Origin of the sequence: Pseudomonas sediminis (assembly GCF_002741105.1) — a bacterium.
Taxonomy (GTDB): domain Bacteria; phylum Pseudomonadota; class Gammaproteobacteria; order Pseudomonadales; family Pseudomonadaceae; genus Aquipseudomonas; species Aquipseudomonas sediminis.
This window is the reverse complement of the sequence record NZ_NIQU01000004.1, coordinates 1-110199: the sequence shown is the minus strand read 5'-3', so window position 1 is coordinate 110199 and position 110199 is coordinate 1. Positions and strand designations below refer to the sequence as shown.

Below are 110199 nucleotides of genomic sequence, written 5' to 3'. Positions count from 1 at the left end.
ACCGATCTGTTTCACCGCCGCCTCGATCACACCGCTGGGCGGTTCGGCGTAGTTGAGGCGGATGCAGTTACGGTACTTGCCGGCCGCCGAAAAGATGCTTCCCGGCGCGATCTGGATCTTGTGCGGCAACAGCGCGCGGTTGAGCTTCTGGCTGTCGAAGCCCTGCGGCATCTCCACCCACAGCATGAAGCTGCCCTGCGGGCGGCTGACCCGAGTGCCGGCCGGGAAATAGCGGCTGACCCAATCCACCATCAGGTCGCGACTACGTAGGTACTGCGCGCGCATGCGCCGTAGGTGCGGTTCGTAGTGCCCGTCCTTGAGGTATTCGGCGATGGCCAGTTGCGGCAGCTGGGCGGTGCTGCCGGTACCCAGGTACTTCATGTGCACCACCTGCTCCAGGTAGCGCCCCGGTGCGATCCAGCCGACGCGCAGGCCCGGTGCCAGGGTCTTGGAGAAGGAGCTGCAGAACAGTACACGGCCGTCCTCGTCGAACGACTTGATGCTGCGCGGCCGTGGGTAGCTGTAGGCGAGGTCGGCGTAGACGTCGTCCTCGATGATGGCCACGTCGAAGCGCTGCGCCAGGGCGACCAGGGCGCGCTTGTTGGCGTCGGGCATGATGTAGCCGAGTGGATTGTTGCAGTTCGGCGTGAGCTGGATGGCCTTGATCGGCCACTGCTCCAGGGCCATTTCCAGAGCGTCGAGGTTGATCCCGGTGAGCGGGTCGGTGGGCAGTTCCAGCGCCTTCATGCCGAAGCCCTTTAGTGCCTGCATCACACCGTGGAAGCTCGGCGAGTCGACCGCGACGATATCGCCGGGCTGGCAGATGGCGCGTACCGCCGCCGACAATGCTTCGTGGCAACCGGTGGTGATCACCAAGTCTTCGGCGGCCAGCTGGCAGCCGGAGTCGAGCATTAGCCGGGCGATCTGTTCGCGCAGGCGGATGTCGCCGCGAATGCCGCCATAGGTGAGTACATCCGGGTCCTGCCGACGCGCCTGGCGTGACAGGTTGCGCAGCAGCGGTTTCAGCGTCGGGCCGCTGATGTCCGGGCGGCCACGGCCCAGCTGCAGCATGTCGTGCTGCGGTGAGCTGCTGATCAGCTCCAGCACGTGATCCCACTGCGAAACTTCAACCGGCCTCTGCGCCGCGCGGCTGATCTGCGGCAGCGCGGGCATCTGTCGTCCCAGTGGCACGAAGTAACCGGACTTCGGCCGCGGCGAGGCCAGGCCCATGTCCTCCAGATGGCGGTAAGCCTGCTGTACCGTGCTGAGGCTGACGCCGTGCTCCTGGCTCAGGCTGCGTACCGACGGCAGACGGTCGCCGGGACGGTACAGTCCCTGCTCGATGCGGGTGCCGAGCAACTCGGCCAGGTTCAGATAGAGCGTCATGACAGTCGTCCGGTTGGTGCGGGGTGTATGAACTGAGACCAGTACAGATCAACGCGAAAATTCCCATTCAGGGGAAAATACGTGAAATCTGTATGGAGTTAATAAGAGTTTTTTGAATCTGTCATGACTTTTCTTATGGCGGCATTCTGATCTCCCATGACAGAAGACAACGGGAGAGAGCCATGACTGGGTTCAGCAATACAGATTTCGTCGCAGTGGGTGAGGCCGTGCGGGTCGCGATGCACAAGAGCGAGGTTCGCCACTTTGGCCGCAACTGGCCGGCCTTCTGGCGGCGTCTGAGCACCCGCCGCATGCTGCTCAAACTCAATGACCAGCAACTGCGCGATATTGGCCTTACCCGCGCCCAGGCCGAGCGCGAGGCGAACCTGCCGTTCTGGAAGCTGTAGCCCGGATGCAGTCCGGGTCTACAACAGTGCGGACTATGGGTAGGAGCGGCTTTAGCCGCGATTGTTGTCTACGCCTAGAGCAATTCTTTCAAGCGATGCCAGGCCATCCCTAGTGCCAGCAATGGCGAGCGCAGGTGCTTGCCGCCAGGGAAGGTCATATGCGGCACCTGGGCGAACAGGTCGAAGCCGCGACTTTCCTGACCAGCGATGGCCTCGGCAAGCAGCTTGCCGGCCAGGTGCGTGGCGTTGACGCCGTGGCCGGCATAGGCCTGGGCGTGGAAGACGTTGGGCTGATCCTTGAGGCGGCCGATCTGCGGCATGCGGTTGGCACCGATGCCGATCATGCCGCCCCATTGGTAGTCGATGCGCACGTCGGCCAGCTGTGGGAACACCTTGAGCATCTTCGGTTTCATGTAACCGGCAATATCGGCCGGATCACGCCCGGAATAGTGGCAGGCGCCGCCGAACAGCAGGCGGCGGTCGGCGGAGAGACGGTAGTAGTCCACGGTCACGCGCTGGTCGCACAGCGCCATGTTCTGCGGGATCAGCTGGCGGGCCTGCTCTTCGGAGAGTTGCTCGGTGGCGATGATGTAACTGCCGGCCGGTAGCACCTTGCCGCTGAGTGTCGGATTGAGCCCGTTGATATAGGCATTGCAGGCCAGCACCAGGTATTTGGCGCGTACCTGGCCGTTGGCTGTGTGCACGCGCACCTCGGTGCCGTAGTCGATGCGCGTCACCGCTGAGTCTTCGAACAGCTGCACGCCCAGCGACTGGGCGGCGGCGGCTTCGCCGAGCGCCAGGTTGAGCGGGTGCAGGTGGCCCGAGCCCATGTCGATCATGGCGCCGTGATAGTTGTCGGAGCCGACCACTTCACGGATGCGCTCCTTCGGTACCAGGCGCATTTCGTGGCGATAGCCGAGGCTTTCCAGCTCGGCCTTGTCTTCGGCGAAGCCGTCCATGTGCGCCGGTTTGTTGGCCAGGTCGCAATAACCCCAGGTCAGGTCGCAATCGATCTGAAACTGCTCGACCCGGTTGCGCACGATCTCTACCGCCTCCAGCCCCATCAGCTTGAACTGACGCACGCCGTCCTTGCCGACCACAGATTCGAACTGTTCGACATCATGGCCGACGCCGCGAATCAGCTGCCCGCCGTTGCGCCCGCTGGCACCCCAGCCGATCTTGCGCGCTTCCAGCAGCGCCACCGACAGGCCTTTCTGAGCAAGTTCGATAGCGGTATTCAGGCCGCTGAAACCGCCACCGACAATGCACACGTCCACCTGCAGCTCACCGCCCAGGGGCGGGTAGGCCTGCTGACGATTGACGCTGGCGGCGTAGTAGGAGGCGGCGTGCTGAGGGCTGTGGACGGGCTGTTGAACGCGGGCGTTCATGTGCGGAATCCTGATTGTGTTGTGTGGAAAATTCAACGCAGCATAAGCGCGTGATCCGTCCGGCGCCAAGTGTCAGTCGGAAAAAACACGCGGGACAGCAGAACGACGTCGTGCGCTTCGCTCGGGGATCGGCGTGTAGCTAATCCGTCCCTCTGCGGGCAGGCGTCAGCATGGCGCGGTAAACTGTCGCCTTCGTTGCCAGGCGCCCGCGTATGAGCTGCACAGACCGCAAGATCGATCACCTGCGTCGACAGATTCCGCGCTTCGACTGCGTCCCCGGCTGTCACGATTGCTGCGGGCCGGTCACGGCTTCGTCCGAGGAACTGGCGCGTTTGCCGGTCAAAAGCGACGCCGAACATGATGCAGCACTGGCCGAATACAACTGCGTGCACCTGGGACCGAACGGTTGCGAGGTATACGACCAGCGCCCGCTGATCTGCCGCCTGTTCGGCACCACGCCGAACCTGCCATGCCCGCATGGCCGTGGGCCGGAGCAACCGATCAAACCGGCGGTGGAGCGCCAGGTGCACCGGCTGATCGCCACCACTCGCCAGCGACTCGTCTAGGCTGACGGCTCCCACGCTCTGCGTGGGAGCTCCTGCTGTGGCGCTCCGCGCCACGATTTGTCGTGTGCAGCAGGCTGACGCAAAACGTCCGGCAGGGTGTGGGAACGATCAACCATCCCGTAGGAGCGAGCTCTGCTCGCGAACCAGGCCACGTAAAAGCTTCGCGAGAAGAGTTCGCTCCTGCAGATTCACTCCGGCACCGGCAGTGCCAGGCTCTCCTTCACCTCTTCCATGACGATATAGCTCTTCGACTCGCGCACGTGCGGCAGCTTGAGCAGGATGTCGCCGAGCAGCTTGCGGTAACTGGCCATCTCGTTGATGCGCGCTTTCACCAGATAGTCGAAGTCGCCGGACACCAGGTGGCACTCCAGCACGTGCGGCAGCTTGAGCACGGCGCGGCGGAATTCCTCGAAGGTGTCGCCGGACTTGTAGTCCAGGCTGATCTCGACGAACACCAGCAGGTTGGCCTTGAGGTGCTGCGGATTGAGGCGGGCGTGGTAGCCCATGACGATGCCTTCGCGCTCCAGGCGGCGTACGCGCTCGGTACAGGGCGTGGTCGACAGGCCCACGCGCTCGCCCAGCTCGGTGAAGCTGATGCGCCCGTCCTCCTGCAGGATACGGAGGATGTTGCGGTCGATCTTGTCCAGTTCACGACGGCTTTGATGCTGGGTTCTCATGGGGAATCCGCCTCTGTAAAACGGCTTTTTGCCAAGAATTCTCGCCAAATATAGCTGTGTATATGGTGAAAAGCACTGCACGGCTCTTCCTATACTGCGCCCATCGACAACAATGGCCTGTAACGCACGCGCCTTGGGCGCGGCGGGGAGAAAAACATGCGTGTTCTGGTTCTCGGCAGCGGTGTGATTGGTACCGCCAGTGCTTACTACCTCGCCCGTCAGGGCTTCGAGGTGGTGGTGGTCGACCGTCAGAACGGCCCGGCGCTGGAAACCAGCTTCGCCAACGCCGGCCAGGTTTCTCCGGGCTACGCTTCGCCCTGGGCAGCGCCGGGCGTGCCGCTGAAGGCCATCAAGTGGCTGCTGCAGAAACACGCTCCGCTCGCGATCAAGGCCACCGGTGACATTGACCAGTACCTGTGGATGGCGCAAATGCTGCGCAACTGCACCGCCAGCCGCTATGCGATCAACAAGGAGCGCATGGTGCGCCTGTCCGAGTACAGCCGCGACTGCCTCGACGAGCTGCGTGCCGAGACCGGCATCGCCTACGAAGGTCGCCAGCTCGGCACCACCCAACTGTTCCGCACCCAGGCCCAGGTCGATGCTGCCGCCAAGGATATCTCCGTACTGGAAGCCTCCGGTGTGCCGTTCGAGCTGCTCGACCGCGACGGCATCGCCCGCGTCGAGCCGGCCCTGGCTGGCGTCAAGCACAAGCTGGCCGGTGCCCTGCGCCTGCCCAATGACCAGACCGGCGACTGCCAGATGTTCACCACCAAGCTGGCGGACATGGCCAAGGCACTCGGCGTCGAGTTCCGTTTCGGCCAGAACATCCAGCGCCTGGACGCCGTCGGCGATCGCATCAATGGCGTGTGGATCGACGGCAAGCTGGAAACCGCCGACCGCTACGTACTCGCTCTCGGCAGCTACAGCCCGCAACTGCTCAAGCCGCTGGGCATTCGTGCTCCGGTTTACCCGCTCAAGGGCTACTCGCTGACCGTGCCGATCACCAACCCGGACATGGCACCGAACTCGACCATTCTCGACGAGACCTATAAGGTTGCGATCACCCGTTTCGATGGCCGCATCCGCGTCGGTGGCATGGCCGAGATCGCTGGTTTCGACCTGTCGCTCAATCCGCGTCGTCGCGAAACCCTGGAGATGATCACCTCCGACCTCTACCCGGAAGGCGGCGATCTGCAACGCGCCGACTTTTGGACCGGCCTGCGTCCGGCCACGCCTGATGGCACGCCGATCGTGGGGGGAAGCGCCTTCCGCAACCTGTTCCTCAACACCGGTCACGGCACCCTGGGCTGGACCATGGCCTGCGGCTCCGGTCGCCTGCTCGCCGACCTGATGGCCAACAAGCGCCCGCAGATCAGCGCCGACGGCCTGGATATCTCGCGTTATTCGCGCAAGGCGCGTGAAGTGCAAGCTGCGCCGCAGCCGCTGCGCACCTGATAGCCTTCGCGCTTTCGCAATCCAAGGAGCTTTACCCCTATGTCGATCCAGCGCCTGCATGTGGCCAAACGCTACAGCGAAGTGGTGATCCACAACGGCACGATTTACCTCGCCGGCCAGTTGGCTGATGACTTCGACGGTGACATCCGTGAGCAGACCCGGCAGACCCTGGCCAACATCGACAAGATGCTGGCCGAAGGTGGCAGCGACAAGAGCAAGATCCTGTCGCTGACCATCTTCATCAAGGACATGGCCGACTACGACGGCCTCAACGCCGAGTACGACGCCTGGGTGGCCGATGGCCATGCGCCTGCTCGTGCCTGCGTCGAGGCGAAGATGTACAAGCCCGAAGTGCTGGTGGAAATGTGTGTGGTGGCTGCTGTCTGAGGCGGCCACAGCTTTTGTTGCCTGCCATCCATGGCGGCAACCCTCCGGGCCGTCGCAAGCGACGTCAAAAAATTCTCCCGGAATTTTTTTGTGTTGGCTTTTCACCCGGCTCCCCCGCCGGGTTTTTTTTGAATGGCGATTTGTCGGCATAAGCCCGGATGTCCCCGGGCTACGAAAGCCGTCGCCTTAGAGAGTGATTGAGAGATAACGAACCATGCGTCCTGCCCGTGCCCTGATCGACCTCGACGCCCTGCGTCATAACTACCGTCTGGCCCGCGAAATGAGCGGCGCTCGTGCTTTGGCCGTGGTCAAGGCCGATGCCTATGGGCACGGAGCCGTGCGTTGCGCGCAGGCACTCGAAGCCGAGGCCGATGGTTTTGCCGTGGCCTGCATCGAAGAAGCGCTGGCGTTACGCGAGGCCGGCATCAGGGCGCCGATCCTGCTGCTCGAAGGCTTCTTCGAGGCCGACGAACTGGCGCTGATCGACCAGCATGACCTATGGTGCGTCGCCCATGCACAGTGGCAGATCGAGGCTATCGAGCAGGCCCAACTGAGCAAGCCGCTGACCGTCTGGCTCAAGCTGGACAGCGGCATGCACCGTGTCGGCCTGCATCCGGCCGAGTACCAGGCCGCCTATCGGCGTCTGCTGGCCAGCAGCAAGGTCAGCAAGATCGTGCTGATGAGCCACTTCGCTCGCGCCGACGAGCCCGAGTGCGAGCGCACGAGTGAGCAACTGGCGGTGTTCCAGCAGGCTCGCGAAGGTCTGAGCGCCGAGGTCAGCCTGCGCAATTCGCCGGCGGTGCTTGGCTGGCCTCAGGTACCGAGTGATTGGGTACGTCCCGGCATCATGCTCTACGGCGCCACGCCGTTCGAGCAGGCTCAGGAGCAGGCCGCGCGTTTGCGCCCGGTGATGACCCTGGAGTCGAAGGTCATCAGCGTGCGTGAGCTACCGGCCGGCGAGCCAGTAGGGTATGGAGCACGTTTCGTGGCCGAGCGGCCGACCCGCGTCGGTGTCGTCGCCATGGGCTATGCCGACGGTTATCCGCGTCACGCGCCGACCGGTACGCCAGTGCTGGTGGACGGTCAGCTGACCCGTCTGATCGGCCGGGTGTCGATGGACATGCTCACCGTCGACCTGACCGATCTGCCGCAAGCCGGTCTCGGCAGTCGTGTCGAGTTGTGGGGCAAGCAGGTGTTGGCCAGCGACGTGGCCATGGCAGCGGGCAGCATCCCCTACCAGATTTTCTGCAACCTGCGACGGGTGCCGCTGCTCTATCTCGGCAACTGAGCCCGGATCGGAAGGCCACTTGCGCTGTGCACTCCACGGCGCGCCAATTGCTGACTCGAACGGCTCTAGCTCGAGGATTTTCGAAAGAGCATGTGGGCCGTGTAGGCGAAGGGTGAACGCAAGTGTTGTAAATTCCGAACGCTATGCCATGATACGGACACTTTTCCGTCTCATATCCCAAGGGGGATTCCAGCATTGGACGTCGGCGTTCGACTGCAATCGATTCGTAAGCTCAAAGGCCTATCCCAACGTGAACTCGCCAAGCGGGCGGGCGTCACCAACAGCACCATTTCCATGATCGAGAAGAACAGCGTGAGCCCCTCGATCAGCTCGCTGAAAAAGGTGCTCGGCGGCATTCCCATGTCGCTGGTGGAGTTCTTCTCCCTCGACATGGAGCAGGAGAACCAGGTTCAGGTGGTCTACCGGGCCTCCGAGCTGACCGATATCTGCAGTGGCGCTATCACCATGAAGCTCATCGGCAAGGCTCATCCGAGCCGCGCCATTTCCTTCCTCGACGAAACCTACCCGGCTGGCGCCGATACCGGTGACGAAATGTACGCCCATGAGGGCGAGGAAGCCGGCATGCTGGTCGAAGGCAAACTGGAACTGACCGTGGGCAACGAGGTGTTCATCCTCGAGCCGGGCGACAGTTACTACTTCGAGAGCAGCAAACCGCATCGCTTCCGCAACCCGTTCGATGTGCCGGCGCGCTTGATCAGTGCCACTACGCCAGCGAACTTCTGATCAATAACCCTGCGACAATATGGGTTGTTTCGGTGGGCCGCGCTTGCCGTTATACTGACGCCCGCTCGCGAAACCGTGGCCGCGGGCGTGACTAGCCACGAAGAGGGTGTACCGTGAATCTGATGAAGAAAATGCTGGCAGTACCGGCTGCCGTATTGGCCCTGTGGGCAGTGACTGCTCAGGCCACGACCGATGAAGCTATCGCCGAGCGCCTCAAGCCTGTAGGCGACGTGTGCATCATGGGCGAAGAGTGCAAGGGCGTCGAAACCGTCGCTGCATCCGCCGGTGGTGGTGCACGTACCGCTGACGACATCATCGCCAAGCACTGCAATGCCTGCCATGGCTCTGGTGTATTGGGCGCACCGAAGATCGGTGACACCGCTGCCTGGAAAGATCGCGCCGATCACCAGGGCGGCCTCGACGGCATCCTCGCCGCTGCCATCTCCGGTATCAACGCCATGCCGCCGAAAGGCACCTGCGCTGATTGCTCGGATGACGAACTGCGCGAAGCGATCAAGAAGATGTCCGGTCTGTAAGACTCGCCGCTTCCCTGAAAAAACCGCCCTCTGGGCGGTTTTTTCGTTTCTGGCGGTGGCATGCAACCATGCCGGTGGCTCAGTAGTCCAAGCAGCATTCGTCATGGATGTCGCGAGGAGCGCCAGATGCCGCACACCTGTACCCTCGAACAAGCCGTCGACCACGTGCTGAGCGAGATCGACGGGCCGATTCATCTGGGCCTGCCCCTCGGTCTGGGCAAACCCAATCGCTGGGTAAACGCGCTCTATGAACGCGTGCGTAATCTGCCCGAGCGGCAACTGACCATCTACACCGCGCTGTGCCTGGCGCGCCCGCGTGCCGGCCAGGACTTGCAGCGACGCTTTCTCGAACCCTTCGTTGACCGGGTCTACGGCGATTATCCCGAGCTGGACTTTCTCGCCGATCTGCACGCCGGCAACCTGCCGGCCAACGTGCGCGTCGAGCAATTCTTCTTTCAGCCGGGCAGCCTGCTCGAATGCGAGCCGGCGCAGCAGGACTACATCAGCAGCAACTACAGCCATGTCGCCCGTGACCTCAATGCCAAGGGCCTGAATCTGATCGCTCAGCTGGTGGCCGTAGACCCAGCGCACCCCGAGCATTTCAGCCTGAGCTGCAACCCGGACATCACCCTTGATCTGCTGCCGCTGCTGGATAAGCGCCGCGAGGCTGGCGAAACCGTGCTCAGCGTCGCCCAGATCCACAGTGACCTGCCCTACATGGCCGGTGATGCCCAGGTGTCGCGCGATACCTTCGATATCCATATTGGCGAGGACGAGCGCACCACGCTGTTCTCCACGCCGAACATGCCCGTGACCTTGCAGGATCATTGCATCGGCCTGTTCGCCAGCACCCTGGTGCGTGACGGCGGCACCCTGCAGATCGGCATCGGCGCGATGGGTGATGCCCTGGCGGCGGCACTGATGGCCAGGCAGGCCGACAATGCTCGCTACCGCGCGCTGCTACGGGCGCTCCGTGCTGATGATTGGGCGGATGAGATTGCCGCCTGTGGCGGTCTCGAACCGCTCGCTCGCGGGCTGTATGGCTGCAGTGAAATGTTCGTCAACGGCTTGCTGGCATTGGCCGAGGCCGGCCTGCTACGGCGCCGGGTTTACCCGGATCTGCGCCTGCAGCGTCTGGCCTGTAATGGTGCGCTGGATGAACAGGGTCGGCTACACAGCGTTCAGGCGCTGGTCGACGCAGGGCTACCAGCGACGTTGCAGTCGAGCGATCTGGCCTGGCTGCGCGATAGCGGCCTGCTACACGGCGATATGCGGCTGGAGGCGGGCGAGCTGCAGTTGCTTGACGGTAGCCGCGTCGCCGCGGATCTCAGTGATCCCCAGACGCAGGCTCGCCTGCAGTCCTGTCTCGGCAGTGCGCAGGGCGGTGTGGTGCTGCACGGCGGTTTCTTTCTCGGCCCGGAAAGCTTCTACCGACGTTTGCGCGAGTTGGATGGTGCTGAACGGCAGCGCTTTGCCATGACCGGCATTCGCTATATCAACGAGCTGTACGGCGAAGAGGAGCTCAAGCGTCTGCAGCGCCGTGATGCACGTTTCATCAATACGGCTTTCACCATGACCCTGCTCGGTGCGGGGGTGGCCGATCAACTGGAAGACGGCCGCGTACTCAGCGGTGTAGGCGGCCAGTACAACTTCGTCGCTCAGGCCCATGCGCTGGAGGATGCGCGCTCGATCCTGCTACTGCGCAGCTGGCGTGAATCGGGCGGCGAGGTGAATTCGAACATCGTCTGGGAGTACGGTCACGCCACCATCCCGCGGCACCTGCGCGACATCGTGGTAACCGAGTACGGCATCGCCGACCTGCGCGGCAAGACCGACGCCCAGGTGATCGAGGCGCTGCTCAAGATCAGCGATTCGCGCTTTCAGAGCGAACTGATCGAGCAGGCGCAGCAGGTCGGCAAGCTGCCGGCGGATTTCCGGCTCGATGAGCGCTTCTGCAACAACCTGCCCGAGCGGCTGGAGGCTCTGCGTGCAGAACATTCGCAGCTGTTCGTCGAATACCCGCTTGGCAGTGATTTCAGCGCGGTGGAGCAAGACCTGGTGCGGGCGCTGAGCTGGCTCAAGAGCAAGCTGCGTCTGACCGAAGTACTGGCGCTGGGCAAGGCCACGCTCGATGCGCCAGAGCCAGGCGCCTATCCCGAGCACTTGCGACGCATGAGTCTGGAAGCGCCCGACGGGGTGCGTGAAGCCCTCTATCAGCGCGTGCTGCTGGCGGGCTTGCAGGCCACTGCCGGGGCCTGACGCGCGCGAGGGCGCGCGCAGTTTTTAGTCGAGGAAGCGCACCTGGCCGTTCTCCAGCGCGGCAACACGGGCCAGCGACTCGACACGATAGCCTTCGCTCTCCAGCAGGTTGCGGCCGTCCTGGAAGGACTTCTCGATGACGATGCCGATACCGGCAATCTGTGCACCGGCCTGCTGAATCAGGTCGATCAGCGCCTTGGCGGCGTGGCCGTTGGCGAGGAAGTCGTCGATTACCAGCACCTTGTCGGCAGCCGTCAGGTGACGCGCGGAAATGGCGATGGTGCTTTCGGTCTGCTTGGTGAAGGAGAACACCTTGGAGATCAGCAGGTCGTCCTTGAGCGTCAGCGACTGAAACTTGCGCGCGAAGATCACCGGAATGCCCAGCTCCAGGCCGGCCATCACTGCCGGGGCAATACCGGAGGCCTCGATGGTGACGATCTTGGTGATGCCCTGGCCGGCGAAACGCTGGGCGAACTCGTGGCCGATCTCCTGCATCAGGCGCGGATCGATCTGGTGGTTGAGAAAGGCGTCCACCTTGAGTACATGCTCGGACAGCACGATGCCTTCGCTGCGAATCTTCTGTTTCAACGACTCCACGGTCGATCCTCTGGTTGAGCAGAAAAGCTGCGGATTTTCGCTCAAAATGACCTGCAATGTGTAGTGAAACCGCAGCCTGCCCGACAGTCGTGGTCAATTGACCGGTTAGACAGGTTGTTAGCCAGTGTCTGGAGCCCGGATGCAATCCGCGGGCTGCTCCGCTCAGGCGCTCTTGGTCAGGCGGCGCAGGATGTCCTTGGGAATGCCGCGCGTGTCCAGCGGCAGCTTGTCCGGCGCAGGCTCCAGGCCCAGTTCGTAGAGCCAGTTGAGCGTGTACTCGCGCAATTGCTTGAGTTCGTACGCCTGCCACTGCTGACGAATCGCCGGAAAGGATTCGATCTCGTAGTCGAATGCGCGCAGTGGTTTGCGGCCGGTCAACGCGGCGCTGAGCAGCGGGTGGGCGTGCAGATCGTCGAGGGTGAACAGAAAGGACTCGCGCATGGCCACGCGCTGGGGAATGTCGAGGTTGGGTATCTGGGTGTAGCGATCCGGATTCAGTTCTACGTGCTGACGCTGCTCGCTGTGCTGATCTTCCGGCGACAGGCTCAGAACGCTACCGCTTTCCAGGTCCAGCCAGTTCTCCTGCTGTTCGCGGCCGTTGATCAACTGAGTCAGCGTGTCGAGGTCGAGAGTGAATGTGCGCATGGTGCCAACCCCCTGTGTCTGAACGGTATCTTCTTTCTGACTGGCAAAAATGACGAGGGTGCCAGCCCACCGAATAAACCGACCATACACCAGTCAGCCATGGCCTCAGCGCTTGAGCATCGCCCGCATATTGGCTAGGGCGTCGTTGCCGCGTGCGGCCTTGACCTCCACGGGCGCCTCCTCCAGCCCTTCCCACACCAGGTCTTCCGGCGGTAGCTCGTCGAGGAAGCGGCTCGGCGAGCAGTCGATCACCTCGCCGTACTGCTTGCGCTTGGCGGCGAAGGTCAGCGCCAGGTTGCGTTTGGCGCGGGTGATGCCGACGTAGGCCAGGCGCCGCTCTTCCTCGATGGTGTCGGCCTCGATGCTGGAGCGGTGCGGGAGAATCTCTTCCTCGAAACCGATGATGTACACCGAAGGGAATTCCAGACCCTTGGAGGCGTGCATGGTCATCATCTGCACGCCCTCGGCGCCTTCTTCCTCTTCCTGCTGGCGCTCGAGCATGTCGCGTAGCACCAGCTTGCCGATGGCGTCTTCGATGGACATATCGCCATCTTCGTCGCGCTCCAGGGTGCTCTTCAGTGCGTCGACGAGGAACCAGACGTTGCCCATGCGCGCGTCGGCCACTTTGTCGCTAGAGGCGTTCTGGCGTAGCCAGTTCTCGTAGTCGATGTCCATGACCATACTGCGGATGGCGGCGATCGGGTCGTTCTGCGCGCACTCCTGGCGCACCCGATCCATCCATTTGGTAAAACGCTGCAGGCGTTCGGTGAAGCGCGCATCGAGATGCTCGCCGAGGCCCATCTCACCGGCTGCGGCGTACATGCTGATCTTGCGCTCGTTGGCGTAGTTGCCGAGTTTTTCCAGGGTGGCGGAGCCGATCTCGCGGCGCGGTACGTTGATCACCCGCAGGAAAGCATTGTCGTCGTCCGGGTTGACCAGCAGGCGGAAGTAACTCATCAGGTCCTTCACCTCCTGACGGGCGAAGAAGCTGGTGCCGCCGGAGAGGCGATAGGGAATCTGGTGGTGCTGCAGTTTCAGCTCCATCAGCTTGGCCTGGTAGTTGCCGCGATAGAGGATGGCGAAATCGCTGTACGGGCGTTGGGTGCGCAGGTGCTCGGTGAGAATTTCGAGCGCCACCCGCTCGCACTCGGCGTCTTCGTTGCGGGTGCGGATCACGCGGATCTCGTCGCCCATACCCATCTCCGACCACAGCTGCTTCTCGAAGGCGTGGGGGTTGTTGGCGATCAGGGTGTTGGCGCATTTGAGGATGCGGCTGGTGGAGCGGTAGTTCTGCTCCAGCATCACCACTTTCAGCGAGGGATAATCCTCTTTGAGCAGCATCAGGTTTTCCGGCCGTGCGCCGCGCCAGGCGTAGATCGACTGGTCGTCGTCGCCGACCACGGTGATCTGGTTACGCATGCCCACCAGCAGTTTCACCAGCAGGTACTGGCTGGAGTTGGTGTCCTGGTATTCGTCGACCAGCAGATAGCGAATGCGGTTCTGCCACTTCTCCAGAATGTCGCTGTGCTCCTGGAAAAGCTTGACCGGCAGCAGGATCAGATCGTTGAAATCCACCGCGTTGTACGCCTTGAGCGTGCGCTGGTAGTGCAGGTAGACGATGGCGGCGGTCTGTTCCTTGGGATTGCGCGCCTTGGCCAGGGCTTCATCGGGCAGGATCAGGTCGTTCTTCCAGCTGTCGATGAGGTTTTTCACCTCGTCGGCACCGTCGTCGCCGGAATACTCCTTCTGCATGATGTCGCTGAGCAGCGCCTTGATGTCGCCGTCGTCGAAAATCGAGAAGCCGGGCTTGTAGCCCAGGCGTGCATATTCCTTGCGGATGATGTTCATGCCCAGGTTGTGGAAGGTGGACACGGTCAGGCCGCGCGCCTCGCTGCCCTTGAGCAGGGTGCCGACGCGTTCCTTCATCTCGCGCGCGGCCTTGTTGGTGAAGGTCATGGCGACGATGTGCTGGGCGCGGATGCCGCAGTTCTGCACCAGGTGGGCAATCTTGCGCGTGATCACGCTGGTCTTGCCGGAACCGGCACCGGCGAGCACCAGGAGTGGGCCGCCGACGTAGTTCACGGCCTCTTGTTGCCGGGGGTTCAGTCGGGACATGGGATCATTCGCAGAAAAATGGCCGCGCATTTTAACAGGCCTGATGACTTCTGCCGCGACCGTCCGGAACTGTGGCCTAGCGCACGGAATTGCATAGCCATGCACTTGGTTAATCACTTTATTCCAGTACTCTGGTTCCACTTGTAGGTTTACTGGCTATACCTCAGGATCTGCACTACCTTTCGCACGGATGTGATTGATTAGACGCCGATTACGGCGCGTTCAGGCGACGCGATTCGCCATCATTCTTGTGGTCATTGGGGAGGTTGCTTGTCCACGCTCGTCGAACCCTTGCGGTTGGTCCTGCTGGCGGAAACGCCGGACTGGGCCGAATTGTTGCGCGAGCAGTTGAGCGCCCTGGGCAGCCCATCCCCGCTGATTACCGCGCCGTCATGGGAGGCGGCCAGCAACCTGTTCGATGATCACGCCAGCGGTCTGCTGTTGAGTACACCGGATCGCCTCCCCGAGCCGCATCAGTGCCCCTTGCCCATCGTCTTGCTACTCGACGCAGAGCCAGTCGAAGAGCCGACCGGTGTCAGCGATTGGTTGGTGCGCGGCAGCCTCAGTCTCGATGTGTTGCGTCGCTGCCTGCGCTACGCGCGTGAACAGGGCAATCTCAAGCACACCCTGCAACGCCTGGCCGAACAGGACCCCTTGACCGGTATCGCCAATCGCCAGGGTTTCCAGACCCTGCTCGCCGCGCGCCTGGCCGAGTGTGGTGGCCGCGGCCTGGTACTCGGTCATCTCGATCTGGATAACTTCCGCCACGCCAACGATGCCCTCGGCTACCAGGCTGGGGATCGCCTGATCCTGCAGGTGGTGGCGCGGCTCAAGAGTCTGCTGCAGCCCTGCGATCAGATTGCGCGTCTGGGTAGCGACGAATTCGCTCTGTTGCTCGATGCACGCCGCGATCCGCAGCGCGTGGAGCGCCTTGCCGAGCGTGTCACCGAGGTATTGGGTGAGCCTTACTGGGTAGACGGCGAGAGTCTGTTGATCGGCTGTAGTCTGGGGCTCGCTCACGCCCAACCTGGAGAGGGCGCCGACCCGCTGCTGTGGCATGCGCATATCGCCATGCAGCACGCCAAGAATCAGCAAGGCTGCGTGTTTCATGTCTATGACGAGCGCCGCAACCGCAGCGCACGCAGTCAGGCCGATCTGGAAGGTGAGCTGCGCCGCGCGCTGCGCCGCGACGAACTGGAGCTGCATTATCAGCCGCGCCTGTGCCTGAAGAGCGGGCGCATCGTCGGCCTGGAGGCGCTGGTGCGCTGGCAGCACAGCGAGCGTGGGCTGCTCTCGCCTAATGAATTCGTGCCGCTGGCCGAAGAAACCGGGCTGATCGTACCGCTCGGTTACTGGGTCATCTCCCGTGCCCTGCGCGACATGCAGTGGCTGCGTGGACGCGGCCTGCCGGCGCTGCACATGGCGGTCAACCTGTCATTCCGCCAGTTTCAGGACAGCCAGTTGCTGCCGACCCTCAGCCGTTTGATCGAAGAACGTGGGGTCGATGCGCAGTGGCTGGAGTTTGAGCTGACCGAAACCGCGGTGATGCGCCGCAGCGACCAGGTGCAGCAGACCATGCTGGCACTGGGACGGCTCGGCGTGCGTTTTTCGCTGGACGACTTCGGCACCGGGTTTTCCTCCTTCGTCCACCTCAACAGCCTGCCGATCACCCTGCTGAAGATCGACAGGAGCTTCGTCGGCGGTATGGGCGAACGTGCGGAGAATCGCCAACTGGTGCGGGCGATGATCAACCTGGCGCACAACCTCAATCTCGAGGTGGTGGCCGAAGGGGTGGAAAACATCGAGCAGCTCGACATGCTGCGTCAGTTTGGATGTGATCAGGTGCAGGGTTACCTGATCAGCAAGGCGATACCTCTGGCGGAGCTGGCACGTTTTCTGGTGTTTGGCTTGCGCCAGCCGCTGCTGAGCGGTACTCCGCCTTCGGCGTGAGGCGCCGCAGCTCCGTAGCCCGGATGCAATCCGAGGCGCGCGCGTGTAGCCGGATTACGGCAGGCAGGCCTCGCTCGCCAGTGCACTCGGCCGCTGTAGGCGCGCCGTCTTCCACTGGAAGCCCAGCACCAGCCCGCTCGCCGTGACTGCCAGGCCGGCAGCCAGGCCCCACCAGACGCCCTGTGCACCCCAGCCGAGGGCGAAGGCGAACAGCCAGACCAATGGTGCGCCCACGCACCAGTAACCCGTCAGACCGATCAGCAGGGTGGTGCGGCCGTCGTTCAGCCCGCGGATCGCGCCCATGGCGATGCTTTGCAAACCATCGAACAACTCGAACCAGGCGGCAATCGCCAACAAGCCGACCGCGAGGGTGACGATATCGGCGAAAGCCGGGTCGTGACGGTCGAGGAACAGACCGATGATCCACTCTGGCAGCAGCCAGAACAGCAGGGCGAACAGCAGCATCAGGGCGGCGCCCACGGCCATGCCCAGGTGCCCCGCCAGCCGTGACAGATGCAGGCGGTCGGCGCCGTAGTGCAGGCCGACGCGGAAGGTCACGGCATAGGACAACCCTTGCGGCACGATGAACGCCAGCGCCACCGTTTGCATGGCGATCTGATGCGCCGCCAGCTGTACGCTGCCCAGCGCGCCCATGCACAGCGTGGCGAAGGTGAACAGCCCCTGTTCGGCGGCGTAGGTACCGCCGATAGGCAGGCCCAGACGCAGCAAGGCGCGCATTTCCGCTCGCTGTGGGCGACCCATGCCGCGCTGCAGCTGGTAGCGGTGATAGGTTGGCGAGAGCAGGATGTACAGCGCCAATGCCAGCGCCATGGCGCTGCTGACCAGTGCTGTGGTCATGCCGATGCCGCTCAGACCCAGGCTGGGCAGGCCGAACCAACCCTTGATCAGCGCGTAGTTGATGGCGAAATTGGCGGCTGTACCGACGATGCTGATGGCCATGACTGGGCCGGGATGGCCAATGGCACTGGTGAAGCCGCGCAGCGCCATGAAACACAGGTAGCCGGGCAGTGCCAGCGACAGCGGGCGCAGGAATGCCATGGCCTGACTGGCTGCGTCAGGGTCCTGGCCCAGATGCGGCAGCAGCGGGCCCAGGCCATTGAGGCACAGCGCACTGACGGCGCCCAGCAAAATGGCCAGCCACAGACCGTTGCGGATCAGGCGCGTGATGCCTGACGGGTCGCTCGCGCCGTGGCGAATGGCAATCAGGCTGCCCACCGCGGCGATCACCCCGGTGCAGAAGATCGAGAAAATGAAATAGCAGGTGGCGCCCAGCGCGCCACCGGCCAGTTGCTGCGGGCCGAGCATGGCCATCATCAGCGTGTCGGTGAAAATCATCAGCGCGTGGGCCAGTTGGGCTGAGATCAGCGGGCCGGCCAGGCGCAGCAGCGCGCCCAACTCGTGGCCAAGGGAATTCTTCATGATGAGTAAAACTTCGGCAGGGTAAGCATCCCCAGACTGTCGGGGGATGAGCAATGACAGCTATTCTCTGGTTTGTAGCGAATGCCCACAAAAGGAAAATAGCCATGCCAGGCATGATCAAAACTCATGGTTTGATACGATGACGCGTCGTCTTCCACCGCTTTACGCCCTGCGCGCCTTCGAGGCCGCCGCACGGCATGCCTCCTTTACCCGTGCTGCTGAAGAACTGGCCATCACCCAGAGCGCGGTAAGCCGGCACATCCGCACGCTGGAGGAGTACTTCGCTTGTCGTCTGTTCGAGCGTCGTGGCCGCAGCCTGCACCTGACCGATCCCGCCCGTGCTCTGTTGCCGGGGCTGAGCGACGGCTTCGATGCACTGGAGCGCGCCAGTGCTGCGTTGCGCGCCGATGATGAGGTGCTACGCCTGAAGGCGCCGTCGACCCTGACCATGCGCTGGCTGCTGGCGCGGCTGTCGCACTTTCGCCTGGCCAACCCGGACAGCGAGGTACAGCTCACCAGCGCCTGGATGGATGTGGACAAGGTCGACTTCCGCCACGAGCCATTCGACTGTGCGGTGCTGTTGTCCGATGGCCAGTTCCCGGATGAGTGGGAAAGCGTGCTGTTGTTCGAGGAATGGCTGATTCCGGTGTGCGCTGCTGGCGACTCTGACGCAGGCCCCTGGTCGCTGGCGCGGCTGCAGGCGGCGGAGCAGTTGCACCCGACGCCGGATCGCCGCGACTGGCGGCGCTGGTTGCAGGCCACGGGGCTGGATGAGCAGGTGCCGCTGAAGACCGGTCAGCTGTTCGACATGCTCGAACTGGGAATCGTCGCCGCCGCACGCGGCTATGGCGTGTCCATCGGTGATCTGCTGATGGTGGCCGAGGACGTGGGCGCAGGTCGCCTCGGGCTACCCTGGCCAACCGCAGTGTTCAGTGGTGACAGCTACTATCTGGTGTGGCCACGCGGGCACCGTGCACAGGCGCGTTTGCAGCGGCTGCGCGACTACCTGTTGGCCGAAGTGGCGGCTATGCAACTTCCCGCAGTGGAGAGAGTGCTTTAGCTGCCGATACAGGTTTTTGAGAGCAAATGATTGCCATTTGGCAGAGCGCTGATTGACCAACCATACTGCTCAGGTATCCTGCCGCGCCCTGGCTCGAGGTCCTATGACCACTCGGGTCAGTCAACCCCTGTTCCGTTCGGCCTGCCACTAGTGAGTCAGGCCTTGAGAGGCCTGAATGACCCCTCCTCGTTCCCGTATCGCTCTGCAACTGGCCGCCATCCTGGCACTGGTTCTAGTGCTGTTGATCAGCTTCAGCACCCTGTTCGCCTTGCGCTCGCTTAACGAAGCCAACCTGGCTACCCGCGAGAAGCATCTGGGTAGCGAAGCCGGCCTGCTGGCCGACCAGCTCGAGACCTTCCATGGCAGTCTGCGCGACAGCACGCAGCGCCTGGCCGGCCTCTTCGAGCAGCGCTTCAGCAGTGGTTTGCAGGTGCGCAGCGACGAGCGTGTCGCGGTTGGGAGCCTGCAGACCCCCGCCCTCTATCTGAGTGCGACCCGGCTGAACAACGACTTCAGTGAGGTCGACGACTTTACCCGCATGACCGCTGGCGTTGCCACGGTGTTCGTGCGCGACGGTGAAGAGTTCGTGCGCATCACCACCTCGCTGACCAAACAGGACGGTACTCGTGCGCTGGGTACCGTGCTGGACCATCAGCATCCGGCTTATCAGAAACTCCTGGCAGGCCAGGGTTATGTCGGCCGTGCGCTGCTGTTCGACCGCTTCTACATGACCCAGTACACCCCGGTGCGCGATACCGGTGGGCGGGTGATCGCCGTGCTGTTTGTCGGCTTCGACTACACCGACGCGCAGAACCTGCAGATGCGCAACCTCTCCGATTTCCGCATCGGCAGCACTGGTTCGCTGGCGCTGCTCGACGAGCAGGGCAAGTGGCTGGTGGCTCCGGCCGGTGCCGCCGCTATGAGCAGCCTGCCCGCTGCGCTTGCCGAGTTGATCGCCAGCCCCGGCAAGGGTGGTTTCTGGAGTGATGGTCGCGACGAGTTCTACAGCGTCGCCATGCCCTTCACCGGCGGCCCCTGGACGGTGCTGGCGAGCATGCCACGCGAGGAAATCCAGGCGGTCACCTGGCGCGTCGGCACCCAGTTGGCCATCGGCAGTGCGCTGACCCTGTTGCTGGCGGTGATCGCCGTGGTCTGGTTGCTGCGACGCAAGCTGCGGCCGCTGGGCGATCTGGTGCAACAGGCGCAGGCGCTCGGTGCTGGTGATCTCGGCGCGCGCATGGCGCAGTCCAGTGATGATGAGATTGGTGAGCTGGCACGCAGCTTCAACCGCATGGGCGAGGCGCTGGCGAACATGGTCGCGGGCATTCGCAGTGCGGCTCAGGATGTCAGTGCGCGCTCGCAGTCGATGTCGACGCTGTCGCGCGATGCCTACCAGGGGATCGATCAGCAGTCGGGCGAGATCAGCAGCATGGCCGGCGCGGTGGAGGAGTTCAGCGCCACTTCGCAGAACATCGCCGACAATATGCGCAGTACCGAGCGTATGGCCAGTGCCAACGCCCAACAGACCCGCATCGGTCGTACCTCGATGGATCAGGCCTCCGAGGCACTGGTGCAGATTGCCGAGGCGCTGGAGCAGACCTCCACGGTGATCAACGGCCTTGGCCAGCGTTCACAGGAAATCGGCGGCATCGTCAGCGTGATCACCGCAATTGCCGACCAGACCAACCTGCTGGCGCTCAACGCCGCCATCGAGGCTGCACGTGCCGGCGAGCAGGGTCGTGGTTTTGCTGTGGTCGCCGACGAGGTGCGCAACCTGGCCGGGCGTACCCGCGAGGCGACCAACGAGATTTCCACCATGATTGGCAGCATCCAGAGCGAGACCAGCAGCGCCATCGCCACCATGGAGCAGGGCCGGCAACTGATGCAGGACGGTCTTGAGCGCAACGCCAAGGTGGCTTCAGCGCTGGCACAGATCAGCGAGCAGAGCGAGGCGGCGGGCGAGCAGTTCGCCGCCATCACCACCGCCACCAGCGAACAGAGCAGCACCGCGACCGTGCTTAGCTCCAACCTGCAGAGCATCGCCCAGGCCAACGGCGAGCAGCGTGAGGTGGTGGCCAACCTGGCCGATACCGCTCGCGAGCTGGATCGCCTGGCCGCTCAGCTGCGTCAGGAGGTCGAGCGCTTTCGCTGAGTCATCCCGCTGCCGGGCGGTACTGCAGCGCTTCAGCCAGGTGGGCGCGGCTGATTTGCTGCTCGTTCGCCAGGTCGGCCAGAGTGCGCGCGACCTTGAGTACGCGATGGGCCGCGCGCAGGGACAGCCCGAGACGTTCGCAGGCGTTTTCCAGCCACTGGCGATCCGCGTCGCTCAATGCGCAGTGTTGGCGCAGACCGGGTAGGTCGAGGAAAGCGTTGGCCACGCCCTGGCGTTGCAATTGTCGTTCGCGTGCCTGCGCCACCTTGGCTGCTGCCTGCGCAGTGCTTTCGCCATCCTGTGGCGGGGCATTCAGGGCTGTGGTTTCGCGGGCGACCGTCAGGTGCAGGTCGATGCGATCAAGGAGCGGGCCCGACAACTTGGCGCGGTAGCGCTGGATCTGCTCCGGGGTGCAGCGACAGCGGTTGCTGGGGTCGCCGAGGTAGCCGCAAGGGCAGGGGTTCATGGCGGCAACGAGCTGAAAACGAGCGGGAAAGCGCACCTTGTCGCGGGCTCGGGCAATGACGATGTGGCCGCTTTCCAGCGGCTCGCGCAGCACTTCCAGCACTTTCCTGTCGAACTCCGGCAGCTCATCGAGGAACAGGACTCCCATATGGGCCAAGGTTATTTCGCCGGGCTGCGGGCGACTGCCGCCACCCACCAATGCCGGGCCGGAGGCGCTGTGGTGCGGTGTGCGAAAGGGTCGCTGCGGCCAGTGCTGTAGCGGCGTATGGCTGGCCACCGAATGGATCGCGGCGACCTGCAGCGCTTCGTTTTCGTCCAGCGCAGGTAGCAGGCCTGGCAGGCGGCTGGCCAGCAGGGTTTTGCCAGTGCCGGGTGGGCCGCTGAGCAGCAGATTGTGCGAGCCGGCGGCCGCCACCAGCAATGCCCGTTTGGCGGCCAATTGGCCCTGCACTTCGGCCAGATCCGGATAGGGCAGGCTCTGCCTGAGCAGGCCCTGGGCTGCGTAAGGTTCGAGAGGGGCGCTGCCGTTCAGGTGTGCGGCGATCTGCAGCAAGTGCTCGACGGCGATTACCTTCAGCCCCGAGGCCAGGCTGGCCTCTTCGGCATTGGCCTGTGGCACCAAGAGGGTGCGTCCGGCTGCGCGTGCGGCCAGGGCGGCCGGCAATACGCCTTGTACAGGACGCACTGCGCCGGACAGCGCCAGCTCGCCCAGACATTCGTATTCATCCAGCGATTGAGCCGGTACCTGACCGCTGGCCGCGAGAATCCCCAAGGCGATGGCGAGGTCGAAGCGACCACCGTCTTTTGGCAAATCTGCAGGCGCAAGATTCAAGGTGATGCGTTTGCTGGGAAACTCGAAGGCAGCATTGAGGATGGCGCTGCGTACGCGATCCTTGCTCTCTTTGACTGCGGTTTCCGGCAGACCCACCAGGGTCAGAGAGGGCAGGCCGTTGGCCAGGTGCGCCTCGACGGTGACGGCCGGTGCTTCTACACCGACCTGGGCGCGGCTGTGAACGATGGCCAGGGACATGATCGCTCCTTGATCAAGTGGGGTGCAGCCGCTCCTACAACATAACCTCAGTCTGCGGCGGTGAGCTTGGCTTCCAGTTCCGCGACCTTGGCTTCCAACGCTTCGAGGCGAGCGCGGGTGCGGGCGAGAACCACCATCTGGCTGTCGAACTCTTCCCGACTGACCAGATCGAGCTTGCTGAAGCCGCTCTGCAGCAGGGCCTTGAACTGCGCTTCCAGTTCGGCGCGCGGCAGTGGGCTGTCACCACTGAACAAGCGCGAAGCGTGGCTACTGAGGGTGTCGAGCAAAGCTTTGGGCGGGAGCATGGGCAGGTTCCAGATACAGACGGCGGCAGTGTAGCACGCAGCCGCAGGCGCGGCGGTCGAGCGCGAGTTGCACGATTTTTGAGCATTGCGGAATGTGTCGATGCACTGTGTTGGTGCGATGCATTCAGTGCGAATGACCGGTCATCCCTGCTCGAAGCGGGTAAAGGCCTGAAAGATGGCGCTTTTACGTGAGCTGGCAAGCTTTCTGCTTAGACCCCATCGACGCATGCACCGACGCAGTTCCGGTGCGGCAGGCGAAGCGGGGGAGTGTTTCGTCGGGAGCGGTTGGTGGGTATCGGCCACGCCAGGCTGGAGCGGTCGGTGCATTACAAAAGCCAGACACTGCGCTTAGACTTGAGCCGGGTTCGCAATTCCTGGGGCAAGTCCACCTTAAACGGGAGAAAGTTTCATGAAGCTAGTCACTGCCATCATCAAGCCGTTCAAGCTCGACGACGTGCGCGAGTCGCTGTCTGAGATCGGCGTGCAGGGCATTACCGTCACCGAGGTCAAGGGCTTCGGCCGTCAGAAAGGCCATACCGAGTTGTATCGCGGTGCCGAGTACGTGGTCGACTTCCTGCCCAAGGTGAAGATCGACGTGGCCATCGCTGATGATCAGCTGGACCGCGTGATCGAGGCCATCACCAAGGCTGCCAACACCGGCAAGATCGGCGACGGCAAAATTTTCGTAGTCAACCTGGAACAGGCGATTCGTATCCGTACCGGCGAAACCGATACCGACGCGATTTAACAAGCCTCCGAACCCCACGCCCCAGGAGTAAACCCATGACTCTGCGAACTTTCGCAGGGCTAGGAGCCCTTTTGTCCTCGAATTATGGCCTTGCGCCGTTTTCGAGGGCGAATGCCGGAGTTGGCGATACCCTCGCCGCTCTGCTGTGCCAGACCCTCTTCAGGTCTCGCGCTTGGCCTAGTGATGGGAATACCTGGTCGCCTCACGGCGCAGGGGTTCCGGTGATCCAGAACGAGCGTGGCAACGACCTGTAAAGCATGCGGAACGCGTCCGGCGCCAACCTGGACGTTTCAACCGAACAGCGCACAACAAAAGCGCCGGCAAGAGGTGAAAAATGGATAACACAGCATTGACTGCATTGCAGTACGGCTTCGATACCTTCTACTTTCTGATCTGTGGTGCCCTGGTAATGTGGATGGCAGCTGGCTTTGCCATGCTCGAATCCGGCCTGGTGCGTGCCAAGAACACCACCGAGATCCTGACCAAGAACGTGGCGCTGTATGCCGTGGCCAGCGTCATGTACCTGGTGATCGGCTACCACATCATGTACTCCAGCCCCGAAGGCGGCATCCTGCCGAGCCTGGGCTTCCTGATCGGTGACGAAAACAGCGTCGACTCGGTACTTGCCGGTGGCGACGATGCACCTTACTACTCGGCCCGTTCGGACTTCTTCTTCCAGGTGGTGTTCGCCGCGACCTGTATGTCGATCGTGTCCGGTGCTGTTGCTGAGCGTATGAAGCTGTGGGCCTTCCTGGCTTTCGCCGTGGTCATGACCGGCTTCATCTACCCGGTTCAGGGTTTCTGGAAATGGGGCTCGGGCTTCCTCAACGAAGCTGGCTTCCTCGACTTCGCAGGTTCCGGCGTAGTTCACATGGCCGGTGCTTCCGCTGCTCTGGCTGGTGTCCTGCTGCTCGGTGCACGTAAAGGCAAATACGGTGCCAATGGTCAGGTCAACGCCATTCCGGGTGCCAACCTGCCGCTGGCTACCCTCGGTACTTTCATCCTGTGGATGGGCTGGTTCGGCTTCAACGGCGGCTCGCAGCTGAAGATGAGCACCATCGAAGATGCCAACGCCGTTGCCCAGGTGTTCGTCAACACCAACATGGCAGCAGCCGGCGGTCTGATTGCCGCGCTGATCGTTGCCCGCATCCTGTTCGGCAAGGCTGACCTGACCATGGCCCTGAACGGTGCCCTGGCTGGTCTGGTGGCCATCACCGCCGAGCCACTGACCCCGAGCGGCCTGCAGGCCACTCTGATTGGCGGCGTGGGTGGTGTGCTGGTGGTGTTCGCCATCCTCGGTCTGGACAAGGTCAAGATCGACGATCCGGTTGGTGCCATCTCCGTACACGGTGTGGTCGGCATCTGGGGTCTGCTGGCTGTCTGCCTGACCAACAGCGACGCTTCGCTGGGTGCTCAGTTGCTGGGTATCGGTAGCATCTTCGCCTGGGTATTCATCGCCAGCCTGATCGTGTGGAGCATCATCAAAGCGGTGATCGGTCTGCGCGTCAGCGAAGAAGAGGAATACGAGGGTGTGGACATCGCCGAATGCGGTATGGAAGCCTACCCGGAGTTCACCGGCAAGAAATAAGCTTCGCCGGGAATGACAGGGGCGCCTTCGGGCGCCCTTTGTTTTTTCTGACAGCACGCTAGAATGCGCGCGCTGGAGCCATCGAGAGTGAGAGCGGCATGTGGCAGCAACGCATCATCAGCCTGCGTCCGCGCGAGCGCGGTTTTCATCTGGTGACCGAAGAAGTGCTGGCAGCATTGCCGGAACTGGCGCAGGTGCGTGTTGGTCTGTTGCATCTGTGGCTGCAGCACACCTCGGCATCGCTAACGGTCAACGAGAACGCCGATCCTGCGGTACGCCGCGATTTCGAGCGTTTCTTCAACCGTCTGGTGCCGCAGGGTGAGACGGGCTACGAGCACGATTACGAAGGGCCGGATGATCTGCCGGCGCACTTCAAGGGCAGTTTGCTGGGCTTTCAGCTACAGCTGCCGATACAGCAGGGACGGCTGGCGCTTGGGACCTGGCAAGGTATCTACCTCGGTGAGCATCGCGATCATGGCGGCGCTCGGCGAATGGTGGCGACCTTGCATGGCGAGGCTATTTGAATTTTTTCCGGTCGAGCGGTGCACATCGCGCGACTGGGCTATAACTAACCTGCTTTTCGCAAGTCATGAGGTTGAACATGAGCGACGAAGACCTGGAACAAGACGATCTGGACGGGGCTGACGAGGACGATGGTGAGGAGCTGGCTGCTGCCGATGACGGCGACAGCGGCGACGATGAAGGCGATGGTGCGGTCGTAGCCAGCGGCAAGAAGAGCAAGGCCAAAGCCGTTGAAGTCGATGAGCTGCCCAGCATCGAAGCCAAGCAGAAGGAGCGCGATGCCCTGGCGCGTGCCATGGAAGAGTTTCTCTCCCGTGGTGGCAAGGTGCAGGAGGTGGAGCCCAACGTGGTCGCCGACCCACCCAAGAAGCCCGACAGCAAATACGGCAGCCGCCCTATCTGAGGACGGCTAGCTACAAGGAACCCGCCCCTGTGGCGGGTTTTTTGTGCCTGTCATCCCGGGTTTCCCTTTTGGGCCGCCGCTGCGCGACGTCAGGGATGGTGCTGTGGCGAGTAGGGTGCGCCGTGCGCGCCGATCTTGTCGTGTATCAGGCGGGTGCGCGCAGCGCACCCTGCGGGGGTTTAGCGCGTCCAGTTGGAAAGTAGCGCTGGCAACTCGGCCAGGCTGCTGATTTGCGCGTCTGGTGTGGTCTCACCTTCCCAGGCTCGGCCTTGCGGGTTGAACCAGATCGCGCGCATGCCGGCTGCCTGAGCGCCGGCAACGTCATCGCTGGGATGATCACCAATATGCACGGCGCGTTCGGCCGCTACGCCACCTGCACGGCTGAGCGCTTCGCGGAAGGGTTTCGGATCGGGTTTGCCGACGCCCAGTTCTTCGGCGCACAGGGCGAACTGGAAGTAATCCGACAGGCCCAGGCGACGCACGTCGGCATTGCCATTGGTGATCACCCCGAGCATGAAGCGTTCGGCCAAGGCCTCCAGTGTCGGGTGTACCTCGGTGAACAGTTGCACCTGATGGCGGGCGCTGAGAAACACCTGAAATCCCGCTTCGGCCAGCCCCTGCGCCTCGCTCAGCGGGTAGCCGGCGTCTTCCAGGGCGTGGAACAGAATGCGCCGGCGCAGTTCGCTGAGGCGATGCTTGAGCATCGGCTCGGCTTCCAGCAGGCGGCTGCGCACGGCCCATAGATGCTCGACCGGCACCGCGCCAAGGCGTGGTGCATGCAGTGCCAGCCAATTGCGCAGCGCGGCTTCGGCATCCTGCATCACCGGGGTGACGTCCCACAGGGTGTCGTCGAGGTCGAAGGTGATCAGTTCAATGCTCATTCGGAACCGCCTTTGCGCTTGGCGCGTGGATGGGCCTGGTCATAGACACTGGCCAGGTGCTGGAAATCCAGGTGGGTGTAGATCTGCGTGGTGGCGATATCGGCGTGGCCGAGCAGCTCCTGCACCGCGCGCAGATCCTGCGAGGACTCCAGCATATGACTGGCGAAGCTGTGCCGCAGCATGTGCGGATGCAAGTGCTGGCCCAGCTCGCGCACACCGGCCTGGCGCACCCGCAGTTGCACTGCGCGTGGCCCGAGGCGGCGGCCCTGCTGGCTAATGAATACCGCGCCGTCGCCGGGGTTGGCCAGCTTGCGCAACGGCAGCCAATGTTCCAGCGCCTGACGCGCCATGCTGCCGACCGGCAGTTCGCGCACCTTGTTGCCCTTGCCGCGCACGCGTACCAGACCGGCGGGTAGATCCAGGCCATCGAGATCGAGCCCGACCAGCTCGGACAGGCGCAAGCCGGAGGAATAGAACAGCTCGAGCATGGCCTGGTCGCGGCGGGCGATGAAGTCGTCCTCGACTGCGCCGTCGAGCAGTTGCGCGCTGCGGTCGGCGTCCAGGGTGCGGGGCAGGCGGCGCTCGCGTTTTGGCGGGCTGAGACCGGTGGCCGGATCGTGACGGCACAGGCCTTCACGCAGCAGGTACTGATAGAGACCGCGGGTGGCCGAGAGCAGGCGCGCCAGGCTACGGCTTGCCAGACCCTGTTGATGCAGGCGGGCGATCAGGCGGCGCAGGTTGCGTGTGTCCAGTCCGGCCCAGTCGCTCAGGCCTTCGGCTTCGCAGAATGTCCGCACCTTGTTGAGGTCGCGCCGATAGCCATCGAGGGTATGCGCCGACATCTGGCGCTCGCGGCGCAGGTGTTCGATGTACGCGTCGAGGTGAGCTTCAAGTGTCACGTGCCGGCTTCCGAACGGGCCAATGGTGGATGAGCTTCGTCATCCACCCTACACGACCTAGCGTACCGAACGCAGCGGTGTGGAGAAACCGGGCACGACACGTGCCAGTACTTCGGCGATATAGCCGAGGAACAAGGTACCGAGCGAGCTCTTGTAGTGCTGCGGGTCGGCGCTGCCGATGGCCAGCACGCCATGCAGGCCCTGGTGGGTGAGGCTGACCACGGCGGCCGAGCCAACCTGTGCTGCGTCTTCCTTGCCGAAGAGGAATTCCAGCTCATGCGGGCGCAGCACGCCGCAGATGGTCTTGCCGCCGCTGAGCAGGCCGCCGACCTGTTGATGCGCTTCGGCCGAGCTGACCGAGCGACCGACCGGCAGCTTGTTGTCGCTGAACAGGATCAGACCGACGAAGGGCACCTGAAACTCGTGGCGCAGGCTGTCTTCGACCACGCCGACTACTTCTTCCAGGCTGCCGGCATCGAGCAGGTCGAGTACCAGGCGACGGGTCTTGTCGAACAGGCGATCATTGTCGCGCGCCACGTCCATCAGTTGGCCGAGACGATGGCGCATCTCGATGTTGCGCTCACGCAGCAGCTTGACCTGGCGTTCGACCAGCGACACGGCATTGCCGGGCTGGTGCGGAATGCGCAGTTCGGGGATCAGTTCTTCATGGTCGATGAAGAACTCCGGGTGCAGGCGCAGATAGGCGGCGACCGTTTCTGAGTCGAGCGGTTTGGGCGAATCCTGCTGGTCGGTCATAGGCGAACCTGTCCTTCGTATACGCGGGCAGCGGGCCCGGTCATCATAACCGGCTGACCTTCGCCTGCCCATTCGATGGACAGTTTGCCGCCCGGCAGTTCCAGTTGCACGGGCGAATCCATCCAGCCCTGGCGAATCGCCGCGACCGCAGCGGCGCAGGCGCCGGTACCGCAGGCCAGGGTTTCCCCGGCGCCGCGTTCCCATACGCGCAGGCGTGCATGCTTGCGGTCGAGCACCTGCAGGAAGCCGACATTGACCCGCTGCGGGAAGCGCGGGTGGTGTTCCAGCTTCGGCCCGAGCGTGTGCACCGGGGCGCTGTCGACATTGTCGACGCGCAAAACCGCATGCGGGTTGCCCATCGACAGCGCGGCGAGCTCGACGCTCTGGCCCTCGACATCGACGCGATAAGTCAGTGCAGCCTGCTCTGCCTGGAACGGTACCTGTTCCGGCTGCAGGCGCGGTGCACCCATGTTGACGCAGACCTGGCCGTCGTTCTGCACGCGCAGTTCGATGATGCCGCTTTTGGTCTCGACGCGAATGACCTTCTTGGTGGTCAGGCGCTTGTCCAGCACGAAGCGGGCGAAGCAGCGCGCGCCGTTGCCGCACTGCTCCACTTCCGAACCGTCGGAGTTGAAGATGCGGTAGCGGAAGTCGACGTCCGGGTGGCTCGGCGGTTCGACGATCAGCAGTTGGTCGAAGCCGACACCGACGTGGCGGTCGCCCCATTGCTTGGCATGTTTGGGCTGCACGTGGGCATGCTGACTGATCAGGTCGAGGACCATGAAGTCATTGCCCAGGCCGTGCATCTTGGTAAAGCGCAATAGCATGACGTCGCCCTCAGGCCGGCAGCAGGCTTTCGCCGGCATAGAGCTCTTGGACGGTCTCGCGACGACGCACTTCGTAAGCCTGCTCACCATCCACCAGCACCTCGGCGGCGCGGCCGCGGGTGTTGTAGTTGGAGCTCATGACGAAGCCATAGGCACCCGCCGAGCGCACGGCCAGCAGGTCACCTTCGGCCAGCGCCAGCTGACGATCCTTGGCCAGGAAATCACCGGTCTCGCAGATCGGCCCGACCAGGTCGTAGTTGCGCGTCTCGCCGTCACGCGGCTGCACCGGCGACACGTCCATCCATGCCTGATACAGGGCGGGGCGGATCAGGTCGTTCATCGCTGCATCGACGATGGCGAAGTCCTTGTGTTCGGTGTGCTTGAGGTATTCCACCTGAGTCAGCAGCACGCCGGCGTTGGCGACGATGAAGCGGCCCGGCTCAAATACCAGCGACAGGTCGCGGCCCGCCAGGCGCTTGCGCACGGCGGCGATGTAATCGCCGGCCAGCGGCGGTTGTTCGTCGCGGTACTGCACACCGAGGCCACCGCCCAGATCCAGGTGCTTGATGGTGATGCCGCGCGCGGCCAGCTTGTCGACCAGCAGCAGCAGGCGATCCAGGGCGTCGAGGAAGGGCTCGAGGGTAGTCAGCTGCGAGCCGATATGGCAGTCGACACCGATCACTTCCAGGTTCGGCAGCTCGGCGGCGCGGGCGTAAACCGCCTCGGCCTGCTCGATGTCGATGCCGAACTTGTTTTCCTTGAGGCCAGTGGAAATGTACGGGTGGGTACCGGCATCCACGTCCGGGTTGACCCGCAGCGAGACGGGCGCCTTGACGCCCAGTTCGGCAGCGACCTTCTGCAGGCGCTCCAGCTCGACGATGGACTCGACGTTGAAGCAGTGCACGCCGACTTCCAGCGCGCGGCGCATGTCGTCGCGGCTCTTGCCGACGCCGGAGAAAACGATGCGGCTCGGTTCGCCACCGGCGGCCAGTACGCGCTCCAGCTCACCGCTGGAGACGATGTCGAAGCCGGCGCCGAGGCGCGCCAGCACGTTCAATACGCCAATGTTGGAGTTGGCCTTGACCGCGAAGCAGACCAGGTGTGACATGCCGGCCAGGGCATCGGCATAGGCGCGGTACTGCCCCTCGATGTGGGCGCGCGAGTAGACGTAGGTGGGCGTGCCGAAGCGCTGGGCCAGCGCAGACAAGGCAACGCCTTCCGCGAACAGCTCACCGTCGCGGTATTTGAAGGCTTCCATGGGGCAGCTCCTGTCAGAGTTCGAAACGGTCTCGGCTGTTGCCGGCGTTGTCGTCGCCCGGCAGGTACAGCGGGCCTTTCTGACCGCAGCCAGCCAGCAGGCAAACGGCGGCGAGGAGCGCGAGGGTCAGTCGCTTCATGGGGCAGTCCTTGAAAATAAGCGTGAATTGCGCCGGAGTATACCGACCCCCTGCCACCTTGCCTATGCGCCCGGCGCCCGCCTGGCGGGGCGCCGGCTCGATTGGCGTGCGTACGCCGAAGGCATTCGTGCCTGCTTGGGTTAGCATGCGGCGAGTAACGAGGAGCCCCGATGGATAATCCCGCGATTCTGGCCGGCTCGGTCTCGGTCGCCTACCTGCAAGGCCTGATCGAACACCTGCAGCGTCAGGGGGTAGCGCCCGACGCCTTGCTCGCCCATGCCCAGTTGAGTCCGGAGGCCCTGAGCCAACGCGACCAACGCATCGCCGCCAGTGCCTATCTGACATTGCTGGGCGAGGGCGTGCGCCTGACCGGCGATCAGTGCCTCGGCCTGCACCTGGGGGAAGCGGTACGGCCGGGCTACTACGGCGTGCTCGGTTACCTGATCATGAGCTGCGCGACCCTCGCCGATGCGCTGCACCGTCAAGCGCGCTACGCGTCGTTGGTCGGCAATCTGGGGCTGGTCGTGCTCGATGACGAGCCAGCCCGGCCTGGCAGCGAGCCGCTGATCGCGCACAGCTGGCAGCCGTTGCTGGCCCAGCAGCAGCGGCAACTGAGTGAAGAAACCCTGGCCGGCTGGGTCAGTTTCGGGCGCTGGATCAGTGGTCTGGACATCTCGCCGACCGAAGTACGCTTTCAGCATCCGGCGCCAGCGGATACATCGGAGCACGCGCGCATCTTTCGCTGCCCGGTGCTGTTCGATCAGCCCGACAATGCCCTGATCTTTCCCAAACGTTTGCTCGCGGCGCCGCTGAATCAGGCCGACGCGCAGGTGCGCGGCATGCTCGATGCCTATGCCGATAGGCTGTTGGCCGAGCTCAACCAGGGCAATAGCGTGCTGGATCGCGCGCGCCTGGAACTGGCCCGGCAGTTACCGGAGCATGGGCCGGACCTGGAAGCCATCGCCGCCGCCCTGGCGTTGAGCCCGCGAACCTTGCAGCGACGTTTGCGTGAGGGTGGGCTGTCGTTCAGCCAACTGGTCGACGAGACACGCCAGCAGCTGGTGCTGCATTACCTGCGTGACCCGGCGCTGGAGCTGGCGGAAATCGCCTTTCTGGTCGGTTTCAGTGAGTCCGGTTCTCTGGCACGTGCATTTCGTCGCTGGACGGGAACGAGTCCGGGCGAGTACCGTCGCCACCTTTGCGTCTAGGCCGCTACCCCGGCCGCGCGATTTCGCCTACTTTTTCTGCAGTTGCTGCATCTTGTGAGGACACCCCGATGAGCCTGAGCGAAGCCCGCTTTCACGACCTGGTCGATGCCACCCAGCAAGCGGTGGAGGACATTTTCGACGACAGTGGTCTGGACGTCGATCTGGAGAACAGCGCCGGTGTGCTGACGGTACGTTTCGACAATGGCAGTCAGCTGATCTTCAGCCGTCAGGAGCCGATTCGTCAGCTCTGGCTGGCGGCGCGCTCCGGTGGTTTCCACTTCGATTACGACGAGGCCGATGGCCGCTGGATCTGCGATACCAGTGACGAGCAGCTGGGTGAAATGCTGGTACGCATCACCCTCGAGCAGTCGGGCACCGAGCTGGAGTTCGATGAGCTCTGAGCCCAACGTGGCGTCGCCGTGCCGACGTCAGTGTTGCCTTGATGAGCATGAACAGTGCCTCGGTTGCGGTCGTACCCTGCAGGAAATTCTCGACTGGGGCGCGGCCGATAACGCGCGGCGCCGCTTGATCTGCCAGGCGGCCGAGCAGCGGTTGCGCGAACGCCAGCAGAGGCGCTGACCACGCAGTCTTGTTTATTTGTCCGGCTGTGTTAGGGTCGACAGACATTCAGCTGAACCCCGCCTTCGGGCGGGGTTTTGCTTTTTTATGGTTTACGCAAGGAGTCCGCCCGGCATCATGAACAGTACACCGACCATCACCATTACCCGCCTCGATCTGCAGCGTCTGGAGCGCCTGCTCGACAGCCTGGACGAGTTCGGCCCTGGCGCCCAAGCGCTGCAGGCTGAGCTGGATCGTGCCGACGTGGTGGGGCACGACGAGGTGCCGGCCGGTGTGGTGACCATGAATTCGCGCGTGCATTGCCGCGAGGAGAGCAGCGGCAAGGACTATCACCTGACCCTGGTCTACCCGCAGGATGCTGGTGGCGAAGGCAAGGTCAGCATCCTCGCGCCAGTTGGCAGCGCGTTGCTCGGCCTGTCCGTCGGCCAGCACATCGACTGGCCCGCGCCGGGCGGCAAGCAGCTCAAACTGACTCTGCTGGAAGTCGAATACCAGCCGGAAGCAGCGGGCGAATACGACCGCTGACGTCTTTTCCCCGGCTGGACTAGAGTGAGGTTTCCGCCAATGGCAAGGAGGCCTCGCCATGCCGAGTCTGCCGCTGTATTTCCCACCGACCTACCAACTGTCGCGTGCCTTGCTCTGCGCCGAGCTGCTGATGGCCGCCTACGACCAGTACGAGCAATGGTTGGCGCAGCAGCGCCCGCGCACACCCGAGCACTTTCATTGGCAACAGCCTGAACTGGAGGGCTGGCAGCTTTCCGCGCCGATCTGGAGCGTGCTCAGCGAGTGGCATGTGTTCAATGAGTCCGAGCCCTTTGGCTTCGCCGCGCGGGATCCGCAGGGCGATTGCTACCTGGTGTTTCGCGGTACCGAGTCGGTGCAGGACTGGCTGGATGACCTCGACCTGGATCAGTGCGATTACCCGTGGCAGGCCGGTGTCGGCCTGGTACACGATGGCTTTCTGAAACTCTACACCTCGTTGCGTGACCAGGCCCTCGGGGCACTGGACGGCTTGCAGCCGCAGGCGCGGCTCTGGGCTTGCGGTCACAGCCTGGGCAGCACCTTGAGTACGCTGGCGGTGCCGGACCTGCTGCAGCGCTGGCCTGCATTGCTGCTGCAGCATTACAACTTTGCCAGTCCGCGCCTGGCGTCCCCGGCATTCGCCAGCTACTACAACGGGCTGGCCGTACCGACTTACCGGTTGGTCAACGACAGCGACCTGGTGCCCGAGGTGCCACCGGCAGACAGTGATCGTTGGTTCTATCAGCACGTGGGCTTGCCGGTGACCTTCACCGCCAGCTACGGCGGTGTCGCCACCAACCACAGCATGGGCGACTGCTACCTCTATGCACTGAACAATCCGGATGCACCGATGAAGGGCTAGACCTGCTGCAGCGCCGTATTGAGGGCATCTTCCAGCCCGCTCTTGTAGTGCAGGTAATGCACCGTTTGCGCCTGTTGCCCGGCTAGCACGGCGGAGAGATCGAGGTCGGTGATGTAGCAGGGATAGCGCTCGCCGCCGGCACGCTGGGCGAGGATGTGCTGCGCCACGGCGCGATACAGCTCGCGGCCGTACTCCAGCTCGGAGAACTCGCGATGGTTGCAGTACAGCGTGACATGGCGTTGGCGACCGTCGCCTGGCTCGACGATCGCTTGCACGTCGTAGAACGGATGGCTGACCTGGGACTCGGGCACCGATCTGCGCTCGAGGTGCTGAGCGCGTAGTGGCGCCGCCGGCAGCAGTTGGTAGTAGATAATTTCCAATGGCGACTGATTGTCGGCGCCATCGAGCGGCAACATGGCATTGCGCCGATACAGCAGTGATTGCAGGAAACGGTGGATCGGCGTCAGCAGGCTCTGCTCATCGCGAAATGGCAGGCGCCGGCGCCAAAGTGCATTGCGTTCATCGAGCAGGGTCAGTTCCGCTTCGCCGCTGGTTTCGTGCAGGCGGTAGAACACCTGGATGCACTGTGGGCGCCCCATGGGCAGGATCAGCGCGAGGTCGTCGCCATCGAGGGCATGGCGGTCCAGATGCAGAGGGCTGTAGAGCTCCTGCTCGGCGCCAAGGTGCTCCAGCAGTGCTGGCAGATCGCCCAGAGCGGCGTGGCTGACCTGGCCAGGTGTCAGCTGCAACACGTGGTAATGCTGGCGTATCTGCACCAGATAGCGTGACTGGCGACCTTCGGCATAGGTGTTGAGCAGGTCGCGCAGCAGCTCGTCGACGCGTTCGGCAATCGGCTGGGCTCGATTACGGCAGTAGCAGCGCACCTGCACCTTGGGCGGCGGTTCGCCGATCGGCAAGCTGTTGAGCAGGTCGCGCAGGCAGTCGAGCAGCGCGTCCTGGCCGTCATGACGGCTGACCTGCAGTTCGTTCCAGCTGTTGAGCACCACCTGATCGAGGGTCAGCACCAGGTTCTCGCGTACGCCGGAATAGCCCAGTGCATCGGTACGCCCGGTGGTCATGTGCACGTTCATCTGGCTGTGCTGTTTGAGCGGGTCGACCCCGACATTGACCAGCAGTAACAACTGGCTGGGGACGCTGGCGCGCAGCAGGGCTGCCTCTTCGACGCTGGGCTGCGGCAAGGGGAAGCTTTGCTGCAGGCTGGCGATCAGGTTGGACAGTTCGAAGTCGGTCAGGTCGCTGCTGCCTGGGTGCAGCGACAGGCGCGTGCTGCTGTCGATCACGCCGTTGCGATGGCACCAGGCAAGCAGTTCGATCAGTTCGCGCGCGCGTTTGAGGGGGGCGAAGTCGCTCCACTCCTGGGCGCCCAGGCTGCCGTTGAACAGCGCCCACTGGTATTCGTTGGGCGCTTCGGGGCTGGGGTGTTGCACCAGAGTCAGGGTATCTTCGGCCAGATCCGGGGCGATGCCAGGGTTGATGAACTCCACCTTGCCCGCCTTGCGTTCGAAGGCAGCGTACAGGCGCCGGCCCAGTACGTTGAGGTCACGGGTGTTCAGCGAGCTGCCAGCCTCGGCGCTGCGGGCAAATTGCGAGAGAAAGCGGTAGCTGTACGTTAGCTCGTTGACCAGTACGCGGCGCTCGGCCGCGACCTGGCGCACCTTCCACTGGCTGCGACTGTCGAGCACGGATAGCTGGCGGCTCTGCCAGCCCCATTCCGCAGTCAGGCGCTCCAGCAGCAGGCGCTGCCAGCTTTTGGCGCGGCCGCGTGTTGGCGGGCGACTGACCTTTTTGTTGACCTTCAGGTACAGGCAGCGGCGAATCAGCTCCAGCCTTTCCTGATCGCCGCGCGCGCTCAGATATTCCTCCAGGCGACGGTAGACGACGATGTAGGGATCGAGCTCGTCGAGGTCCAGGCGGCCTTCGAACACTGCCCGCTTGAAGCGCAGCGCCAGGCATTCGACCTTGGGGTGCTCGCTGGCGTAGACCTCGGTGAGCAACAGTTTGAGCACCGACTTGTAGGGCGACTCGATACCCTTGTACAGCTGCCACATGCCGGCGCCGATGAACTCTTCTGGCGGAATGTGCGCCAGGTTGCCGAGGTCGAGTACATCCTCGGCACGTACGAAGCGCTTGCTCAGCAGGGTGCGGCAGTAGTCGTGGTAGCGCGTTTCCTCGTAGACCGGCACTAGCCACCAGAGTGGCGTACGACCGCCGAGCCAGATGGCGGTGCGGTAGAACTCGTCGAGCAGCAGATAATGCTGGGTGGTGCCGCAGTCGTCGGAGGTCAGTTGCGCCTCACGTGCGCCCTGGGTGAAGCGCTGCGGGTCGACCAGAAAGACGTGCACCTCGGCGCCCTGGGTGGCGGCCCAGCTTTCCAGTTGATCGCACTTCTTGCGCAGGTCCTGCAGTTCCTGCGCCGTGAGGTTGGGCGAATGGCACAGCCACAGGTCCATATCGCTCTGCTCGGCCTGTGCCACGGTGCCCAGGCTGCCCATCAGGAACAGGCCATGCAGCGGCGCTGCGCCCTGGCCACGACGGGGCTTGTAGACGAAGGAGCGGGTCAGTCGCTGGACTTCAGCGAGGCTGGCATCATCCGGTTCGAAACCGCTTAGGCCTGCCGGTGTACTGGCCGAAACATAGCCAGGCAGCAGCGGGTGATTGACGTGCAGTAGCAGCGGCAACAGCTTGAGGACCAGTTGCTGGCGTGTGGACAGCGCCTCCATGGCCCGCTGCAGGCGACCCTGATTGATCTGCAGAAAGCGCGCGCGCAGTTGCGTCAGCACCTTGCGGTCGATGCCGTCATCGATATCGGGGCGTATTTCCAGCGTGCGCGTCATGCTCGAACTCTACTGCAGATGCGGCAAGCCTATCAGCGGTGGGCTCGCCAGTGCAGTGCCTTTGACGCTATATCGCCCGCAGCGCCACTCTCTGAAGAGCGGCCGGCTAATGCCGAGCGGATAAGGTTACCAACGCAGTCTGTGGCAAGAGCCCCACCCCGGGCGAGTTGCTCAAAGTGCGCGCCACCTTGACTCGCAGCGCGGCACCGGGTGGCTGAGCGGCATTAGTCGGCGGGCGATTGGATTAAGCGGGAGTGGCCTGGCGGGTCGAGAGAATGGTCAGCAGCGCTTGCGCGTGTTCGGCGGCATCGATGCCCAGGCTGGTCAGGTAGCCGCCGTCGGCTTGGCTCACCAGGCCTTTCTCGTGAAGGCGGGTGATGGCACCTTGCGCCTTGAATGAAGCGTTGTTGTGTACCTTGAGCCCTTCCAGATGGTTGTCCAGGTTGTACAGCGCGAGGATTTCCAGCTCGTCGATCAGGTCAGCGTTGAATGACTTCATGGTGACTCCGTCTTGTTGTTATGGCGCTCCTGCAGTGTAGAACCATGCGCGGTGCTCTGCCCATCAATGAGTTGCCAGTTGGCGAGAATTCGCTGGTAGGTGCCGTCCTGCCTGATCTGCCGCATGCCTGCGTCGAAGTCGCGCAGCAAGGCTGCGGCCTGTGGATGGTGGCGGGAAAAGGTCAGGTAGAGCTGTGGGCGATGCACCCTGGCCAGCGCCTTGAACTGGCCAGCCAGCTCGGGATTTTCACGCAGCAGTGCTTCGGTGGTGCCGCGAAAGGCGATGACGTAGTCCACGCGGTCGCGCTGCAGCATGAGAAAGCCATTCAAATCGCGCCGCACCGCAATGCGCTGGATCTCCGCATAACTGTCGAAGTACTCGCCGTAGGTGTAGCCGATGGTGATGGCTACGCGCTTGCCTCGGATGCTGTCCAGATCATCTATCGGCGCATCTCCTGCATGACCCCAGAGCAGGATGTCGTCGCTGAACAGCATCTCCTGCGGCAGCAGGAACTCCGCGCGGATGTGTGCGTCAGGTGTGGTGTTGAAGCAGCCTGCCAGACTGCCTGAGCGCGCCAGCTCCATGCAGCGCGAATAGGGGTAGGGCGCCAACTCGACGGACGTTTTGCTGGCGCTGAACGCTGCTCGGACGATGTCTGCCGACATGCCCTCGATCTTGTCATTACGCAGGGCTGTGTAGGGATACCAGTCATCCTCGGCACCAATGCGCGGCGTTTCGGCTCGCACGACGCTGGCTCCGCTCAAACAGAGGGCGCAGATCAGCAAGGCGATGAGTCTGGGCAGCGTACAGGCCATCGAAGGCGATACCTTCTCGGTCGGGATTGATGGTGACAGTAGCAATCTGCCTGCCAGTCCGACCAGTGGCCTGAGTCAATCCATCTTCAGTTTTCTTCCGGCAGCTCCGGCAGGGCGCGCAAGGCTTGCTCGTACCAGGCGCCATCGAAGGGACGGTCCTCGCGCAGCATCGCATCGATTTCATGAGCCAGGACCAGTGCCATCAGCTCAAGGATCTCTTCGCGCTCGTAACCGACCAGCGTCAGCTTGTTGTACACCGCCTTGGCGGCTGCCGGTTCGCCGCTTTCCAGCTGATTCTCGATGGCCTGGATCAGGGTGGCTTCGGCGAAGTCTTCGTCTTTTTGCTCGTCGCTAGTGCTCACGATGCGGGTCCATGTCTCTGGGGGAAAGGGTTCAGTTTGACAGTCTGTCTGCGCGCTGGCCACGCAGAGCACTTTATGATTTATTTGTTCCCATAATATGGGAGTTTGTTTCGTATATTGAGAATTGAGAAAAAGCCGATTAGAGTCCGTCGCCAGGAGAAAGCTATGTCCGATAAAAATAACAACCAAGCACCCATGGGTGCCCAGGCGCTTTTCAGAGGCCTGGCTGTGATAGACGCCGTCGCACAGGGGGCCAGCAGCCTCGCTGACATCGGTGCGAGTATTGGCTGTACGCGTAGCACCACTCATCGCCTGATCACCGCTCTGGTGCAGGCAGGTCATTTGCGCGCCATTGGCGGTAGCGCTGGTGGCTATCAACTCGGTCCGAAACTCATCGAGCTCGGCTACAAGGCCCGCGCGCAGATGCCGCTGGCTAACGTAGCGCGTCCTCATCTGGAGGCGCTGGCGCGGCTGACTCAGGACACCGTGCACTTGGGCGTGCGTGAAGACGGTGATGTGCTCTACATCGAGAAGTTGCCGAGCAGTCGCGGTCTGGAAATGCGCTCGCGAATCGGCCTGCGCATGCCTCTGGCCCTGACGGGGATTGGTAAGTCGCTGATGCTTGACCTGACTGAAGCGCAGTGGTTGGAGCTATACGAGCAGGGCTTGCAACGCCGCGCCGGGCAGTCTGGCTTGCGCGAGGTATTTACGCCTTGGGATGAGTTTCGCGAGCTGATGAACGGCTACGCCAAGGGCGGTTTCAGCCTCGATCTGGAGGAAAACGAGCTGGGCGTGCGCTGCGTCGCCGCGCCAGTACGCGATGCCAGCGGGCAGATCGTCGCCGCGCTGAGTGTTGCCAGTGCCATCCCCTATATGCCGGAAGCACGTCTGCACGAGTTGCGCCCGGACGTAACGGCTTGTGCCGTCGCCATTTCCCGTGAATTGGGTTGGAGTGCCTCATGACCGAATGCCTCGCCCCGACGCTGATCGCACTCGACTGGGGTACCTCATCGCTACGCGCTTATCTACTTGGCGAAGGCGGCCGGGTGCTGGATTCGCAGAGTCGGCCATGGGGCGTGCAGCACACGCCCCATGGCGATTTCGCCCGAGCCTATGAAGAGTTGATTGGTGAATGGTACCGCCAATGGCCTGAGCTGCCTGCGCTGGCGTGCGGCATGATCGGCAGCCGCCAGGGCTGGCGTGAGGTGCCCTACGCTGTGTGCCCGGCTACGGCGAACGATCTGGTTGATGGTTTGCTGGCTTTGGATACTGCCTGCGGCACGCTGCACCTGGTACCCGGGGTGCTCGATGCAGGTGCGTTGCCCAACGTGATTCGAGGTGAGGAAACCCAGGTCTTCGGTGCTCTGCAACTGGCCCCTGAACTACGTGATAACGCCTTGCTGGTTTTGCCGGGTACCCACAGCAAATGGGTCACGGTGCGCGACGGTGCGATCAGCCACTTCGCGACCTACATGACAGGCGAGCTGTTCGCGGTCTTGCGTGACCATTCGATTCTTGGCCGCCCGGCCCGTGAGCAGGGTAGCGAGCGCAGTGATGCGGCGTTCTTTCGCGGGCTTGATGCTGCTCGGCAGAGCGGCGCCGAAGGTATTTCTGGCCGTCTGTTCAGCACCCGCAGTCTTTTGCTCACCGACCGTCTGAGCGCAGGGCAAAGCCTGGATTATCTCTCCGGGCTACTGATCGGCGAGGAGCTGCGCGGTGTACTCGCCAGTCTTGAGGGTGGCGTCTGTCCGCCGCTGGTGCTGATTGGCGATGTGCACCTGTGTGAGCGTTATCGATTGGCCCTGTCTCGTTTCAGCGTGGATTCCGTGCGCATCCTGGAAAACGCCGGGGTCGTGGGGCTCTGGCACCTGGCCTGCGCTGCTGCTCTTGTCACCGCCCCGCCCGCCGCCGTCTCGAGGAGCGTCCTGCATGTCTGATTCCTACCTGCAGCAATTGCCGCTGATCGCTATTTTGCGCGGTGTCACCCCTGAGGAGATCGTCCCCATAGGCTTGGCGCTCTATGAGGCAGGCTTTCGCCTGATCGAGATTCCACTGAATTCGCCGCAGCCGCTGCAGAGCATCGGCTTGCTGGCGGCTGAACTGGGCGATCGCGCGCTGATCGGGGCCGGTACCGTGCTCAGCACCGGGCAGGTCGAGCAGGTGGCGCAGGCCGGTGGGCGCTTGATCGTGTCGCCCAACTGCAACCCTGAAGTGATTCGCGCCACACGCCGTGCCGGGCTATTCAGCTCGCCGGGGGTGGTCACGCCGAGCGAAGGCTTCGCTGCGCTGGAGGCCGGTGCCCAGGTGCTCAAGCTGTTTCCCGCCGAGCAGTTCAACCCTTCGATCATCAAAGCCTGGCGCGCGGTGTTCGCTCGTGACGTCGCCCTGCTACCGGTTGGCGGTATTACACCCGCATGCATGGCCACGTTCGTCGCCGCGGGTGCCAGCGGTTTCGGTCTCGGTTCGGCGTTGTACAGGCCGGGGATGAGCGTGACCGAGGTCAGCGAGAACGCGGCAGCCTTCGTGGCCGCCTGGAGAGCAACGCAACACTGACATTCGCTACACCCAGTCACCATGACAGCTGTACTCGACAATAATAAAAGGAGAGCTCGTTATGCTCGTTAATCATGCATCCCGCATGTCGCAGTCTTTCACCCTCGGCAAATTGCTGAGTCGCGCCGGTTGCAAGCTGGCCGCACTAACCCTTGCACTGGGCTTGGCCATGCCGACGATGGCCGCCGAGTGGCCAAGTCGTCCGGTGAGCATTGTTGTGCCGGCAGGTGCGGGCGGTGGTTCCGATGGAACCGCGCGAATCCTGTCCAAGTACCTCAAACAGGAGCTGGGCCAGCAGTTCAATGTCATCAACCTGGGGCAGGGCGGTGGCGTGGTTGGCATCCAGAAGATCATCAGCTCCAAGGCCGACGGCTACACCTTGGGCATCTTGTTCAACTATGCCCACTACAAGGAAATGGGCCAGGCTGACTTCCAGGCTAGTGATTTCACGCCCATCGGCCAGTACAACTTCGACCTGGCCGGCTTCCAGGTCAAAGCCGATTCGCCCTTCACCAATCTGCGCCAAGCGCTCGATGCGCTGAAGGCTGACCCCGCCAAATACGCCATCGCCTGCGCCGGCGGCTGCGGGGGTTCCTGGCCGATGGCCGTGGCCGGGTTGCTGGATGCCTGGCAGGTCGACCTGCAAAAAGTGCGCATGATCCCCGGCCAGGGGGCCGCTGCGGCGATGCAGGATCTGGCTGCTGGCGGTGTCGACTTCGTACCGTGCTCGTTGCCCGAGGCCGACGCGCTGCTGCGCTCGGAAAAAGTACGCAGTCTCGCCGTATTCGGCTCCGAGCGTCAGGCCGCCTACCCGGATGTGCCGACCCTGAAAGAGGAAACTGGCCTGGATCTAGAGCTAGGTTCGTTCCGCGCACTGGTGGCGCCTGCCGGCCTGCCAGATGACATCAAGGTCAAGCTCGAAACGACCCTGGAAAAAATCTACAACGACCCCGAATGGCGCAAGGAAATGGAAGATCGTGGCTTCCGTCCGCAGTGGCGCAACGCCGAGGTCTTCGGAGAGTACCTGGAACAGCATACCCGTGACGTTCAGGCTCTGATCGGCAAGCTCAATCCTTAACCGACACAGTGGCCGCCTATGCCTGGTAGGAGGCCACTGCCGATCGACAGGAGCGCACAGTATGAAATTCAGCGACATCACTCTTGGGGTGAGCTTCACCCTGCTCGGGTTGGCTGTGTTGGTACATGGTCAGCAGATGAAAACTTCGCCGTTCTTCCAGTACGGCGCCGGCTTCTTTCCTTCGATCATCGGCAGCCTGTTGGCGGTCTGCGGGGTGATCCTGCTGATCAAGGGCATCCGCCTGACGCTGGTTCAGCAAGGCGGTTTCTGGCTGGTACAGGCCGGCCCCTGGATGCGTGATCGCGAACGAGTGATCAATTTCGTGCTGGTGCCGCTGTTGGTGGTGGCGTTCGTCGCGGCTATCGAAAGCGTCGGTTTCCCGTTGTGTAGCGTGTTGTTGGTGGGGTTGCTCTGTCAGCGCTTCAGCGGTCGTCCGTTGCTGTCCTGGGTGACCGCGGTGCTGGTTACGGTGTTTCTCTACCTGTTTTTCCAGCAGTTGATGAGCGTGCAATTGCCCATGGGCGTTCTCACCGACTATCAGGGGCGCTGAGCGTGGACGCGATAATCAATGCTTTCAGTATGGTCATGACCTTCGAAGTCCTGGTGGTAATGATGATTGCCGCTCTGTACGGCCTTTCTGTCGGCGCCATTCCTGGCCTCACTGCCAGTATGGCGGTAGCACTGATGGTGCCGGTGACCTTCTTCATGGATCCGGTGCCAGCGATTGCCGCCATCGTCACCATGGCCGCCATGGCGATCTTCTCCGGCGACCTTCCCGCCGTGTACATGCGTATGCCAGGTACACCGGCATCCGCGGCCTACACCGAGCCCTGCCATGGGCTTTCGCAGCGAGGCCTGGGTGAGTATGCGCTAAGCATGAGTGCAGTCAGCTCGGCCATCGGCGGCAGCGTCGGCGTACTGGCGCTGATCCTGTGCGCGCCATTCCTGGCCGAGTTCGCCCTCAACTTCAGTTCGTTCGAATATTTCTGGCTGGCCTGCATGGGCCTGACCGCTGCCATTGCCGTGTCGGACAGCTCGCCGGTCAAAGGTGCAGTGTCGCTGCTGCTCGGCTTGCTGGTTGCCAGCGTGGGGCTGGACCCGGTTTCCGGTGAGGCACGGTTTACCTTCGGCAATGCTGACCTGCTCGGCGGTTTGGGTTTCATCCCGGTGATCATTGGTCTGTTCGCCGTGGCGGAAATCCTACGTTTCTGCACCCGTAACAGTCGCGCGGGCAACTCCCGGCAGGCCGCCCTGGTGCCTCAAAAGCCGATGCTGCTGCAGGCGCTGCGCGACATCTTCAAGTACAAGGTGGGTGTTGCTCGGGGCTCGTTCGTCGGTGTGCTGGTGGGCATTCTGCCGGGGGCAGGGGCTGACGTGGCCGCGTACATCTCCTACGCCATGTCCAAGCGCGCAGCAGCCCGACGTACCACGCCGGATGAGGTCAACATGGCCAAGATCGTTCCGGCTACCGCAGCCAACAACGCAGCTGTGGGTGGCAGTTTCATTCCGGCCACGGTGTTCGGGATTCCCGGAGATTCGCTGACCGCCATTGTCATCGGCGTACTGTTCATGAAGGGCCTGAATCCGGGCCCAACGATCTTCACTGAGAACGCCGACATGATCAACGCGGTGTTCCTGGCGTTCCTGCTCGCCAACCTCATGCTGATTCCTTTCGGTTTTCTCGCCATCAAGCTGTTCAAACGAGTGTTGCAGGTGCCGCAGAGTATCCTCATGCCGGTGATCCTGGCGTTTTCTATCGTCGGCGCCTTCGCCGTGGAAAATACGCTGTTCGCCATCGCCATCATTCTCGCCTTCGGCGTCATCGGATTCTTCATGGAAGAAAACGGTTTTCCACTGGCACCGATGATTCTCGGCATCGTCCTCGGGCCGATGCTCGAGGAAACCTTCATCACCTCGATGATGCGTGCCCAGGGCGACCTGATGGTGTTCTTCGAGCGCCCGGTATCGCTGGCGCTCGCCATCATCACCCTATCTCTGTGGCTACTGCCGCTGCTGTTGCGCTTATTCAAGCGCCGTACGGGCATTGCCCCGGAATCCCCTGCTCACCGTCAAGAGGAATGCACCCAATGACCTTCAACGACCTGCGCGGCAAACGCGTTCTGATCACCGGCTCCACCCTCGGTATCGGTTTGGCTACCGCGCGCGCCTTCGCCAAGCTTGGCGCCCATGTCGGTATCACCGCACGCAACACGCCGGCTAACCTCGATGCACTGCTCAGCGAGTTGTCAGCCGATGGTGGCCAGGCGGCGTTCTTCGCTGGCGATCTCGGCAAGACCGAGGCCTGCGTGGCCACGGTTGCGGCGTTCGTCGAGCGTTTCGGCGGTATCGATGTGTTGATCAACAACGCCGGGGCACTGCTGGAACGTCGTGGCTTGGAGAGCATCGATGATGCCTTTTTCGATGCGATGACCAATGTCAATCTGCGTTCGGCGCTGATGGTCACCCGTGAAGCCATTCCCCATTTGCGCGCGTCGGCCAAAGCCAGCGGACAGAGTGCGGCAGTGATTACTACCGGCTCGATCGCCGCCCACGGCGGCGGTGGTCCCGGCGCTAGCCTCTACGCTGCGGCCAAGGCCTGGTTGCACAATATTCAGCGCAACTGGGTACGTGAATTTACCCCGGCCAATATCCGCTTCAACATCGTTTCGCCTGGCACCGTGGACACCGCGTTCCACGCCGATAAGGACGATGCTGCGCGCGCAGCGGTCAGTAGCACCATCCCGATGGGCCGCTTCGGTACCCCGGAGGAAATGGCACCGTCTTATCTGTTCCTCGCGTCACACGCCTGCAGCGGCTACATCACCGGCCAGGTGCTCGATGTCAACGGTGGGCAGGCAATGCCATGAATGCATCAGACCGATTCGCTCCCGGCGTCCTGAGTTATGGCGCTCCTGTCGATTTGCAGCAGGCGCGACATATTGCTGCAGCGGCTGAGCGTGAGGCGTTGGCCAACGGCTGGCCGATGGTGATTGCAGTGGCCGACAGCGGTGGAAATTTGGTGCTGTTGCACAAGCTCGATGAGGCGGCACTGGGCAGCGTCGAGATAGCGATCAAGAAAGCCTCAACGGCGGCGCTGTTCAAGCGCTCGACCAAGGGCTTCGAGGAAACCCTGGCAACCGGCGGCGCGGCACTGCGCTTGCTGTCGATGCACAATGCCATTCTGCTTGAGGGTGGCGTGCCGCTGGTACAGGATGGCAAGGTTATCGGCGCTATAGGCGTGTCAGGTATGCACCCGACCCAAGACGGGCAGGTGGCGCTGGCCGGCGCTGCAGCGCTGGGCTAAGTACAGCGCCCGCGTATGCAACGTGCGCGGGCGTGTTCGCCGAGCAGCGGTTGGCAATTGCCTGCAGGTTTTCATGGGTATTGAACCGCGCAGTCATCAACTCGCAACAGGTACGCGTGTTCGCCGGTCAGGCGATAGCCGGCCTACTCGCTCTGCACGTAGGCGCCGCAGCGTTCGTAGAATTCTATAGCCGCGGTGCTCCAGTTCAGCTCCGACTATTCAAGGTGGCCACCGCCGGGTAGCGCCTTGCCGGTTCTGATGAGGGCTCAGTCGCAGGGGACGCCAACGCCTTTCAGGCTGACTTTGAAGAATTGCAGACGAAAGCCGGAGTTCGCGGCCCGACTGCAAAGACTCTTATTGAGGGTGCGGTATTCGGCGATGAAGATCGGTTTGCCCTGGCTGCGCATGTGACTGTAACCGTCGCATTCGTTGTAGCGATAGCAACTCTCGTTGATGGCAAAGTCGAAGTAGTCGCCAAGTGACGGCAGCAGTTCTACGGCATTCTTCAGACCGATGCTCAGGTCGCGACTATGTGCCTCGCTGGCCAGCCAACGATTGAAGTCTATTTGCTGGGCTTCCGTCAGTCCCAGGCCGTTGTCATTGCTGTAGCCGTCCACGTTGTCCGGATCGACGGCGTCGCAGCCTTTTTCTACGGCCAGGTCCAGGCGTTTGGCGAGTAGTTGGCGCACATCCTCACGGCGATAGTCGAGCCAGTGCTCACCCGGCCAATCAGGCAACGCCTTGCCCAGTGCCGCCGTTGGGTAGGCCTGAGCGTCGCTGCGCCAATCTTCCCAGGTGCCCGCACTGAAATAGCAGATGACGATACGCCCACTCGCCTTGAGATTGGTGATGGTTTGCTTGGGCGTGTCGTACAGGTCTATGTCATAGACCAGGCGATTGGGTGTTTGCAGTTTGCCATCGAGTTGCAAATGCCAGGACGCATTGGCGGGAATGGTGACTGGTGTCGCCGCCGATAGCGCCGGAGCGATAATGCTGAGCAGAGCAAGGAGTGTGCGCATGATGGTCCGGTGGCAGGTGGAGGTGTAATTACCTTAGGCCAGAGGTGTTGCCCTAGCCAGGCGCCGGTTTTCTCAGCCTGCGGCGAAATCCAGCAAGGCCTGGCCGGTCAGGCGGTAGGTTGTCCACTCGCTTTGCGGGCTAGCACCGAAGGATTCGTAGAAGTCGATGGCCGGGGTGTTCCAGTCCAGCACCGACCACTCGAAGCGGCCGCAGCCGCGTGCTACCGCCAGTTGCGCCAGGTGACGCAGCAACGCCTTGCCAGCTCCCAGGCCCCGTGCTTCAGGGCTGATGTAGAGGTCTTCCAGATAAAGACCGTGCTTGCCCAGCCAGGTGGAGTAGTTGAAGAAATACACCGCGTAGCCGATGGGCTGGCCGTCGTTCTCGCAGATTAGGCCGTGGGCGGTGCTGTCCTCGGCGAACAGGCTGTTGCAGATACCGGCGGCATCAGTCTTCACCTCGTGCTCGGCCTTTTCGTAGATGGCCAGGTCGGTGATGAAGCGCAGGATCAGCTCCGCGTCTTCATGGGTGGCGGGGCGGATTTCTATAGGCATGGAAATGTCTCGTGGCAGCGTTCAGCTGTATGTGGCGGTCAGCCACGTCAGGGGCAGGCCAACCAGGCAGATGAAGCCAAATGTGGCGACCCAGGCGCTACGTGCGCCCATCGGGTCGGCCACGCGCAGCGGCAGGCGCGGATAGCGCCCTAATGTCAGCAGTCGTAGTGCCAGCCAGCCGGTCGTGTAGAAGACGTAGCCGATGATGATTTCAAGCGCGATCTCAGCCAGTAGCGCCAAGCCGCGCAGCAGTAATTCAGGCATGGGAACTCCTTTTCCCTATTTTCTCCGACGCGTCGTTTAGCGGCTGGCGAGAAGTTCGCGACCACGCACCACCGCAGCACGGACCTGATTCGGTGCGGTGCCGCCGATATGGTCGCGAGCGCCGACCGAGCCTTCCAGGGTCAGCACGGCGAATACATCGTCGGTGATCTGATCGCTGAACTGGCGCAGTTCATCCAGGCTCATCTCGGCCAGGTCCTTGCCGGTCTGCACGCCGTATTTCACGGCGTGGCCGACGATCTCGTGGCAGTCACGGAAGGGCAGGCCCTTGCGTACCAAGTAGTCGGCCAGGTCGGTGGCGGTGGAGAAACCGCGCAGCGCAGCTTCGCGCATGACTTCGCGCTTGGGCTTGATCGCCGGCACCATGTCGGCGAAGGCGCGCAGGCTGTCGCGCAGCGTGTCGGCGGCGTCGAACAGCGGTTCCTTGTCTTCCTGGTTGTCCTTGTTGTAGGCCAGCGGCTGGCCTTTCATCAGGGTCAGCAGGCCGGTCAGGGCGCCGAATACGCGACCGGTCTTGCCGCGCACCAGTTCGGGCACGTCCGGGTTCTTCTTCTGCGGCATGATCGAGGAGCCGGTGCAGAAACGATCCGGCAGGTCGATGAACTGGAACTGGGCGCTGGTCCACAGCACCAGCTCTTCGGAGAAGCGCGACAGGTGCATCATCGCCAGCGAGGCGGCAGCGCAGAATTCGATAGCGAAGTCGCGGTCGGAAACGCCGTCCAGTGAGTTGCCGCCAACAGCGTCGAAACCGAGTAGTTTGGCAGTGATCTCGCGGGCAATTGGATAGGTGGTGCCGGCCAGTGCGGCTGAGCCCAGCGGCATGCGGTTGGTGCGTTTGCGGCAGTCGACCAGGCGCTCGTAGTCGCGCGCGAGCATCTCGAACCAGGCCAGCAGATGGTGGCCGAAGGTCACTGGCTGGGCGGTCTGCAGGTGGGTGAAGCCGGGCATGATGGTGTCCGCTTCCGCTTCGGCCAGGCCCAGCAGGCCCTGCTGCAGGCGGGTGATCTCGGCCAGGATGATGTCGATCTCGTCGCGCAGCCACAGGCGGATGTCGGTGGCCACCTGGTCGTTACGCGAGCGGCCGGTATGCAGCTTCTTGCCGGTGACGCCGATGCGATCAGTCAGACGTGCCTCAATGTTCATGTGCACGTCTTCCAGATCGACGCGCCAGTCGAACTGGCCGGCTTCGATCTCGCCCTGGATCTGCTTGAGGCCGTCGATGATGGTGTCGCGCTCGGCATCGCTGAGTACGCCAACCTTGGCCAGCATGGTGGCGTGGGCGATGGAACCCATGATGTCGTGGCGGTACAGGCGTTTGTCGAATTCCACCGAGGCGGTGAAGCGGGCGACGAAGGTGTCGACGGGCTCGCTGAAGCGGCCGCCCCAGGATTGGTTGGTTTTTTCGCTGCTCATGATTTGGGCTCGGAATCGGGCGGGCCACGTTGGCGGCCAGCATGGCGGACAAAGTGCGTCGATAATAACAGGGTCGGCAGGCGTTTCGCCGTGTCGAGTTAGCCGTCAGGCAGGACGCAGTGGTGTCGGCTGCTTCACAAATCTATCGCGAAGGTGGCATTTCGGTGCTTTATTTTGTCCGGCTGGAGCCGTCTGGCTTGCCGGCTAGCAGGGCGACACGGAAACTGCGTCGATGCATACAAAATCGCTTGCCAAGAACAAAGGTATCGACGACTTCTTCGTCCCGGAACTGTGCCAGCCGGAAGCCCTGCTGAGCATGGTGCTGCTGGCTGAGCTGCTGGTACTGGTGCTGGTGCTCGCCGAACCGATGACGCCGGGTTTCGACTGGGTGCGCCTGGCCCTGACCTCATTGTTCGTGCAGTGGATCGTGCTGCTGTCGGCCGCCGTGCTATGTCGATTACGGCCCTTGCTGGCGCGCCTGCCGCCGGCGCTGGCTGGCGGCCTATGCTGTGTGCTGGTGGTGCTGCTGACTCTGGGTTGTACGGCGGTGGCCGACTATTACGAACTGGGCGGGCCGCTACCACGCAGTGGTGAAGTGAATCTTTATCTGCGTCATGCGTTGATCAGCCTGATCATGTCCGCACTGCTGCTACGCTATTTTTATCTGCAGAGCCAATGGCGTCGGCAGGAGCAGGCCGAGTTGCGTGCCCGTATAGAGTCGTTGCAGGCGCGGATTCGCCCGCATTTTCTGTTCAATAGCCTCAACAGCATCGCCAGCCTAGTCACGCTAGACCCGCTCAAGGCCGAGCAGGCGGTGCTGGATCTGTCTGATCTGTTTCGCGCCAGCCTGGCCAAGCCCGGAACGCTGGTGCCGTGGAAGGAGGAACTGGAACTGGCGAAACGATATCTATCGATCGAGCACTATCGGCTCGGCGAGCGACTACAGTTGCAGTGGGAGGTCGAAGGTGTGCCGGAGGATCTACCGATTCCCCAGCTGACCCTGCAACCTCTTTTGGAGAATGCGCTGATCTATGGCATCGCGCCGCGTATCGAAGGCGGCCTGGTGCGGGTCGAGGCGGATTACCAGGATGGTGTGTTCAGCTTGTGTGTCAGCAATCCGTATGAAGAGCGGGGCGAGCAGCACCCGTCGCGGGGAACGCACCAAGCGCTGAGTAATATCGATGCGCGCCTGGCGGCACTTTTTGGGCCGAAGGCGAGTCTCAGCGTGGAGCGCCGTGACGGCCGTCACTACAGCTGTCTACGCTATCCTTGTGCGAGACTCACGCAGGAAGCCAGAGCAATATGAATGTCCTGATCGTCGATGACGAACCCCTTGCCCGCGAGCGCCTCAGCCGTATGGTCGGTGAGCTCGAGGGTTACCGGGTCCTGGAGCCCGCCGCCAGCAATGGCGAGGAAGCCCTGACCCTGATTGATAGTCTGAAGCCGGATGTGGTCCTGCTGGATATCCGCATGCCCGGTCTAGACGGCCTGCAAGTCGCTGCCAAATTGTGCGAGCGCGAAGCGCCGCCAGCGGTGATTTTTTGTACGGCTCATGACGAGTTCGCTCTCGAGGCCTTCCAGGTCAGTGCAGTGGGCTATCTGGTCAAGCCTGTGCGTCCTGAGAGTCTGAGCGAAGCGCTGAAGAAGGCCGAACGGCCCAATCGTGTGCAACTGGCCGCGCTGACTCGTCCCGCAGCGGAGACTGGCGGTGGCCCGCGTACTCATATCAGTGCGCGAACCCGCAAGGGCATCGAGCTGATCCCGCTGGATCACGTGGTCTACTTCATCGCTGACCACAAGTACGTCACCCTGCGTCATGAGGGCGGCGAAGTCCTGCTGGATGAGCCGCTGAAGGCGCTGGAAGACGAGTTCGGTGATCGCTTCGTGCGCATCCACCGCAATGCGCTGGTGGCGCGTGAGCGTATCGAGCGTCTGCAGCGTACCCCGCTCGGACACTTCCAACTGTTCCTCAAGGGGCTCGACGGTGACTCGCTGGTGGTCAGCCGCCGCCATGTGGCCGGTGTACGCAAGATGATGCAGTCGCTGTAGCGGGGCTCCGGCTGCGGCCTATGGCCGCCTCCTTCCGCCGGCGCCGGGCGAGCCTGTTATGATTTGCGGCAATCGGTTTTCTGGAATTGCCTCATGTCCCGCGAAATTCGCATCGCCACCCGTAAGAGCGCCCTGGCCCTGTGGCAGGCCGAATATGTCAAAGCCCGTCTGGAGCAGGCCCATCCGGGCCTCAAGGTCAGCCTGGTGCCCATGGTCAGCCGCGGCGACAAGCTGCTCGACGCACCGCTGGCGAAAATTGGTGGCAAGGGCCTGTTCGTCAAGGAGCTGGAAACCGCACTGCTGGAAAACGAAGCCGACATCGCCGTGCACTCGATGAAGGACGTGCCGATGGACTTTCCCGAAGGGCTGGGCCTGTACTGCATCTGCGAGCGTGAAGACCCGCGCGACGCCTTCGTTTCCAATACCTACTCCAGCCTTGATGCACTGCCCGAGGGCAGCGTGGTCGGCACTTCCAGTCTGCGCCGTCAGGCGCAACTGCTGGCGCGCCGGCCGGACCTGAAAATCCAGTTCCTGCGTGGCAACGTCAATACCCGGCTGGCCAAGCTCGATGCCGGCGAATACGACGCCATCATTCTCGCCGCCGCCGGCCTGATTCGCCTGGGCTTCGAAGATCGCATCCGCAGCTCGATCAGCGCCGAGGACAGCCTGCCGGCCGGCGGCCAGGGCGCCGTGGGGATCGAGTGCCGCAGCGCCGACAGTGACGTGCATGCTTTGCTGGCACCGTTGCATCACCGTGAAACCGCGCTGCGCGTTACTGCCGAACGTGCGCTGAACAAACATCTCAACGGCGGCTGCCAGGTTCCCATCGCCTGCTATGCCCTGCTCGAAAATGACCAGCTATGGCTACGCGGTCTGGTCGGCCAGCCTGACGGTGGCCTGTTGCTGCGCGCCGAGGAGCGTGCTGCCAGTGGCGATGCTGAAGCCCTTGGGGTGCGTGTCGCCGAGGCATTGCTGGCGCAAGGGGCCGATGCCATTCTCCAGGCCGTTTACGGTGAGGCCGGCCACTCTTGAGTGCATGGCGCCTGCTGCTGACCCGTCCAGCCGAGGATTGTGCAGCGTTGGCGCAGACCTTGGGTGCGCAGGGGGTGTTCAGTCATTGCATGCCGCTGCTGGCCATCGAAGCGCTGGATGAGACGCCCGAGCAGCGCGAGGCCTTTGCCACACTGCAACGCTACTGTGCGGTGATCGTGGTCAGTAAACCGGCGGCTCGCATGGGGTTGCGGCTTCTGGCCCAATATACGGCGCAGACGCCTGACCTGCCTTGGTTCAGCGTCGGCGCTGCCACCGCCGCTGTGCTCGCCGAACAAGGCTTGCGCGTGCACTTTCCTGATTCGGCCGATGACAGCGAAGCGCTGCTCGCTCTGCCTGCGCTACACCAGGCGATTGCCACGGCATCTGCGCCGCGTGTTCTGATTCTGCGTGGCGAGGGTGGCCGAGAATTCCTTGCCGAGCACTTGCGCGGCCAAGGCGTGACGGTCGACTATCTGCCACTGTATCGCCGTGTGCTGCCGCAATACGCGCCGGGCGAGCTTAGTCAGCGGGTGCGAGCGGAACGCCTGAACGGCCTGGTTGTCAGCAGTGGACAGGGTTTCGAACATCTGCAACAGCTAGCCGGCGATGACTGGCCGGCGTTGGCTCGGCTACCCTTGTTCGTACCCAGCCCGCGCGTCGCCGAACAGGCCCGCGCTGCGGGTGCACAGATCGTTGTGGACTGTCGTGGCGCCAATGCCGCGGCCTTGCAGGCAGCTCTGGAGCAGTTTCCGGCTGCCGCCCTCTAAAAGGACGGATACGTGAGCGAAGCATCCACCCCGAACACGCCAGAAGAAAAACCGGCCAGCGAAGCCGTGAAACCCACCCCCACACCGCCACCCGCGAAGCCAACCCGCAGTGGTGGTGGTAGCGGTCTTGCCGCATTCGCCCTGCTGATCGGTTTGGCAGGTGCCGGTGCCGGTGGCTGGAGCCTCTGGCAACTGCATGAAATGCAGAGCCGGGACCAGCAGCAGGCCGAAGACCTGCAGCGCACCCGCGACGACAGCGCGAAGAAAGTGGATGAGTTGGCCCAGCGCCTGGATTCGCGCCTGTCCGCTCTGCCCAGCGCGGCTGAACTGGACGAGCGCCGCCGCCTGCTGGCTAACCTGCAGAACGATCAGCAGCGTATGAGTCAGCGTCTGGAAAGCGTGCTCGATGGCAGCCGCCAGGATTGGCGTCTGGACGAAGCCGAGCACCTGCTACGCCTGGCAACTTTGCGGTTGTCGGCATTGCAGGACGTGGCCAGTGCCGAGGCGCTGGTATCTGCGGCTGACGACATCCTTCGTGAACAGGATGATCCAGCCGCCTTCGCCGCTCGCGAGCAACTCAGCCGTAGCCTGGAAGCGCTGCGCACCACGGCGCGCCCGGATCGCGTCGGCCTGTTCTTGCAACTGGGCGCCCTGCGTGAGCAGGCTGCCACGCTTAATCCCCTGGCGCCGACCTTCGAAGGGCAGGGCGATGTGCTCTCGGATCTGGCCGCCGAAGGCGATGGCAGTGCCTGGTGGGGCGAGTGGGTGAAGAAGCTTTCGGAGTACTTCCGTATCGAATTCGATGCCGATCGCAACGTGCGTCCGCTGCTGTCCGGGCAAAGCCTGTCGCAGGTGCGCCTGAGTCTGTCGTTGGCGCTGGAGCAGGCACAGTGGGCCGCGCTGCATGGCCAGACCGGTGTCTACCAGCAGTCACTGAAGCAGGCCGAGGAAATCCTCGACGCCCACTTCAATCTGGACAATCCAGACAGTCGCGCCCTGCGCCAGCGCTTCAAGGAGCTGGCCGATGCCAGCATCGAGGTCAAGGTGCCTGACCTGAGTGACTCGCTCGATGCGCTGCAGGCCTACCTGCAACGCAAGCTGGCGCAACGTCGGCAGGGGGCCGCCACGGCCGAGGAGGCGCAATGAGACGCCTGATCTGGCTTTTGCTACTGCTGGCCGTAGCAGTCGGGTTGTATCTGCTCAGCCTGGCCATCGAGGCCGACCGCGGCTATGTGTTGTTCGCGTACAAGGGTTTCCGTTACCAGTCTGGCCTGTGGGCATTCCTTGGCCTGCTGGTGGTCGTCGTGGTGTTGTATTACCTGATCAAGTGGACGTTGCGTCTGCTGCTCAGCTCGACGCGGCTGGCCAACCCGTGGTCGCGTCTGCACCGTAGTCGTCGCGTGCGCCTGGCGTCCGAACAGGGCATGCAGGACCTGGCCGAAGGCCGCTGGGCGCGAGCGCAGCGTCAGTTGACCCGCGCCGCCGAAGCCGACAGCCGACCGTTGATGTATTACCTGGGCGCAGCACGGGCTGCCAACAAGCTTGGCCAACACGAGCAGAGCGATGCCCTGCTTGAGCGTGCACTGAGCAAGCAGCCCCAAGCTGAGCTCGCGATTGCCCTGACCCACGCTGAGCTGCAACGCAATCGTGGCGACAGTCAGGCTGCGCTGGAGACCCTGCAGGCGATGCGCGAGCGCCATCCGGGCCATCATCTGGTGTTGCGCCAGCTACAGCGCCTGTATTTGCAGCGTCAGGACTGGTCGGCACTGCTTGGCCTGCTGCCTGAGCTGCGCAAGGAAAAGGCCCTGCCTGCCGCCGAACTCGACGAGCTGGAGCGCGAGACCTGGCGCGGTCGTCTGGCCGATGCCGGGCAGCTAGGTCAGGGCGACGGAGAAACAGCACTGCAGCCTCTGACCCAGGCCTGGCAACAGCTTTCTTCACCGCTGCGTCAGGAACCTGAGCTGATTGCCACCTACGTCGAGCAATTGCGTCGATTGGGCGCACAGGAAGAGGCCGAAGAGGTTTTGCGTGGCGCGCTCAAGCGTGGCTACGACAGCCGCCTGGCGCGCTTCTATGGCGTGCTGCGTGGCGCCGATCCGGCGCGTCAGCTGCAAACCGCCGAACTCTGGCTCAAGCAGCATCCGCAGGACCCAGCCTTGCTCTTGACCCTGGGCCGCCTATGCCTGCAGAACCAGTTGTGGGGCAAGGCGCGCGATTACTTCGAGACCAGTCTGAAGATCGAGCGTCATCCGGAAACCTGTGCCGAACTGGCGCGTCTGCTGGCGCAGTTGGGCGAACTGGAACGCAGCAATCAGCTATTGCTGGAGAGTCTTGGCTTGCTGCATCAAGGCCTGCCTTCTCTGCCTCAACCGCAGGGCGTCAGCGCTTGAATGACTGCGGCCGAATGCCGCGGTAGGTTTGGGATGCGGACGGAGGGGCGTTCCAGCATGATGAACAGCCGACTCTGATTCACGGGGCGCCTTGAAAGGCGCCCTCGCTTTCCTCTACCGTACGGCCCTCGATTTCCCTCCCGGAGCCACCATGCACTTGGCCAGTCCGCGTCCCCTGTTTTTCCTGGCATTCATCGGCTGCGTACTGCTGATGGCGGCTGCGCTTTACCTGGAACACGTCGTCGGGCTGGAGCCCTGCCCAATGTGCGTGCTGCAACGCATCTGCGTGGTGCTGTTCGGCGTGGTCTGCCTGATCGCTGCGATCCATGGGCCAGGCAGCGTAGGGCGCCGCGTTTACGCGGTACTGGCACTGCTGTTCGCTGGTGCGGGCGCCGCCACCGCCGGCCGGCAGATCTGGCTGCAGAGCGTGCCAGCCGACCAGCTCGAAGCGTGCCTGCCGAGCCTCGAGTTCATGATGGAAGCTCTGCCGATGCAGGACATCGTGCGTCTGGTGTTCCAGGGTAGTGCTGACTGCGCCGAGGTGAAATGGACGCTGTTCGGTATGAGCATCCCCGAGTGGAGCCTGCTGGGTTTCATCGGCATGCTCGGGTTCTGCCTGTTCCAGCTGCTGCGTCGCGATTGAGAATGCGAATTGCGCGAAGCCATACCGCTCGTGGCTTCGACATTAAACGCTCGTATGAAATTTTCTCGCTGCGATGCCTTGATGGTGTGTGCCCACGAGCATAATCTGGCTCGCACGTACCGCCGGAAAAACGCCATTTTCCGACTGTTTTCTGAGGTTGAGGCGCCGATTGACAAAAAGTCGTCGGGTTCGGTTTTTAACGTCGCGTAGCGACGGCCAGAAGGGTGGCTAGCAAGGATGGCAGGCCATAAAAAACGTCTCGGGAACGGGCGTATAACAGGCAGCAGCGACAAGGGAAGCGAGGTTCATCATGCTTGAGAGTTGTCAGAACGCACAGGAACGCTGGGGCGGGGTTCACCAGATGATCGATCGCTGGTTGGGTGAGCGCCGCGAACTGGTGCTGGCCTATACCGCTATCACCAAAGCGCCACAGGCACCTGCCATCAATTGCGAATCTCTGCAGGGCTTCTGCGAGCTGCTGGTGGACTACGTTTCGGCGGGGCACTTCGAGGTCTACGAACAACTGACCAACGAGGCCAAGGCCTTCAACGATCAGCGTGGTCTGGAGCTGGCCAAGCAGATCTACCCGCGCATCGAAGCCATTACCGCGGTTGCGCTGGCGTTCAACGACCACTGCGACAATGGCGATTGCCGCGACAGTACCTCATTGGTGGCGGAGCTCAATCATCTTGGGCAATTGCTGCATGAGCGCTTCGAACTGGAAGACTGCCTGATCGAGGTGCTGCACAACTCCCATCAGGAACAGGCTGCCGAGGCGATCTGAACGCCTGATGCCAATGGCCCGGATGGCTCCGGGCCGCTTGTCTGTTCGAAACCGGGTTGGCGCTCAGTCGGCCACATCGAGCAAGCGCAGATCGAACACCAGTGGCGCATAGGGTGGTATCAGGTCACCCGCACCTTCTTCTCCGTACGCCTGATCCGCTGGAATGACCAGGCGCCAATGAGCGCCTTTCGGCATTTGCAGTAACGCGCTGCGCCAGCCGGCGATCAGACTGTCCAGGCGAAACCACTGCGGCGTGCTGCTTTCATCGAAGACGCTGCCGTCGGCCAGTTCGCCGCGGTAAATCACCTGCACTCGGCTGCGAGCGGTGGGTGTCGGGCCGCTGCCTGGGCTTAGCTCCGTCACCAGCACGCCGTTGGCCAGCGCCCGCACGTTCGGGCGGCGACCTTGCTCGGCGAGAAAGCGCCGCTCGGTTTCGATGGCTTTGGTGTGGCGCTGTGGCGAGGCTTCGATACGCGCTTCGTGTTCATCCAGCAGCTGCTCGATTCGACCTGCGTCGAGTCGCAAGGGCTTGCCTTCGTAGGCCTGGCGCAGGCCTTCGAGCAGCTCGCTCAGTGGCAGGTCAGGCACCTCTTCATGCAGGCGCTCGCCAAGGCGTACGCCCAAGCTGTAGGCCAGATCATGCTGGTGCTGGTCGGCCTGCGCGCCCAGGCTGCAGCAGATGGCGAGGGCGGCGATTACGGCGCGGCTCATGACGGTGTCTCCCGATCAAGATACTTGGCAGGCTGTTGAGGTTTCGCTGCGCCGTAGCGTGCTCTGCAACAGCTAAAAGGTCTCGCCGATTATGCCAGCGCACTTCGGCATCTGCTCGGCTCGCCAAAAGGCCTATGGCGAGGCCTTGCGGCTGCGTCTAGTATGGGCGCGTTCACATCCGCCTGGAGGCGCGCCATGTCGGCCAAGAAGAAGTCCATCACTACCCCGTTGCACCTGCTGCACCAACTGTCTGCCAGCCTGCTCGAACACCTGGAAAATGCCTGCTCGCAAGCGCTGATCGACGCCGAGAAACTGCTCGCGAAGCTGGAGAAGCAGCGCGGCAAGGCGCAGGAAAAACTGCACAAGGCCCGCAGCAAGCTGCAGGACGCCGCTGTTGCCGGCAAAGCCAAGGCGCAGGCCAAGGCAAAGGATGCAGTCGCCGACCTGGAAGAGTTGCTCGATGCACTCAAGTCCAGTCAGAGTGAAACCCGCACCTATATCGCTCAACTCAAACGCGATGCGCAGGAAAGCCTGAAACTGGCCCAGGGTGTTGGCAAGGTCAAGGAAGCAGTAGGCAAGGCCCTGTCGGTTCGAGAGGCTAAAGTGGCTGCTCCCGCCGCTAAACCGGCCAGCAAACCCGCAGCTGCGAAGAAGCCGGTAGCTGCCAAGGCTCCTGCCAAGAAGGCTCCAGCCAAGGCTGCCGCGGCCAAACCCGCCGCTACGAAAACCCCAGCCAAACCGGCCGCTGCCAAGCCTGCAGCTGCAAAAGCACCGGCTAAACCCGCTGCTGCCAAGCCAACTGGTGCAAAAGCACCGGCCAAACCAGCTGCCGCCAAGCCAGCTGCTGCAAAAGCGCCGGCCAAACCAGCTGACGCCAAGCCAGCTGCTGCGAAAGCGCCGTCGAAACCGGCCGCTGCCAAGCCTGCTGCTGCAAAATCGCCCGCTAAACCGGCCGCTGCCAAGCCTGCAGCTGCAAAAGCACCGGCCAAACCAGCTGCCGCCAAGCCAGCTGCTGCGAAAGCGCCGTCCAAACCGGCCGCTGCCAAGCCTGCAGCTGCAAAAGCACCGGCTAAACCTGCTGCTGCCAAGCCAGCTACTGCGAAGGCGCCGGCCAAACCCGCTGCCGCCAAGCCTGTCGCTGCAAAATCGCCGGCCAAGCCGGCGCAGCCCAAGGCCGCGACTGCTCCCGTAGCCCCCGCCGCTCCAGCGGCCACTCCGGCGCCTGCCGCGGCCAGCAATGGTGCCGCTGCTCCAGGTACGTCGAACGCGTCCTAATGGGCGGCAACGGCGCCGCGCAGCACTTGCAGCGCGGCGCTGTCATTTCCGGCAAGGGGCTGCAGCCAGTCGCTGCCCGCGTTCTCGCTCGGCCAATCCCTGGTCAGGGCTTCCAGTCTTTTCAGCAAAAGTCGCTCGGCTTCCAGCTCCAATCGTTTGAGTTGCTCGCGCAGGGGCGCCAGTTCGGCATCCTGGCTCGCTGCTAGTCGCCATTGCTGGCGTGTCTGCCGCAGTGGCATGACGACGTTCTGCTGCCAGGGCTGCGCCAGGTCGCGCAGAGCGTGTAGATAATCGCCCCGGCAAGGAACGCCGCGCTGCTCCAGCCAGGCGCCGGTCAGCAACAGGCAGACGTCGCAGCCTGCCTCCTGCAACTGAAGACAGGCACTTTCCACGCCCGGGCGAGCGTAGAGTTGCACGGCGAAATTCCATAGATCCTGCACGCGGCCTCCCAGGCGATTTCGGGGCGAAACTGATAGACTCCGCCGCCATTATGATCCGACTCCAGAACCTCACTCTACAGCGTGGTCCGCAACGCCTGCTCGAAGGCGCCGAGATGACCCTGCACGCCGGCCACAAGGCCGGTCTGATCGGCGCCAATGGCGCCGGCAAATCCAGCCTGTTCGCCCTGTTGCGCGGTGAGCTGACCCCGGACGCCGGCGATTGCCTGCTGCCTGGTGACTGGCGTATCGCCCATATGCGCCAGGAGGTCGACACCCTCGATCGGCTGGCGGTGGATTATGTGCTCGACGGCGATCACAACCTGCGCCGCGTGCAGGCCGAACTGGCCGCTGCCGAGCAGAGTCATGATGGCGCCGCCATCGCCCGCCTGCACAGCGAGCTGGACAGCGCCGACGGCTATACCGCCGACGCGCGCGCACGCAAGCTGCTGGCCGGCCTGGGGTTCGAGAATGCGCAGATGGATCGCCGTGTCGGCGACTTCTCCGGTGGCTGGCGCATGCGTCTGAACCTGGCCCAGGCGCTGATGTGTCCGTCCGACCTGCTGCTGCTCGACGAACCGACCAACCACCTGGATCTGGACGCCATTCTCTGGCTGGAAGGTTGGTTGCAGAGCTACCCCGGCACCCTGCTGCTGATCTCCCACGACCGCGATTTTCTCGACGCGGTGGTCGACCACGTCGCTCATGTCGAGCAGCGCAAGCTGAACCTGTACCGCGGCGGCTACACGGCCTTCGAACGTACCCGTGCCGAACGCCTGGCCCAGCAGCAGCAGGCCTACGAGAAGCAGCAGGCGCAGCGCGCGCACATGGAAAAGTACATCGCCCGCTTCAAGGCCCAGGCCACCAAAGCCCGCCAGGCGCAGAGCCGGATCAAGGCGCTGGAGCGCATGGAAGAGCTGAGCGCAGCGCATGTCGATTCACCCTTCGACTTCGTCTTCCGCGAGGCCGAGAAGATTTCTACGCCGCTGCTCAGCCTCAGCGAAGGTCGCCTCGGCTACGGCGACAAGACCGTGCTGCAGCAGGTCAAGCTGAGCCTGGTGCCCGGCGCGCGCATTGGCCTGCTCGGCCCTAACGGCGCGGGAAAGTCGACGCTGATCAAGAACCTGTCGGCCGAGCTGCAGCCGCTGAGCGGCAGCCTGAGCCGCGGTGAGAACCTGGTGATCGGCTATTTCGCCCAGCACCAGCTCGATTCGCTGGACGACAAAGCCAGCCCGTTGCTGCATTTGCAGCGTCTGGCGCCGAGCGAGCGCGAGCAGACCCTGCGCGATTTCCTCGGCGGCTTCGACTTCCGTGGCCCGCGTTGCGACGAGCCGGTGGTGAATTTCTCCGGTGGCGAGAAGGCCCGCCTGGCCCTGGCACTGATCGCCTGGGAAAAACCCAATCTGCTGCTGCTCGACGAACCGACCAACCACCTCGATCTGGAAATGCGCCTGGCCCTGACCATGGCCCTGCAGGAATTCGCCGGCGCCGTGGTAGTGGTATCGCACGATCGCCATCTGCTCAAGAGCACCACTGACGAGTTCCTGCTGGTCGCTGAAGGCCGTGTGGTGCCGTTCGACGGCGATCTGGACGACTATGCTCGCTGGCTGGTCGATTACCGTCAGCGTCAGGCGCCACCGAATGCGCCGACCGAAGGTGGCGCGGACAAGACCGACAAGCGCGCCCAGCGCCAGGCCGCTGCGGCGTTGCGCCAGCAACTGGCACCGCACAAGAAACAGGCGGAAAAGCTCGAACAGGAGTTGGGCAAGGTGCAGGAAAAGCTCGCCGCCGTCGAAACCCAGCTGGGCGACAGCGGTCTGTACGAGTCCGCGCGCAAGGATGAGCTGCGCCAGCGCCTGGCCGAACAGGCACAGCTCAAGACCCGCGAGGCCGAGCTTGAGGAAGCCTGGCTGCTGGCGCTGGAAACCCTGGAGGCGTTGCAGCAGCAACTGGAGGAAGCCGAGTGATGGAACAGTTAGATTTGCTGATGGCCTGGCGCGACCCGCTGATTCGCACCGGCCAGGTACTGCTGATCATCCTGCTGGCGTGGGTTGCCCAACGCATTCTGACCCGTGCCATCAGCCGTCTCGGCGCTCGTTACAGCCTGCTGCCGCCAGAAGTGCTGCAGCCGCTGCGGGGGCTGGTGCGCTGGCTGATCATGGGCAGTGCACTGCTCATGGTGCTGGAGCGCCTGGGGGTTTCGGCCACCGTGCTGTGGACGGCGCTGACCGGTTTCACTGCTGTCGCTGCGGTGGCGTTCTTCGCCATCTGGAGCGTGCTGTCGAACATGTTCTGTGCGCTGCTGATCTTCACCATGGGGCCGTTCCGTATCGGCGACACGGTCGAGGTGATCGATAGCGCTGACAAGCCGGGTGTGAAGGGCCGGGTCATCGCCATCAACCTGTTCTACACCACCCTGCAGGACCTCACTGAGGATGCCTCCGGCGCCGTGTTACAGGTACCCAACAGCCTGTTCTTCCAACGGTCGGTACGCCGCTGGCGCTGAGTCGCTAGTCGAGACGCTGGCGCCGGAGTAGGCTGTGCTGCTCTTCCCCTGATTTCAGCTTCTCGAGGTACGCATCATGGCTTTGGAAACCTGGCTCGCTTTCTTCGTCGCCTGCTGGGTCATCAGCCTGTCGCCGGGTGCCGGTGCCGTGGCGTCGATGTCGGCCGGTATGCAATACGGTTTCTGGCGTGGCTACTGGAACGCCCTTGGTTTGCAACTTGGCCTGGCGCTGCAGATCGCCATCGTCGCCGCGGGCGTGGGTGCCATCCTGGCCGCCTCGGCCCTGGCCTTCAGCCTGATCAAGTGGTTCGGCGTGGCCTATCTGGTGTTCCTCGCTTACAAGCAGTGGGTCGCGCTGCCCAGCGATCTGGATGCCGGTGCGGCCGAGCGGCCTATTGGTCGGCCACTGACCCTGGTGCTGCGCGGTTTTCTGGTCAACTTCAGCAACCCCAAGGCCATCGTCTTCATGCTCGCGGTACTGCCGCAGTTCATCAACCCGCATGCGCCACTACTGGCGCAGTATCTGGTGATGGGTGTGACCATGATCATCGTGGATCTGATCGTCATGGCCGGCTACACCGGGCTCGCTTCGCGCGTCCTGCGGCTGCTGCGCACACCGCGTCAGCAGCGGGTAATGAACCGCAGTTTCGCCGCACTGTTCGCCGCTGCTGCTGGCTTGCTGGCAACGGTCAAGCGCGCCGCTGTCTGAGCCGCATTTACTATCGTTCAACGCTGACCGATAGCGTTTGTCAGGGATGTTCTGAAAGAGTCATTCATCGTCACTCCCGCGAAGGCGGGAGCCCAGTTGACTCGCCGATTCTGGGTGCCCACCTACGCGGGCAGGACGGACTTTCAGGTTCCGCTCGGCTGATTGTTACCAGATGTTTCAGATTGTTCTTGTGCTTGGTCGTTAGGCCGGCAACAATTTAATGCCACCCATTCTCGTTTGGGATGCATTAATGATCCGCTTTCGTTTCTCCCTTTCCTGGCTGATGCTGCCATTGCTGGCCAGCCTCAGCTTTCTCGCTGTTGCCGAGCCCCTCGATGGCGCCGCGCAGGCGCTGCATCTGATTGGCTACATCGGCGCTGATTACCCGGCCACCGTTGCCCATGGCCAGATCATCGATGCCGGTGAATACCAGGAGCAACTGGAGTTTCTCGACGTGCTGCAGGGCTTGATCGTCGCCTTGCCGGCTCAAGCTGGCCGTGCCGAGTTGGAGCAGGGCGTGCGCGATCTGCACCAGGCGATTGTCCAGCGCCAACCGGGCGATGAGGTCGCAGGCGCCGCGCGCAAGCTGGGCGCACGCCTGGCCGAGCTCTATCAGGTGGCGCAGACCCCCGTGCTGACGCCTGACCCGGAACGCGGCGCGCCGCTCTACGCGCAGCATTGTTCGGTGTGCCATGGCGACACCGGCCTGGGCGATGGGCCTGCCGGCATCGGTCTGGAGCCGGCGCCGGCCAATCTGCGTGACGCCGCGCGTCTGGATCGCCTGAGCCTGTATGACCTCTACAACACGCTCGGCCTGGGCATTGAAGGCACCGATATGCCGGCTTTCGCCGATCAGCTCGACGAACGCCAACGTTGGGATCTGGCCGCCTACATCGCCGGCTTCAGCGCCGCGCCGGCACAGGGGCAGACGCGCTTCGCCATGAGTGAGCTGGCAGGGCGCACGCCTGCCGAGATCGACGCAGCTGGCGGCGATGTCGCCGCGTTTCGCGCCCAGCGCGCGCATCCGGTGCTGGAGCAGCGCGGCCCGCAACAATTGATCGGCTACACCCGCTCGACCTTGGAGCGCAGTCTCCAGGCCTACCGCGAGGGTGATCGTGAGCAGGCCTATGACCTCTCCGTCGGCGCCTACCTGGAAGGCTTCGAACTGGTCGAAGGTGCTCTCGACAACCTCGATGCAGTGCAGCGCAAGACCACTGAGCGCGCGTTGATGGCCTATCGACAGGCGCTGCAGGATGGCGCTGGCGTCGCACAGGCGGTACAGGCGCTGGAACAGGCCAAGGTGGAGCTGGACAAGTCTGCGGCGCTGCTGGCCGATGGCGCCATGGATGACAGCCTGAGCTTCTTCGCCAGCTTGTTGATTCTGCTGCGCGAGGGGCTCGAGGCGATTTTGGTACTGGCGGCGATCCTCGCCTTCCTGCGCAATACCGGGCAGCAGCAGGCGGTACGCAGCGTGCACGTCGGCTGGGGCTTGGCATTGCTGGCCGGTGTCGCGACCTGGGCGGTGGCAGCCTACCTGATCGACATCAGCGGCGCTCAGCGTGAGCTGCTGGAAGGCGCCACGGCGCTGTTCGCCAGTGTGGTGCTGCTGTGGGTTGGCGTGTGGATGCATGATCGCCGCCACGCTGCGGCCTGGCAGGACTACATCAAGAGTAGCCTGGTCGGTGGCGGCGGTCGCTTCGGCTTCGCCGTGCTGGCGTTTTTCTCGGTCTATCGCGAGCTGTTCGAAGTCATCCTGTTCTACGAAACCCTCTGGCTGCAGGCCGGCCCTGCCGGACATGGTGCGGTGTTGGCCGGTGCAGCGGCTGCGCTGGTGTTGCTGATCGGCCTGGCCTGGGTGATCCTGCGTGGTTCGCGCAAACTGCCGCTGGCGACCTTCTTCGGCGTCAACGCGGTGCTGCTGTGTGTGCTGTCCGTGGTCTTCGCCGGCCATGGTGTGGCCGCGTTGCAGGAGGCCGGTGTGCTCGGCACTCGTCCGGTGGCCTTCTTCGAGTTCGACTGGTTGGGCATTCATGCCGATGCCTGGAGCCTGTCGGCGCAGGGCCTGGCGCTGGCCGGTATCGCACTGCTCTATGGGCGCAGCCTGCTGGGCGAGCGGCGCCGCGCAGCAGCTCAGGCCTGAGCCGCTGGAAAAGGCGTGAACGAGGGCGACTTTGCTCGCCCTCGTTGCGCGATAGCGTGAACCGCTGCCACGACAGCGGGTCCTAGTGCACCTAGGCTGGCTCCAATTTCTCTGCCGAGTGCGCGCATGTCTTCCTCGATCCACTCCACTCATTACGCCGACAGTCCTGATCTGGCGTTGGCTGCTCTGCGTCATCCCTCCCTGGAGCATGCCCTGTCTGCGGCCTGTGCCCAGCTGGCTGTGCGCGAAGCTTTTCTCGCTGCGTTGCGCGATCCGGCCATCGGCCCGCAGCCGCGCTTGCTGCTGGCGATTTCCGGTGCCGATGTGCGCGGTCAGCGGCGCCTGGCTGCGCTGGTAGCCGAGTTGCTGCCCGATGAAGTGGAACTGGACCTTATCGAGCTGGCCGACGACAACCTGTCGCGCGCCGTGCGTGAGCGCTGCGAGCCTTTCTACAACGCCTGATCGAGTCGTCTGCTGGCATACTGCGCGCTGATTGTTCTGCGGAAGTTGCTGCATGCGCGTATGGATCGACGCCGACGCTTGCCCTCGGGCAGCGCGGGACCAAGTGGTCAAGTTCGCCCTCAAACGAGGCTTCGAAGTGGTGCTGGTGGCCGGTCAGGCCGTCGCCCGGCCGAATTTCGCCTGCGTGAAACTGATCGTGGTGCCTAGCGGGCCGGACGCCGCCGATGATCATTTGGTGGAGCACGCCGTGCCCGGCGAGCTGGTGATCTGCAGCGACGTGCCACTGGCCGACCGTCTGGTGAAGAAGGGTGTGGCTGCGCTCGACCCGCGTGGTCGCGAGTTCGACGAACGCAACATGGGCGAGCGCCTGGCGGTGCGTAACCTGTTCACCGACCTGCGTGAGCAGGGGCAGGTGGGCGGTGGTCAGGCACCGTATTCGGAAAAGGATCGGCAGGCATTCGCCAACTCGCTGGATCGGATTCTCACGCGTTTGAGTCGTTAGCCAGGCACCGCTTATGTGGGAGGCGCTTTAGCGGCGATCAAGGTGGCGCCAGTCGCGGCTGAAGCCCCTCCCACAATGTGCGTTGCCACTACCCACACAGATAGGTGCCAGTGCCCACCGCCACCAGCACACCCTCGTCGTTGTGCAGTTCAATACGAATTACCGCCACCTTGTTACCGGCGCGCAAGGGCATTGCCGTGGCCATGAAGCGCTGGCCGCGACCGGGGCGTAGGTAGTCGATACGCAGGTCGATGGTGCCGAGCTTGGACAGTTTGTTCATGCGCTCGGCAGCCGGCAGGTGCTGATGATTGGCGAAGGCGCCGATCAGCGCCATGGCGCCGCCACAGACATCTAGCAGGGAGGAAATCACCCCACCATGCAGAATGCCGTGGACGAAGTTGCCAATCAGCTCGGGCTTCATCGGCAGGTGCATGGTCACCTGCTCCTCGCTCAGCTCAGTGATCTCGATGCCGAGAAACTGATTGAACGGGATGCGTTGGAAGAAAGCGCTCACCGCCTGTTGCAGGTCGGTGCTGAGGACGAAGGGCTGGGACATGGCAGAGCTCCGGAAAATCCTGTCGCCACGCTGCAGTACCGCGCAAGACTTGGCCAGAGGTAATGCAGGAGTGCCCTGAGCATTGGCCGGATCGGCCTGACTCCTGTGGGAGGATTCGGGCGCATTCCGCTTCAGCTTCAGTCCACCAATGGCAATCAAGGTGGGCTAAAACGGAACGCCGCCCACCCCGTTGGGCCCCGGCGTCAATTCAGGCGCAACACCACATGCCGACGCCTGAAAATCAGTGGTGCGCCAGCTCCAGCACGCGGTCGACCAGTTTGTTGATGCCCGACGCTGCCTCGGCGATGGACTTGGCGAGCATATAGGCCGGCGTGGTCACCAGCTTGCGAGCCTCGTCTTCGACGATTTCGCTGACCTCGCACTCGTGGTGCTCGGCGCCCATCTGGGTCAGCGCACTGGCGGTGTCCGCGTCGTTGCCGATGGTGCAGATCACGCCAGCGCCGAAGATCTTCGCGGCCAGCGCCGGGGCGATGCAGATCAGGCCAACCGGCTTGCCGGCATCGACGAACGCCTTGCAAGCCGCCAGCACGTCAGGTTGCACGGTGCAGCCGGCACCGCTGGTGGCGAAGTCGGAGAGGTTCTTCGCTACGCCGAAGCCGCCGGGCAGGATCAGCGCGTCGAACTCTGCCATGTGCAGCAGCTTGACGTCCTTAATCTGGCCGCGGGCGATGCGCGCCGATTCCACCAGCACGTTGCGTGTTTCGTTCATCTCGTCGCCGCTGTAGTGATCGACCACGTGCAGCTGCGGCACGTTGGGGGCGAAACACTGGACTTCGGCACCACGCTGGTCGAGGCGCAGCAGGGTGATCACGCTTTCATGGATCTCGGCGCCATCGTAGACGCCACAGCCGGACAGAATCACTGCCACTTTCTTGCTCATGCTCGACTCCTGGTGAGGAAAGACGCGACCTTGAAACGGGCGCGGGTATTACCAATGCTGGGGTTGTCGCCAAATGCCACTCGGACTGTCATTCGCCGCCGCGAAGCCTGACGAAGCTGCGCATAGGATGAATAACAGCTCATTCCCGACACAAGTACAACGATATGGCGCAGTCATGAATTACGTTCTTTACGCAGTGCCCTTCTTTTTCCTGCTGATTGGCCTGGAATTGCTCGCTGACCGCTGGCGCGGTATGCGCACCTATCGCCTGGCCGACGCCCTCAACAGCCTCAGTGCCGGCGTGCTGTCGCAGGCGACCGGTGTGCTGACCAAGGTGGTCGGCCTGCTGACCTACGCCTTCGCCTGGGAGCATCTGGCGCTGTTCGAACTGGCCGAAGGCAGCCTCTGGGTGTGGCTCTTCGCCTTCGTCTTCTACGACTTCTGTTACTACTGGAACCACCGCCTGGGCCATGAGCGCAACGTGCTCTGGGCCGCTCATGCGGTGCACCATCAGAGCGAGGACTACAACCTCTCCACCGCGTTACGGCAAACCAGCACCGGTTTCATCTTCGGCTGGATCTTCTACCTGCCGATGGCGCTGGTCGGCGTGCCGCCGCTGGTCTTCCTCACCGTCGCCGCCCTGAACCTGCTGTATCAGTTCTGGGTGCATACCCGGCACATCCCCAAACTGGGCTGGTTCGAGTGGCTGTTCATCACCCCGTCCAATCACCGCGTGCACCATGCACAGAATCCTATCTACATGGATCGCAATTACGGCGGTGTGTTCATTGTCTGGGATCGAATATTTGGCACCTTCCAGGAAGAACTCGACGAAGAACCGGTGGTCTTCGGCGTTACCGTGCCGCTGGCCAGCTGGAACCCGCTGTGGGCCAACCTGCAGGTTTATGCCGGGCTGTGGAACGATGCCAAACGATCCAGTTCGTGGTGGGACCGGCTGCGCATCTGGTTCATGCCCACTGGTTGGCGCCCGGCCGACGTGGCGGCGCGTTATCCCCAGGCCAAGGCGGACCTGAGCAACTTCCGCAAGTTCGAGGTGCCGCTGGGGCGTGGCGCGCAGATCTACGCGCTGCTGCAGTTCGTCTGCTACCTGCTGGCCGGCGTATGGCTGCTGGCGCAGGGTGATTCACTGGCGATCGGTGGCGTGCTGCTGGCATGTCTGTGGATGGCCCTGGGGCTATGCAGCATTGGTATGTGGCTGGAGAACCGCAGCAATGCCTGGCGGCTGGAGTGCCTGCGTCTGGTGAGTAACCTGCCGGTACTCTGGTTGGCCGGTGAGCTCGGCATGCTGGCGCTCGATGCCAGCGCCTGGGCGTGGCTGAGCGCCTACAGTCTGCTCAGTCTGATGGGGCTCTGGCTAGCGCGTGGTTCAGCCACGCCGGCGCTGACGCCACCGGTGTAGCCAGGCCAGGGAAAGCAGCAGGACCACAGCCGCGAGCAGGATGACCTGATAGTTGCGCAGCTCTTCCAGCAGACCGCCCATGGCGTTGCCCAGGCTGTAGGCCAGCAGGCTGATGCCGCCGGCCCAGACGCCAGCGCCGATGGCATCGAGCAGCAGGTAGCGGCGCCAGGAATAGCCGGACAGGCCAATGGTCAGCGGCATTACCGTGCGCAGGCCATAGAGGAAGCGGAAACACAGGACCCACAGATCCGGGTAACGCTGGATCAACGCGCTGGCACGTTCGCCCAGCGGCTGCCAGCGCGGCTTGCGTGCCAGTAATGCGCGGCCATGGCGACGGCCGAGGTAGTACCACAGCTGATCGCTGGCGAAGGTGCCGAGAAAGGCGCACAGCGCCACCCATTCGATCTCCAGCACGTTGCGCACGGCCATGTAGGCGGCCAGCAGCAGCGATACCTCACCTTCGAGGAAGGTGCCGAGTACCAGTGCCGGGTAGCCAAACTGGCGGATCAGGTCTTGGAGCATGCCGTGAGCTCATCGATGCAGGTGCTGAAGACTACTCTGACCACGAGGAGGCCGGAAGGTGGCGCGTCATGCCACAATGCGCGACTGGCTGTGCGACTCGCCGTCGCACGCGGTCATTTGACCGTCATCATTTGGTCATAATGGTCGCTTATAACCGTCATACTGGCCCGCCCGAGCGGGCTTTGGAGTCTGCCGTGAGCGTTACCCCCGCCAATCGTCTGTTCCCCGCCACCCGCCTGCGTCGCAATCGCCGCGACGATTTCTCCCGTCGTCTGGTGCGCGAGAATCGCCTGAGCGTCGATGATCTGATTCTGCCGGTGTTCGTCCTCGACGGCGAAAACCGCCGTGAAGCCGTGCCGTCGATGCCGGGCGTCGAACGCCTGTCCATCGACCTGCTGCTGAAGGAAGCCGAGCACTGGGTGGCGCTGGGCATTCCGGCGCTGGCGCTGTTCCCGGTCACGCCGCTGGAGAAGAAATCCCTCGACGGCGCCGAGGCTTGGAACCCGGACGGCATCGCCCAGCGCGCGATCCGCGCCCTGCGGGCGAAATTCCCCGAGCTGGGGGTGATCAGCGACGTCGCCCTCGATCCGTTCACTACTCACGGCCAGGACGGCATCCTCGACGCAGACGGCTACGTGCAGAACGACATCACTGTCGATGCGCTGGTCAAGCAGGCACTGTCGCATGCCGAGGCCGGTGCCCAGGTGGTGGCGCCGTCGGACATGATGGATGGCCGCGTGCAGGCGATCCGCGAGGCACTGGAGCTGGCCGATCACGTCAATGTGCGCATCATGGCCTACTCGGCCAAGTACGCCAGCGCCTATTACGGCCCATTCCGCGATGCGGTGGGCTCGGCCGCCAACCTCGGCAAGGGCAACAAGCTCGGCTACCAGATGGACCCGGCCAACGGTAACGAGGCGCTGCATGAAGTGGCCGCCGACCTGGCCGAAGGTGCCGACATGGTCATGGTCAAGCCGGGCATGCCCTATCTGGATATCCTCTGGCGCGTGAAAGATGCCTACAAGGTGCCGACCTTCGTCTATCAGGTCAGTGGTGAGTACGCCATGCACATGGCGGCGATCCAGAACGGCTGGCTCAGCGAGGCCGTGATACTGGAATCGCTCACCGCCTTCAAACGTGCGGGTGCCGATGGCATCCTCACCTATTTCGCCGTACGGGCGGCAGAACTGCTAAAACAAGGGCAATGACGCCCTCAGGAACTCAGTGATGAACAGCGAAGGACTCAACAGCGAAGTGCTCGACAACAACCCGCCTCCGGCCGAGGTGGTCGCCGAGACGCCAGTGGTGGAAACCCCGCCACCGGCGCCGATTCCCGGCCTGGATGACAGCAGTCTGTACATCCACCGTGAACTGTCGCAGTTGCAGTTCAACATCCGCGTGCTGGAACAGGCGCTGGACGAGTCCTATCCGCTGCTCGAACGCCTGAAGTTCCTGCTGATCTTCTCCAGCAACCTCGACGAGTTCTTCGAGATTCGCGTCGCCGGCCTGAAGAAACAGATCAACTTCGCCCGCGAACAGGCTGGCGCCGACGGCCTGCAGCCGCACCAGGCGCTGGCGCGGATCAGCGAGCTGGTGCACGAGCAGGTCGAGCGCCAATACGCCATTCTCAACGACACGCTGTTCCCGGCGCTGGCCAAGCACAACATCAACTTCGTCCGCCGCCGTTACTGGACGACCAAGCTCAAGGCCTGGGTGCGCCGCTACTTCCGCGACGAGATCGCGCCGATCATCACGCCTATCGGCCTCGACCCGACGCACCCCTTCCCGCTGCTGGTGAACAAGAGCCTGAACTTCATCGTCGAGCTTGAGGGCGTCGATGCCTTCGGCCGCGACTCCGGTCTGGCCATCATCCCGGCGCCACGCCTGCTGCCGCGTATCATCAAAGTGCCGGAAGATGTCGGCGGCCCCGGCGACAACTACGTATTCCTCTCGTCGATGATCCACGCTCACGCCGATGACCTGTTCCAGGGCATGAAGGTCAAGGGCTGCTATCAGTTCCGCCTGACCCGTAACGCCGACCTGTCGGTAGATACCGAGGACGTCGAAGACCTGGCGCGCGCCCTGCGCGGTGAGCTGTTCAGCCGCCGCTATGGTGATGCGGTGCGCCTGGAGGTGGTCGATACCTGCCCGAAACACCTGCGTGACCACCTGCTCAAGCAGTTCGGCCTGACCGAGGGTGAGCTGTATCAGGTCAACGGCCCGGTTAACCTGACCCGCCTGTTCAGCATCACCGGCCTGGATAATCACTCGGACCTGCAGTACGCCCCGTTCACCCCGGTGATCCCCAAACTGCTGCAGAACGCCGAGAACATCTTCAGTGTGGTCAGCAAGCAGGACATCCTTCTGCTGCATCCCTTCGAGTCCTTCACCCCGGTCGTCGACTTGCTGCGTCAGGCTGCCAAAGACCCGCACGTGCTGGCGATCAAACAGACGCTGTATCGCTCCGGGGCCAACTCGGAGATCGTCGATGCGCTGGTGGAAGCTGCACGTAACGGCAAGGAAGTCACCGCGGTGATCGAGCTGCGCGCGCGCTTCGACGAGGAATCCAACCTGGCCCTGGCCAGCCGCCTGCAGGCGGCCGGTGCGGTGGTGATCTACGGTGTGGTCGGTTTCAAGACCCACGCCAAGATGATGCTGATCCTGCGTCGCGAGAACGGCGAGATCGTCCGCTACGCCCACCTCGGCACCGGTAACTATCACGCCGGCAACGCCCGCCTGTACACCGACTACAGCCTGCTGACCGCCGATGTCGCGCTCGGTGAGGACGTATCCAAGCTGTTCAGCCAGCTGATCGGCATGGGCAAGACCTTGCGCATGAAAAAGCTGCTGCATGCGCCCTTCACCCTGAAGAAGACCCTGCTCGACCTGATCGCCAAGGAAACCGCCGCGGCGGCCGAAGGCAAGCCGGCGCAGATCATCGCCAAGTTCAACTCGCTGACCGATCCCAAGGTGATTCGCGCGCTGTACAAGGCCAGCCAGACCGGGGTGAAGATCGACCTGGTGGTACGCGGTATGTGCTGCCTGCGTCCGGGCATTGCCGGGGTTTCGCACAACATCCAGGTGCGTTCGATCATCGGCCGCTTCCTCGAGCACACGCGGGTGTTCTACTTCCTCAACGGCGGCGACGAGAAAATCTACCTGTCCAGCGCCGACTGGATGGAGCGCAACCTCGACAAGCGCGTGGAGACCTGCTTCCCAGTGGAGGGCAAGAAGCTCATCACGCGCGTGAAGAAGGAGCTGGAAAGTTACCTGACCGACAACACCCAGGCCTGGGTGCTGCAGTCCGATGGTCGTTACCTGCGCCAGCAGCCCACCGGCAACCAGAACCCGCGCAGCGCGCAGTCCGGCTTGCTGGAGAAACTCACCGCACCGGTAATCGTGACACGCTAGAAAAGCCGCTTGCGGCCATCTGCTGACCCTCTCCCATTTATGGGGCGAAGAGGCGCGTTTTTGGAAGCACTGCTTCCTGCGCCGATGAGTGCCTGATCGCTGGCGATCAGGCCGGGGCGCGGAGCGGGGTGTCCGAAGGGCGGGAGAGGGTGTAGAGGTCGTGTGCCGTAGCGCGTAGCCCGGATGCAATCCGGGGCTTTGGATATTCCCGTCTTACAGACTGACGCCACGCAGGGTTTCGCGTCGCGTGCATCAATGAGAGCGGCGCGAAACCCCGGTGCGCACGGCGCACCCTACGGGCGCTTGACGCAGAAGTTGATCAACGCACGCTCAACGTCAGGTCGATGCGCTTGAGCCACTCGGCTTCAGCTTCGAAGTCCGCCAAGGTCAGCGGGTTGGCGGCCAGCCAGCCTTCAGGGAAGACGATTTCCAGGCTGTTGTCGCCGACCTTGAACTGCACCTGCGGCATGTCCTGCGTACCACGGATATGGTGGAACAGGATGGCGAAGCGCAGCAGCACGCACAGGCGTATCAGCTTGATGCCTTCCTCGCCGAAGTCGGCGAACTTGTCCTTGGGGATGTTGCGGCGGTGGCCGCGCACCAGCAGGGCGAGCATTTGCTGATCCTGACGCGAGAAACCCGACAGGTCGGAGTGCTCGATCAAGTAGGCACCGTGTTTGTGGTACTGGTAGTGGGCGATATCCAGGCCCACCTCATGCACCTTGGCGCCCCAGCTGAGCAGTTCACGATGCCAGTCGTCGGTCAGCCCCCAATCATTGGCAACCTTGTCCAGCGCTGAAAGCGCCTTGGCCTCGACCCGAGCAGCCTGGTCTACGTCGACGTGGTAACGCTCCATGAACGCCGCCAGCGTGCGTTCGCGGACGTCTTCATGCTGATGACGACCGAGCAGGTCGTACAGCACGCCTTCACGCAGAGCACCTTCGGAGTGGCTCATGCGCTGGATCTCGCAGGCATCGAAGATGGCTTCGAGAATCGCCAGGCCGGCGGGGAAGATGCCGCGGCGGTCCGGCTTGATGCCGTCGAGGTCGATCTTGTCCACTTCGCCGAGCTTGAACAGCTTGCGTTTGAGCCAGGCCAGGCCCTCGACCGTGATCTCACCATTGCTCAGGCCGGCAGCCTTGGTCGTCAGGCCGATGGCCTTGATGGTCCCGGAGGCGCCGACGGCATCTTCCCAGCCGAGGCGGCGCAGGCTCTGCTCGATGCCCATCAGCTCCAGGCGGGCAGCGGTGTAGGCCTGGGCATAGCGCGCCGGGGTGATCTTGCCGTCCTTGAAATAACGCTGGGTGAAGCTCACGCAGCCCATCTGCAGGCTTTCACGCAGCAGCGGCTCGAAACGTTGGCCGATGATGAACTCGGTGCTGCCGCCGCCAATGTCGGCGACCAGGCGTTTGCCGGGGGTGTCAGCGATGCTGTGGGACACGCCGAGGTAGATCAGGCGAGCTTCTTCACGGCCGGAAATCACCTCGACCTGATGGCCGAGAATTTCCTCGGCGCGGCGGATGAACACCGCGCGGTTGCGCGCCTCACGCAGGGCATTGGTGCCGACGATGCGTACAGCGCCTTCCGGCAGTGTATTGGTGAATTGGGCGAAACGACGCAGGCAGTCGAGCCCGCGCTGCATCGCTTCTTCGCTGAGCTGGCGCTCGTCGTCCAGGCCCGCGGCCAGTTGGACCTTGTCGCCGAGGCGCTCGAGGATGCGAATTTCGTGATTGTCGGCCTTGGCCAGCACCATATGAAAGCTGTTCGACCCCAGGTCGATGGCAGCGATCAGGGGAAAACTCTCGGCAGGGGCGTTAGGCATGATTACGGCATCTCGTTCGATTTCCGCGCCATCGTGCCACGACTGAGCGCATGAGCCAACGCATACGGATGTCGCATGAAACTGGTCTAGACCTGTGATCAGGGCAGGTTTAGCGCACTAAGTGGCTGTCTCAGCATCTGCTCATCGCAGTTATGGCCGTCGCCACCACGGTCCAGCACCAGAAAGCGACCGGGGTGTTGCAGGCACAGTAAAGGGTGGTGCCAGGTGCCGCGAGCGTAGTTCACGCCCTGATCCGGCGCGCTGATGAAGGCGCGGATCTGCGACTCATCCAGTTCGCCGGGCGGCGCGACGACGATCAGCATGCGCCCGCCATCCACTGGGTAGAACGCCTGGCTGCCCAGCGGGTGACGTTCGAGCATGCGAATTTCGATGGGCGCGTGCCAGGCCTTGCCTTCGAACAGGTTGACCAGGGTGCGCGGCGCCTCACCTGCCAGCTCCACCTGTACCAGGTCGTGGTAGCGGGTGGTGGTGCCGGCGTTGATCGGGAAGGCCGTGGCGCCGGCAGTTTCGATCACGTCGCCGAACGGCGCGAAGGCTTCGCGAGTCAGTGGTTCGATGCGTAGTGGCAGCGGGGTCATGGCGTTCACAGGTTCACCGAGCCGATGAAGTTGCGCAGCTCTTCGGTCTGCGGGGAAGCGAACAGCGCTTTCGGGTCGCCGATCTCATGCACTTTGCCATGGTGCATGAACACCAGCTTGTTACCCACTTCGCGGGCGAAGCGCATCTCGTGGGTGACCATGATCAGGGTCATGCCCTCGCTGGCCAACTGCTTGACCACCGCCAGCACTTCATTCACCAGCTCCGGGTCGAGCGCCGAGGTGATCTCGTCGCACAGCAACACCTTGGGCGACATGGCCAGGGCGCGGGCGATGGCCACGCGCTGTTGCTGGCCGCCGGACAGGCGTTCGGGGTAGGCGTCGAATTTCTCCGCCAGGCCGACGCGTTCGAGCATCTGTCGGGCGGTTTTCTCGGCGTCGGCGCGTGAGGTGTTCTTCACCACCTGTGGCGCCAGCATGACGTTCTCGCCGACTGTCAGGTGCGGGAACAGATTGAACTGCTGGAACACCATGCCGACTTTCTGCCGCAGGCTGCGCAGGTCGGCACGGGCGGCGTCGATGTAATCGCCGTCGACTTCGATCACGCCGTCGTTGATAGACTCCAGGCCGTTGAGGGTGCGCAGGAACGTGCTCTTACCCGAGCCGCTGCGGCCGATGATGGCGACCACTTCGCCTTCTTCGACCTTGAGGTCGATGCCCTTGAGTACGTGGTTGTCGCCGTAATACTTGTGCAGGGCGGTGACGTTAAGCAGTGACATTCAGCCTCCTTTCCAGGCGGTATGCAGCGAGCGAGAGCGGGTAGCAAAGCAGGAAGTAACCGAGGGCGACGAAGCCGTAGACCATGAACGGCTCAAAGGTGGCGTTGGCCAGCATGCTGCCGGTCTTGGTCAGCTCGGTGAAACCGATGATCGAGGTCACCGCGGTGCCCTTGACCACCTGCACCGAGAAACCGACGGTAGGTGCCACGGCGATGCGCAGCGCCTGTGGCAGGACTACATGGCGCAAAGTTTCCAGGCGGCTCATGGCCAGGCTTTCGGACGCCTCCCATTGGCCGCGGCTGATCGACTCGACGCAGCCGCGCCAGATTTCGGCGAGAAAGGCGCTGGTAAACAGCGTCAGTGCGGTGGCTGCAGCCAGCCAGGGCGACACGTCGAGGCCGAGCAGGGCGATACCGAAGAACACCAGGAACAACTGCATCAGCAGCGGCGTGCCCTGGAACAGTTCGATATAGCCACGGGCGAGGATGCGCGGCGCCGATAACGGCGACAGGCGGGCCAGCAACACCAGCAGACCGGCGATGCCGCCACAGACAAAGGCCACCAGCGACAGCAGCAGCGTCCACTGCAGGCCGGTGAGCAGGTTGCGCAGGATGTCCCAGAGGGTGAAGTCCATCAGCGGGCTCCCATGATGAGGCGGCGGCCGACCCAGGCAAGCAACTGGCGAATGCCGATGGCCATGATCAGGTACAGCGCGGTGGTCAGCAGGTAGGTCTCGAAGGCGCGGAAGTTACGCGACTGGATGAAGTTGGCGGCGAACGACAACTCCTCGGTGGAGATCTGCGAGCACACCGCCGAACCGAGCATGACGATGATGATCTGGCTCGACAGCGCCGGCCACACCTTGCCCAGCGCCGGGCGCAGCACCACATGGCGGAACGTCTCGAAGCGGCTCATGGCCAGTGCGCTGGCCGCCTCGAGCTGGCCGTGCGGGATGGCCTGGATGCCGGCGCGGATGATCTCCGTGGAGTAGGCGCCAAGGTTGATCACCATGGCCAGAATGGCGGCCTCCCATTCGCTCAGACGTACGCCGAGCGAGGGCAGGCCGAAGAAGATGAAGAACAGCTGGACGATGAACGGCGTATTGCGGATCAGCTCCACGTAGACGCCGAAAATGCGGTCGAACGGGCGGATGCGCCAGGCGCGCAGTATCGCCCCGACGATGCCGAGACCGACACCCAGCAGGGTGCCGATCGCCGTCAGGCCGAGGGTGAAGGCCGCGCCCTGCAGCAGCAGATCGCTGTGCTGCAGGACGGCGGCGAAGTCGAACTGGTACGCCATGGCTCAGTTCTCCGCGCGGCTCAGAGACCGGCCGGCAGCGGCTGCTTCAGCCACTTCTGGCTGAGCGCATCCAGGCTGCCATCGGTCTTGGCGTCGGCGATGATGGCGTTGACCTTGTCCAGCAGTGCGGCCTGGCTCTTGTTAACGCCGACGTAAACCGGCGAATCCTTGAGCTTGATCTTCATGCTCGGCACGCGCTTGGGGTTGCGCTCGGAAATGGCCACCATCACCACGTTGCCGCTGGCGATCAGTTCCACCTGGCCGGAGAGGTAGGCGGCGATGGTCGAGTTGTTGTCCTCGAAGCGCTTGATGGTGGCGCCTTTCGGGGCGACGTTGCTCAGCTCGATGTCTTCGATGGAGCCACGGGTGACGCTGATGGTCTTGCCGTTCAGGTCATCGAGGCTGGCAATGGCGGCATCTTCCGGGCCGAACACGCCGAGGTAGAAGGGCGCGTAGGCGGCGGAGAAGTCGATCACCGCTTCACGCTCGGGGTTCTTGCCGAGGCTGGAGATCACCAGATCGACCTTGCCGGTGGTGAGGAAGGGAATGCGGTTGGTGCTGTTGACCGGGGTCAGCTCCAGCTTCACCGCCAGCTTGTCGGCCAGCAGTTGTGCGGTATCGATATCCAGGCCGCGCGGTTTCATGTCCGGGCCAACCGAGCCGAACGGCGGAAAATCCTGCGGTACGGCGACTTTCAGTACGCCAGCCTTGCTGATGTCTTCGAGTGCATCAGCGTGAGCGGTGCTGGCGCCGAAGGCCAGGGCGGCGAACAGGGTACCCAGCAGGGTGCGGTGAAATTTGCGCATGTCGAACTCCTGGTGAATGAAAAACTGAAGCGTTTTGCTTGGTTCCTGCAGTGCATCGCCTGTGCCAAGTTCAATGAAATCAGGGCTTTCATCGCTTCAGGCGAGCGGAAACAAGGTCTTACTGGTCTGAACAGTTGGCTTAGCTGACCGAATGGTCAGAAGTATTCCTGAGCCATCTCGGTGCGTTCGTGCTCTGAGCTGGTCCACAAGGGGGCGTCGCTTGCCTGAAATATGCTTATGGCCTTACAAAGGCGGCTTTACTGGACTGACCGGCCCGAACAGTCATGAATGCTTCTGCTCCCCGCGCGGTACCCGAATACGCCTTGCAGGCGATCCGTCGCCTGATCGAGGACGAGGGCTATCGCCCTGGCGACGCACTGCCGTCGCAGCGCGATCTGGCCGAGCGCCTCGGTGTCAGCCGTGCGTCACTGCGTGAGGCGCTGTCGTCGCTCAGCGCGTTGGGCCTGGTCAGCGTGCAGGCTGGCAAGGGTGTGTTCGTGCAGGAGGCGAGTAAGGCCGAGGCGGCCGGAGCTTTTGCCTGGCCCTTCGCCGCACAGGTATCGGCGGCCGATACCTTTCAGTTGCGCTTCGCTCTGGAGGGCTTCGCCTGCGGCCTGGCGGCCGGGGTGATGACCGCTGAGGAGCTGGATATCCTCGAGGACAACGTCGAGCAGATGCGCCGCGAGTTGCGTGCCGGTGATTTCGAGCAGGCCACGCGGCTGGATTTCGAGTTCCACCAGCGCATACTCGCTGCCAGCGGCAACCAGGCAATGTTCGCCCTTGTCACCTCCAGCGCCGATATCTTCCTGGAAAGCCAGAAGCTGCCGTTCATCCGCCCGGAGCGAGCGATGGAGACCTGGCAGGAGCACCGCAAGATCATCAAGGCCCTTGCCCGGCATGCCGCCGGCCCGGCGCAAAAGGCCATGCAGCAGCATATCCGCGCCGCCGCACTGCGCACCGGCATCGCCTTCACCACGCTGGGCGATTGAGGGCTACATTGGCGACTATTGAAAGGCTCAATCGTCAGTGCCTTTCGGTGTCACTCAAGCCGGGCTATGATGGCGCCACTTTTTTGCTTCCGAATCACGGAGACTCCTCATGAGCGAATTCATCACCAACGTCAGCGACGCCAGCTTCGACCAGGACGTCATCCAGGCTGAAGGTCCGGTTCTGGTCGACTATTGGGCTGAATGGTGCGGCCCGTGCAAGATGATTGCACCGGTGCTCGACGAGATCGCCAAGGAATACCAAGGCAAGCTGAAGATCTGCAAACTGAACATCGACGAGAACCAGGAAACTCCGCCGAAGTACGGCGTGCGCGGTATCCCGACCCTGATGCTGTTCAAGAACGGCAACGTCGAAGCGACCAAGGTCGGCGCGCTGTCCAAGTCGCAGCTGGCTGCTTTCCTCGACAGCAACATCTGAGGCAAGTCGCTCTGGAAGAGGCCCCGCAATTGGCGGGGTTTTTTCGTTTTCGGGACTAGACGCTGTTTTTTCACGGTGTTAAATTCGACCCCGCTGCATCCTCCATGCAGCTCTCTGCACGCCGTCGCCGATTCATTCCTATACGAACTCGTTCGCGATCCTGTCGCCTTCTCTGCGGCGCGGCCTCTCAAGCTAACAGCTTTCTTCTCCTCTCGATGATCACGTCATTCCTATGAATCTGACCGAACTCAAGCAAAAGCCGATTGCCGAACTGCTGGACATGGCCGAACAAATGGGCCAGGAAAACATGGCTCGTTCGCGCAAGCAGGACATCATCTTCGCCCTGCTGAAAAAGCATGCCAAAAGCGGCGAGGAGATTTCCGGCGACGGCGTGCTGGAGATCCTCCAGGACGGTTTCGGCTTCCTGCGCAGTGCCGACTCTTCCTATCTGGCCGGCCCTGACGACATCTACGTCTCGCCCAGCCAGATCCGCCGTTTCAACCTGCGTACCGGTGACACCATCGTCGGCAAGATCCGTCCGCCGAAGGAAGGCGAACGTTACTTCGCTCTGCTCAAGGTCGACAGCATCAACTTCGACCGTCCGGAAAACGCCAAGAACAAGATCCTATTCGAGAACCTGACGCCGCTGTTCCCCAACAAGCGCCTGACCATGGAAGCCGGTAACGGCTCCACCGAGGACATCACCGGCCGTGTGATCGACCTCTGCGCGCCGATTGGCAAGGGCCAGCGTGGCCTGATCGTCGCCCCGCCGAAAGCGGGCAAGACGATCATGCTGCAGAATATCGCCTCGAACATCACCCGCAACAACCCCGAGTGCCACCTGATCGTCCTGCTGATCGACGAGCGCCCGGAAGAAGTGACCGAAATGCAGCGCACCGTGCGCGGCGAAGTGGTCGCCTCCACCTTCGACGAGCCGCCGACCCGCCACGTGCAGGTCGCCGAAATGGTGATCGAGAAGGCCAAGCGCCTGGTCGAGCACAAGAAGGATGTGGTCATCCTGCTCGACTCCATCACCCGCCTGGCGCGTGCCTACAACACCGTGATCCCGAGCTCCGGCAAGGTACTCACCGGTGGTGTCGACGCCCACGCCCTGGAGAAGCCGAAGCGCTTCTTCGGTGCCGCGCGTAACATCGAAGAAGGCGGCTCGCTGACCATCATCGCCACCGCGCTGGTGGAAACCGGCTCGAAGATGGACGAAGTGATCTACGAGGAATTCAAAGGCACCGGCAACATGGAGCTGATCCTCGATCGCCGTGTTTCCGAGAAGCGTGTGTTCCCGGCGATCAACATCAACAAATCCGGCACCCGCCGCGAAGAGTTGCTGACCGGCGAGGAAGAGCTGTCGCGCATGTGGATTCTGCGCAAGCTGCTGCACCCGATGGATGAAATCGCCGCCATCGAGTTCCTGATCGACAAGCTGAAAGCGACCAAGACCAACGATGAGTTCTTCCTGTCGATGAAGCGCAAATAAGAGGATCTACTGCGCTTCGGTGATGCTGCGTTAAAAACCGACTCGGAATGCTCATGTACAAAAGTACACTCCGCTTCCTCGCCTGTTTTTGCCTTGCCTGACCTTCGCTCGCTACGATCCATTGCACCGCCACAAGGCCGGGGAAACCCGGCCTTGTCGTATCTGGAAGCTTTCAAGCCTTCTGAAAGCCCGACTTCGGCGCTAAACTTTGCGGCCGACTCTTGCCTGTCCGACACGAGGCTCCTGCATGCAGTATCGCGACCTGCGCGACTTCATCCGTGAACTGGAAAAGCGCGGCGAACTCAAGCGCATCCAGACCCCGGTATCGCCCGTTCTGGAAATGACTGAAATCTGCGACCGCACCCTGCGCAAGGGCGGCCCGGCATTGCTGTTCGAAAAGCCAACAGGCTTCGACGTGCCGGTGCTCGGCAACCTGTTCGGTACGCCCAAGCGTGTGGCGCTGGGTATGGGCGCCGAGGACGTTTCCGAACTGCGCGAGATCGGCAAGCTGCTGGCCTTCCTCAAGGAGCCGGAGCCGCCCAAGGGCCTCAAGGATGCCTGGAGCAAGCTGCCGATCTTCAAGAAGGTCATTTCCATGGCGCCCAAGGTGGTCAAGGACGCGCCCTGTCATGAGGTGATCGAGGAAGGCGATGACGTCGACCTCGCCAAGTTGCCGATTCAGCATTGCTGGCCGGGCGATGTGGCGCCTTTGATCACCTGGGGCCTGACCATCACCAAAGGCCCGAACAAGGAGCGGCAGAACCTTGGGATCTATCGCCAGCAGGTGATCGGTCGCAACAAGGTGATCATGCGCTGGCTCAGCCACCGTGGTGGCGCGCTGGATTACCGCGAGTGGTGCCAGAAGTATCCGGACAAGCCTTATCCAGTGTGCGTCGCCCTGGGTGCCGACCCTGCGACCATTCTCGGCGCCGTGACGCCAGTGCCCGATACTCTCTCCGAATATGCCTTCGCCGGCCTGCTGCGGGGTCATCGCACCGAGCTGATCAAGGCTCGTGGTAGCGACCTGCAAGTACCGGCCAGTGCCGAGATCGTCCTCGAAGGCGTGATCCATCCGGGCGAGACCGCGCCGGAAGGCCCCTACGGCGACCACACCGGCTACTACAACGAGGTCGACACCTTCCCGGTGTTCACCGTCGAGCGCATCACCCGTCGCCGCGATCCGATCTACCACAGCACCTACACCGGCCGGCCGCCAGATGAGCCGGCGATCCTCGGCGTAGCGCTGAACGAAGTGTTCGTGCCGATCCTGCAGAAGCAGTTCCCCGAGATCACCGATTTCTACCTGCCGCCGGAAGGCTGTTCCTACCGCATGGCAGTGGTGACCATGAAGAAGCAGTACCCGGGCCACGCCAAGCGCGTAATGCTCGGTGTGTGGTCGTTCCTGCGACAGTTCATGTACACCAAGTTCGTTATCGTCACCGACGACGATATCAACGCACGGGACTGGAATGACGTGATCTGGGCGATTACCACGCGCATGGACCCCAAGCGCGACACGGTGATGATCGACAACACGCCGATCGACTACCTCGACTTCGCCTCGCCGATCTCCGGCCTGGGTTCGAAGATGGGCCTGGACGCCACCCACAAGTGGCCCGGTGAAACCACTCGCGAGTGGGGCCGCGCCATCGAGAAGGATCCGGCGGTGGTGGCGCGTATCGATGCGCTGTGGAGCGAGCTGGGAATCGATTGATGAACGTCACCCTGCAACCTTCCGGCGTCACCCTCGCGCTGCAGCCGGGCGAACGTATCCTCGATGGCGCCCGCCGTCTGGGCTACGACTGCCCGCAAAGCTGCCGCAATGGCAACTGCCATATCTGCGCTGCGCTGCTGGTTGAAGGCCGTGTCAGGCAGAACGGCGTGGAGCTGGACCATGGTGAGCTGTTCACCTGCCTGGCCGAGCCGCTGGAAGACTGCGTGCTGCACTGGGATGGTGTGCTGGCGCCGGGCGAGCTGCCGGTGCGCGAGCTGAGTTGCCAGGTGGTCGAATGCCAGGATGTGGGCGGCGACGTGTTCCGCGTACGCCTGCGTACCCCGGCCGGCAAAGCGCCGCGTTATCACGCTGGGCAGTACCTGCTGCTGCAGCGCCCGGATGGTGAGATGGCGGCCTTCTCCCTGGCCTCTGCGCCGCATGCAGGACGCGAGCTGGAGCTGCACATCCTCGCCCGCGAGGACAGCAGCATCGCCCTGTTGGAGCAGTTGCGTGCAACCGGCATGGCGCGCGTGCAGATGCCCTACGGTGACACCCACCTCGCCGACCTGCCCGATGGACCGCTGGTACTGATCGCCGCCGGTACCGGCATGGGCCAGATGCACAGCCTGATCGAACACTGCCGCGCCGCCGGTTTCGCTCACCCCGTACACCTGTACTGGGGCGCGCGTCGGCCCGACGACTTCTATCAGCTGCCACACTGGGCCGAGTGGCAACAGCTGGATAATCTGCACCTGCATCAGGTGGTCAGCGACCAGTGTGGCTGGCAGGGCCGCTGCGGCCTGCTGCACGAAGCCGTGCGCGAAGACTTCCCCGACCTCAAGGCCCTGCACGTTTACGCCAGCGGCTCCCCAACCATGGTCTACGCCACCCTCGATGCACTGGTCGAGGCCGGAATGGACGCGCACCAGATGCGCGCCGACGTGTTTGCCTACGCGCCGCGGCCGTAGCCGCAGGGCGGGTGCAACCCACCCTGCGCGGTTCAGTAAACCCTTACTACCACCTTGCCCGCCTGTCTTGCGTCCATTGGGTTTTGGCTTTCCCGGCCTGGCTTAGCGCGCCGATTAAAGTTGGCACTTTCCGATTCGCTGTTGGGTCGTAACTGATGTAGGGGATGGCGAAGCGGCGAGGGCATCGCCAGGCATTGGCTTCGCAGCAGTGTTACACCCTGCATAGGATCGGCAGCCGCATATGGGCTGCCGGTTTCAGGCGCGCCGCTCCATCGTGGGCCGCCACAGACATGCGAGGAGATTGCCATGGGCTTGGGAACCATACTGCTGATCATTCTGCTTCTGATGCTGGTTGGTGCGCTCCCAGCGTGGCCACATAGCCGCAGTTGGGGTTATGGGCCCACTGGTGGCTTGGGGCTGGTGCTGGTTATCGTGCTGGTGCTAGTGCTGCTCGGTTACGTGTGAGCCGGCGCCTGCGTCGTTGACGCAGGCGGTCGCCACCAGCGGTTTCCGTCGCTGACGGCCTAGCGGGCTAAGGTGGGCAGCTTCCAGTTCGCGTCAGTCGTCAGTAGATCTGGCGACTGCAGGCCCTGACGGTCGCAATGAATCTTGGATCTTCTGACGGTGCGGAGTCGCAGGAGCGGGTTGCCCCGCCCCCGAGCACCCTAGCGAATCTCCACCACCACCTTGCCCACCGCCTTGCGCTGACCAAGTGCATTGATCGCTTCGCCGCCGCGCTCAAGCGGGAAGGTCTGCGACACCAGTGGCTTGAGTTTGCCTTCGGCGTGCCAGGCGAACAGCTGCTGGAAGTTCGCGGCGTTGTCCTGCGGCTGGCGCTGAGCGAAGGAGCCCCAGAATACGCCGACCAGTGATGCGCCCTTGAGCAGTGGCAAGTTGGCCGGCAGGGCCGGTATGCCACCGCCGGCGGCAAAGCCCACCACCAGGAAGCGACCGTTCCAGCCGATGCTGCGGAAGGCTTCCTCGAACAGCGTGCCGCCCACCGGGTCGTAGATCACGTCCACGCCCTGGCCGCCGGTGAGCTTCTTCACTTCGTCCTTAAGGCTTTGTTCGCTGTAGTTGATCAGCTCGTCGGCGCCGGCCTTGCGCGCCACTTCCAGTTTCTCGGCGCTGCTCGCTGCGGCGATGACCTTGGCGCCCATGGCCTTGCCGATTTCCACCGCGGCCAGACCGACGCCGCCGGAGGCGCCGAGCACCAGCAAGGTTTCACCCGGTTGCAGGTTGGCGCGTTGTTTGAGGGCATGCATGGAGGTGCCGTAGGTCATGCCGAAGGCGGCTGCGGTGGTCAGGTCCATGCTCTTGGGTACTGGCAGCACGTTGTAGGCCGGTACGGCGACTTCTTCGGCGAAGCCGCCCCAGCCGGTCAGCGCCATGACCCGGTCACCGGCGCGCAGGTGGCTGACTTTCTCGCCCACGGTCTTGACCACGCCGGCCACCTCGCCGCCCGGAGCGAAGGGGAAGGGTGGTTTGAACTGGTATTTGCCTTCGATGATCAGCGTATCGGGGAAGTTGACCCCGGCGGCCTGCACCTCGATCAGCACCTCGTTTTTCTTCGGTTCGGGGCTCGGCAGGTCTTCCAGTACCAGGGTGTCGGCAGGGCCGAAGGCTTTGCACAGCAGGGTTTTCATCAAGGTCATTCCTCTTGCAGGGTGCCTTGCAGTGTAGAAAGCGCCCGGTGAGGGTCAACGAGCATGCCAGAGCCTGATAGGTCGGCATAAGCGCCGGGCTTGGGTGCTGGCCTGTGGATGGCTATGCTAGGCACATCCCCGATGGAGTGCCGAACGTGAAACTGTTGACCGCCCTGCTGCTGAGCCTGTCGATCTGCCTGCCTGCCCTGGCCTCTTCGGAGAAGAAGGAAGAAGTGCCGACGGCGCTTTACTACAACCTGACGCCAGCCTTGATCGGCAACCTGGCCGACCAGGGTAATCGTCTGAAGTTTTTCAAGGCCGATGTGTCGTTGCGCGTGACCGGCACCGAGGCCGAGGAGAAGATCAAACAGCATGAACCGCTGATCCGTCATCAGATGGTGATGCTGTTCTCGGCCCAGACCAGCGAGACCATCAATGCGCCCGATGGCCGTGAGAATCTGCGCCTGGAGGCGTTGAAGAAGGTGCAGGACGCGATCAATGGCGAAGAGGGCAAGCCCATCGTCGAAGACCTGCTATTCAACAACCTGATCATCCAGTAACGCTTAATCCTGCAGGTGCCGCTTTGGCCGCTTCAGCGGCCTTCGCGGCTAAAGCCGCTCCTAACGTTCCCTCAGGGCCTCTACGCGAGGGCTTGGCTAAGTGCCTCGCGCCGCGATGAGGAATGGCGACGCGTGACGTTGATCATTCCGGTGTCCCTTTAGAGCCTCATAGTCCGGGGCTTTCGCAACAGGTCGATTGTCTACCAGATGCTCCTCAGAGGGCCTGGTACTGGTCAAGCGCATGTGGCTGCCACAGGCAGGTGCGGTTGCGGCCCTCATGTTTGGCGCGATACAGCGCTTGGTCGCCTTGGGCGAGCAGCTCGCCTGGTTGTTCGTCGCTGACCGGGTCGACCACGATCAGGCCGATGCTCAGCGTCAGGCGGCTGAACGGGCTGGCGGGGTGGGCAATATCCAGGTCGGCGATCATCGCGTGAATGCGCGCAGCGACCTGTTCGGCTCCGTCCAGGTTGGTGTTGGCCAGGATGATGGCGAATTCCTCGCCACCGTAGCGGCAGGCAGTGTCGCCTTCACGCTGCAGGCTCTCGCGCAGGACGTTACTGACGCGGCGCAGTGCATCGTCGCCGGCAAGGTGGCCGAGGGCGTCGTTGTAGGCCTTGAAGTGGTCGATATCCAGCATCAGCAGCGCCAGTGGCGCATCGAGGCGGCGTAGGCGACGCCATTCAGCCAGCAGTTGCTGATCGAAGTAGCGGCGGTTGTACAGCCCGGTCAGGCCGTCCAGCTGCGATAGTCGCTGCAGCTGCGCTTCCAACTGCAGGCGCTCGCTGTTGTCGCGGGAAACGGCGATCAGGTATTCGCGGTCGTGCAACTGCACCAACTGGGTGTTGATTTCGGCCGGCTGGCGACTGCCATCGCGGCGAATCAACTCGCGCTGGAAGATCCGCGAGAGGTTGTTGCTTTGCGCCTGGCGCGCCTGTTCCAGCCAGCGGTGAAAGCCTGGCAGGAGCTTCTCTGGATCATCGCGCAGCAGCTCGGCGAACTGTTCGGGGCGGTAGCCGAGCGTGGCGTAGGTGGCCTGATTCATGTGCAGCAGCTCGCGGGTACTGCTGTCGAAGATGAACAGTCCGTCATGGCTGGAGTCGGTCAGGTCCAGTACCAGTTGTAGCCGCTCGCGGTTCTCGCGCAGGCGTTGCTCGGTTTCTTCACGGCGTTCGGCTTCCAGTTTGAAGCGGCGATTGGCCTGCTGCAGGGCATGGGCTCGGCGGCTGTTCTCCAGCGCCAGAGCCAGGGCGGCAATCAGCAGCAGGCTGATGGTCAGGCTGGCGCCGAGTACGACGTCGGGTAGCGGCGAGTCCAGTTGATCGAGCAGTTCTTCGGTGGGGCTGAGGCGCAGGCTGAAGCCCTGGTTGTTGAGCAGGCTCAGGCCCAGTTGCAGGTTGTGCGGCGCATTGTCGGTCGCTGCGCCATGACGGAACAGGCTATGGCCGTTCTCCAGCAATTCGAGGTTGAAGGCTTGGCGGTCGATCTGAGTGAGTAGCTGCAGCATCAGCGGCTCAACACGAAATACGCCCTGCAGGAAGCCATCGAACACCTTGCTGCCATTCGGCTCGCGGTACAGCGGTGTGTAGAGGACAAAACCACGTCCGCCCTGCACCAGATCAAAGCTGTTGGAGAAGCGCTGTTCACCGCTCTCGCGAGCTTCCATCGCCAGTGGGTAGTTGGGGTGCTCCGGGTACAGGCGAAAATTCAGCGCGGCTTCGTTGCCGGCCACCGGCAGCAACCAACGCATATGTAGGTCGGGGCCGACCCATTGGATCGACTGGTAGGCGGGAAAACCACGCAGAGCAAGTTCCACCTCTTCGTCCCAGCTGGTGCGTGGCAGGCGGCCGAGGCTGTTCCATAAGCGGGCGATACGCTCGAGGCTGGCCACTTCCAGGTGCAGCGTGCTTTCCAGCTGCCGTGCCAGGCTACGTGCCTGGTAGCCGACCCGCTCGTCGACGCGCTGTTGTTGCACGGATTCGATCTGGCGCCAAAGCAGCACGCTGGCGCTGCTCAGCACCAGTAACAGTAGCGCCAGCGCAAGGCGCGCTGGCCAGGCGGAGGATGCTGGCATGGATAACTCCCTTGGCATGCTGTGGTGATAGCACAGTGCCGTAGGTGACTCAACGCATGGCGAGAATTGCCGTCCATTCGGCCTCGGCCACCGGCATCACCGACAGGCGGCTGCCGCGTTGTACCAGGGCCAGCTCGGCCAGGAGCGGGTTGTTCTTCAGGTGTTGCAGCGGCAGTACGTCGTCGAAGGCTTCGACGAACTCGACGTCCAGGGCGCTCCAGGGGTTCTTCTCGGCGCTGGCCTTGGGGTCATGGTAGTGGCTGTGCGGGTCCAGCGCGGTGGGGTCGGGATACACCTCGCCGGCAATACGCGCGATGCCGGCGATACCGGGTTGTGGGCAGCTGGAGTGGTAGAAGAAGAACAGGTCGCCCGGTTTCATTGCGCGCATGAAGTTTCGCGCCTGGTAATTACGCACGCCATCCCAGCGCGTTTTGCCCAGTCGTTGCAGGTCATGGATAGACAATTCATCGGGTTCGGACTTCATCAGCCAATAAGGCATGAACTTTGCTCCTGCAGGTCTGTCCGTAAGCGGACGCTCGTTTGAGGGGGATCTCCGACGGCCGGTTGGCGTCGGAAATTGCACAGTGCTTGGCACTGAAGGAAAATGCCCGGCTAAACGCTTGGCGCTGTCGTATTGCATAAAACAATAACGCGCGACCAACGCGCGCATTGCCTTGAAGGGGGAGGCAATAAATGAAACGCAAGCCAGATCTTTTGTGGGTTCTCGTCGTACTGTTCAGCCTGGGCGTGGTTACCACGGGTTACACCCAGAGCCTTTGGGAGCGTCAAAGCGACGCTTCGGTCAATGTAACGCAGCAGCCCTGATTCACTGGCTGACCGCGTAAGCGCCGCAGGGAACGCGGTGCAGCATCCTTTGCTTCAATACCACGCCTTATCCGTCACCGTTGCCTGCAAGGGCACGTCCCAGCTGGCCATCGCCAGTTCATCCACGCGCTGACATTCATGTGCCAGACCCAGTAGTGTCGGCATGTGCCACTTTTTGCGCCTTCGCAGATAAGCCAGGCTACGGTCGTAGAAACCGCCGCCCATGCCCAGGCGTCCGCCGCGATCATCGAAGCCCACCAGCGGCAGAAGCACCAGATCCAACGCCCACACCTTGCGTTGGCGTTTGGGTTGCGGGCGCGGCTCGAGGATGCGGAAGCGATTGCCCGCCAGTTTCTCGTGCTGGCTGACGCGCTGAAACACCATCTTGGTGCGTGGCCAAGCGCTTAGCACTGGCAGGTAGGTGTGCTTGCCGCGTTTCTGTGCGGCAGCCAGCAGCGGGCGCGGATCGATCTCGCCGTCGTTGGGTAGGTACAGGGCGATATGCCTGGCGCGGCGAAACTGCGGGCTTTGCGTCAGCTGGCGATACAGGTTGCGTGCGGCAAGACGTTGCTGGCTGCGGCTGAGCGCGCGACGACGCTGACGCAGCACGCGGCGCAGTTGCGGGCGACTGAGAGTGGCTGGCGTAGTCATGAGGTGTGGCTGGGGCGAGGCTGGTAGCAGTGCTGAAGGCTGCTGCTGGAAAAGATGACTTCCCGACGTGCCGCTGTCGGTTTAGCCCTTGAACCCGAAAGTTCAAGGTGGAGGTTGCAGGAGGCGTTAAGGCTTTCCGTCAGGCGGACATGCACACCGGCCCCAACGTGCAACCCCCGTGGTTGTGCGTATCGGCTCAGGGACATCACCGACTGGCGCACACCCCAGGAAGTTGCGCCCAGTATACCCGAACAGAGGGGCTGCGGGGCGGCCTGCGACGAACAGGCAGGCATGACGGTGCTCAGGCGCTCGGGTCGTCGGCCAGTGCATGGTCGACGCGATCGAGCAGGTCGCGCACCTGCTGGCGGGTGGAGTTGGCGTCCTGATCCAGGCGCTGTTGCTTGTGCAGCAGGTCGTGAGTGATGTTCAGTGCGGCCATCACGGCAACACGGTCGGCACCAATCACTTTGCCGCTGGTGCGGATCTCGCGCATCTTGCCATCCAGGTAGCGGGCAGCACTCTCCAGATTGGCGCGTTCATCCTGCGGGCAGGCGATGCAATATTCTTTGTCCAGAATGTGGACGGTCACGGTGTTCGACTGGGTCATGAGTCCTGCTCCAGGGCTTTAAGGCGCGAAATCATCGATTCGACCTTGTGCCGGGCCATTTCGTTCTTTTCGATCAGATGGGCGCGTTCCTCGCGCCAGGCCTGTTCATTCGCCAGCAGGAGTCGGTTGTGAGCCTTAAGCTGCTCGACACGCTGGATCAGCAGTTCCAGCTTGGCGGTCAATGCGTGCAGATCGGCGTCTTCCATGGGCTCTCGCTATGGGAGGGAATGGCTGGACTATATAGGCCTGTCCCGGCTACGGGTCAAACCACGGATAGCAGTGGTGTGATGCAGATGACGGCATCACCCTGGCGGCCTCGGATGGTCTTGCCGCGTCTGCCGGTGCTAGGATACGAGGCCTCCATTCTAGAGATTGCGCCGTCTGGCGCCTAGCTATCTATGTCGATTCCAAGCTCTCCCTACGCCGCCTTCGCTGCTCTGCTCAACAGCGCCGGGCATTCCGTTTCCCCTGCCGAACTGCATGGCCTGCTGCTCGGTCGCAGCTGCGCTGGCGCGGGCTTCGAGGCCGATGCCTGGCTGCTCGACGCTGCCGATCTGCTTGGCAGCGAGCCGCAGGATAACGTGCGCCAGGCGCTCATCGGCCTGCAGGAGATGGTCAAGGGTGAGCTGTGCAGCGAAGACGTCACCGTGGTGCTGTTGTTGCCGGATGACGAAACCCCGCTGGCGCAGCGCGCAACCGCTCTGGGCCAGTGGTGCCAGGGTTTTCTCGGTGGCTTTGGTCTGACCGTTCGCGACGGTGCGCTAAGCGCCGAAGCCATGGAAGTGTTGCAGGATCTCTCCGCCATCGCCCAGGTGCAGAGCGCTTTGGAAGAATCCGAAGATGGCGAGAGCGACTACATGGAGGTGATGGAATACCTGCGTGTGGCGCCGCTGCTGTTGTTCACCGAGTGCGCCAAGCCCGCGGCGCCTGCTGCCAAACCCTCCCTGCACTGATTTTCGTCGGAGCCTGCCTTGATCAGCATCCCCAAGTCCGAATATGCCCGTCGGCGCAAGGCGCTGATGGCGCAGATGGAGCCCAACAGCATTGCCATTCTGCCGGCAGCGCCGGTGTATATCCGCAATCGTGATGTCGAGCATGTCTATCGCCAGGACAGCGACTTCCAGTACCTCACCGGTTTTCCCGAGCCGGAAGCGGTGATGGCGCTGATTCCTGGTCGCGAGCACGGTGAATATGTGTTGTTCTGCCGTGAACGCGACCCGGAGCGTGAGTTGTGGGACGGCCTGCGCGCCGGTCAGGACGGCGCGGTTAAGCATTTCGGTGCCGATGATGCCTTTCCCATCGGCGATATCGACGACATCCTCCCGGGGTTGATCGAAGGTCGCGAGCGTGTCTACTACGCCATCGGTAGCAACCAGGAGTTCGATCATCGGCTGATGGAGTGGGTCAACCACATCCGCGCCAAGGCTCGCCAGGGCGCCACGCCGCCGAACGAATTCGTTGCCCTCAACCATCTGCTGCACGACATGCGTTTGTACAAGTCGGCTGCCGAGGTGAAGGTGATGAAGGAGGCTGCCGAGATCAGTGCGCGCGCCCACATTCGTGCGATGCAGGCGAGTCGTGCCGGGCTGTTCGAATATCACCTGGAAGCCGAGCTGGATTACGAGTTCCGCAAGGGCGGAGCGAAGATGCCGGCCTACGGCAGCATCGTCGCTGCGGGCAAGAATGCCTGCATCCTGCACTATCGCGAGAATGACGCGGCGCTCAAGGACGGCGATCTGGTATTGATCGACGCTGGCTGCGAGATCGACTGCTACGCCAGCGACATCACCCGCACCTTCCCGGTCAGCGGCAAGTTTTCGCCCGAGCAGAAGGCCATCTATGAGCTGGTGCTCAAGGCCAACGAGGAAGCGTTCAAGTTCATCGCGCCAGGCAAGCACTGGAACGAAGCCCACGAGGCCACCGTGCGCGTGATCACTGCCGGTCTTGTCGAGCTGGGCCTGCTCGAGGGTGACGTCGACGAGCTGATCGCCAGCGAAGCCTACAAACCTTTCTATATGCATCGCGCCGGCCACTGGCTGGGGATGGACGTGCACGATGTCGGCGACTACAAGGTCGGCGGCGAGTGGCGCGTGCTGGAAGTCGGCATGGCGATGACCGTCGAGCCGGGCATCTACATCGCCACCGACAACGACAAGGTCGCCAAGAAATGGCGCGGCATCGGCGTGCGTATCGAAGACGACGTGGTGGTGACCAAGAAAGGCTGCGAGGTTCTCACCAACGGTGTGCCCAAGTCGGTCGCCGAAATCGAGGCGTTGATGGCCGCCGCGCGTAGCGAGGCGGCCTGATTCTATGTCACGCGTACAGCTGGCGATTATCGGCGGCGGTCTGGTCGGTGCCAGCCTGGCGTTGGCCCTGCAGGAGACGGCGCGTCAGCGTGGCTGGCGCATCGCTCTGATCGAACCCTTCGCGCCGGGCAGCGAATACCAGCCCAGCTATGACGCGCGTTCCACCGCGCTGTCCTATGGCAGTCGGTTGATCTACGAGCGCCTCGGTCTGTGGCAGAGCATCGCCCAGCGGGCCGAGCCGATTCAGCAGATCCATGTGTCCGACCGCGGCCGCTTCGGCGCCACGCGCCTGCAAGCCATCGAGGAAGGCGTGCCGGCACTCGGCTACGTGGTGGAGAACGCCTGGATCGGCCACTGCCTGTGGCAGGCGCTGGATGCGGATGTGATCGAATGGCGCTGCCCGGCCGAAGTGGTCGGCATGCAGCGCCTCGACGACGGCTATCGCCTGACTCTGAACGATGAAACCTGCCTTGACTGCGACCTGGCGATTCTTGCCGATGGTGGGCGTTCCGGTCTGCGCGAGCAGCTCGGTATCGGCGTCAGCAGCAAACCTTACGGGCAGAGTGCGTTGATCGCCAACGTCAGCCCGCTGGAAGCGCATCGTGGGCAGGCTTTCGAGCGCTTCACCGATGACGGTCCGATGGCGCTGCTGCCCTTGAGCGACAACCGCTGCGCGCTGGTCTGGACGCGCGCAGCGGCTGACGCCGAGCGCCTGCTGCGCGTCAGCGAGGCCAGCTTTCTCAGCGAGTTGCAGCAAGCCTTCGGTTATCGCCTGGGCGCCTTGCAGCAGGTCGGTGCGCGACATCTCTACCCGCTGAGTCTGGTCGAGGCGCAGGAGCAGGTGCGTCCTCATCTGGTGGTGTTGGGCAACGCCGCGCACAGCCTGCACCCCATCGCCGGCCAGGGCTACAACCTGTCGCTGCGCGATACCCTGGCGTTGGCCGAAGTCCTCATTGGTAGCGAGGCCGCACTGGGCGAACTCGCCACCCTGCAGCGATACCAACAAAGGCAGCAGCTCGATCAACAGATGACCGTCGGCTTCTCCGATCAGGTAACGCGCCTGTTCAGCAACGCGCAGCCGCTGCTGACCGCCGGGCGTAACCTGGGCCTGCTCGGTCTCGATCTGCTACCGCCAGCCAAGCGCTGGTTCGCCCGGCAGGCCATGGGTATGGGAACCCGTAATCTATGACCAGCCCCGAAGTGTGCGCTGTGCGCACCAGCCGCAAGCCAGGGTGCGCACGGCGCACTTTGGGGTTTAAGGAGTGATATGCGCGCGGATCTGATCATCGTTGGTGCCGGTATGGTCGGCAGCACCCTGGCTCTGGCGCTGGAGCACAGCGGTCTGGATATTCTGATCGTCGACGGCAGCCCGCTGAGCGTGTCGCCCTTCGATGCGCAGGCGCCGTTCGAGCCGCGCGTCAGCGCATTGTCAATGGCCAGCCAGCGCATTCTCGAGCGCCTGGGCGCCTGGCCAGGCATCGCTGCAAGGCGTGCCTGCCCATATGGCGAGATGCGCGTGTGGGATGGCTCCGGTACCGGCAGCATTCACTTCGCTGCCGCCAGCGTGCATGCCGATACCCTGGGCCATATCGTCGAGAACCGTGTGGTGCAGGACGCTTTGCTAGAACGTCTGCACGACAGCCAGATCGGCCTGTTACCCGGCGCACGCCTGGAGCAACTGCGCCGCAGCGGCGATGACTGGCTGCTGACGCTTACCGATGGCCGCCAGTTGCGCGCACCGTTGCTGGTCGCGGCCGACGGCGCCAACTCCGCAGTGCGCCGCCTGGCCGGTTGCGCTACGCGCGAATGGGATTATCTGCACCACGCCATCGTCACCAGCGTGCGCTGCGAGCGTGCGCACCAGGCCACTGCCTGGCAGCGTTTCACCGATGACGGTCCGCTGGCCTTCCTGCCGCTGGCCGGGCCGGCCGGCGAGCACTGGTGCTCGATCGTCTGGTCCACCGTACCGGTCGAGGCTGAGCGCTTGATGGCGCTGGACGATGAGGCCTTTTGCGCTGAGCTGGGCAAGGCTTTCGAATCCCGCCTGGGCAAGGTGCTGCATGCCGATCGCCGTCTGTGCATCCCGCTGCGTCAACGCCATGCCAAGCGTTACGTGGAGCCGGGGCTGGCGCTGATCGGCGATGCCGCACACACCATCCACCCGCTGGCGGGGCAGGGCGTCAACCTGGGCTTTCTCGATGCGGCGGTGCTGGCCGAGGTGCTGCTGCATGCCGCTATGCGAGGTGAGAACCTCAGTGATGAGCGCGTGCTGAGCCGTTTCGAGCGTCGGCGCATGCCGCACAACCTGGCGATGATGGCGGCGATGGAAGGCTTTCAGCGTCTGTTCCAGGCCGACCCGTTGCCGTTGCGCCTGCTACGCAACGTCGGCCTCGATCTGGTCGACGGCCAGGCCGAAGCCAAGGCGCTGTTCGTGCGTCAGGCGCTTGGGCTGGCCGGCGACCTGCCGGAACTGGCGCGAGCCTGAGCTGACGCAACTTGTAATAACTGCTGCGTGTGGTCTTGCTGTTTACGTTGAGAAGGCAAATAACATTCACTACTATTCAGCCACTTTGTAATCCACAAGAGGCTGGTCCCATGAAGGCTCGTAACGCGCTCCTCGCCGCATTCACTCTCAGCACCCTGGCAACTGCCGTCCAGGCTGCCGATGAAGTGGTGGTCTACTCCGCCCGCATCGATGAGCTGATCAAGCCGGTGTTCGACGCCTACACCGAGAAAACCGGGGTCAAGGTGAAGTTCATCACCGACAAGGAAGCCCCGCTGATCGCCCGCCTCAAGGCCGAGGGCGCCAACACCCCGGCTGACCTGCTGATCACCGTTGACGCCGGCAACCTCTGGCAGGCCGAGCAGGAAGGCGTGCTGCAGCCGACCAAGTCCGACGTGATCGATGCCAACATCCCCGCTCAGTATCGCTCCAGCACCGACAGCTGGACCGGCCTGTCGCTGCGTGCACGGACCATTTTCTACTCCACCGAGCGCGTCAAGCCGGAAGAGTTGTCCACCTACGAAGCGCTGGCAGACAAGAACTGGGAAGGCCGCCTGTGCCTGCGTACCAGCAAGAAGGTCTACAACCAGTCGCTGACCGCCACCCTGATCGAAGCCCACGGCGCCGAGAAGACCGAAGAAATCGTCAAGGGTTGGGTCAACAACCTGGCTACCGACGTGTTCCCGGATGACACCGCGTTGCTGCAAGCCATCGACGCCGGCCAGTGCGACGTGGGCATCACCAACACCTACTACTATGGCCGTCTGCACAAGCAGCAGCCGGATCTGAAGGTCAAGCCGTTCTGGCCGAACCAGAACGACCGTGGCGTGCACGTCAACCTGGCCGGTGCTGGTGTGACCAAGCATGCACCGCATGCCGAACAGGCCAAGAAGCTGCTGGAGTGGATGACCACCGCAGAAGCGCAGAGCATCTTCGCCGGTGTTAACCAGGAGTACCCGGCCAACCCGGCGGTGAAACCGTCTGCCGAGGTGGCTTCCTGGGGCACTTTCAAGGCCGATACCGTGGCCACCGAAGTGGCTGGCAAGCGCCAGGCCGAAGCGACCATGCTGATGGATCGCGCTGGCTGGCAGTAAGCGCGTAACGATCATCGACGAGCACAGCGCTGCCGTTATACTGCGACGCCCCGCCTAGCCGGGGCGTCGTCATTTCCGTAGTCGAGGAATCCGCGTGCCGCATCCCGTCCAGCGTCGCTGGTACCCCATCGTCCTTGCCGTCGCCGTTCTGGTGTTGATGCCGCTGTCGGTGCTGCTGCTGAGCTGGCACGACGTGGATCAGCAGATCTGGGCGCACCTGTGGCAGACGCAGATGGCGCGGCTGATCGGCAACACGCTGACGCTGGTGATCGGTGTCGGTGTAGGGGTGACACTGCTGGGGGTGAGCCTGGCCTGGCTCACCAGCCTCTGCGAGTTTCCCGGTCGGCGCTGGCTGGACTGGGCGCTGATGTTGCCTTTCGCCATTCCTGCCTACGTGCTGGCATTCGTTTTCGTTGGCCTGCTGGATTTCGCCGGCCCGGTGCAGACGCTGCTGCGCGAATGGTTCGGCAGTGGCTTGCGCTTGCCGCGCGTGCGTTCGACCGGTGGTGTGATCATCGTGTTGGTGCTGGTGTTCTATCCCTACGTCTATCTGCTCGCCCGTGGCGCCTTCCTGGCTCAGGGCAAGGGCTTGATGGAGGCGGCTCGGGTGCTCGGGCAAAGCCCCTGGCAGGCGTTCTGGCGGGTGGCGCTGCCAATGGCGCGACCGGCCATCGGTGCTGGTCTGGCCCTGGCAATCATGGAGACCCTGGCCGATTTCGGCGCGGTGTCGGTGTTCAACTTCGATACCTTTACCACGGCGATCTACAAGACCTGGTACAGCTTCTACAGCCTGACCAGTGCTACCCAGCTGGCCAGCCTGCTGCTGCTGGCCGTGGCGTTGGTGCTCTACGGCGAGCGTCGTGCTCGCGGCGCCGCACGACCGGCCAACGAGCGGCCGCGCGGCAAGGCGCTGTATCACCTGCACGGCTGGAAGGCCTTCGCGGCCAGCGCCTGGTGTGGTCTGGTATTCGCCTGCGCCTTCGTCATCCCACTTCTTCAACTGCTGGCCTGGTTCTGGCGGCGCGGTCGCTTCGACCTCGATGAGCGCTACGCCGGGCTGATCCTGCACACCCTTTACCTGGGCGGCATGGCGGCGCTGATCACCGTCAGTGTGGCCATGCTGCTGGCCTTCGCCCGCCGCCAGGCGCCGAATCGCGGAGTGCGCTTCGGCGTCGCTCTGGGCAATCTCGGCTATGCCTTGCCGGGTTCGGTGCTGGCGGTGGCGATCATGCTGGCGTTCAGCTTTTTGGATCGTGAGCTGGTGATTCCGTTGTCCACTGCGCTGGGTGGTGCTGGTAAGCCCTTGCTGCTGGGCAGTCTGGCGGCGCTGCTGGTGGCCTACCTGATTCGCTTCATGGCGGTGGCCTTCGGACCGCTGGAGACCAGCCTGGCGCGTATTCGTCCGTCCCTGCCCGAGGCCTCGCGCAGCCTTGGTGTGGGCAGCTTCGGGCTGTTCTTCAGGGTCTATCTGCCGCTGCTGCTGCCGGGCACCTTGTCGGCCGCGCTGCTGGTATTCGTCGACGTACTCAAGGAAATGCCGGCGACCCTGCTGATGCGCCCATTCGGCTGGGACACGCTGTCGGTACGGGTATTTGAAATGACCAGCGAAGGCGAGTGGGCGCGCGCCTCGCTGCCGGCGCTGACCCTGGTGCTGGTCGGCCTGCTGCCGGTGATTCTGCTGATAAGGCGCTCGGCCCGCAGTTTCGGTTGAGGGCCTCTGGTCCAGGCCCTGGGCTTAGACATATACAGGCTCGGATCACTGCGCGACCTTTGGTCAGATGACCCCCGCAGACCTTGCGGCTACAATGCGCGCCATTCGCGAGTCGGGGCAGCCCGACAGGATTCGTCTAGAAGCGTCTCCGAGGCCGCCAGTGCAAGGCGCAGGCAAACGAGAAAGCGCAGTGTGCTCCTGCACATGAGCATTTCGAGTTTGCCTGCAACGCAGCAATGGCAACGCAGGTAGCTTCTAGGGGTCTGAATCGCTTCGCCAAGCCCGGAAGGAGATTTACCCATGGGACAGCGCACCCCCCTCTATGACCTGCACCTGGCACTGGGGGCCAAGATGGTGGACTTCGGCGGCTGGGACATGCCGCTGCACTACGGTTCGCAAGTGGAAGAGCATCATCAGGTGCGCCGCGAGTGCGGCGTGTTCGACGTCTCGCACATGTGCGTGGTGGACGTAAGCGGCAGTCAGGCGAAGGCCTTCCTGCAGCGTCTGCTGGCCAATGATGTGGCCCGCCTGGAAAGCCCTGGCAAGGCGCTTTACAGCGCCATGCTCAATGAGCAGGGCGGGGTGATCGACGACCTGATCGTTTACCTCACCGAGGGCGGCTACCGCCTGGTGGTCAACGCTGGCACCCGTGACAAGGACCTGGCGTGGATGCATGCCCAGGCGAGCGACTTCGATGTGCAACTGCGCGAGCGTCGCGATCTGGCTATGCTCGCCATTCAGGGGCCGAAGGCGCGCGCACGCGTTTCCGAGCTGCTGAGCCAGGCCCGTGCCGCACTGATCCACGAGCTCAAGCCGTTCCAGGGCCTGCCCGAGGGTGACTGGTTCATCGCGCGTACCGGTTATACCGGCGAAGATGGCCTGGAAATCGTGCTGCCGGTGACCGAGGTGGTGTCCTTCCTCAACGATCTGGTCGGTGCCGGTATTTCGCCCATTGGCCTTGGCGCCCGTGACACCCTGCGCCTCGAAGCGGGTATGAACCTCTACGGCCAGGACATGGATGAACAGGTCAGCCCGCTGGCTGCCAACATGGCCTGGACCATCGCCTGGGAACCAGCCGAGCGCGACTTCATCGGCCGCTCAGTGCTGGAAGCGCAGCGCGCCGCCGGCTGCCCGAGCAAGCTGGTTGGGCTGGTGCTGGAAGAGCGTGGCGTGCTGCGTGCGCACCAGGTGGTGCGCGTCGACGGCATCGGTGAGGGTGAGATCACCAGTGGCAGCTTCTCGCCTACGCTGAACAAATCCATCGCGCTGGCGCGGGTGCCGGCCGCGACCGGGGATCGTGCCGAGGTGGAGATCCGCGGCAAGTGGTACCCGGTGCGGGTGGTCAAGCCGAGCTTCGTGCGCAACGGTAAAACCCTTATCTGAATCATCAGGTCGCGGTGCTGGCTTCCCCTGGCGCCGCGGCCTGCTAAATTGTCCTGACGGCCCACTTGCCGTCACCGTTTACGAGGAATCAAACATGAGCAATATCCCCGCCGATCTGCGTTATGCCGCCAGCCACGAGTGGGCGCGCCTGGAGGCTGACGGTAGCGTGACCGTGGGCATTTCCGACCACGCCCAGGAAGCCCTCGGCGACGTGGTATTCATCGAGCTGCCTGAAGTCGGCAAGCAACTGAACGCCGGCCAGGAAGCCGGTGTGGTGGAGTCGGTCAAGGCTGCCTCCGACATCTATGCGCCGGTTGGCGGCGAAGTCATCGCCATCAACGAAGCGCTGGCTGACAGCCCGGAAAGCGTCAACAGCGACCCGTATGGCAGCTGGTTCTTTAAGCTCAAACCGAGCGACACCAGCGAGCTGGACAAGCTGCTGGACGCTGCCGCCTATCAGGCCGCTGCTGACGCCGACGCCTGATTCATCAGGCCTCGACCCGGAAACCCGCTGCGGCGGGTTTCTGCGTTTCTGGGCTCTGCTAATGAATTCGCATGCAGGGCGTCAGTGGTAGCCCGGATAGTGGCGATACCCCTTGTGGGAGGCGCTTCAGCGGCGAGTTCTTGTCGCGGCTAAAGCCCCTCCCACGATTTGTACTGTGCATGCATCGGTTGATGTAAGTCGGCGCGCTCTTGTAAGGCCCGTTCAACTCCCTCTTTAGCCGATGGTCGGTTGGGATAACACTTGCTCGAAATACAATATATAAAGATACATATTGTATTTGGTGAAGGTGTACCATGACTGAGCCCGTCGATATCCAGCAGCTGCGCGTCAATGCAGACGCCGCCGGGCAACTGCTCAAGGCGTTGGCCAATCCTGATCGCCTGTTGCTGCTCTGCCAGCTGTCGCAAGGCGAGCGCAACGTCAGTGAGCTGGAGGCGCTGCTCGGTATTCAGCAGCCGACGCTGTCCCAGCAACTGGCGGTGCTGCGCCGCGAGGGGTTGGTGGAAACCCGTCGTGACGGCAAACAGATTTTCTATCGCATCAGCAGCCCGGCGGCGCTGGCGGTGATCGAGACGCTCTACCGTCTGTTCTGCGAGGGCCGGCAATGAACATCGACTGGGCCGGCTTCACGCCTTGGAGCGCCCTGGCTGGAGGGGCGCTGATCGGTCTGTCGGCTGCCATATTCGCCTTGGCCAATGGCCGGGTAGCGGGTATCAGCGGCCTGCTCGGCAGCCTACTGCAGCGTCAGGGCGAAGGGCGCGGCGAAAAAGCAGCGTTCCTTGTTGGCCTGCTTCTGGCGCCCTTGCTCTGGGGATTGTTCGCGGCATTACCGTCGATTCATTTCGAGACGAGCAGTCTCGGCTTGATCGTCGCCGGCTTGCTGGTCGGTATCGGCACCCGTTATGGCTCGGGCTGCACAAGCGGCCACGGGGTTTGCGGTATTTCCCGCTTGTCGCCGCGCTCGGTGCTGGCAACCCTGTGCTTCATGGCCACGGGTTTCGTCACGGTCTTTGTCCTGCGTCACCTGCTGGGGGCTTGAGGATGGTCAGACTCAGTTCATTCGCCTGCGGCCTGCTGTTTGGTCTGGGCCTGCTGCTAGCGGGCATGGCCGACCCGGCCAAGGTGCTGGCTTTTCTCGATTTGGCCGGAAATTGGGATCCCTCGCTGGCGCTGGTGATGGTCGGGGCCATTGCCGTCGCAGCAGTGCCGTTGAACCTGGCGCAACGGCGCGCCAGGGCACTGCTCGGCGGCGCCATGCAGTTGCCGACGCGTCGTGACCTCGATGCTCGCCTGATCGGCGGCAGCCTGCTGTTCGGGGCCGGTTGGGGTATCGCTGGCATCTGTCCGGGGCCGGCTGTTGCCATCCTGCTGACCGGGCACTGGCAGGCCCTGCTGTTCGTCGCAGCGATGCTCGCCGGCATGCTGCTCTTTGCTGCGCTGGAAGGCCGGCGCGGACGTTGACCTGGAGAACCTTGATAATTGGAACGCTCGACCGCAGTCTGCGCATCGCCGCAGGGTTTATCCTCATCGCGCTGAGCCTGGCCATCGGTGCCCGGCTTGTTCGCTGCTGGGGATCAATACCTGCAAGCAATCCTGAAGGCCGTAAGCGTTAGTGTTGCTCCTCAATCGCCTCGGCGAACTGGCGCACGGCATCGACAACCTGCCGTGCGCCACTCTGGATTTCCTCGATCACCTGCCCGGCCTGATTGACCAGCTCCACACCCTGCTCGACCTTGTGCTGACTGGACTGCATGTTGTCCACGGCGTCTTGCGCTAGCTCGTGGTTGCGCTTGACCACCTCGACGATCTCCACTGTTGCCTGTGCGGTGCGCGCCGCCAGACTGCGCACTTCATCAGCGACCACCGCGAATCCGCGGCCCTGCTCGCCTGCGCGCGCCGCTTCGATAGCGGCGTTGAGGGCCAGCAGGTTGGTTTGCTCGGCAATGCCGCGGATGGTCTGCACGATGCTGCTGATCATCTCCGACTGCTGGCTGACCGCGCTAATGCCCTCGGCTGCGCGGGACAGCTCGTCGGCGATGCCGCGCACCATCGTGACGGTTTCGCTGATCACCTCGGCGCCATGCCGGGCACTGTCGTCGGTGCGTTGGGAAATTTCATAGGCAAGCTTGGCTGCATCAGATTCGGCCTGTTGCTGGTGCACCTGCGGGGTGATGTCACGGGCGAACTTGACGATCTTGTAGAGGGTGCCGCTGGCGTCGAACACCGGATTGTAGGTGGCGCTCAGCCAGATGATGTCGCCGTGGCGGTTGATGCGCTGGAATCGCCCTGAGAAGAATTCGCCGCGATTCAGGCGTGCCCAGAAGTCGCGGTAGGCAGGCGAGTCGGCCTCTTCGCGGGGGCAGAACAGGCGATGGTGCTTGCCGCGGATTTCGTCCAGGCGGTAGCCCATGGTCTGCTGGAAGTTTTCATTGGCATCGAGCACCTCGCCCTTGAGGTTGAAGGCGATTACCGCCATGGAGCGGCTGATGGCCTCTACCATGCTGTTCTGTTCCTGCTCGCGGATGACCTGTGCAGTGATGTCCGTGGCCAGTTTGAGCACGCCTTCGACACGGCCATCTGCGCCGCGGATCGGGTTGTAGCTGGCTTCCAGCCAGACTTCCTGGCCTTGCTTGTTGCGACGGCGGAAGCGCTCACGGATGTACTCGCCGGCCGCCAGGCGTTGCCAGAATCGGCGGTACTCGGCGCTGGACTGGTATTCGGGGAAGCAGAAGATGCTGTGATGCTGGCCGACGATCTCCTCCAGTCGGTAACCCATGGTGGTCAGGAGATTGTCATTGGCGCTGACGATGGTGCCGTCAGGCTTGAATTCGATCATGGCCGTCGAACGATCGACGGCAGCCTTCCTGGCAAGCGAGGACTGCAACTGCTGACGAGCTACTTCCAGTGCTCGCTTGAGGGCTTTGTTGAACATGATGTGCTCTTGAAGGTAACGGGTTGATCCCGACCAATCTTATCGGCTTGGTCAGGATCAACTTGAAGGCCTTCAGAGTACTTTTCAACTGCCTTGTGGGGCTGGCTGCTGCTGGGTGATGCAGTGGATATTGCCGCCGCCCAGAAGGATCTCGCGGCCCGGCACCATCACCACGCGATGCTCGGGGAAAATGCGCTGGAGGATAGTGCGGGCCTCCTCGTCCTTCGGATCATCGAAGCTCGGCGCGACGATGCCGCCGTTGACGATAAGGAAGTTCACGTAGGAGCCGGCCAGGCGAACTTCTGGGCTGCGCTCTTGGCTGCCGTCGACCATGTCGACGCCCGCGCACTCTTCGGCAGTGGCATGAATCGGGCCTGGAATGGGCATCTTGTGCACGGTCAGCTGACGCCCCTTGGCGTCGTGCACGCTTTCCAGTACGCGCATGGCGGCCTGGCAGCGCGGGTAGTTGGGGTCATTCACATCGTCGGTCCAGGCCAGCAGCACTTCACCGGGGCGCACGTAACAGCAGAAGTTGTCGACGTGGCCGTCGGTTTCGTCGTTGTACAGACCGTCCGGCAGCCAGATCACCGTGTCGATGGCCAGGTGCTCGCGCAGCACGGTTTCGATTTCTTCGCGCGACAGGTGCGGGTTGCGGTTCTTGTTCAGCAGGCACTCTTCGGTGGTGATCAAGGTGCCTTCGCCATCGACATGGATCGAGCCACCTTCGAGTACGAAGCCCTCGGTGCGGTAACGCTTGCAGCCTTCGATCTCGAGAACCTTGCGTGCCACCTGGTCGTCACGCAGCCAGGGCCAGTACAGGCCACCGTCGAAGCCGCCCCAGGCGTTGAACGCCCAGTCCACGCCGCGCACTTCGCCGCTGGCGCTGGTGACGAAGGTCGGGCCGGTGTCGCGCACCCAGGCGTCGTCGGTGGTGATTTCAACCAGGCGGATATTGGCGTCGTCCAGGCGCGCGCGGGCGTTTTCATACTGCGCTGCGGACACGCAGAGGGTCACCGGCTCGAACTGGGCAATGGCCTTGGCCACCGCGGCGAAGGCGGCCTGTGCCGGCTTGCCGCCGTTGCGCCAGTTGTCCGGGCGCTCGGGCCAGACCATCCAGGTCTTGCTGTGGGTTTCCCATTCCGCCGGCATGCGGAAGCCATCGGCGCGTGGAGTCGTGGTCAGAGTGGTCATATTTCGCTTCCGTAGAGTGCGCCATGCGCACCGGCAAAGTGTTTGGAGGGCTAGGTGCGCACAGCGCACCCTACGGGATCGAGGGTGTTTCACCGTCGAGCGTGGAAAGCGGCCAGTATAGGTTCGGCCGGCGGTCGCGGAACACACCCCAGGCGGTGCGTACCTTCTCCAGTTCGCTCAGGTCGAAGCTGTGCACCAGCACGCCTTCCTCGGTCTGGTTCAGCTCCTCGACTTTCTCGCCGAACTGGTTGGCGATGAACGAGCTGCCGTAGAAGGTGATGTCGTAGCCGTCCTGCTCCTCGCGGCCGATGCGGTTGCTGGCCACCAGCGGCATCAGGTTGGCGCCGGCATGGCCCTGTTGCACACGCTGCCAGTGCTCGCGCGAGGTGATGTTGGCATCGTGCGGCTCGCTGCCGATAGCGGTGGGGTAGAAGAGAATCTCTGCGCCCATCAGCGCCATGCTGCGTGCACACTCGGGGAACCACTGATCCCAGCAGATACCCACGCCGATACGGGCATAAGCGGTGTCCCAGACCTTGAAGCCGGTATCGCCCGGGTTGAAGTAGTACTTCTCGTGGTAGCCGGGGCCATCGGGAATATGGCTTTTTCGATAAATCCCGAGATTAGTGCCGTCGGCATCGAGGATGGCGATGCTGTTGAAGCGGGCGCGACCGGCGCGTTCGAAGAAGCTGATCGGCAGCACTACCTTCAGTTCGGCGGCAACTTCCTGGAAGTGCGTGATAGCCGGATTTTCCTCCACCGTGGTCGCCAGCTGGGTGTAGTCGGCGTTGGGCTTCTGGCAGAAGTAGGGAGCCTCGAACAGCTCCTGGATCAGGATGATCTGCGCGCCCTGTGCGGCAGCCTGGCGTACCAGCCTCTCGGCATTGGCGATGTTCGCGGGCGTATCCCAGGAGCAGGCCATCTGGGTCGCAGCGACGGTAACGATACGGGACATAAAGCACCTCTTGGCTCGTTCGCAGGCCGCTTTGGCGGCCCATTCAGAGTGCCGTGGCTGGACTTGGCCAAGGCTGGATGATCGATTTATATCCGATAAATATCGGTATTAGAAGGTGCTTTTTGTTGAATTAGCAAAATTAATACGATTTTTATCGGATTTATATTGGTTCGGTCGTAGGGGCACAGGCCGCTTAGGGTGCGCGCAGCGATCGGCCACGCCGTCAGATGTCATCGGTGCGCACGGCGCACCCTACGGGGGATTACGCCAGCGGTGCAGGTCTTTTCGGCAGCGCGGCCGGCAGGTACAGGCCCAGGTAGGCGTCGAATACGCGCATGCCTTCCTCGGCCAGGCGTGGCGTGATTTCGCCGTGCAGCTGTACGGAGCGGGCATAGACGCGATCACCCAGCTCCATGGCCAGGGCGAAGACATCGATATCTATCGGTAACTGCGGCAGGGGGAAGTGGCGGTCGAACAGCGCCTGCATCAGGCGGCCCAGTTCGATGTCATGCTGATGGTCGGCCTGGGTTACCTCGGCCAGGCCATGCTGGGCGAGGATCAGCTGGCGCGCTGCGGCGTCGCGCGCGTAGATGCCCAGCATACGTTGTTCGACGATGCGCGACAGGTCATGCCAGGTGTTCAGGCTGGCGTGTTCGACCGGCTCCTGCAGGCAGGCGCGAAAGGCTGAGTGCACGTCTGCAGTCAGCCCTTCGAGCAGTGTCGGCACGCTGGCGAAGAAGTGGTACACCGACGACGGTGGAATGCCTGCGTGCTCGGCCACCGTGTAGATCGACAGGTTGGCCATGCCCTGCTCGGCCAGCAGTTCGCGTGCTGCCGCCAGTATCACGGCGATCCGTGCCTGGCTGCTGGCGCGTGGCTTGCGGGTGCTGGCGGGGCGCGACATGGCTGAGTCCTCGTGGGTCGAGGCGCTATTGGACGTCAGCAGGCGGCGGCGAGGCAAGCATCGCCGTACACGCCTCAGCTACCGTCGCGAAAGCGCTGCCAGACGTTGCTGCGCACCTGCGCATGTTTCTCCGAAAGGACTTCCAGCGGATACAGGCGGCGTTTGGTGTCCTGATCCGGGTACAGGCCGGGCTGCGCCAGCAGGGCGCTGTCGATGAACTGCGCGGAGTCTGCATTACCGTTGGGGTAGAGCGTCTCGGCGGTGATCTGGGCGATGATCTGCGGTTGCATCAGGTAGTCGATGAAGCGGTGAGCGAGGTCCGGCCGAGCGGCGTTGGCAGGAATCACCAGGTTGTCGATGAACAGCACCGAGCCTTCGTCCGGTACCACGAAGCGTACCGGCTGGCCGGCCTGCGCTGCGGCAAGGGCGTCGCCGACCCAGGCCATGGCCAGGCACAAGTGGCCGCTGCTGAGATCTTCGATATAGCGCTCGCTGTCGACGTAGCGCAGGTTTGGGCGTAGTGCCTCGAGCACTCCGCCGGCGCGCTCGACTCGGCTTGGTGCGCTGCGGGCAAGGCTGCGGCCCTGGTAGTTGAGCAGCAGTGACAGGGTTTCATCTGGCGCATCCAGCACGCTGATGCCGCAACTGGCCAGGCGCGCGCTCTGTTTGGCATCGAACAGCAGGCTCCAGCTGTCCGGCAGTGGTCCGCCATAGGCAGCCTCGGCCTGCGGCGTGTTAATCGCCAGGCCGACCGCGCCCCACAGGTACGGCACGGCGTGCTGATTCTGCGGGTCGACCGCGGCCAGCTTGCTGAGCAACTGCTTGTCGAGGTGTGTGCGGTTGGGTAACAGGTTGAAATCCAGCGGACGAATACGGCCACTGGCGATCAGCCCTGGCAGATCGTTGTGCGAGGGCACCGCGATGTCGATGGGTTGGCCGCTGTTCAGCGCTGCGCTCAGTTCTTCGGCACTGGCGAAGGTGTGGTACTCGACTTCGATACCGGTGTCGCGCGTGAAGTTTTCCAGCACCTGCGGCGCGATGTAATCGTTCCAGTTGTAGACCCGAATGCTGTCGGCGGCCTGGGCCAGGCCACAGCTCAGGCCTAGCAGGACGGCGGCAAAAACGCGTTGCATGAGTAGCTCCCCGATGGATGAAGGCAACAGTATCCGGCGGTCTTGGGCGCCGGGGGTTGATTCATGTCAGCGGAGTCGCCGTGCGGCGAACCGCTGGCCCCGGTGCAGAGCACTGGAGCAGGCAGTTGGCAGGCAAAAAGAAGCCGGCTCTGCGGCCGGCTTTCTCGGTTTTACACGGTGTGCAGGTACCAGTTGTACTCGAGGTCGGAGATGGTGGTTTCGAACTCCTCCAGCTCGGCTTCCTTGCACGCGACGAAGATGTCGATGTACTTCGGATCGATGTATTTGTTCAGCACTTCGCTGTCGTCCAGCTCGCGCAGGGCATCGCGCAAGTTGTTCGGCAGGCTCTGTTCGAGCTGTTCGTAGGAGTTGCCTTCGATCGGCTCGCCCGGTTCGATCTGGTTGGTCAGACCGTGGTGGATACCGGCGAGGATCGACGCCAGCATCAGGTATGGGTTGGCGTCGGCACCGGCGACGCGGTGCTCGATGCGTACAGCATCGGCGCTGCCAGTCGGCACGCGCACGGCTACGGTGCGGTTGTCCAGTGCCCAGCTCGGTGCGTTGGGCACGTAGAACTGTGCACCGAAGCGGCGGTACGAGTTGACGTTGGGGCAGAGGAACGCCATCGACGCGGACATGGTGTCGAGGATGCCGCCGACGGCATGACGCAGCGAGGTGTTCTCCAGCGGATCTTCGGCAGCGAAGATGTTCTTGCCGGTCTTCTTGTCGAGCAGCGAGATGTGCACGTGCAGACCATTGCCCGCCTGGCCCGGATAGGGCTTGGCCATGAAGGTGGAGTCCATCTCATGGTCGTAGGCGATGTTCTTGATCAGGCGCTTGAGCAGCAGTGCGTAGTCGCAGGCCTTGATGGCGTCTTCGACGTGGTGCAGGTTGACCTCGAACTGCGCCGGGGCACTTTCCTTGACGATGGCGTCGGCCGGGATGTCCTGCTCCTTGGCGGCTTCGAGCATGTCCTGCAGGCAGTCGACGTACTCGTCGAGGTCATCGATCAGGTAGACCTGAGTCGAGTGCGGGCGCTTGCCGGAGATCGGCGAGCGTGGTGGCTGCGGGCGCCCGTTCACGTTCTCCTGGTCGATCAGGTAGAACTCCAGTTCGAAGGCTGCGCAGATACGCAGGCCCAGTTCGTCGAACTTCTGTACCACCTGGCGCAATACCTCGCGCGGGTCGGCGAAGAAAGGCGTGCCGTCCAGCTCGTGCATGGTCATCAGCAGTTGCGCAGTGGGGCGCTTCTGCCAGGGCTCGTTGCACAGGGTATTGGGGATGGGGAAGCAGATACGGTCGGCGTCGCCGATGTCCAGGCCAAGGCCGGTGCTTTCGACGGTGGAGCCGTTGATGTCGAGCGCAAAGAGCGAGGCGGGCAGGTTGATGCCTTTCTCGTACACCTTGTGCAGGGCGTTTCGATCGATGCGCTTGCCGCGCACCACGCCATTCATATCTGCAATAAGAAGGTCGACGAACTGGACCTCAGGATGTTCCTTAAGGAACGCGTTCGCTTCGTTAAGCTGAACGGCACGCGGGGGTACCGACATGATGCAACACCTTTTTGTTAAATATATCAATCATGCGACTGCATGGGTGTGAGTCAATCCGAAACGCACTTTACTGTCAAGCAGGCCCGATGATGCCCTGTAGTGGGGCGTGATGGCCATTTTTGGGGCGTTTCAAGGCCTTTCAGGGTGGTTCAACCGGCGTCTTTTCAGGGTGCTCAGTGGGGTGTGTTCAATTTTTTACAGAGCTATTGTGTAAAAAAATGAACAAGGCTAAGCTCGGTTCAAACCCATAACAGCAATAATACGGGTGTCTCATGTTTTGCCTGCCGACCATCGGCGTCAGCGCTTGTTCCAGCACCACCGGTCACGCTACCTCTGTCCTCGCTCGCGAGGCGGGCCTGCGCATCATGCGGGTTACCAGGGGCAGCATGCCTGGCGGCGCGGCAACACGGCAGCATCTTTCCCCTGCGGCATTATCGTCGCTCAGTCTGTGTCATCAGGTTTTTCGCTCACTCAATACCCTGCACGATAGCGTACGCAGCCGTGCAATGCCCCTTGGCCGGCTTCGTGCACTGCACAAACCACGCTCCAGGTTTGTTGGGGTCGCGCTATGCCGCGAGCTAGACAGTGCGGTTTTGGTGAGCAAGGGCGGGCGATTTTCTTTCTGTGGCGTGCAAAGTCGGGTGTCGGAGGTGTCGCACCCCTAGTAGCATCCACCCGAATATCTCGCCTTCTTCCAGGCCTTTGGTGAGGCTTGCAGGGAGGAGGCGGGGCAACGCTGAACCGGCTATAACCCTAGTTGGTTCTACAACCCTGAGGTCTCTATGAGTACCAAGTTAGACCAGCTCACGAGCTGGCTGAAAGAACGCAAAATCACCGAAGTCGAATGCCTGATCAGCGACCTGACCGGCATTGCCCGCGGCAAGATCTCGCCGACCAACAAGTTCCTCGACGAGAAGGGCATGCGCCTCCCCGAGAGCGTGCTGCTGCAGACCGTGACCGGCGACTACGTCGAGGACGACATCTATTACGACCTGCTGGATGAGGCGGACATCGACATGTTCTGCCGTCCGGACCCCAACGCTGTCTTCGTCGTGCCCTGGGCCATCGAACCCACCGCCATGGTGATCCACGATACGTTCGACAAGCAGGGCAACCCCATCGAGCTGTCGCCGCGCAACATCCTCAAGAAGGTGTTGCAGATGTATGCCGACAAGGGTTGGAAGCCCATCGTCGCGCCGGAGATGGAGTTCTACCTGACCAAACGCAACAGCGACCCGGACTTCCCGTTGGTGGCGCCTGTTGGCCGCTCCGGCCGCCCGGAAACCGGCCGTCAGAGCTTCTCCATCGACGCGGCCAACGAGTTCGACCCGCTGTTTGAAGACATGTATGACTGGTGCGAACTGCAAGGCCTGGATCTGGACACCCTGATCCACGAAGAAGGCCCGGCGCAGATGGAAATCAACTTCCGTCATGGCGATGCGCTGCACCTGGCCGACCAGATTCTGGTGTTCAAGCGCACCATGCGTGAGGCCGCGCTCAAGCATGACGTGGCAGCCACGTTCATGGCCAAGCCGATCACCGACGAGCCGGGCAGCGCCATGCACATCCACCAGAGCGTGGTCGACATCAAGACCGGCAAGAACATCTTCTCCAACGAAGACGGGACGATGAGCGAGCTGTTCATGCATCACATCGGGGGACTGCAGAAGTACATCCCCGAGCTGCTGCCGCTGTTCGCACCGAACGTCAACTCGTTCCGCCGCTTCCTGCCCGATACCTCGGCGCCGGTGAACGTGGAATGGGGCGAGGAGAACCGTACCGTGGGCCTGCGCGTGCCTGAGGCGACTCCGCAGAACCGTCGCGTGGAAAACCGCCTGGCTGGCGCTGACGCCAACCCGTACCTGGTGCTGGCAGCCACTCTGCTGTGCGGCTACATGGGTATGGTCGGCGGGGTGAGACCCGGTGCACCGGTCAAGGGCCGTGGTTACGAGCGTCGCAACCTGCGCCTGCCGGTGACCATCGAGAGCGCCCTGGAGCGGATGGAAGCGTGCAAGGACGCCGAGAAATTCCTCGGCGAGAAGTTCATCCGTGGCTATGTCGCGGTCAAGCGTGCCGAGCACGAGAACTTTAAGCGCGTGATCAGTTCCTGGGAGCGCGAGTTCCTCCTGCTGTCGGTGTAATGGGCTACCGGCCGCGCCTGGTGCGGCCGGTGCCACGAATCTCTGCGTAGCGCCGCTGGCGCTGCGTGTTAGCAAGGTGTTGGCAATGAACAAGCAAGCGAACAATCCCAAGACTGCCCAGTGGCAGGCCCTGAGCAAGGCCCACCACCTGGCGCCGTTCAGTGATTACAAGCAGCTGGCCGAAAATGGCCCGCGCATCATCACCGAGGCCAAGGGCGTGCATCTGTGGGACAGCGAGGGCAACAAGATCCTCGATGGCATGGCCGGCTTGTGGTGCGTGGCCGTCGGCTATGGTCGCGAGGAGCTGGTCGCCGCCGCCGCCAAGCAGATGCTGCAGCTGCCGTTCTACAACACCTTCTTCCAGACCGCGCACCCGCCGGTGCTTGAGTTGGCCCACGCCATTTCCCAGCTGGCGCCAGCCGGCATGAACCACGTGTTCTTCACCGGTTCGGGTTCGGAAGGCAATGACACCATGCTGCGTCTGGTGCGCCACTACTGGGCATGCAAAGGCCAGCCGAACAAGAAAATCATCATCGGCCGCGACAACGGTTACCACGGCTCCACCGTGGCACACCATGCTGCGTCTGGTGCGCCACTACTGGGCATGCAAAGGCCAGCCGAACAAGAAAATCATCATCGGCCGCGACAACGGTTACCACGGCTCCACCGTGGC

At 63.0% G+C, this 110199-nt stretch carries 111 protein-coding genes, 1 other RNA gene and 3 pseudogenes (1 of these 115 only partly in view); 67 read left to right on the top strand and 48 right to left on the bottom strand.

Features of this window, described 5'->3' with window-relative positions:
- On the bottom strand, positions 1–1386 hold the 5' portion of the coding sequence (locus tag CDO35_RS11130; RefSeq protein WP_099524769.1) for an aminotransferase-like domain-containing protein. 69 nt of this gene lie to the left of the window's left edge; the window shows 1386 of its 1455 coding nt (coding positions 1–1386); the start codon lies at positions 1384–1386; its stop codon lies off the left edge, out of view.
- A gap of 182 nt (positions 1387–1568) precedes the next feature.
- Between CDO35_RS11130 and CDO35_RS11125 the strand changes: the two genes are divergently transcribed.
- On the top strand, positions 1569–1793 hold the full coding sequence (locus tag CDO35_RS11125) for a DUF1127 domain-containing protein (RefSeq protein ID WP_099524767.1): 225 nt from the start codon (positions 1569–1571) through the stop codon (positions 1791–1793).
- 74 nt (positions 1794–1867) lie between these two features.
- Here CDO35_RS11125 and CDO35_RS11120 read toward each other — a convergent pair whose 3' ends face one another.
- A complete protein-coding gene (locus CDO35_RS11120) occupies positions 1868–3181 on the bottom strand; it encodes an NAD(P)/FAD-dependent oxidoreductase (protein WP_099524765.1) in 1314 nt (437 codons plus the stop codon).
- Positions 3182–3393: 212 nt separating this feature from the next.
- Here CDO35_RS11120 and CDO35_RS11115 point away from each other — a divergent pair, with 212 nt between their 5' ends.
- Complete coding sequence (locus tag CDO35_RS11115) at positions 3394–3747, top strand: YkgJ family cysteine cluster protein (protein WP_099524763.1); 354 nt, start codon at positions 3394–3396, stop codon at positions 3745–3747.
- Between the two features lie 188 nt (positions 3748–3935).
- On the opposite strand, the gene dadR is transcribed toward CDO35_RS11115, so the two are convergent.
- Entirely contained in the window at positions 3936–4424 is a 489-nt protein-coding gene (gene dadR / locus CDO35_RS11110; RefSeq protein WP_092379294.1) for a transcriptional regulator DadR, read from the bottom strand.
- Positions 4425–4580: 156 nt separating this feature from the next.
- On the opposite strand from dadR, the gene dadA reads away from it, so the two are divergent.
- The 6 genes from dadA to CDO35_RS11080 all read left to right on the top strand — a co-directional run bounded on the left by dadA (position 4581) and on the right by CDO35_RS11080 (position 11093).
- Positions 4581–5879 carry a D-amino acid dehydrogenase gene (gene dadA / locus CDO35_RS11105; RefSeq protein ID WP_099524762.1) on the top strand — a complete coding sequence of 433 codons (1299 nt, stop codon included), beginning with the start codon at positions 4581–4583 and terminating at the stop codon, positions 5877–5879.
- 39 nt (positions 5880–5918) lie between these two features.
- Positions 5919–6266, top strand: a complete 348-nt coding sequence (locus tag CDO35_RS11100; RefSeq protein ID WP_017361197.1) for a RidA family protein — start codon at positions 5919–5921, stop codon at positions 6264–6266.
- Between the two features lie 214 nt (positions 6267–6480).
- The gene (gene alr, locus CDO35_RS11095) at positions 6481–7554 is read left to right on the top strand and encodes an alanine racemase (protein WP_099524760.1); all 1074 of its coding nucleotides are present in this window, start codon (positions 6481–6483) and stop codon (positions 7552–7554) included.
- 195 nt (positions 7555–7749) lie between these two features.
- Positions 7750–8298: a cupin domain-containing protein gene (locus CDO35_RS11090; RefSeq protein WP_099524758.1), complete on the top strand. Its 549-nt coding sequence runs from the start codon at positions 7750–7752 to the stop codon at positions 8296–8298.
- 113 nt (positions 8299–8411) lie between these two features.
- Complete coding sequence (locus CDO35_RS11085; protein ID WP_099524757.1) at positions 8412–8834, top strand: c-type cytochrome; 423 nt, start codon at positions 8412–8414, stop codon at positions 8832–8834.
- A gap of 126 nt (positions 8835–8960) precedes the next feature.
- Positions 8961–11093 carry an acetyl-CoA hydrolase/transferase C-terminal domain-containing protein gene (locus CDO35_RS11080; RefSeq protein ID WP_099524755.1) on the top strand — a complete coding sequence of 711 codons (2133 nt, stop codon included), beginning with the start codon at positions 8961–8963 and terminating at the stop codon, positions 11091–11093.
- A gap of 24 nt (positions 11094–11117) precedes the next feature.
- On the opposite strand, the gene CDO35_RS11075 is transcribed toward CDO35_RS11080, so the two are convergent.
- The 3 genes from CDO35_RS11075 to rep all read right to left on the bottom strand — a co-directional run bounded on the left by CDO35_RS11075 (position 11118) and on the right by rep (position 14450).
- Positions 11118–11690 (bottom strand): xanthine phosphoribosyltransferase, encoded by a 573-nt coding sequence (locus CDO35_RS11075; RefSeq protein WP_099524753.1) that lies wholly within the window; start codon positions 11688–11690, stop codon positions 11118–11120.
- A gap of 162 nt (positions 11691–11852) precedes the next feature.
- Positions 11853–12335, bottom strand: coding sequence for a UPF0158 family protein (locus CDO35_RS11070; RefSeq protein ID WP_099524751.1), 483 nt, complete (start codon positions 12333–12335; stop codon positions 11853–11855).
- 105 nt (positions 12336–12440) lie between these two features.
- On the bottom strand, positions 12441–14450 hold the full coding sequence (gene rep, locus CDO35_RS11065; protein WP_099524749.1) for a DNA helicase Rep: 2010 nt from the start codon (positions 14448–14450) through the stop codon (positions 12441–12443).
- Positions 14451–14720: 270 nt separating this feature from the next.
- Here rep and CDO35_RS11060 point away from each other — a divergent pair, with 270 nt between their 5' ends.
- Positions 14721–16400, top strand: coding sequence for a putative bifunctional diguanylate cyclase/phosphodiesterase (locus CDO35_RS11060; protein WP_099524747.1), 1680 nt, complete (start codon positions 14721–14723; stop codon positions 16398–16400).
- Positions 16401–16454: 54 nt separating this feature from the next.
- Here the strand turns inward: CDO35_RS11060 and CDO35_RS11055 are convergent, their stop codons facing one another.
- Complete coding sequence (locus CDO35_RS11055; protein ID WP_099524745.1) at positions 16455–17840, bottom strand: NorM family multidrug efflux MATE transporter; 1386 nt, start codon at positions 17838–17840, stop codon at positions 16455–16457.
- Between the two features lie 139 nt (positions 17841–17979).
- On the opposite strand from CDO35_RS11055, the gene CDO35_RS11050 reads away from it, so the two are divergent.
- From CDO35_RS11050 to CDO35_RS23255, 3 genes and pseudogenes are all read left to right on the top strand, one after another.
- The gene (locus tag CDO35_RS11050; RefSeq protein ID WP_099524743.1) at positions 17980–18900 is read left to right on the top strand and encodes a LysR substrate-binding domain-containing protein; all 921 of its coding nucleotides are present in this window, start codon (positions 17980–17982) and stop codon (positions 18898–18900) included.
- Between the two features lie 175 nt (positions 18901–19075).
- Positions 19076–20194 (top strand): annotated as a pseudogene (locus CDO35_RS23260) (Cache 3/Cache 2 fusion domain-containing protein); the annotation flags it as partial.
- Positions 20192–21052: a methyl-accepting chemotaxis protein gene (locus CDO35_RS23255; RefSeq protein WP_371919670.1), complete on the top strand. Its 861-nt coding sequence runs from the start codon at positions 20192–20194 to the stop codon at positions 21050–21052. The pseudogene CDO35_RS23260 and the gene CDO35_RS23255, both read left to right, overlap by 3 nt.
- Before the next feature lies 1 nt (position 21053).
- Here CDO35_RS23255 and CDO35_RS11040 read toward each other — a convergent pair whose 3' ends face one another.
- A complete protein-coding gene (locus CDO35_RS11040; protein WP_099524739.1) occupies positions 21054–22547 on the bottom strand; it encodes a YifB family Mg chelatase-like AAA ATPase in 1494 nt (497 codons plus the stop codon).
- Positions 22548–22594: 47 nt separating this feature from the next.
- Complete coding sequence (locus tag CDO35_RS11035; RefSeq protein WP_099524737.1) at positions 22595–22852, bottom strand: accessory factor UbiK family protein; 258 nt, start codon at positions 22850–22852, stop codon at positions 22595–22597.
- A 409-nt stretch (positions 22853–23261) separates the two neighbouring features.
- Between CDO35_RS11035 and glnK the strand changes: the two genes are divergently transcribed.
- The 4 genes from glnK (at position 23262) to sutA (ending at position 26113) form a co-directional block, all read left to right on the top strand.
- The gene (glnK, locus tag CDO35_RS11030; RefSeq protein WP_003096476.1) at positions 23262–23600 is read left to right on the top strand and encodes a P-II family nitrogen regulator; all 339 of its coding nucleotides are present in this window, start codon (positions 23262–23264) and stop codon (positions 23598–23600) included.
- 334 nt (positions 23601–23934) lie between these two features.
- Positions 23935–25188, top strand: coding sequence for an ammonium transporter (locus CDO35_RS11020; protein WP_099524733.1), 1254 nt, complete (start codon positions 23935–23937; stop codon positions 25186–25188).
- 98 nt (positions 25189–25286) lie between these two features.
- A complete protein-coding gene (locus CDO35_RS11015) occupies positions 25287–25712 on the top strand; it encodes a secondary thiamine-phosphate synthase enzyme YjbQ (protein ID WP_099524731.1) in 426 nt (141 codons plus the stop codon).
- A 77-nt stretch (positions 25713–25789) separates the two neighbouring features.
- Positions 25790–26113 (top strand): transcriptional regulator SutA, encoded by a 324-nt coding sequence (sutA, locus tag CDO35_RS11010; protein WP_017678298.1) that lies wholly within the window; start codon positions 25790–25792, stop codon positions 26111–26113.
- A gap of 179 nt (positions 26114–26292) precedes the next feature.
- Here the strand turns inward: sutA and CDO35_RS11005 are convergent, their stop codons facing one another.
- Genes CDO35_RS11005 through lptM form a run of 6 tightly spaced genes read right to left on the bottom strand, consistent with a single transcriptional unit; the run spans position 26293 to position 30873 of the window.
- Positions 26293–26994 (bottom strand): HAD family hydrolase, encoded by a 702-nt coding sequence (locus tag CDO35_RS11005; RefSeq protein WP_099524729.1) that lies wholly within the window; start codon positions 26992–26994, stop codon positions 26293–26295.
- On the bottom strand, positions 26991–27893 hold the full coding sequence (xerC, locus tag CDO35_RS11000) for a tyrosine recombinase XerC (protein ID WP_099524727.1): 903 nt from the start codon (positions 27891–27893) through the stop codon (positions 26991–26993). Before xerC ends, CDO35_RS11005 begins: the two co-directional genes overlap by 4 nt.
- A 57-nt stretch (positions 27894–27950) precedes the next feature.
- Positions 27951–28649, bottom strand: coding sequence for a DUF484 family protein (locus CDO35_RS10995; RefSeq protein ID WP_099524726.1), 699 nt, complete (start codon positions 28647–28649; stop codon positions 27951–27953).
- The gene (gene dapF, locus CDO35_RS10990) at positions 28646–29476 is read right to left on the bottom strand and encodes a diaminopimelate epimerase (RefSeq protein WP_099525163.1); all 831 of its coding nucleotides are present in this window, start codon (positions 29474–29476) and stop codon (positions 28646–28648) included. The genes CDO35_RS10995 and dapF overlap by 4 nt, the downstream gene beginning before the upstream one ends.
- Positions 29477–29486: 10 nt before the next feature.
- Positions 29487–30734 carry a diaminopimelate decarboxylase gene (gene lysA, locus CDO35_RS10985; RefSeq protein ID WP_099524724.1) on the bottom strand — a complete coding sequence of 416 codons (1248 nt, stop codon included), beginning with the start codon at positions 30732–30734 and terminating at the stop codon, positions 29487–29489.
- A gap of 13 nt (positions 30735–30747) precedes the next feature.
- Positions 30748–30873, bottom strand: coding sequence for an LPS translocon maturation chaperone LptM (gene lptM / locus CDO35_RS10980; RefSeq protein WP_017361215.1), 126 nt, complete (start codon positions 30871–30873; stop codon positions 30748–30750).
- Positions 30874–31043: 170 nt separating this feature from the next.
- Here lptM and CDO35_RS10975 point away from each other — a divergent pair, with 170 nt between their 5' ends.
- From CDO35_RS10975 to CDO35_RS10955, 5 genes are all read left to right on the top strand, one after another.
- Entirely contained in the window at positions 31044–32081 is a 1038-nt protein-coding gene (locus tag CDO35_RS10975; protein WP_099524722.1) for an AraC family transcriptional regulator, read from the top strand.
- Positions 32082–32149: 68 nt separating this feature from the next.
- On the top strand, positions 32150–32482 hold the full coding sequence (gene cyaY, locus CDO35_RS10970; RefSeq protein ID WP_036999825.1) for an iron donor protein CyaY: 333 nt from the start codon (positions 32150–32152) through the stop codon (positions 32480–32482).
- A complete protein-coding gene (locus tag CDO35_RS10965) occupies positions 32472–32660 on the top strand; it encodes a DUF1289 domain-containing protein (RefSeq protein ID WP_099524720.1) in 189 nt (62 codons plus the stop codon). The genes cyaY and CDO35_RS10965 overlap by 11 nt, the downstream gene beginning before the upstream one ends.
- Positions 32661–32777: 117 nt before the next feature.
- Complete coding sequence (rnk, locus tag CDO35_RS10960; RefSeq protein ID WP_099524718.1) at positions 32778–33185, top strand: nucleoside diphosphate kinase regulator; 408 nt, start codon at positions 32778–32780, stop codon at positions 33183–33185.
- 58 nt (positions 33186–33243) lie between these two features.
- Entirely contained in the window at positions 33244–34044 is an 801-nt protein-coding gene (locus CDO35_RS10955) for a lipase family protein (RefSeq protein WP_099524716.1), read from the top strand.
- On the opposite strand, the gene CDO35_RS10950 is transcribed toward CDO35_RS10955, so the two are convergent.
- From CDO35_RS10950 to CDO35_RS10935, 4 genes are all read right to left on the bottom strand, one after another.
- Entirely contained in the window at positions 34041–36899 is a 2859-nt protein-coding gene (locus CDO35_RS10950; RefSeq protein WP_099524714.1) for a class I adenylate cyclase, read from the bottom strand. The two genes, CDO35_RS10955 and CDO35_RS10950, sit on opposite strands and share 4 nt — an antisense overlap.
- Before the next feature lie 244 nt (positions 36900–37143).
- Complete coding sequence (locus CDO35_RS10945) at positions 37144–37398, bottom strand: TIGR02647 family protein (RefSeq protein ID WP_099524712.1); 255 nt, start codon at positions 37396–37398, stop codon at positions 37144–37146.
- Positions 37395–38144 (bottom strand): substrate-binding periplasmic protein, encoded by a 750-nt coding sequence (locus tag CDO35_RS10940; RefSeq protein WP_243699073.1) that lies wholly within the window; start codon positions 38142–38144, stop codon positions 37395–37397. The genes CDO35_RS10945 and CDO35_RS10940 overlap by 4 nt, the downstream gene beginning before the upstream one ends.
- Before the next feature lie 155 nt (positions 38145–38299).
- A complete protein-coding gene (locus CDO35_RS10935; protein WP_099524707.1) occupies positions 38300–38575 on the bottom strand; it encodes a hypothetical protein in 276 nt (91 codons plus the stop codon).
- Positions 38576–38740: 165 nt separating this feature from the next.
- Between CDO35_RS10935 and CDO35_RS10930 the strand changes: the two genes are divergently transcribed.
- The 8 genes from CDO35_RS10930 to CDO35_RS10895 all read left to right on the top strand — a co-directional run bounded on the left by CDO35_RS10930 (position 38741) and on the right by CDO35_RS10895 (position 45510).
- Positions 38741–39538, top strand: coding sequence for an IclR family transcriptional regulator (locus tag CDO35_RS10930; RefSeq protein ID WP_099524705.1), 798 nt, complete (start codon positions 38741–38743; stop codon positions 39536–39538).
- Positions 39535–40512 (top strand): 2-dehydro-3-deoxygalactonokinase, encoded by a 978-nt coding sequence (locus tag CDO35_RS10925; protein ID WP_099524703.1) that lies wholly within the window; start codon positions 39535–39537, stop codon positions 40510–40512. Before CDO35_RS10930 ends, CDO35_RS10925 begins: the two co-directional genes overlap by 4 nt.
- The gene (locus CDO35_RS10920; protein ID WP_099524701.1) at positions 40505–41128 is read left to right on the top strand and encodes a 2-dehydro-3-deoxy-6-phosphogalactonate aldolase; all 624 of its coding nucleotides are present in this window, start codon (positions 40505–40507) and stop codon (positions 41126–41128) included. Before CDO35_RS10925 ends, CDO35_RS10920 begins: the two co-directional genes overlap by 8 nt.
- 61 nt (positions 41129–41189) lie before the next feature.
- Entirely contained in the window at positions 41190–42206 is a 1017-nt protein-coding gene (locus CDO35_RS10915) for a tripartite tricarboxylate transporter substrate binding protein (protein ID WP_099524699.1), read from the top strand.
- 61 nt (positions 42207–42267) lie between these two features.
- Complete coding sequence (locus tag CDO35_RS10910; RefSeq protein ID WP_099524697.1) at positions 42268–42756, top strand: tripartite tricarboxylate transporter TctB family protein; 489 nt, start codon at positions 42268–42270, stop codon at positions 42754–42756.
- A gap of 35 nt (positions 42757–42791) precedes the next feature.
- On the top strand, positions 42792–44297 hold the full coding sequence (locus CDO35_RS10905) for a tripartite tricarboxylate transporter permease (RefSeq protein WP_243699072.1): 1506 nt from the start codon (positions 42792–42794) through the stop codon (positions 44295–44297).
- Positions 44294–45073, top strand: a complete 780-nt coding sequence (locus CDO35_RS10900) for an SDR family NAD(P)-dependent oxidoreductase (protein ID WP_099524693.1) — start codon at positions 44294–44296, stop codon at positions 45071–45073. Before CDO35_RS10905 ends, CDO35_RS10900 begins: the two co-directional genes overlap by 4 nt.
- Positions 45070–45510, top strand: a complete 441-nt coding sequence (locus tag CDO35_RS10895; RefSeq protein ID WP_079784921.1) for a GlcG/HbpS family heme-binding protein — start codon at positions 45070–45072, stop codon at positions 45508–45510. Before CDO35_RS10900 ends, CDO35_RS10895 begins: the two co-directional genes overlap by 4 nt.
- A gap of 266 nt (positions 45511–45776) precedes the next feature.
- On the opposite strand, the gene CDO35_RS10885 is transcribed toward CDO35_RS10895, so the two are convergent.
- The 4 genes from CDO35_RS10885 to argH all read right to left on the bottom strand — a co-directional run bounded on the left by CDO35_RS10885 (position 45777) and on the right by argH (position 48776).
- Positions 45777–46529: an endo alpha-1,4 polygalactosaminidase gene (locus CDO35_RS10885; protein ID WP_243699071.1), complete on the bottom strand. Its 753-nt coding sequence runs from the start codon at positions 46527–46529 to the stop codon at positions 45777–45779.
- A 72-nt stretch (positions 46530–46601) separates the two neighbouring features.
- The gene (locus CDO35_RS10880; protein ID WP_099524687.1) at positions 46602–47081 is read right to left on the bottom strand and encodes a GNAT family N-acetyltransferase; all 480 of its coding nucleotides are present in this window, start codon (positions 47079–47081) and stop codon (positions 46602–46604) included.
- A 21-nt stretch (positions 47082–47102) separates the two neighbouring features.
- Entirely contained in the window at positions 47103–47345 is a 243-nt protein-coding gene (locus tag CDO35_RS10875; RefSeq protein WP_099524685.1) for a hypothetical protein, read from the bottom strand.
- Between the two features lie 36 nt (positions 47346–47381).
- The gene (gene argH / locus CDO35_RS10870; RefSeq protein ID WP_099524683.1) at positions 47382–48776 is read right to left on the bottom strand and encodes an argininosuccinate lyase; all 1395 of its coding nucleotides are present in this window, start codon (positions 48774–48776) and stop codon (positions 47382–47384) included.
- A 232-nt stretch (positions 48777–49008) separates the two neighbouring features.
- Between argH and CDO35_RS10865 the strand changes: the two genes are divergently transcribed.
- The 8 genes from CDO35_RS10865 (at position 49009) to rsd (ending at position 56441) form a co-directional block, all read left to right on the top strand.
- Positions 49009–50082: a sensor histidine kinase gene (locus CDO35_RS10865; RefSeq protein WP_099524681.1), complete on the top strand. Its 1074-nt coding sequence runs from the start codon at positions 49009–49011 to the stop codon at positions 50080–50082.
- Positions 50079–50825, top strand: a complete 747-nt coding sequence (locus CDO35_RS10860) for a LytR/AlgR family response regulator transcription factor (RefSeq protein WP_099524679.1) — start codon at positions 50079–50081, stop codon at positions 50823–50825. The genes CDO35_RS10865 and CDO35_RS10860 overlap by 4 nt, the downstream gene beginning before the upstream one ends.
- A gap of 93 nt (positions 50826–50918) precedes the next feature.
- Positions 50919–51857 (top strand): hydroxymethylbilane synthase, encoded by a 939-nt coding sequence (gene hemC, locus CDO35_RS10855; RefSeq protein ID WP_099524677.1) that lies wholly within the window; start codon positions 50919–50921, stop codon positions 51855–51857.
- On the top strand, positions 51854–52624 hold the full coding sequence (locus CDO35_RS10850; protein WP_099524675.1) for a uroporphyrinogen-III synthase: 771 nt from the start codon (positions 51854–51856) through the stop codon (positions 52622–52624). The genes hemC and CDO35_RS10850 overlap by 4 nt, the downstream gene beginning before the upstream one ends.
- 12 nt (positions 52625–52636) lie before the next feature.
- Positions 52637–53770 carry a uroporphyrinogen-III C-methyltransferase gene (locus tag CDO35_RS10845; RefSeq protein WP_099524673.1) on the top strand — a complete coding sequence of 378 codons (1134 nt, stop codon included), beginning with the start codon at positions 52637–52639 and terminating at the stop codon, positions 53768–53770.
- On the top strand, positions 53767–55014 hold the full coding sequence (locus CDO35_RS10840) for a heme biosynthesis HemY N-terminal domain-containing protein (protein ID WP_099524671.1): 1248 nt from the start codon (positions 53767–53769) through the stop codon (positions 55012–55014). Before CDO35_RS10845 ends, CDO35_RS10840 begins: the two co-directional genes overlap by 4 nt.
- Positions 55015–55165: 151 nt before the next feature.
- On the top strand, positions 55166–55657 hold the full coding sequence (locus tag CDO35_RS10835) for a disulfide bond formation protein B (protein ID WP_099524669.1): 492 nt from the start codon (positions 55166–55168) through the stop codon (positions 55655–55657).
- 310 nt (positions 55658–55967) lie between these two features.
- Positions 55968–56441: a sigma D regulator gene (gene rsd, locus CDO35_RS10830; RefSeq protein ID WP_099524667.1), complete on the top strand. Its 474-nt coding sequence runs from the start codon at positions 55968–55970 to the stop codon at positions 56439–56441.
- A gap of 63 nt (positions 56442–56504) precedes the next feature.
- Here the strand turns inward: rsd and CDO35_RS10825 are convergent, their stop codons facing one another.
- On the bottom strand, positions 56505–57152 hold the full coding sequence (locus CDO35_RS10825) for an FKBP-type peptidyl-prolyl cis-trans isomerase (RefSeq protein ID WP_099524665.1): 648 nt from the start codon (positions 57150–57152) through the stop codon (positions 56505–56507).
- A 195-nt stretch (positions 57153–57347) separates the two neighbouring features.
- Between CDO35_RS10825 and CDO35_RS10820 the strand changes: the two genes are divergently transcribed.
- Positions 57348–58427, top strand: coding sequence for an AlgP family protein (locus CDO35_RS10820; RefSeq protein ID WP_099524663.1), 1080 nt, complete (start codon positions 57348–57350; stop codon positions 58425–58427).
- On the opposite strand, the gene CDO35_RS10815 is transcribed toward CDO35_RS10820, so the two are convergent.
- The gene (locus tag CDO35_RS10815; protein ID WP_099524662.1) at positions 58424–58867 is read right to left on the bottom strand and encodes a TIGR02444 family protein; all 444 of its coding nucleotides are present in this window, start codon (positions 58865–58867) and stop codon (positions 58424–58426) included. The two genes, CDO35_RS10820 and CDO35_RS10815, sit on opposite strands and share 4 nt — an antisense overlap.
- Before the next feature lie 50 nt (positions 58868–58917).
- On the opposite strand from CDO35_RS10815, the gene CDO35_RS10810 reads away from it, so the two are divergent.
- The 6 genes from CDO35_RS10810 to CDO35_RS10785 all read left to right on the top strand — a co-directional run bounded on the left by CDO35_RS10810 (position 58918) and on the right by CDO35_RS10785 (position 65183).
- Positions 58918–60831 (top strand): ATP-binding cassette domain-containing protein, encoded by a 1914-nt coding sequence (locus CDO35_RS10810; protein ID WP_099524660.1) that lies wholly within the window; start codon positions 58918–58920, stop codon positions 60829–60831.
- The gene (locus CDO35_RS10805) at positions 60831–61370 is read left to right on the top strand and encodes a mechanosensitive ion channel family protein (RefSeq protein ID WP_099524658.1); all 540 of its coding nucleotides are present in this window, start codon (positions 60831–60833) and stop codon (positions 61368–61370) included. The genes CDO35_RS10810 and CDO35_RS10805 overlap by 1 nt, the downstream gene beginning before the upstream one ends.
- 76 nt (positions 61371–61446) lie before the next feature.
- A complete protein-coding gene (locus CDO35_RS10800; RefSeq protein WP_099524656.1) occupies positions 61447–62079 on the top strand; it encodes a LysE family transporter in 633 nt (210 codons plus the stop codon).
- Positions 62080–62329: 250 nt separating this feature from the next.
- Positions 62330–64219, top strand: a complete 1890-nt coding sequence (locus CDO35_RS10795) for a cytochrome c/FTR1 family iron permease (protein ID WP_099524654.1) — start codon at positions 62330–62332, stop codon at positions 64217–64219.
- 126 nt (positions 64220–64345) lie between these two features.
- On the top strand, positions 64346–64681 hold the full coding sequence (locus CDO35_RS10790) for an enhanced serine sensitivity protein SseB C-terminal domain-containing protein (RefSeq protein ID WP_099524653.1): 336 nt from the start codon (positions 64346–64348) through the stop codon (positions 64679–64681).
- Between the two features lie 52 nt (positions 64682–64733).
- Positions 64734–65183 carry a YaiI/YqxD family protein gene (locus CDO35_RS10785; protein WP_099524651.1) on the top strand — a complete coding sequence of 150 codons (450 nt, stop codon included), beginning with the start codon at positions 64734–64736 and terminating at the stop codon, positions 65181–65183.
- Positions 65184–65271: 88 nt separating this feature from the next.
- On the opposite strand, the gene CDO35_RS10780 is transcribed toward CDO35_RS10785, so the two are convergent.
- Both CDO35_RS10780 and elbB read right to left on the bottom strand, forming a co-directional pair.
- Positions 65272–65739, bottom strand: a complete 468-nt coding sequence (locus CDO35_RS10780; RefSeq protein ID WP_099524649.1) for a thioesterase family protein — start codon at positions 65737–65739, stop codon at positions 65272–65274.
- 241 nt (positions 65740–65980) lie between these two features.
- Positions 65981–66640, bottom strand: coding sequence for an isoprenoid biosynthesis glyoxalase ElbB (gene elbB, locus CDO35_RS10775; protein WP_099524648.1), 660 nt, complete (start codon positions 66638–66640; stop codon positions 65981–65983).
- Positions 66641–66815: 175 nt separating this feature from the next.
- Between elbB and CDO35_RS10770 the strand changes: the two genes are divergently transcribed.
- Positions 66816–68060, top strand: coding sequence for a sterol desaturase family protein (locus CDO35_RS10770; RefSeq protein WP_099524646.1), 1245 nt, complete (start codon positions 66816–66818; stop codon positions 68058–68060).
- Here the strand turns inward: CDO35_RS10770 and CDO35_RS10765 are convergent.
- Entirely contained in the window at positions 68028–68582 is a 555-nt protein-coding gene (locus tag CDO35_RS10765; protein ID WP_099524644.1) for a DedA family protein, read from the bottom strand. The two genes, CDO35_RS10770 and CDO35_RS10765, sit on opposite strands and share 33 nt — an antisense overlap.
- A 194-nt stretch (positions 68583–68776) precedes the next feature.
- Here CDO35_RS10765 and hemB point away from each other — a divergent pair, with 194 nt between their 5' ends.
- Together hemB and ppk1 are read left to right on the top strand one after the other, a co-directional pair.
- Entirely contained in the window at positions 68777–69790 is a 1014-nt protein-coding gene (hemB, locus tag CDO35_RS10760) for a porphobilinogen synthase (RefSeq protein ID WP_099524643.1), read from the top strand.
- 19 nt (positions 69791–69809) lie between these two features.
- Positions 69810–71993, top strand: coding sequence for a polyphosphate kinase 1 (ppk1, locus tag CDO35_RS10755; RefSeq protein WP_099524641.1), 2184 nt, complete (start codon positions 69810–69812; stop codon positions 71991–71993).
- Positions 71994–72312: 319 nt separating this feature from the next.
- On the opposite strand, the gene ppx is transcribed toward ppk1, so the two are convergent.
- The 6 genes from ppx to CDO35_RS10725 all read right to left on the bottom strand — a co-directional run bounded on the left by ppx (position 72313) and on the right by CDO35_RS10725 (position 77256).
- Complete coding sequence (gene ppx / locus CDO35_RS10750) at positions 72313–73815, bottom strand: exopolyphosphatase (protein ID WP_166432399.1); 1503 nt, start codon at positions 73813–73815, stop codon at positions 72313–72315.
- Positions 73816–73913: 98 nt separating this feature from the next.
- Complete coding sequence (locus CDO35_RS10745; RefSeq protein WP_099524637.1) at positions 73914–74423, bottom strand: ureidoglycolate lyase; 510 nt, start codon at positions 74421–74423, stop codon at positions 73914–73916.
- Positions 74420–75151 (bottom strand): amino acid ABC transporter ATP-binding protein, encoded by a 732-nt coding sequence (locus CDO35_RS10740; protein WP_099524636.1) that lies wholly within the window; start codon positions 75149–75151, stop codon positions 74420–74422. Before CDO35_RS10740 ends, CDO35_RS10745 begins: the two co-directional genes overlap by 4 nt.
- Positions 75138–75788, bottom strand: a complete 651-nt coding sequence (locus CDO35_RS10735) for an amino acid ABC transporter permease (RefSeq protein WP_179546273.1) — start codon at positions 75786–75788, stop codon at positions 75138–75140. Before CDO35_RS10735 ends, CDO35_RS10740 begins: the two co-directional genes overlap by 14 nt.
- Complete coding sequence (locus tag CDO35_RS10730; RefSeq protein WP_099524633.1) at positions 75785–76450, bottom strand: amino acid ABC transporter permease; 666 nt, start codon at positions 76448–76450, stop codon at positions 75785–75787. Before CDO35_RS10730 ends, CDO35_RS10735 begins: the two co-directional genes overlap by 4 nt.
- Before the next feature lie 20 nt (positions 76451–76470).
- Positions 76471–77256: a transporter substrate-binding domain-containing protein gene (locus CDO35_RS10725; RefSeq protein WP_099524631.1), complete on the bottom strand. Its 786-nt coding sequence runs from the start codon at positions 77254–77256 to the stop codon at positions 76471–76473.
- A 284-nt stretch (positions 77257–77540) separates the two neighbouring features.
- On the opposite strand from CDO35_RS10725, the gene CDO35_RS10720 reads away from it, so the two are divergent.
- The 6 genes from CDO35_RS10720 to CDO35_RS10695 all read left to right on the top strand — a co-directional run bounded on the left by CDO35_RS10720 (position 77541) and on the right by CDO35_RS10695 (position 83320).
- Entirely contained in the window at positions 77541–78245 is a 705-nt protein-coding gene (locus CDO35_RS10720; protein WP_099524629.1) for a FadR/GntR family transcriptional regulator, read from the top strand.
- Positions 78246–78354: 109 nt separating this feature from the next.
- Entirely contained in the window at positions 78355–78681 is a 327-nt protein-coding gene (gene trxA, locus CDO35_RS10715; protein WP_003458627.1) for a thioredoxin TrxA, read from the top strand.
- 232 nt (positions 78682–78913) lie between these two features.
- Positions 78914–80173 (top strand): transcription termination factor Rho, encoded by a 1260-nt coding sequence (gene rho / locus CDO35_RS10710; RefSeq protein WP_090335975.1) that lies wholly within the window; start codon positions 78914–78916, stop codon positions 80171–80173.
- Between the two features lie 247 nt (positions 80174–80420).
- Positions 80421–81887, top strand: a complete 1467-nt coding sequence (gene ubiD / locus CDO35_RS10705) for a 4-hydroxy-3-polyprenylbenzoate decarboxylase (protein ID WP_099524628.1) — start codon at positions 80421–80423, stop codon at positions 81885–81887.
- On the top strand, positions 81887–82855 hold the full coding sequence (locus CDO35_RS10700) for a CDP-6-deoxy-delta-3,4-glucoseen reductase (protein WP_099524626.1): 969 nt from the start codon (positions 81887–81889) through the stop codon (positions 82853–82855). Before ubiD ends, CDO35_RS10700 begins: the two co-directional genes overlap by 1 nt.
- Before the next feature lie 306 nt (positions 82856–83161).
- Positions 83162–83320: a DUF3309 family protein gene (locus tag CDO35_RS10695; RefSeq protein ID WP_072423525.1), complete on the top strand. Its 159-nt coding sequence runs from the start codon at positions 83162–83164 to the stop codon at positions 83318–83320.
- Positions 83321–83520: 200 nt separating this feature from the next.
- Here the strand turns inward: CDO35_RS10695 and CDO35_RS10690 are convergent, their stop codons facing one another.
- Entirely contained in the window at positions 83521–84501 is a 981-nt protein-coding gene (locus CDO35_RS10690) for an NADPH:quinone oxidoreductase family protein (RefSeq protein WP_099524624.1), read from the bottom strand.
- A gap of 155 nt (positions 84502–84656) precedes the next feature.
- Here CDO35_RS10690 and CDO35_RS10685 point away from each other — a divergent pair, with 155 nt between their 5' ends.
- Positions 84657–85061 carry a flagellar basal body-associated FliL family protein gene (locus CDO35_RS10685; RefSeq protein WP_099524622.1) on the top strand — a complete coding sequence of 135 codons (405 nt, stop codon included), beginning with the start codon at positions 84657–84659 and terminating at the stop codon, positions 85059–85061.
- A 214-nt stretch (positions 85062–85275) separates the two neighbouring features.
- Here the strand turns inward: CDO35_RS10685 and CDO35_RS10680 are convergent, their stop codons facing one another.
- From CDO35_RS10680 to CDO35_RS10655, 6 genes are all read right to left on the bottom strand, one after another.
- The gene (locus tag CDO35_RS10680) at positions 85276–87132 is read right to left on the bottom strand and encodes a sensor domain-containing diguanylate cyclase (RefSeq protein WP_099524620.1); all 1857 of its coding nucleotides are present in this window, start codon (positions 87130–87132) and stop codon (positions 85276–85278) included.
- Positions 87133–87181: 49 nt separating this feature from the next.
- The gene (locus tag CDO35_RS10675; RefSeq protein ID WP_099524619.1) at positions 87182–87631 is read right to left on the bottom strand and encodes an EVE domain-containing protein; all 450 of its coding nucleotides are present in this window, start codon (positions 87629–87631) and stop codon (positions 87182–87184) included.
- Positions 87632–88011: 380 nt separating this feature from the next.
- Positions 88012–88608, bottom strand: coding sequence for a 5-formyltetrahydrofolate cyclo-ligase (locus CDO35_RS10670; RefSeq protein ID WP_099524617.1), 597 nt, complete (start codon positions 88606–88608; stop codon positions 88012–88014).
- A 55-nt stretch (positions 88609–88663) separates the two neighbouring features.
- Positions 88664–88842, bottom strand: a non-coding RNA gene (ssrS, locus tag CDO35_RS10665) — 6S RNA.
- 67 nt (positions 88843–88909) lie between these two features.
- Positions 88910–89215, bottom strand: a complete 306-nt coding sequence (locus CDO35_RS10660) for a cell division protein ZapA (RefSeq protein ID WP_003458649.1) — start codon at positions 89213–89215, stop codon at positions 88910–88912.
- On the bottom strand, positions 89212–89421 hold the full coding sequence (locus CDO35_RS10655; protein WP_003458652.1) for a TIGR02449 family protein: 210 nt from the start codon (positions 89419–89421) through the stop codon (positions 89212–89214). Before CDO35_RS10655 ends, CDO35_RS10660 begins: the two co-directional genes overlap by 4 nt.
- A gap of 192 nt (positions 89422–89613) precedes the next feature.
- On the opposite strand from CDO35_RS10655, the gene CDO35_RS10650 reads away from it, so the two are divergent.
- The 11 genes from CDO35_RS10650 to CDO35_RS10600 all read left to right on the top strand — a co-directional run bounded on the left by CDO35_RS10650 (position 89614) and on the right by CDO35_RS10600 (position 100178).
- On the top strand, positions 89614–90168 hold the full coding sequence (locus CDO35_RS10650; RefSeq protein WP_074857484.1) for a YecA/YgfB family protein: 555 nt from the start codon (positions 89614–89616) through the stop codon (positions 90166–90168).
- Positions 90169–90186: 18 nt separating this feature from the next.
- Positions 90187–91521, top strand: a complete 1335-nt coding sequence (gene pepP, locus CDO35_RS10645; RefSeq protein WP_099524615.1) for a Xaa-Pro aminopeptidase — start codon at positions 90187–90189, stop codon at positions 91519–91521.
- A gap of 4 nt (positions 91522–91525) precedes the next feature.
- Positions 91526–92710, top strand: coding sequence for a 2-octaprenyl-6-methoxyphenyl hydroxylase (ubiH, locus tag CDO35_RS10640; protein WP_099524613.1), 1185 nt, complete (start codon positions 91526–91528; stop codon positions 92708–92710).
- 78 nt (positions 92711–92788) lie between these two features.
- On the top strand, positions 92789–94006 hold the full coding sequence (locus CDO35_RS10635; protein ID WP_099524611.1) for a 2-octaprenyl-3-methyl-6-methoxy-1,4-benzoquinol hydroxylase: 1218 nt from the start codon (positions 92789–92791) through the stop codon (positions 94004–94006).
- A gap of 110 nt (positions 94007–94116) precedes the next feature.
- Positions 94117–95118, top strand: coding sequence for an extracellular solute-binding protein (locus CDO35_RS10630; protein ID WP_099524609.1), 1002 nt, complete (start codon positions 94117–94119; stop codon positions 95116–95118).
- A gap of 94 nt (positions 95119–95212) precedes the next feature.
- Positions 95213–96829 carry an ABC transporter permease gene (locus CDO35_RS10625; protein WP_099524607.1) on the top strand — a complete coding sequence of 539 codons (1617 nt, stop codon included), beginning with the start codon at positions 95213–95215 and terminating at the stop codon, positions 96827–96829.
- 300 nt (positions 96830–97129) lie between these two features.
- The gene (gene gcvT, locus CDO35_RS10620) at positions 97130–98212 is read left to right on the top strand and encodes a glycine cleavage system aminomethyltransferase GcvT (protein ID WP_099524604.1); all 1083 of its coding nucleotides are present in this window, start codon (positions 97130–97132) and stop codon (positions 98210–98212) included.
- A gap of 94 nt (positions 98213–98306) precedes the next feature.
- Positions 98307–98696 carry a glycine cleavage system protein GcvH gene (gene gcvH, locus CDO35_RS10615; RefSeq protein ID WP_003458665.1) on the top strand — a complete coding sequence of 130 codons (390 nt, stop codon included), beginning with the start codon at positions 98307–98309 and terminating at the stop codon, positions 98694–98696.
- A gap of 314 nt (positions 98697–99010) precedes the next feature.
- The gene (locus CDO35_RS10610; RefSeq protein ID WP_099524602.1) at positions 99011–99325 is read left to right on the top strand and encodes an ArsR/SmtB family transcription factor; all 315 of its coding nucleotides are present in this window, start codon (positions 99011–99013) and stop codon (positions 99323–99325) included.
- A complete protein-coding gene (locus CDO35_RS10605; RefSeq protein ID WP_099524600.1) occupies positions 99322–99756 on the top strand; it encodes a YeeE/YedE family protein in 435 nt (144 codons plus the stop codon). The genes CDO35_RS10610 and CDO35_RS10605 overlap by 4 nt, the downstream gene beginning before the upstream one ends.
- 2 nt (positions 99757–99758) lie before the next feature.
- A complete protein-coding gene (locus CDO35_RS10600; protein WP_099524599.1) occupies positions 99759–100178 on the top strand; it encodes a DUF6691 family protein in 420 nt (139 codons plus the stop codon).
- Between the two features lie 148 nt (positions 100179–100326).
- Here CDO35_RS10600 and CDO35_RS23395 read toward each other — a convergent pair.
- From CDO35_RS23395 to CDO35_RS10570, 7 genes and pseudogenes are all read right to left on the bottom strand, one after another.
- Positions 100327–100770: pseudogene (locus CDO35_RS23395) on the bottom strand (methyl-accepting chemotaxis protein); the annotation flags it as partial.
- Between the two features lie 102 nt (positions 100771–100872).
- Positions 100873–101649, bottom strand: a pseudogene (locus CDO35_RS23390) (PAS domain-containing protein); the annotation flags it as partial.
- An 84-nt stretch (positions 101650–101733) separates the two neighbouring features.
- Positions 101734–102840: an agmatine deiminase gene (aguA, locus tag CDO35_RS10590; protein ID WP_099524596.1), complete on the bottom strand. Its 1107-nt coding sequence runs from the start codon at positions 102838–102840 to the stop codon at positions 101734–101736.
- Between the two features lie 70 nt (positions 102841–102910).
- Positions 102911–103795 (bottom strand): N-carbamoylputrescine amidase, encoded by an 885-nt coding sequence (aguB, locus tag CDO35_RS10585; protein ID WP_099524594.1) that lies wholly within the window; start codon positions 103793–103795, stop codon positions 102911–102913.
- A gap of 262 nt (positions 103796–104057) precedes the next feature.
- On the bottom strand, positions 104058–104699 hold the full coding sequence (locus tag CDO35_RS10580) for a TetR/AcrR family transcriptional regulator (protein ID WP_099524592.1): 642 nt from the start codon (positions 104697–104699) through the stop codon (positions 104058–104060).
- 74 nt (positions 104700–104773) lie between these two features.
- Entirely contained in the window at positions 104774–105832 is a 1059-nt protein-coding gene (locus CDO35_RS10575; protein WP_099524590.1) for a polyamine ABC transporter substrate-binding protein, read from the bottom strand.
- A gap of 170 nt (positions 105833–106002) precedes the next feature.
- Entirely contained in the window at positions 106003–107382 is a 1380-nt protein-coding gene (locus CDO35_RS10570; RefSeq protein WP_099524587.1) for a glutamine synthetase family protein, read from the bottom strand.
- A gap of 785 nt (positions 107383–108167) precedes the next feature.
- Between CDO35_RS10570 and CDO35_RS10565 the strand changes: the two genes are divergently transcribed.
- Positions 108168–109526, top strand: coding sequence for a glutamine synthetase family protein (locus CDO35_RS10565; RefSeq protein WP_074855158.1), 1359 nt, complete (start codon positions 108168–108170; stop codon positions 109524–109526).
- An 85-nt stretch (positions 109527–109611) separates the two neighbouring features.
- Positions 109612–110199 (top strand): aminotransferase class III-fold pyridoxal phosphate-dependent enzyme (locus CDO35_RS10560; protein WP_243699070.1); only part of this gene is annotated, 588 nt, incomplete at its 3' end.

What these genes read in the sequence shown, in the direction of transcription:
- CDO35_RS23255 (WP_371919670.1), top strand. Translation starts at nt 20,192, where the DNA reads ATGGGCGAGGCGCTGGCGAACATGGTCGCGGGCATTCGCAGTGCGGCT.
- ubiD (WP_099524628.1), top strand. Translation starts at nt 80,421, where the DNA reads ATGCAGTATCGCGACCTGCGCGACTTCATCCGTGAACTGGAAAAGCGC.
- CDO35_RS10635 (WP_099524611.1), top strand. Translation starts at nt 92,789, where the DNA reads ATGCGCGCGGATCTGATCATCGTTGGTGCCGGTATGGTCGGCAGCACC.
- CDO35_RS10825 (WP_099524665.1), bottom strand. Translation starts at nt 57,152, where the DNA reads ATGAGCCGCGCCGTAATCGCCGCCCTCGCCATCTGCTGCAGCCTGGGC.
- CDO35_RS10965 (WP_099524720.1), top strand. Translation starts at nt 32,472, where the DNA reads ATGAGCTCTGAGCCCAACGTGGCGTCGCCGTGCCGACGTCAGTGTTGC.
- CDO35_RS10695 (WP_072423525.1), top strand. Translation starts at nt 83,162, where the DNA reads ATGGGCTTGGGAACCATACTGCTGATCATTCTGCTTCTGATGCTGGTT.
- CDO35_RS10840 (WP_099524671.1), top strand. Translation starts at nt 53,767, where the DNA reads ATGAGACGCCTGATCTGGCTTTTGCTACTGCTGGCCGTAGCAGTCGGG.
- CDO35_RS10975 (WP_099524722.1), top strand. Translation starts at nt 31,044, where the DNA reads ATGGATAATCCCGCGATTCTGGCCGGCTCGGTCTCGGTCGCCTACCTG.
- CDO35_RS10785 (WP_099524651.1), top strand. Translation starts at nt 64,734, where the DNA reads ATGCGCGTATGGATCGACGCCGACGCTTGCCCTCGGGCAGCGCGGGAC.
- CDO35_RS11035 (WP_099524737.1), bottom strand. Translation starts at nt 22,852, where the DNA reads ATGCTCCCGCCCAAAGCTTTGCTCGACACCCTCAGTAGCCACGCTTCG.
- CDO35_RS10600 (WP_099524599.1), top strand. Translation starts at nt 99,759, where the DNA reads ATGGTCAGACTCAGTTCATTCGCCTGCGGCCTGCTGTTTGGTCTGGGC.
- CDO35_RS10920 (WP_099524701.1), top strand. Translation starts at nt 40,505, where the DNA reads ATGTCTGATTCCTACCTGCAGCAATTGCCGCTGATCGCTATTTTGCGC.
- aguB (WP_099524594.1), bottom strand. Translation starts at nt 103,795, where the DNA reads ATGTCCCGTATCGTTACCGTCGCTGCGACCCAGATGGCCTGCTCCTGG.
- CDO35_RS10770 (WP_099524646.1), top strand. Translation starts at nt 66,816, where the DNA reads ATGAATTACGTTCTTTACGCAGTGCCCTTCTTTTTCCTGCTGATTGGC.
- CDO35_RS10700 (WP_099524626.1), top strand. Translation starts at nt 81,887, where the DNA reads ATGAACGTCACCCTGCAACCTTCCGGCGTCACCCTCGCGCTGCAGCCG.
- CDO35_RS10995 (WP_099524726.1), bottom strand. Translation starts at nt 28,649, where the DNA reads ATGACCGACCAGCAGGATTCGCCCAAACCGCTCGACTCAGAAACGGTC.
- CDO35_RS10790 (WP_099524653.1), top strand. Translation starts at nt 64,346, where the DNA reads ATGTCTTCCTCGATCCACTCCACTCATTACGCCGACAGTCCTGATCTG.
- CDO35_RS10915 (WP_099524699.1), top strand. Translation starts at nt 41,190, where the DNA reads ATGCTCGTTAATCATGCATCCCGCATGTCGCAGTCTTTCACCCTCGGC.
- CDO35_RS10780 (WP_099524649.1), bottom strand. Translation starts at nt 65,739, where the DNA reads ATGTCCCAGCCCTTCGTCCTCAGCACCGACCTGCAACAGGCGGTGAGC.
- lptM (WP_017361215.1), bottom strand. Translation starts at nt 30,873, where the DNA reads ATGAAGCGACTGACCCTCGCGCTCCTCGCCGCCGTTTGCCTGCTGGCT.
- CDO35_RS11070 (WP_099524751.1), bottom strand. Translation starts at nt 12,335, where the DNA reads ATGCGCACATTCACTCTCGACCTCGACACGCTGACTCAGTTGATCAAC.
- CDO35_RS10875 (WP_099524685.1), bottom strand. Translation starts at nt 47,345, where the DNA reads ATGCCTGAATTACTGCTGCGCGGCTTGGCGCTACTGGCTGAGATCGCG.
- CDO35_RS10955 (WP_099524716.1), top strand. Translation starts at nt 33,244, where the DNA reads ATGCCGAGTCTGCCGCTGTATTTCCCACCGACCTACCAACTGTCGCGT.
- lysA (WP_099524724.1), bottom strand. Translation starts at nt 30,734, where the DNA reads ATGGAAGCCTTCAAATACCGCGACGGTGAGCTGTTCGCGGAAGGCGTT.
- CDO35_RS10565 (WP_074855158.1), top strand. Translation starts at nt 108,168, where the DNA reads ATGAGTACCAAGTTAGACCAGCTCACGAGCTGGCTGAAAGAACGCAAA.
- rsd (WP_099524667.1), top strand. Translation starts at nt 55,968, where the DNA reads ATGCTTGAGAGTTGTCAGAACGCACAGGAACGCTGGGGCGGGGTTCAC.
- CDO35_RS10580 (WP_099524592.1), bottom strand. Translation starts at nt 104,699, where the DNA reads ATGTCGCGCCCCGCCAGCACCCGCAAGCCACGCGCCAGCAGCCAGGCA.
- elbB (WP_099524648.1), bottom strand. Translation starts at nt 66,640, where the DNA reads ATGAGCAAGAAAGTGGCAGTGATTCTGTCCGGCTGTGGCGTCTACGAT.
- CDO35_RS11080 (WP_099524755.1), top strand. Translation starts at nt 8,961, where the DNA reads ATGCCGCACACCTGTACCCTCGAACAAGCCGTCGACCACGTGCTGAGC.
- CDO35_RS10675 (WP_099524619.1), bottom strand. Translation starts at nt 87,631, where the DNA reads ATGCCTTATTGGCTGATGAAGTCCGAACCCGATGAATTGTCTATCCAT.
- CDO35_RS10835 (WP_099524669.1), top strand. Translation starts at nt 55,166, where the DNA reads ATGCACTTGGCCAGTCCGCGTCCCCTGTTTTTCCTGGCATTCATCGGC.
- CDO35_RS11115 (WP_099524763.1), top strand. Translation starts at nt 3,394, where the DNA reads ATGAGCTGCACAGACCGCAAGATCGATCACCTGCGTCGACAGATTCCG.
- CDO35_RS10725 (WP_099524631.1), bottom strand. Translation starts at nt 77,256, where the DNA reads ATGCGCAAATTTCACCGCACCCTGCTGGGTACCCTGTTCGCCGCCCTG.
- ppk1 (WP_099524641.1), top strand. Translation starts at nt 69,810, where the DNA reads ATGAACAGCGAAGGACTCAACAGCGAAGTGCTCGACAACAACCCGCCT.
- dadR (WP_092379294.1), bottom strand. Translation starts at nt 4,424, where the DNA reads ATGAGAACCCAGCATCAAAGCCGTCGTGAACTGGACAAGATCGACCGC.
- CDO35_RS10630 (WP_099524609.1), top strand. Translation starts at nt 94,117, where the DNA reads ATGAAGGCTCGTAACGCGCTCCTCGCCGCATTCACTCTCAGCACCCTG.
- CDO35_RS10650 (WP_074857484.1), top strand. Translation starts at nt 89,614, where the DNA reads ATGTCGATTCCAAGCTCTCCCTACGCCGCCTTCGCTGCTCTGCTCAAC.
- CDO35_RS10795 (WP_099524654.1), top strand. Translation starts at nt 62,330, where the DNA reads ATGATCCGCTTTCGTTTCTCCCTTTCCTGGCTGATGCTGCCATTGCTG.
- cyaY (WP_036999825.1), top strand. Translation starts at nt 32,150, where the DNA reads ATGAGCCTGAGCGAAGCCCGCTTTCACGACCTGGTCGATGCCACCCAG.
- CDO35_RS10930 (WP_099524705.1), top strand. Translation starts at nt 38,741, where the DNA reads ATGTCCGATAAAAATAACAACCAAGCACCCATGGGTGCCCAGGCGCTT.
- CDO35_RS11050 (WP_099524743.1), top strand. Translation starts at nt 17,980, where the DNA reads ATGACGCGTCGTCTTCCACCGCTTTACGCCCTGCGCGCCTTCGAGGCC.
- argH (WP_099524683.1), bottom strand. Translation starts at nt 48,776, where the DNA reads ATGAGCAGCGAAAAAACCAACCAATCCTGGGGCGGCCGCTTCAGCGAG.
- CDO35_RS10910 (WP_099524697.1), top strand. Translation starts at nt 42,268, where the DNA reads ATGAAATTCAGCGACATCACTCTTGGGGTGAGCTTCACCCTGCTCGGG.
- alr (WP_099524760.1), top strand. Translation starts at nt 6,481, where the DNA reads ATGCGTCCTGCCCGTGCCCTGATCGACCTCGACGCCCTGCGTCATAAC.
- CDO35_RS10885 (WP_243699071.1), bottom strand. Translation starts at nt 46,529, where the DNA reads ATGCGCACACTCCTTGCTCTGCTCAGCATTATCGCTCCGGCGCTATCG.
- CDO35_RS11125 (WP_099524767.1), top strand. Translation starts at nt 1,569, where the DNA reads ATGACTGGGTTCAGCAATACAGATTTCGTCGCAGTGGGTGAGGCCGTG.
- CDO35_RS11055 (WP_099524745.1), bottom strand. Translation starts at nt 17,840, where the DNA reads ATGAAGAATTCCCTTGGCCACGAGTTGGGCGCGCTGCTGCGCCTGGCC.
- ubiH (WP_099524613.1), top strand. Translation starts at nt 91,526, where the DNA reads ATGTCACGCGTACAGCTGGCGATTATCGGCGGCGGTCTGGTCGGTGCC.
- CDO35_RS10925 (WP_099524703.1), top strand. Translation starts at nt 39,535, where the DNA reads ATGACCGAATGCCTCGCCCCGACGCTGATCGCACTCGACTGGGGTACC.
- CDO35_RS10905 (WP_243699072.1), top strand. Translation starts at nt 42,792, where the DNA reads ATGACCTTCGAAGTCCTGGTGGTAATGATGATTGCCGCTCTGTACGGC.
- gcvH (WP_003458665.1), top strand. Translation starts at nt 98,307, where the DNA reads ATGAGCAATATCCCCGCCGATCTGCGTTATGCCGCCAGCCACGAGTGG.
- glnK (WP_003096476.1), top strand. Translation starts at nt 23,262, where the DNA reads ATGAAGCTAGTCACTGCCATCATCAAGCCGTTCAAGCTCGACGACGTG.
- CDO35_RS11005 (WP_099524729.1), bottom strand. Translation starts at nt 26,994, where the DNA reads ATGAGCATTGAACTGATCACCTTCGACCTCGACGACACCCTGTGGGAC.
- CDO35_RS10880 (WP_099524687.1), bottom strand. Translation starts at nt 47,081, where the DNA reads ATGCCTATAGAAATCCGCCCCGCCACCCATGAAGACGCGGAGCTGATC.
- CDO35_RS10610 (WP_099524602.1), top strand. Translation starts at nt 99,011, where the DNA reads ATGACTGAGCCCGTCGATATCCAGCAGCTGCGCGTCAATGCAGACGCC.
- CDO35_RS10810 (WP_099524660.1), top strand. Translation starts at nt 58,918, where the DNA reads ATGATCCGACTCCAGAACCTCACTCTACAGCGTGGTCCGCAACGCCTG.
- CDO35_RS10950 (WP_099524714.1), bottom strand. Translation starts at nt 36,899, where the DNA reads ATGACGCGCACGCTGGAAATACGCCCCGATATCGATGACGGCATCGAC.
- CDO35_RS10900 (WP_099524693.1), top strand. Translation starts at nt 44,294, where the DNA reads ATGACCTTCAACGACCTGCGCGGCAAACGCGTTCTGATCACCGGCTCC.
- CDO35_RS11120 (WP_099524765.1), bottom strand. Translation starts at nt 3,181, where the DNA reads ATGAACGCCCGCGTTCAACAGCCCGTCCACAGCCCTCAGCACGCCGCC.
- rep (WP_099524749.1), bottom strand. Translation starts at nt 14,450, where the DNA reads ATGTCCCGACTGAACCCCCGGCAACAAGAGGCCGTGAACTACGTCGGC.
- dapF (WP_099525163.1), bottom strand. Translation starts at nt 29,476, where the DNA reads ATGCTATTGCGCTTTACCAAGATGCACGGCCTGGGCAATGACTTCATG.
- CDO35_RS10680 (WP_099524620.1), bottom strand. Translation starts at nt 87,132, where the DNA reads ATGCCAGCATCCTCCGCCTGGCCAGCGCGCCTTGCGCTGGCGCTACTG.
- CDO35_RS10660 (WP_003458649.1), bottom strand. Translation starts at nt 89,215, where the DNA reads ATGACCCAGTCGAACACCGTGACCGTCCACATTCTGGACAAAGAATAT.
- CDO35_RS11040 (WP_099524739.1), bottom strand. Translation starts at nt 22,547, where the DNA reads ATGTCCCTGGCCATCGTTCACAGCCGCGCCCAGGTCGGTGTAGAAGCA.
- CDO35_RS11100 (WP_017361197.1), top strand. Translation starts at nt 5,919, where the DNA reads ATGTCGATCCAGCGCCTGCATGTGGCCAAACGCTACAGCGAAGTGGTG.
- rnk (WP_099524718.1), top strand. Translation starts at nt 32,778, where the DNA reads ATGAACAGTACACCGACCATCACCATTACCCGCCTCGATCTGCAGCGT.
- CDO35_RS10690 (WP_099524624.1), bottom strand. Translation starts at nt 84,501, where the DNA reads ATGAAAACCCTGCTGTGCAAAGCCTTCGGCCCTGCCGACACCCTGGTA.
- CDO35_RS10865 (WP_099524681.1), top strand. Translation starts at nt 49,009, where the DNA reads ATGCATACAAAATCGCTTGCCAAGAACAAAGGTATCGACGACTTCTTC.
- CDO35_RS10945 (WP_099524712.1), bottom strand. Translation starts at nt 37,398, where the DNA reads ATGAAGTCATTCAACGCTGACCTGATCGACGAGCTGGAAATCCTCGCG.
- rho (WP_090335975.1), top strand. Translation starts at nt 78,914, where the DNA reads ATGAATCTGACCGAACTCAAGCAAAAGCCGATTGCCGAACTGCTGGAC.
- CDO35_RS11015 (WP_099524731.1), top strand. Translation starts at nt 25,287, where the DNA reads ATGTGGCAGCAACGCATCATCAGCCTGCGTCCGCGCGAGCGCGGTTTT.
- CDO35_RS11020 (WP_099524733.1), top strand. Translation starts at nt 23,935, where the DNA reads ATGGATAACACAGCATTGACTGCATTGCAGTACGGCTTCGATACCTTC.
- CDO35_RS10655 (WP_003458652.1), bottom strand. Translation starts at nt 89,421, where the DNA reads ATGGAAGACGCCGATCTGCACGCATTGACCGCCAAGCTGGAACTGCTG.
- CDO35_RS10800 (WP_099524656.1), top strand. Translation starts at nt 61,447, where the DNA reads ATGGCTTTGGAAACCTGGCTCGCTTTCTTCGTCGCCTGCTGGGTCATC.
- CDO35_RS10895 (WP_079784921.1), top strand. Translation starts at nt 45,070, where the DNA reads ATGAATGCATCAGACCGATTCGCTCCCGGCGTCCTGAGTTATGGCGCT.
- CDO35_RS10820 (WP_099524663.1), top strand. Translation starts at nt 57,348, where the DNA reads ATGTCGGCCAAGAAGAAGTCCATCACTACCCCGTTGCACCTGCTGCAC.
- gcvT (WP_099524604.1), top strand. Translation starts at nt 97,130, where the DNA reads ATGGGACAGCGCACCCCCCTCTATGACCTGCACCTGGCACTGGGGGCC.
- dadA (WP_099524762.1), top strand. Translation starts at nt 4,581, where the DNA reads ATGCGTGTTCTGGTTCTCGGCAGCGGTGTGATTGGTACCGCCAGTGCT.
- hemC (WP_099524677.1), top strand. Translation starts at nt 50,919, where the DNA reads ATGTCCCGCGAAATTCGCATCGCCACCCGTAAGAGCGCCCTGGCCCTG.
- aguA (WP_099524596.1), bottom strand. Translation starts at nt 102,840, where the DNA reads ATGACCACTCTGACCACGACTCCACGCGCCGATGGCTTCCGCATGCCG.
- CDO35_RS10860 (WP_099524679.1), top strand. Translation starts at nt 50,079, where the DNA reads ATGAATGTCCTGATCGTCGATGACGAACCCCTTGCCCGCGAGCGCCTC.
- sutA (WP_017678298.1), top strand. Translation starts at nt 25,790, where the DNA reads ATGAGCGACGAAGACCTGGAACAAGACGATCTGGACGGGGCTGACGAG.
- CDO35_RS10605 (WP_099524600.1), top strand. Translation starts at nt 99,322, where the DNA reads ATGAACATCGACTGGGCCGGCTTCACGCCTTGGAGCGCCCTGGCTGGA.
- CDO35_RS10805 (WP_099524658.1), top strand. Translation starts at nt 60,831, where the DNA reads ATGGAACAGTTAGATTTGCTGATGGCCTGGCGCGACCCGCTGATTCGC.
- CDO35_RS10575 (WP_099524590.1), bottom strand. Translation starts at nt 105,832, where the DNA reads ATGCAACGCGTTTTTGCCGCCGTCCTGCTAGGCCTGAGCTGTGGCCTG.
- CDO35_RS10570 (WP_099524587.1), bottom strand. Translation starts at nt 107,382, where the DNA reads ATGTCGGTACCCCCGCGTGCCGTTCAGCTTAACGAAGCGAACGCGTTC.
- trxA (WP_003458627.1), top strand. Translation starts at nt 78,355, where the DNA reads ATGAGCGAATTCATCACCAACGTCAGCGACGCCAGCTTCGACCAGGAC.
- ppx (WP_166432399.1), bottom strand. Translation starts at nt 73,815, where the DNA reads ATGCCTAACGCCCCTGCCGAGAGTTTTCCCCTGATCGCTGCCATCGAC.
- CDO35_RS10730 (WP_099524633.1), bottom strand. Translation starts at nt 76,450, where the DNA reads ATGGCGTACCAGTTCGACTTCGCCGCCGTCCTGCAGCACAGCGATCTG.
- CDO35_RS10740 (WP_099524636.1), bottom strand. Translation starts at nt 75,151, where the DNA reads ATGTCACTGCTTAACGTCACCGCCCTGCACAAGTATTACGGCGACAAC.
- CDO35_RS10670 (WP_099524617.1), bottom strand. Translation starts at nt 88,608, where the DNA reads ATGACTACGCCAGCCACTCTCAGTCGCCCGCAACTGCGCCGCGTGCTG.
- CDO35_RS10765 (WP_099524644.1), bottom strand. Translation starts at nt 68,582, where the DNA reads ATGCTCCAAGACCTGATCCGCCAGTTTGGCTACCCGGCACTGGTACTC.
- CDO35_RS10720 (WP_099524629.1), top strand. Translation starts at nt 77,541, where the DNA reads ATGAATGCTTCTGCTCCCCGCGCGGTACCCGAATACGCCTTGCAGGCG.